Raw genomic sequence first — 112,544 nt, forward strand, 5'->3', positions numbered from 1 at the left:
GACCGTCGAGGGCATGGCCCGCCAGCCTGAGGTCGCCGGCCAGCTGCGCGCCACCATGTTCCTCGGTGTCGCGTTCGTCGAGCTGCTCGCGCTGCTCGGGCTCGTCGCCGGCTTCCTCTTCCAGTGATGACGGCGCTGGCTGACGCCGCGCTGACCCTCGCGGCGGAGACCGGCGAGGAGCCGGCAGGCATCGACCTGTTCCTCCCCGCCGACTACGACATCCTGTGGTCGGCCGTCGTCCTCGTCATCATCGCGGTCGTCTTCTACAAGGCGGTCCTGCCGAAGTTCCAGGCGGTCCTGGACGAGCGCACCGCGAAGATCGAGGGCGGTCTGGCCAAGGCGGAGTCCGCCCAGGCCGAGGCCGCGGCGGCGCTGGCGGAGTACCACCAGCAGCTCCAGGAGGCACGCACCGAGGCGGCGAAGATCCGTGAGGAGGCGCGCGCCGAGGGTTCGGCCATCGTCTCCGACCTGCGGGCCAAGGCGTCCGACGACGCCGCGCGCATCGTCGAGACGGCGCACCGCCAGATCGAGGCCGAGCGCCAGCAGGCCGCGGTCTCGCTGCGCAACGACGTCGGTCTGCTCGCGACGGAGCTCGCCTCCAAGATCGTGGGCGAGTCGCTCGCCGACTCGGCACGCCAGAGCCGCGTCGTCGACCGCTTCCTCGACGAGCTCGAGGCCGCGGGTCCCGCGGCGGCGAGCGCGGCGGGCACCGGTCCCGGCACCGAGGAGCGCTGATGCGCGGAACGAGCGGCGAGTCCCTGACGCAGGCGCGGGACCGGTTCGAGCCGGTCCTGCGCTCGGCGGGCGAGAGCGCGCTCGCGCTCGGCGAGCAGCTCTTCGCGGTCACGGCGGCGCTCGACGAGTCGGCGCCGCTGCGGCGCTCGCTCGCGGACCCGTCGCGCTCCGGTGCGGACAAGGCCGGGCTCGTCACGGCCGTCCTCGCGTCGGGCTTCGACGAGCGCGTCGTCGACCTCATGGCCGGGCTCGTCCGGTCGCGGTGGTCGCGCGAGAGCGACCTCGCGGACGCGACCGAGCGTCTCGGCCTGGAGGCGGTCCTCGCGTCCGCCCAGGCGCGCGGTGCGCTCGAGCAGGTCGAGGACGAGCTCTTCCGGACGTCGCGCGCGCTCGTCGGGCAGCGCGAGGCACGGCAGATCCTCTCCGACGACACGATCGCCCCCGAGCGTCGCGCCGCCTTCGTGCACGCGCTGCTCGGCGGGAAGGCCGACCGTGCGACCGAGGTCCTCGCGGTCCACGCGACGCGCGCGCTGCGCGGGCGCCGGTTCGTCCCGACGCTGGGCTGGATCGGTGAGGTCGCGGCCGAGCGTCGGCAGCGCCTCGTCGCCTCCGTGACGTCGGCGACGGTGCTCACGCAGGCACAGCTCCACCGGCTCTCGACGCTGCTCGAGCGGGCCTACGGGCGCGCCGTGCAGCTCAACGTCACGGTCGACCCCGCCGTGCTCGGCGGGATGCGCGTCCAGGTCGGTGCCGACGTCGTGGACTCCACGGTGCTGTCCCGGCTGGCCGACGCACGCCGACGTCTCGTGAGCTGACGAAGCCCACCCTTCCGACCGACGACCGTCCTGCCGGCCACCGGCCGCACAACCGACAAACGTTCGACCGCACCCGAACCACGAGGTGCGGCCACGACAGGAGAAGAGCAATGGCTGAGCTGACGATCCGGCCGGAGGAGATCCGGGCCGCTCTGGACAGCTTCGTGAAGTCCTACGAGCCCGAGGGCGCCGTGTCCGAGGAGGTGGGCCGGGTCACCCTGGCCGCCGACGGCATCGCCCAGGTCGAGGGTCTCCCGGGCGCGATGGCCAACGAGCTGCTGCGCTTCGAGGACGGGACCCTCGGTCTCGCCCTCAACCTCGACGTCCGCGAGATCGGTGTCGTCGTGCTCGGCGAGTTCACCGGCATCGAGGAGGGGCAGGAGGTCCGTCGCACGGGCGAGGTCCTCTCCGTCCCGGTCGGTGACGGCTACCTCGGTCGCGTCGTCGACCCGCTGGGCAACCCGATCGACGGCCTCGGCGAGGTCGCGACGGAGGGCCGCCGCGCCCTCGAGCTCCAGGCGCCCGGCGTCATGGCGCGCAAGTCGGTCCACGAGCCCCTCCAGACGGGCCTCAAGGCGATCGACTCGATGATCCCGATCGGCCGCGGTCAGCGTCAGCTGATCATCGGTGACCGCCAGACGGGCAAGACGGCGATCGCGATCGACACGATCATCAACCAGAAGGCGAACTGGGAGTCGGGCGACCCGACGAAGCAGGTCCGCTGCATCTACGTCGCCATCGGCCAGAAGGGCTCGACGATCGCGTCGGTCCGCGGCGCCCTCGAGGAGGCCGGCGCGCTCGAGTACACGACGATCGTCGCGGCCCCGGCGTCCGACCCGGCGGGCTTCAAGTACCTCGCCCCGTACACCGGCTCGGCCATCGGCCAGCACTGGATGTACGGCGGCAAGCACGTCCTCATCGTGTTCGACGACCTGTCGAAGCAGGCCGAGGCGTACCGCGCCGTGTCGCTGCTGCTGCGCCGCCCGCCGGGCCGCGAGGCGTACCCCGGTGACGTCTTCTACCTGCACTCCCGCCTCCTCGAGCGTTGCGCGAAACTCTCGGACGAGCTCGGCGCGGGCTCGATGACGGGTCTGCCGGTCATCGAGACGAAGGCGAACGACGTCTCGGCGTACATCCCGACGAACGTCATCTCCATCACGGACGGGCAGATCTTCCTCCAGTCCGACCTCTTCAACGCGGACCAGCGTCCGGCGGTCGACGTCGGCATCTCGGTGTCCCGCGTCGGTGGTGACGCCCAGGTCAAGGCGATGAAGAAGGTCTCGGGCACGCTGAAGCTCGAGCTCGCGCAGTACCGCTCGCTCGAGGCGTTCGCGATGTTCGCGTCCGACCTCGACGCGGCGTCGCGCGGCCAGCTCCAGCGTGGTGCGGTCCTCATGGAGCTGCTCAAGCAGGGCCAGTACTCGCCGTTCCCGGTCGAGGAGCAGGTCGCGTCGATCTGGGCCGGCACCAAGGGCAAGCTCGACGACGTCCCCGTGGAGGACGTGCGTCGCTTCGAGTCCGAGATGCTCGACCACCTGCGTCGTAACACGGACGTCTTCTCGACGATCGTCGAGACGGGCAAGCTCGAGGACGCGACCGAGGCGCAGCTCTCGGAGGCGGTCGACGCCTTCCGTGCCGGCTTCCTCAAGGGTGACGGCACGCCGCTCGTCGGCGGCGACACCGAGGACGAGACCGAGACGGAGATCGAGCAGGAGCAGATCGTCCGGCAGAAGAGGGCCTGAGCATGGCCGGATCCCAGCGCGTCTACAAGCAGCGGATCAAGTCGACGCAGTCGCTCAAGAAGATGTTCCGCGCGCAGGAGCTCATCGCCGCGTCGCGCATCGGCAAGGCCCGCGACCGCACCGCGGCCGCGGCGCCGTACGCCCGGGCGATCACCCGGGCGGTGTCGGCCGTCGCGACGCACACGACGACGCAGCACCCGCTGACGAGCGAGCGCACGGACACCAACCGTGTCGCGGTGCTCGTCGTCGCGTCCGACCGCGGCATGGCCGGCGCCTACTCGGCGTCGATCATCCGCGAGACGGAGCGCCTCGTGGAGCGGCTCACCACCGAGGGCAAGGAGGTCGCGCTCTACGCGGCCGGCCGTCGGGCGATCCAGTACTACACGTTCCGCGGGCGCGAGCTCGCGGGCACGTGGTCGTACGGCTCGGACGCCCCGAACGCGGAGGTCGCCGGCGAGATCGCCGAGACCCTGCTCGGAGCGTTCCTCGCCCCGGCCGCCGAGGGCGGCGTGAGCGAGCTGCACATCGTCTACACGCAGTTCGTCAACATGGTCACGCAGCGCCCCCGCGTCGTGCGGATGCTCCCGCTCGAGGTCGTCGAGGGCGTCGCCCCCGCCGGCAAGCACGACGTGCTCCCGCTGTACGACTTCGAGCCCTCGCCGGAGGCGGTGCTCGACGCGCTGCTCCCGCGCTACGTGCGCAGCCGGATCTTCAGCTGCCTCCTCGAGGCGGCGGCGTCCGAGCTCGCGGCGCGTCAGCGGGCGATGCACACCGCGACGGACAACGCGGAGGACCTCATCCGCAACTACACGCGGCTCGCGAACCAGGCGCGCCAGGCGGACATCACCCAGGAGATCAGCGAGATCGTCTCGGGTGCCGACGCCCTGGCGGCGTCATGACGGGCCGCGAGGCCCGCGCGGCCAGCACCATCACCGACATCCTGACCGAACCCGCCGGGGACCACTCCGGCACTGCGAAGCGAGGCCAGCAATGACCGCCACCACCGTGGAAGCACAGGTCGAGCACTCCAGCGGTCCCGGCGTGGGCCGAGTCGCTCGTGTGATCGGCCCCGTCGTGGACATCGAGTTCCCGGCGGACGCCATCCCCGACATCTACAACGCGCTGACCGTCGAGATCGACCTGTCGTCGCAGGGCGAGGGCGAGAAGTCCTTCACGCTCACGCTCGAGGTCGCCCAGCACCTGGGCGACTCGCTCATCCGCGCGATCGCCCTCAAGCCGACGGACGGCCTCGTCCGCGGCGCGCAGGTCACCGACACGGGCGCCCCGATCAGCGTCCCCGTCGGCGACGTCACCAAGGGCAAGGTCTTCAACGTCACGGGCGACGTCCTCAACGCCGAGCCCGGCGAGACGATCGAGATCACCGAGCGCTGGCCGATCCACCGCAAGCCCCCGGCGTTCGACCAGCTCGAGTCGAAGACCACGATGTTCGAGACGGGCATCAAGGTCATCGACCTCCTCACCCCGTACGTCCAGGGTGGGAAGATCGGTCTCTTCGGTGGTGCGGGCGTCGGCAAGACGGTCCTCATCCAGGAGATGATCCAGCGCGTCGCGCAGGACCACGGCGGTGTCTCGGTGTTCGCCGGCGTCGGCGAGCGCACGCGTGAGGGCAACGACCTCATCCACGAGATGGAGGACGCGGGCGTCTTCGACAAGACGGCCCTCGTCTTCGGCCAGATGGACGAGCCCCCGGGTACGCGTCTTCGCGTCGCGCTCTCCGCGCTGACCATGGCGGAGTACTTCCGTGACGTGAAGAAGCAGGACGTCCTCCTGTTCATCGACAACATCTTCCGCTTCACGCAGGCGGGTTCCGAGGTGTCGACGCTGCTCGGGCGCATGCCGTCCGCGGTCGGCTACCAGCCGAACCTCGCCGACGAGATGGGTCTGCTCCAGGAGCGCATCACCTCGACGCGTGGTCACTCGATCACGTCGCTCCAGGCGATCTACGTCCCGGCGGACGACTACACCGACCCGGCGCCGGCGACGACGTTCGCGCACCTCGACGCGACGACCGAGCTCTCCCGTGAGATCGCCTCGCGCGGTCTCTACCCCGCGGTGGACCCGCTCGCCTCGACGAGCCGCATCCTCGACCCGCGCTACGTGGGCCAGGAGCACTACGACGTCGCGACGCGCGTGAAGTCGATCCTGCAGCGCAACAAGGAGCTCCAGGACATCATCGCGATCCTCGGTGTGGACGAGCTCTCGGAGGAGGACAAGACGGTCGTCGCGCGTGCGCGCCGCATCCAGCAGTTCCTCTCCCAGAACACCTACATGGCCGAGAAGTTCACCGGCGTCGTGGGCTCGACCGTCCCGCTGAGCGAGACCATCGAGGCGTTCAAGAAGATCGCCGACGGCGAGTTCGACCACATCTCCGAGCAGGCCTTCTACAACATCGGTGGCCTCGAGGACCTCGAGCGCAACTGGGCCCGCATCCAGAAGGAGTACGGCGCCTGACCCGACGCTCGCACGGGGCCGGGCCGCACGGTCCGGCCCCGTGGGCGTCGCTCCCGACCCGGTCCGCCGCACGCGGACCGGGCGTCGTCCCGGACAGCACACCGGGCATGAACCGCCCATGAAGGAGTTCCCGTGGCACAGCTGAACGTCGACCTCGTGGCGGCGGACCGCAAGATCTGGTCGGGCCGCGCGCAGCGGGTCACGGCCCCCGCGGCGGACGGCGAGATCGGCATCCTCGCGGACCACTCGCCGCTGCTCTCCGTGCTGCAGGAGGGCTCGGTACGCATCGCGGGCGAGGGGGAGTCCCTCGAGGTCCGCGTCTCCGGCGGGTTCCTCTCCGTCGACTCGAACCAGGTCACGATCGTCGCGGACTCGGTCGAGTCCGTACCGGCCCGCTGACCTTCGCCCGACCATGACGCCCCTGGCCTGGATCGCGCTCGGACTGCTCGTCCTCGTCCTTGTCGCGATCGGGCTGGGGGCGTGGCGTCTGCGGGCCCTGTCGCACCGCGTCGGCTCGTTCGAGTGCGGCGCGCGACGCGCGGCCGCCCCCGGGGCCCCGTGGGTCGCGGGCATCGCGCACTACGGCGTCGGCCGCATCGACTGGTGGCGCCTGTGGTCGGTCTCGCTCCGGCCGGCCCGCACGTGGTCCCGCTACGACCTCGTCATCGCGGGTCGCGAACCGCTCGCGGGCGGGAGCGCCGACACCTACCTCGTCCGGTGCCGCTACCGCGGCGAGGACTTCGAGCTCACGATGTCGCGGGCCGCCTACGAGGGCCTCGCCTCCTGGCTGGAGGCCGCGCCCCCGGGCCGGCGCGACGTCGTCGTCTGAGGCGTCGCCCGGAGGGCAGACGCCGTGACCGGACCGCCCACCACCGACCCGGAGGACCCGCCTCATGCGTCTCGTCGTCGCCCGCTGCTCCGCCCGCTACACCGGCCGCCTGTCCGCGCACCTGCCGCTCGCGACGCGCGTGCTCATCGTCAAGGCCGACGGGAGCGTGCTGCTGCACTCGGACGGCGGGTCGTACAAGCCGCTGAACTGGATGAGCCCGCCCTGCACGCTCGCGGTGCGCGCGCCCTCCGACGAGGCGCGTGAGCGTGGCGTGACGGAGGTCTGGGCCGTGCAGCACGCGAAGAGCGACGACCGGCTGGAGATCGAGCTGCACGAGGTGCAGCACGACAGCTCGCACGAGCTCGGCATCGACCCGGGGCTCGTCAAGGACGGCGTCGAGGCCCACCTCCAGGAGATGCTGGCCGCGCAGATCGAGCTGCTCGGCTCGGGCCACACCCTCGTGCGCCGCGAGTACCCGACGGCGATCGGCCCCGTCGACATCCTCGCCAAGGACCCGCTCGGCGCGACGGTCGCGGTCGAGATCAAGCGCCGGGGCGACATCGACGGCGTCGAGCAGCTCACGCGCTACCTCGAGCTGCTCAACCGCGACCCGCTGCTCGCGCCCGTGCGCGGCGTGTTCGCCGCGCAGGAGATCAAGCCGCAGGCGCGCGTGCTCGCGACGGACCGCGGCATCGGCTGCCTCGTGCTCGACTACGACGCGATGCGCGGCGTCGACGACGTCGACTCGCGCCTCTTCTGACGCCCGACCCCGACCCGCCGAGCAAGGGGGGGGGGGGGGGGGGGGGGGGGGGGGGGGGGGGGGGGGCCCCCCGCGCCCCCCCCCCCCGGGGCCCCCCCCCCCGCCCCCCCCCCCCCCCCCCCCCCCCCCCCCCGCATGCTCGTCTCTCCGGGACCGGCTGCTCGGCGGCTGACGGCGGCCACGTACCACGGGATACGCCGGCGATCCGGACTCTGCGCCGTCCCTGCTCCGCACGTGCTGGTGTCGCGTCGTGGTATTTTTTGAACATGTTCAAAAAGAACCCGGCATGAGCGCCACGCCGAAGTCCGAGCGGACCCGCGCGCACCTGCGCGAGGTCGCGATCCGGATGCTGCGCGACGTCGGCTACGAGCGCACGACGATGCGTGCCGTCGCCGCGGAGGCGGGCGTGAGCACGGGGAACGCGTACTACCACTTCCCGTCGAAGGACGCGCTCGTCCAGGAGCTCTACCTCGACGTGCAGCGCGAGCACGCCGTGCTCGCCGCGCCGGTCCTCGCGGCGGGCGGGTCGCTCTCCGACCGGCTGCGCGGCGTGTGGGGCGCGGCGATCGACGCGTTCGCCCCGTTCCACGCGTTCGGCGCGGAGTTCGTCTCGGTCGCGATCCGTCCGGGCTCCGACGCGAGCCCGTTCTCGGCAGCGTCGACCGACGCGCGCGACCTCTCGCGGGACCTCTTCGAGGAGGTCGTGGCGGGGACGTCGTCGCGCGTGCCGGCGTACCTCCGCCCGCGCCTTCCCGAGCTGCTGTGGCTCGCGCAGCTCGGCATCACGCTCTTCTGGGTCTACGACTCGTCGCCCGGGTTCGCGCGCACGCGCCGCCTCGTCGACGGCGGCGCCGCGCTCGTCGGCAGCCTCGTCCGGCTCGCGCGCCTGCCGGTCGCCCGCGGCGTGGTCGACGACGCCCTGCGCCTCGTCCGGGACGTCTCGGCGCCGACCCCGGGCCGCGAGGTGTCGTCGTGAGCCCCGCGGGGGAGGCGGTGGTCGGGCTGCTCGTGGCGCTCGGCGCGGTGGTCGTGCTCCCGCTGGGGCTCCGGCTCCTCGGGCCGCAGGTCGTCCCGGCGCCGCGCAGCGCCGCCTGGCCGCTCGCCGGTGCCGCCGCCGTCGCGAGCCTTCTGCTGCCGCACAGCCGGCTGGCCGTCGTGCTGACGTTGCCCTTCGTGCTCGCGTCCGCCGTCCTGCTCGGGGCGGGCGTCCGTCTGGCGGTGCGGACGCTGCGCCCCGGGACGGGACGATCTCTCCGGCCGCGAGCACGCGCCGTCGCGCCCGGCGGCCGGGGTGAGATCCCGGGCGAGGTACCGCCGCGCGTCGACCTCGCCGCACGGGTGGCGACCGTGACCGCGCTCGTGCTGCCCGCGGTGGGGGCGAGCGCCCTCGTCGCCGAGCGGGCGGAGTGGGGGCTGCTCGGGTTCTCGGGCACCTACCTCGCGCTCACGGTGCCGCACATGCTCTACGCGGGCTTCGGGGCGGCGCTCGTCGCCGGGGCGGTCGCCCGGCTCGCCCCGGACGACCGGCTCGCGACGGCGGGCGCCTGGGGCGTCCCGGCCGGGACGGCGCTCGTGCTCGCCGGGTACTTCGTGGGCGACGTCGCCGAGCTCGTCGGGGCGGTCGTCCTCACCCTCGCGCTGTGGGCGACGGCGGCCGCCGTCGCGCGGTCGCTCGCACGACCGGGCGGACGACCGGCCGCGGCCCGGGTGCTGCTCGGGACGGCGGCCGTCGTCGTGAGCGCGTCGATGGTGCTCGCGCTGTGGTGGGCGGGTGGCGAGGCCCTCGGGTTCGCGCACCCGAGCCTCGACGTCATGGCCGCGACGCACGGGGTCGGGAACGCGCTCGGCTTCGTGCTGTGCGCGCTGCTCGGCGTCCGGCTGCTCGCGCGCGACGGCACGACCCCGGCCCCGGCAGGGGACTCGGACCCGACGAGCCCCCGCCCGGGGGCCGAGAGGAGCACGGCATGACGTTCACCTACCCCGAGGTCGGGGCGACGCGCACGGACCGCTGGCCCACCGGGTACCGGCACCTGCACGTGCGACGCCGCCTCACCGACCGCGCCCGGCCGCCCGAGGACCTCGCGCGGCTCGGCGAGCAGCTCCTCACGTGGCAGGTGCACGCCGCGGCACGCGTACGCCTCGAGACGGACGCCGCGGTCGCCGCCCCGGGCGTGCGGGTCACGACCCTGCTGGGTGTCGGGCGCCTGCGCCTGCACGAGCCGTGCGAGGTCGTGTGGGTCGAGCGCACCGAGGACCGCGTGGGCTTCGCCTACGGGACGCTCCCGGGGCACGCGTTCGTGGGGGAGGAGCGCTTCGCCGTCGAGCGCGACGACGCCGGCGACCTGTGGTGGCGCATCGACGTCTTCAGCCGGCCCGTGCTGTGGTGGGTGCGCCCGTTCTCGTTCGCCGTGCCGACGTTCCAGCGGCTGTTCGCGCTGCACCTCGGGCGCGGTGCGCGGCGGCTCCTCGAGGCGTCCGACGGCTGACCCGAGAGGTTTGCACGCCGGGTGTACGAAGTGCGCCAGAATGGCCTCATGACCGACGCCGACCGCAGCCCCCGTCCCGACCAGCAGCCCGGCACCGCGCGCGTCCTCGCGGGCCGCGTCGTCACTCCGGACGGGGTGCTCGACGACGGCGTCGTGGCCGTCCGCGACGGGCGGGTCGCGTGGGTCGGGCCGCGCGCGGGGGCGGCGGCCGCCGGGTTCCACGACGTCCCCGCGGGGGACGGGGCGACCCTGCTCCCGGGCCTCGTGGACGTGCACGACCACGGCGGCGGCGGATCGAGCTTCCCCGACGCCACGAGCGCGGCCGACGCGCTCGGCGGGGCCCGCGAGCACCTGCGGCACGGCACCACGAGCCTCGTCGCGTCGCTCGTGACCGCGCCGCGCGACGTCCTGCTCGCCCGCGCGGCGACGCTCGCCGACCTCGCGGAGGCGGGCGAGATCGTCGGCATCCACCTCGAGGGTCCGTTCCTCTCCGAGGTGCGGTGCGGCGCGCAGAACCCGCACGACATGCTCGACGGCGACCCGGGCCTCGTCCGGGAGATCGCCGCCGCGGCCCGCGGGTACCTGCGCACCATGACGGTCGCACCCGAGGTGCCGGGCGTCGTCGGGCCCGGGGGTGTGATCGAGACGCTCGTCGAGGTCGGCGCCGTGCCCTCGATCGGGCACACGGACGCGACCACCGAGCAGACCGAGGCGGCGATCGCGGCGGGCCTCGCGGCCTTCGCGGCCGCGGGCCGGCCGGGCGCGCGGCTCACCGCGACGCACCTGTTCAACGGGATGCGGCCGCTGCACCACCGCGAGCCCGGGCCCGTCGCCGCGTGCCTCGCGGCGGCCGCGCGCGGGGAGATGGTCGTCGAGCTCGTCGCCGACGGCACCCACCTCGCGCACGGCACGATCCGCAGCGTCGTCGAGCTCGTCGGCCCGCACGTCGGGGCGGACGGCGCGGTCGCCGGGCCCGACGCCGTCGCGCTCGTCACGGACGCGATGGCGGCGGCGGGCATGGCGGACGGCTCGTACGAGCTCGGCCCGATGCGCGTCACGGTCGCGCACGGTGTCGCGCGCCTCACCGAGGGCGGCGCGATCGCGGGCGGCACGTACCACCTGCTCGACGTCGTGCGCGAGACGGTCGCGGCGGGCGTGCCGCTCGTGGACGCGGTCCGCGCGGCGTCGTGGACCCCGGCCGGGGTGCTCGGCCTGGACGACCGCGGCGGCCTGGTCGCCGGGCTGCGGGCCGACGTCGTCGTGACGGACCCCGACCTGCGGGTGCGCGAGGTGCTGCGCGCCGGGGAGAGCGTCGACCTCTCGGTCTGACCCATCCGGCGCCCGAAGGGCGCGGGTCGAGCCGCCGGGCAGCAGTGCTGCCGCCCGGCGGCTCGTGCGCGTCCGGACGTCGCCGCAGGTCGGGGCGTCGCGTGGAACGAGAGAGCGTGCTCTCGCTCGACGGACTTGACTCCACCCATTTGTTCAACCAATACTCGTAACATCGAAGCGCTTCGACGACGCGTTTCGACGAAGCGCTTCGACGGCCGAGGCGCCGGACCGGACCACAGGGGAGTGGTGACGATGGCGACGATGCAGGACGTGGCGCGACGCGCGCAGGTCTCGCTGAGCACGGTCTCGTACGCCCTGTCCGGCACACGCCCGGTCTCCGACGCCACGCGCCGGCGCATCGAGGACGCCATGGCCGAGCTCGGCTACCAGCCCAACGCGATGGCCCGCGGGCTCGCGTCCCGCCGCAGCCACGTGCTGGCGCTCATCTACCCCGCGATGGAAAAGGGCCTCGGCGGCACGGTCGCCGAGTTCGTCTCGTCGGCGGCCCAGACGGCGCGCGAGAACGGCTACCACCTCGTCCTGTGGCCCTTCCGCACGACCCAGGCGGCGGAGGTCCGCGACCTCGTGCGCCAGGGGATGGCGGACGGCGTCCTGCTCATGGAGGTCGCGCTCGACGACGCGCGGGTCGACGTGCTGCACGAGGCCGGCGTCCCGTACACGATGATCGGCCGGACGCGCGACGTCTCCGACCGTCCGTCGGTCGACATCGACTTCGAGCGCACGACGGACGACGCGGTCCAGCACCTCGTCGACCTGGGCCACCGGCACGTGGCGCTCGTCAACCACTCGCAGGCGACGGCCGACGACGGCTACGCGCCGACGTTCCGCGCCGAGGAGGGCTTCGAGGCGGCGATGCGCCGTCGCGGGCTCGAACCGGTCGCGCTGCGCGTCGACGAGTCGCCGAGCGCGGGCCGCGACGCCGTCGCGACGCTGCTCGCACGCGAGCCCCGCCTCACGGCGTTCGTCACCATGAACGAGATCGCGACGTTCGGCGTCGTGGCCGAGCTCCAGCAGCGCGGCGTCGCGATCCCCGGCGACATGTCGATCCTGTCGATCGTCACGTCGCCCGGCGTCGGGGAGATGAGCAACCCGCCGCTCACCACGATGCACGCGCCCGGGGCCGAGCTCGGCCGCCTGGGCGTGCAGAAGCTGCTGTCCCTCGTGGACGGCTCCCGTCCGAGCACGCCGAACGTGCTCATCCCGTGCGTCCTCGAGCCCGGCAGCAGCGTCGCCCCCGCGGCGGGCCGGGCACCGGACGACGACCCCGAGCCCGCGGCTCGCTGAGAACCGACCGGCCGGGCGACGCCCGGCCGCCCTCCGGCCCCCCGCCGGACACTCGATGAGGAGGACACGCACATGCTGCGATCCCGGAAGATCTCGCTCGTCGCTGCCGTGGCAGCGCTCCCACTCGCCCTCGGGGCGTGCGGGAGCTCCGGCGGCAGCGGCGGGTCCGACGACCAGACCCTGACGATCTGGCACTACGAGAACGAGGACTCGGCCATGGGCCAGGCCTGGGCCAAGGCGATCGAGATCTTCGAGGAGGAGAACCCGGACGTCGACGTCGTCGTCGAGAAGCAGACGTTCGAGCAGATCCAGAAGAACGCCAAGATCGTCCTCACCGGCGACGACGTGCCGGACGTCATGGAGTACAACAAGGGCAACGCGACCGCCGGCCAGCTCGCCGCGCAGGGCCTGCTGACCCCGCTCACCGACGCGGCGACCGAGCGCGGCTGGGACGAGAAGCTCAGCGGCTCGCTCCAGACGACCGCGACCTACGACGACCAGGGCCTCATGGGCTCGGGCGAGTGGTACGGCGTCCCGAACTACGGCGAGTTCGTCCAGGTCTACTACAACAAGGACATGTTCGCCGAGCTCGGGCTCGAGGTACCGACGACGCTCGAGGAGCTCGAGACCGTCATGCAGGCCTTCAAGGCCCAGGGCGTCACGCCGCTCGCCGAGGCGGGCGCCGAGTACCCGATGGGCCAGCTCTGGTACGAGCTCGTGCTCGCGAACGCGGACCGGGACTTCGTCGACCAGTACCAGCTCTTCGACGGCGACCCGGACTTCCACGGCCCCGAGATGACGCAGGCGACCGAGAAGCTCGACTCCTGGATCAAGGACGGCTACGTCGCGTCCGACTCCGCGGCGCTCACCGCCGAGGACATGGGCGTCTCCTTCATCAACGGCACCTACCCGATGATGGTCTCCGGCTCGTGGTGGTTCGGCCGCATCGTCGAGGAGATGGACGCCGACTGGGGTCAGTTCAACTTCCCCGGCAACACGCTCCAGGTCGGCTCGTCCGGCAACCTGTGGGTCGTCCCCGCGAACGCGGACTCGCCCGACCTCGCCGAGGAGTTCATCGACGTCACGCTGCGCCCCGAGGTGCAGGACATCCTCGCGGAGAAGGGCGGCCTGCCCGTCGCGGGTGACGCGTCCGTCATCACGGACGAGCGCACGCAGCAGCTCACGGAGAACTTCCAGGCGATCCTCGACGACGACGGCCTCGCGTTCTACCCCGACTGGCCCGTGCCCGGTTACTACGACGTGATCGTCAGCGAGCTCCAGTCGCTCATCAACCAGTCGAAGTCGCCGACCGAGGTGCTCGACGGCCTCGAGTCCGCCTACGTGGACGGCAAGGCGGACCTGCTCGACAGCTGAGCGGAACCGCCCGCCCCGGGCGGCCGGCCGGCACCCTCGTCGGCCGGCCGCCCGGGCACCACCCGAGCACCGCCCGAGGACCTCCCGCGAAAGAGACCGTCATGACCACCCGCACCGACACCGTGCCCGACGCCGGGCCCGGACCCGCGCGCGAGGCGTCGCGCGCGACCGCGGCCCGCCGCCGCCGTCGCCGGCCCGCCTGGCTCCCGTACCTGCCCTACCTCCTGCCCGGCGCGGTGGCGTTCGTCGTCGTGATCGGCTACCCGTTCGCGATGAACGTCTACTACAGCCTGTTCAAGTGGCGTGGCGGCATGGCGCCGATGCGCTGGTACGGGCTGGGGAACTACGCCGACCTGATGCACGACTCGGCGTTCTGGACCTCGTTCCAGAACTCCATCGCGATGATCCTCGCGATGGTGGTCGTGCCGACCCTCGTCGGCCTCGTGCTCGCCGCCGTGCTGTTCGACTACCTCGGCCGCCGGTTCGGGCCGCGCGTCGCGGCGTTCCTGCGCGCGACGTACTACCTGCCCCAGATCCTCCCGGTCGCCGTGGCCGGCGTGCTGTGGAACTGGATCCTCAACGCCCAGACCGGCGCGCTCAACGTCATGCTGCGCGGGATCGGGGTCGAGAACCCGCCGAACTGGCTGGGCGACACCTCGACCGCGCTGCCGAGCGTCATGCTCGTGCTCATCTGGGTGCAGATCGGCTACCCGGTGGTCATCTTCATGTCCGCGCTCCAGCGCGTGGACCCCGAGCTCTACGAGGCCGCCGAGCTCGACGGCGCCGGCTGGTGGCGGCGCTTCGGGGCCATCACGATCCCGCAGATCCGTCCCGAGACGTTCGTCGTCACGCTCACCTGCACCGTCGCGGCGCTCAAAGTCTTCGGACCGATCTACGTGCTCACGCGCGGCGGCCCCGAGAGCTCCACGCTCGTCCCGAGCTACTACTCGTACCTGAACTTCTTCGACAAGTCGAAGGTCGGCTACGGCGCCGCGGTGGCGACCGTGCTCACCCTCGTCATCATCGTCGTCGCCGTCGTGATCCTCGCGCTGCAGAGCCGCGCCGAGCGTCGTGAGCAGGAGGGCCGCTGATGTCCACCGTCACCACCACCCCCGCGGACGCGGTGGCGCCGGGCGCCGACGCGTCCCGCCCCCGCCGCGCCCTGCGTGCGACGCGGCAGGACGAGCGCTACCGCCGCGGGATCGGTCGCTGGTTCGTGCTCGCCGCGGCGGTCCTGGTCGCGCTCCTCATGCTGTCGCCGTTCGTCATCATGGTGCTCAACGCGTTCAAGTCCCCGGCCGAGTACTCCCAGGACGGGCCGCTGAGCATCCCGAGCGAGCTCTACCTCGACGGCGTCCAGAACTTCTGGACGCGCACGAACTTCCCGCAGAAGCTCTGGAACTCCGTCTTCATCTCGGCACTCGTCGCCGTGTTCGGGACGCTCCTGTCGCTCCTCAGCGCGTACGCGATCGGCGTCGGCCGCATCAAGGGCCGGCTGTGGATCGTCACGCTGTTCCTCGTGGCGAACATGCTGCCGCAGGAGGCGCTCATCTACCCGCTGTTCGACATGGCGCAGAAGGTCGGCCTGTCGAACTCGCAGTGGTCGATCATCATCATCTTCACGGTCATCCAGGCGGCGTTCGGCACCTACCTGCTCTCGTCCGTGCTCGGGACGTTCCCGCCCGCGCTCCTCGAGGCGGCGCAGCTCGACGGCGCCGGCCGCTGGCGCATCCTGTGGCAGGTCGTGTACCCGATCGTCCGGCCGACGCTCGGCGTCCTCATGATCTTCTTCTTCATCTGGACCTGGAACGAGTTCTTCATCCCGCTGGTCATGCTCACGACCAACGACACCCAGACGATCCCCATCGCGCTCGCGTCGCTCCAGGGCGACCGGATGATGGACGCCCCGACGACCAACGCGGGCGCGCTCGTCTCGCTGATCCCCGCGCTGATCTTCTTCCTCATCTTCCAGCGCACCCTCACCCGCGGCGTGACGGCCGGCGCCGTCAAGTGAGGCCCCCGGCCTGACGCCCCGAGACACCGATACGCACCGACGAAGGAAGCACCACCCATGAAGTTCACCGACGGGTACTGGCAGGTCCGACCGGGCATGCACCCGCTCTACGCGGTCGAGGTCGACGACGTCCGCGCGGACGAGGCGGCCGGCACGCTCACCGTGTACGCGCCGACGGCGAAGATCCGCGGCCGGGGCGACACGCTCAACCGCCCGATGCTCACGACGACGTACTCCTCGCCCGCGCCCGGCGTGATCCGCGTGCGCGTCGAGCACCACCAGGGCGCGGTACGCCGCGGCCCGGCGTTCCAGGTGACCGGCGAGCCCGGGTTCCGGCCCGAGGTCGAGGTGCACGACGACGTCGCGGTCCTGCGGTCCAAGGACCTCGCGGTGCGCGTGCACCGGGGCGACCGCTGGCGCGTGGACTTCGAGGCGGACGGCGAGGTCCTCACGTCCTCGCTGCCGAAGTCGGTCGGGCACGTCACGTCGGACGACGGCGGCGCGTGGACGCACGAGCAGCTCGCGCTCGAGCCGGGCGAGCTCGTCTACGGCCTGGGGGAGCGGTTCGGCCCGTTCGTCAAGAACGGCCAGGTGGTGGACATCTGGAACGAGGACGGCGGGACGTCGAGCGAGCAGGCGTACAAGTCCGTGCCGCTCTACCTCACGACCAAGGGCTACGGGGTGTTCGTCGAGCACCCGGAGAAGGTCTCGTTCGAGGTCGCCTCCGAGGTGAACACGCGCGTCCAGTTCTCCGTCGAGGGGCAGTCGCTGGAGTACCTGGTCATCCAGGGCCCCACCCCCAAGGACGTGCTGCGCCGGTACACCGCGCTGACGGGCCGCCCCGCGCGCGTGCCGGCGTGGTCGTTCGGGCTGTGGCTCACGACGTCGTTCACGACGAGCTACGACGAGCAGACCGTGAACGGCTTCATCGACGGCATGGCCGAGCGCGACCTGCCGCTGTCGGTGTTCCACTTCGACTGCTTCTGGATGCGCGAGTACCAGTGGGTCGACTTCGAGTGGGACCCGCGCACGTTCCCCGACCCCGAAGGCATGCTCCGGCGTCTGCACGACCGCGGGCTCAAGGTGTGCGTGTGGATCAACCCGTACGTCGCGCAGCGCTCGCCGCTCTTCGCGGAGGCCGCGGAGCAGGGCTTCCTCGTGAAGCGCGAGGACGGGTCCGTGTGGCAGTGGGACCTGTGGCAGGCCGGCATGGGGCTGGTGGACTTCACCAACCCGGACGCGACGGCGTGGTACGTGGGGAAGCTCGAGGGCCTGCTCGACCAGGGCGTCGACTGCTTCAAGACCGACTTCGGCGAGCGGATCCCCGTCGACGGGATCGCGTGGCACGACGGCTCCGACCCGCGCAAGATGCACAACTACTACGCCCAGCTCTACAACGAGGCCGTCTTCCGGCTGCTCGAGCGCAAGCGCGGCGAGGGCGACGCGGTGCTGTTCGCGCGGTCCGCGACCGCGGGCGGGCAGCAGTTCCCGGTGCACTGGGGCGGCGACTGCGACTCGACGTACGCGTCGATGGCCGAGTCGCTGCGCGGCGGCCTGTCGATGTCGATGTCCGGGTTCGGCTACTGGAGCCACGACATGGGCGGCTTCGAGGGCACGCCCGACCCGGGCGTGTTCAAGCGCTGGACGGCGTTCGGCCTGCTGTCGTCGCACTCGCGCCTGCACGGCTCGGGCTCGGTCCGGGTCCCGTGGGCGTTCGACGACGAGGCCGTCGACGTGACGCGGAAGTTCACGCACCTCAAGCTCTCGCTCATGCCGTACCTCGGGCGGGTGGCCGAGGAGGCGCACACCGACGGCGTGCCGATGATGCGCCCGCTCGTGCTCGAGCTCCCGCACGACCGCGCCGGGTACTCCGCGGACACGCAGTACCTGCTGGGCGACGCGCTCCTCGTCGCGCCGGTGTTCCGCGCGGACGGCCGCGTCGAGTACTACGTGCCGGAGGGCACGTGGACGCGTCTCGTCCAGCCCGACGACGGCGCCGCCCTGAGCGAGACCGTGACCGGCCCGCGCTGGGTCACCGAGACGCACGGGTTCGACTCGCTCCCGGTGCTCGTGCGCCCGGGGACCGTCCTCCCGGTCGGCGCCCGCACCGACCGGCCGGACTACGACTGGGCCGACGGCGTCACGCTGCACGCGTTCGAGCTGCCCGACGGCTACGACGAGCTCGTGGTCGTCCCGCCGTCGGACGGCGCGGCCGGGGCCACGTTCCGCGTGCGCCGGTCGGGTACGACCCTCACCGTCTCGTCCGACGACGCCCCCGCGGCCTGGTCCGTGCGGGCCGGCGCGGCGTCGGCCGAGGCGCACGGCGCGACGAGCGTGACGATCGACCTCGGCTGAGGACGTATCCTGGGCGGACGCACCATGGAAGCGCTCCCATGGTGCGTCCGCCCGGCGTCGGCCCGCGCCGAACCACCGACCCGACCACCGTCTCGGACCGCGTCGTCCGACGACCGACCAGCGAGGACCCTCGTGACCACCGACACCACCGCCCCCGTCGACGTCGACGCCCAGGCCGCGCCTGCGTCGTCGGGCCGCCGCACGTTCCCCACCGACTTCCTCTGGGGCTCCGCCACCGCCGCCTACCAGATCGAGGGCGCCGCCGCCGAGGGCGGACGCACGCCGTCCATCTGGGACACGTACTCCCACACCCCGGGCCGCACGCTCAACGGCGACACCGGCGACGTCGCGGACGACCACTACCACCGGTGGCAGGAGGACGTGCAGCACATCGCCGACCTCGGTCTCGGCGCGTACCGGTTCTCCATCTCGTGGTCGCGCGTGCAGCCGGGCGGCACCGGGCCGCTCAACCCCGAGGGCGTCGCGTTCTACTCGCGCCTCGTCGACGCGCTCCTCGAGAAGGGCGTCAAGCCCGTCGTCACGCTCTACCACTGGGACCTCCCGCAGGAGCTCGAGGACGCCGGCGGCTGGGCCAACCGCGACACGGCGTACGCGTTCGCCGAGTACGCCCGCCACATGGCGCGCGAGCTCGGCGACCGGATCGACACCTGGACGACGCTCAACGAGCCGTGGTGCTCCGCCTACCTCGGCTACGGCTCCGGCGTGCACGCGCCCGGCCGCACCGAGCCGGCCGCGGCGCTCGCGGCCGTGCACCACCTCAACCTCGCGCACGGCCTCGCCGTCCAGGCGATCCACGACGAGCTCGGCGAGGACGCGAAGACGTCCGTCACGCTCAACCTCCACGTCATCCGGCCCGACGACCCGTCGTCGGCCGCGGACCTCGACGCGGTGCGCAAGATCGACGCGCTCGCCAACCGCGCGTTCCTCGCCCCCATGCTCGACGGCGAGTACCCCGCCGACCTGCTCGCCGACACCGCGCACGTGAGCGACTGGTCGTTCGTGCAGGAGGGCGACCTCGAGACGGTGCGCCAGCCGCTGTCGATCCTCGGCGTCAACTACTACTCGACGGTGCGCGTGCGCCACTTCTCCGGCGAGGGCGAGCGGTCCGAGAACGACGGCCACGGCGCGTCGAGCCACAGCCCGTGGATCGGCGTCGACGACGTGGAGTTCGTCCAGCAGCCCGGCCCGTACACCGCCATGGGCTGGAACATCGAGCCCGCCGGCATGACCGAGCTGCTCGTCTCCGTGGCGAAGACGTACCCGCACCAGCCGATGATGGTCACCGAGAACGGCGCCGCGTTCGCCGACGAGGTCACGGTCGACGCCGACGGGACCGCCCGCGTGCACGACGACCGCCGCGTCGCCTACCTGCACGACCACGTCGACGCCGTGGGCGCCGCGATCGACGCCGGCGCCGACGTGCGCGGGTATTTCGCGTGGTCCCTGCTCGACAACTTCGAGTGGGGCTACGGGTACGAGCGCCGCTTCGGCATCATCCGCGTGGACTACGACACGCTCGAGCGCACGTGGAAGGACTCCGCGCACTGGTACCGCCGGCTCGCGGCGTCGAACGCGCTCCCGACGGTCGACGAGACCGCCTGACGGCGCTGAACGGCGCTGAACGGCGCTGCCCTGCCCGTCGGTGAGGCGGGCGGCGGTTCTGCGAGGGCCCGCCCGGTCGCACCGGGCGGGCCCTCGCGCGTCCAGGAGCCGCCGAGGTAGAGGCCTGGTAGACCGAGGGAGAACCCTGGTGCGCCGAGGGGGCACCGTGGTTGCAGGGCAGCCAGACCGAGGTGACCTTTCTCGCACGCCGCGCGTCGTCGCGCGACACGCCGAGGGAACGCGACACGCCGACGAGTTCCGCGCGCGTAAGGTCCGGATTGCGATGTTTCGGACGACGCCCCGGGAGGGTCGCACGACCGCGGACGCGTGCTCTCGGGGCGGCCTCGCGGGGTCGCACAGGGTGTGGACCGACACCGTCCCCACCCTGTGGACGGCGCGTCGCGGAGCGCGGGAACGAGCCGTTCGGACGCCTTCGGACGGTGGACGACGGGCTGTGGACGAAGCCCTCACGAGGCGTGTCAGAGGGTCCTGGGACTATGGATCCATGGCGCTTAGCACACCCGCCAGGGTGAAGTTCCACCACGACATCTAGTGCGGTGGCACGGTCTCGACCACTAGGTATAGTGGTTGCACACCCAGGGGGCCGGAGGCCTTCTGGCGAATCACACAGACGTAGTTCCACCGGTGTCCTTCGAGGTCAGAGAAGTTTCTCCCTCCCCGAGGACCGTCCCGGACGAGAGCGCGAGACGAGGAGCCACCCCATGAGCGTCACGGTCTACAGCAAGCCGGCCTGCGTCCAGTGCGACGCGACGTACCGCGCTCTCGACAAGAAGGGCATCGAGTACTCCGTCGTGGACATCACCCAGGACGCCGAGGCGCTCGAGCTCGTGCGCGGTCTCGGCTACCTGCAGGCGCCCGTGGTCGTGGCCGGGGACGAGCACTGGTCCGGGTTCCGCCCCGACCAGATCACCGCCCTCGCGCAGAAGGTCGCGCCGGTCGTCGCCTGACCGGTCTCCCCGCGGCGCCGCGAGGCGCCCGGACCACGTACGGAAGCAGGCGGAGCAGGGCAGGACGGAGGTGCGTCCCCGTGGGGTCGCTCGTGTACTTCTCCAGCGTCAGCGAGAACACGCACCGGTTCGTCCAGCGGCTCGACCTGCCGGCCCTCGGCATGGACGTCCAGCGCATCCCGCTGCGTCCGACCGAGGGCTTCCTGCGCGTCGAGGAGCCGTACGTGCTCATGGTCCCGACCTACGGGGGCGGCAACGAGGGCGGTGCCGTCCCGCGCCAGGTCGTGAAGTTCCTCAACGACGTGCACAACCGGTCGTTGATCCGCGGCGTCATCGCCGCCGGCAACACCAACTTCGGCGAGGCCTACTGCATCGCCGGCGACATCATCTCCGCGAAGTGCCAGGTGCCCTACCTGTACGCCTTCGAACTCCTGGGAACAGCCGAGGACGCCGCGCGCGTCCGCGACGGATTGGGACGATTTTGGCAACGACAGTCACGGATTCCGGCGTGAGCGTGGCAGGCGGTGGCACGGTCACCGAGGTGCCGCTGGCGAGCACCCAGCTCGACTTCCACGCGCTCAACGCGATGCTCAACCTCTACGGCCCGAACGGCGAGATCCAGTTCGACAAGGACCGTGAGGCCGCGCGGCAGTACTTCCTGCAGCACGTCAACCAGAACACCGTCTTCTTCCACGACCTCGCGGAGAAGCTGGACTACCTCGTCGAGAACAAGTACTACGACCCAGCCGTCCTCGCGAAGTACGACCGCGAGTTCGTGAAGTCGCTGTTCGAGTTCGCCTACGCCAAGAAGTTCCGCTTCGAGACGTTCCTCGGCGCCTTCAAGTACTACACGTCGTACACGCTCAAGACGTTCGACGGGAAGCGCTACCTCGAGCGCTTCGAGGACCGCGTCTGCATGGTCGCGCTCGGCCTCGCCGACGGCAACGAGCAGGCCGCGCTGGACATCGTCGAGGAGGTCATCTCGGGCCGCTTCCAGCCCGCGACCCCCACGTTCCTCAACGTCGGCAAGGCGCAGCGCGGCGAGCCCGTGTCCTGCTTCCTGCTGCGCATCGAGGACAACATGGAGTCCATCGCGCGCGGCATCAACTCCGCGCTGCAGCTCTCCAAGCGCGGCGGCGGCGTCGCCCTGCTCCTGTCGAACATCCGCGAGCACGGCGCGCCCATCAAGCACATCGAGAACCAGTCGTCCGGCGTCATCCCCGTGATGAAGCTGCTCGAGGACTCGTTCTCCTACGCGAACCAGCTCGGCGCGCGCCAGGGCGCCGGCGCCGTGTACCTGCACGCGCACCACCCCGACATCATGCGGTTCCTCGACACCAAGCGCGAGAACGCGGACGAGAAGATCCGCATCAAGACGCTGTCGCTCGGCGTCGTGATCCCGGACATCACGTTCGAGCTCGCGAAGAAGAACGAGGACATGTACCTCTTCTCGCCGTACGACGTCGAGCGCGTCTACGGCAAGCCGTTCGCCGACATCTCCGTCACCGAGAAGTACGACGAGATGGTCGACGACTCGCGCATCCGCAAGACGAAGATCAAGGCGCGCGACTTCTTCCAGACGATCGCCGAGCTCCAGTTCGAGTCCGGCTACCCGTACATCATGTTCGAGGACACGGTGAACAAGGCGAACCCGATCAAGGGCCGCATCACCCACTCGAACCTGTGCTCGGAGATCCTCCAGGTCTCGACGCCGTCGACGTTCAACGAGGACCTCTCGTACGACCACGTCGGCCGCGACATCTCCTGCAACCTCGGCTCGCTGAACATCGCCAAGACGATGGACTCGCCCGACTTCGCGAAGACGATCGACACCGCGATCCGCACGCTCACCGCGGTCTCCGACCAGACGAGCATCGAGTCGGTGCCGTCGATCAAGCGTGCCAACGAGTCCGGGCACGCGATCGGCCTCGGCCAGATGAACCTCCACGGCTACCTCGCGCGCGAGCGGATCCACTACGGGTCCGAGGAGGGCATCGACTTCACGAACATCTACTTCTACACGGTCGCCTACCACGCGATCGCGGCGTCGAACCGCCTCGCGATCGAGCGTGGGCGTGCGTTCGGCGGCTTCGAGGACTCGAAGTACGCGACGGGCGAGTACTTCGACAAGTACACCGACCGCGTGTGGGAGCCCGCGACCGAGCGCGTGCGCCGGCTCTTCGCCGACGCCGGCGTGCACATCCCGACCCAGGGCGACTGGGCAGCCCTCAAGGCCTCGGTCATGGAGCACGGGATCTACAACCAGAACCTCCAGGCCGTCCCGCCGACGGGCTCGATCTCCTACATCAACAACTCGACGTCCTCGATCCACCCGGTGCCGTCGAAGATCGAGATCCGCAAGGAGGGCAAGATCGGGCGCGTCTACTACCCGGCGCCCTACCTGACGAACGACAACCTCGAGTACTACGAGGACGCGTACGAGATCGGCTACGAGAAGATCATCGACACGTACGCCGCCGCGACGCAGCACGTCGACCAGGGCCTGAGCCTCACGCTGTTCTTCAAGGACACGGTCACGACGCGCGACGTCAACCGCGCGCAGATCTACGCGTGGCGCAAGGGCATCAAGACGCTCTACTACATCCGTCTCCGCCAGATGGCCCTCGAAGGGACCGAAGTGGAGAACTGCGTCTCCTGCATGCTGTGAGCGACGAACCGTGATCGACGAGATCCTCGCGGTCAGAGTCCCCGTCGGACTCGTGTATGGCATCCGCTTGCGCGAGTCCGACGAGTACCGCTACGTCGGGCTCACGACGAAGGCTGCGTCGCGTCGGCTTCGCCAGCACTTGCGGAACGCGCGCGATGGTCAGCGGACGCCGTTCTGCGACTGGCTTCGCAAGCATGGCGAGCATGATGTCGTGGTCGACGTCCTGGAGACGGCTCTCGGAGACCTGGAGTCGCTCGGTGAGTCTGAGATCGAGTGGATCGAGTTCTTGCGCGCCAGCGGGCATCGGCTGCTGAACGTGTCAGACGGCGGACTCGGTCCGACCGGAGTCGTCTGGACCGCGGAGCAGCGCGAGGCGGCTCGGGTCAGGTCGACAGGACGCAAGGGGGTCAGCCGCCCGGGTGAGCTCAACCCGTTCTTCGGTCACAAGCACTCGGACGAGCAGCGTGCTCTCTGGTCGGAGCAGCGCAAGGGGACGTTTGTCGGGCCGGAGAACCCCAACTACGGGAAGTTCGGGCCGGAGCACCCGAGCTACGGGCACACGATGTCGCCCGAGGCTCGCGCGGCGCTCTCGGCCATGCGGCGCGGTGAGCTGAACCCGAACTACGGTAGGACGGCGAGTGAGGAGACTCGTGCCAAGCGATCGGCCGCCCAGAAGGGTGTGCCCAAGCCGTCGAGCGCGCGAAGTGCTCACACCCGTCATCACACGAACAAGGGCCGCACCAGCCCGACGTGCAAGTTCTGTATCGCTGACGCGGAGCAGCAGTCCCCGCGTCTACCCGAAGGAGAGAATCCGGCATGAGTCCCACCGGGAAGCTCAAGCTCATCGATCGCGTGAGCGCGATCAACTGGAACCGTCTCGAGGACGAGAAGGACCTCGAGGTGTGGGACCGCCTCGTCGGGAACTTCTGGCTGCCCGAGAAGGTGCCGGTGTCGAACGACATCCAGTCGTGGAACACGCTCACCGCGCAGGAGCAGGAGCTCACGATGCGCGTGTTCACCGGCCTGACGCTGCTGGACACGATCCAGGGCACGGTCGGCGCGGTGTCGCTCATCCCCGACGCGATCACGCCGCACGAGGAGGCGGTGTACACCAACATCGCGTTCATGGAGTCGGTGCACGCCAAGAGCTACTCGTCGATCTTCTCGACGCTGTGCTCCACGCGCGAGATCGACGACGCGTTCCGCTGGTCGGAGGAGAACCCGAACCTCCAGCGCAAGGCCGAGATCGTCATGGAGTACTACAAGGGCGACTCGCCGCTCAAGCGCAAGGTCGCGAGCACGCTGCTCGAGTCGTTCCTCTTCTACTCCGGCTTCTACCTGCCGATGTACTGGTCGTCGCGCGCGAAGCTGACGAACACGGCCGACCTCATCCGCCTCATCATCCGTGACGAGGCCGTGCACGGGTACTACATCGGCTACAAGTTCCAGAAGGGCCTCGAGAAGCTCTCCCCGGAGGAGCGCGACGAGCTCAAGGCGTACACGTTCGAGCTGCTCTTCGAGCTCTACGAGAACGAGGTGCAGTACACGGAGGACCTCTACGACGGCGTCGGGCTGACCGAGGACGTCAAGAAGTTCCTGCGGTACAACGCCAACAAGGCGCTCATGAACCTCGGCTACGAGGCGCTCTTCCCCAAGGACGAGACGGACGTCAACCCGGCGATCCTCTCGGCGCTGTCGCCGAACGCCGACGAGAACCACGACTTCTTCTCCGGGTCCGGCTCGTCGTACGTCATCGGCAAGGCGGTCAACACCGAGGACGACGACTGGGACTTCTGATCCCCGCGCGACCCTGATCCACGACGAAGCGGCCGTCCCCCCACGGGGGCGGCCGCTTCGTCGTCGTCGAGCCGGCTCGGTCGTCGAGCCGGCTCGGTCGTCGAGCCGGCTCAGTCGTCCGGGCGGGTCAGTCGTTCGGCCGGGACTGCGCGCCCTCCACGGGCGGGTCGGCCGACCACGGGAACGTGATCCAGAGGTCGGTGTCCTTCCACGAGTAGTCCGGCTGGATGATCGTGCGCGGCTTCGTGTAGAGCACCGCGGAGCGGGCCTCGGCACCGTGGGTGCTGAGCATGTCCATGACCAGGGCGAGCGTCCGGCCGGAGTCGGCGACGTCGTCGACCACGAGCACGTGCGCGCCCGGCAGGTCGGACGTGTCCATGAGGGGCGGGAGCACGCGCGGGTCGGTGAGGGTCTGGCCGATGTCGGTGTAGAACTCGACGTTGAGCGTCCCGACGCCCTTGGTCCCGAGCGCGTACGCGACCGCGCCGCCGGGCAGGAGACCGCCGCGGGCGACCGCGACGACGACCTCCGGGCGGAACCCGCTCGCGACGACCTGCTCGGCGAGCTCGCGCGCGGCGACGCCGAAGGTCTCCCACGTGAGCACCTCGCGCTCGGGCGGGGCGGTCGAGGGGGTGGCGGCGGCGTCGTCGGGCACGGGTGGGACCGAGATCGTGGAGGCGTCCGTCATGCGTCGAGCCTACGACCCGCCCGCGCCGCGTCCCGACACGCCCCCGGACGCGCGGAGGGCCGCACCCCGAGCGGGGTGCGGCCCTCCGTGACGCGGCGGCAGGTCAGTAGGCCGCGAGGATGTCCACGACGAAGACGAGCGTCTCGCCCGCGAGCTCGTTCGTGTTCGTGTCGCTCTTCTCGCCGTAGCCGAGGGCCGGCGGGATGACGAGGAGCACCTGGCTCCCGACGGTCTGGCCGGACAGGCCCTGGGTCCAGCCGGCGACGACGCCGCTCAGCGGGAAGGTGGAGGGCTCGCCGCGGTCCCACGACGAGTCGAACTGCTCGCCGTCGAGCTTCCAGCCCGTGTAGTGCGCGATGACCGTCTGGTCCTCGGTGACCTCCGGGCCGGTGCCCTTGATGAGCGGCTGCACGACGAGCTCGGTCGGCGCGGTGTAGCCCTCGGGGATCTCGATCGACGGCTTGCCCGTGTCGTCGAGCGTGACGACCGGCAGCCCGTCGGCCGGTGTCACGGCCTCGCCCTCGGCGCGGTCCGGCACGTCGGCGGGGTCCGGAGCGACCGGGGCGTCCCGGACCTCGGTGACCTCGGCGACGGTGAGGACAGCGCTGCCGTCCTGCCCCGGTGCGGCGAACAGGAAGCGCGTGCCGACCTTCTTGCCGACCAGCGCCTCGAGCAGCTGGGGGTACACCTGGTCGTCGAGGACGATCTGCTGCGCCGAGTCGTCCTCCCACGTGGAGCCGAGCTTCGACGCGTCCGTGCCGGAGTACGCGGCCTGGTGCAGCGTCACCTCCTGGCCCTTCGCGATCTCGTCGCCGTCGCCGTCCCCGAGCGAGAGCGCGACCGGGCCCGAGACCTCGAGCGGGGCCTCGAACTCGACGGTGGGCTCGCTGCCGGGGTCGCCCGTGACCGTCACGGCCTCGAGCGCCGCGACGTCCTCGGGCGACGACGTCGCGCCGTCGGAGGCGGACGGGCTCGCCGACGTCTCGTCGTCGGAACCGCCGCCCTCCGACGAGCAGCCGGAGAGGACGAGGGCGGCGCCCAGGGTGAGCGCGGCGACGCCGCGCAGGGTGCGGTGCTTCACGAGGAGGGTCCTTCGGGTCGGGGGGGACGGCGGGGGCCGTCGGGTCTGGGCCGCACCCGCACGACGGCGGTCGTCGGCGCCCGGGGACGGGCCACCTCGCGGTCGGACGCCGGGTGCAGCACCGGCCCGGACACTCTAGCGGTCGCGGCTGGACGCCCGCTGGGAGGTCCCGGGCGGGTCCGCGGGGGAGAATGGACCCATGCCGTCCCGCCGACCGTCCCGCAAGCGACCCTGGGGCGCGGAGCCCGCGCCCCTCGACCTGGACCGCGCCTTCGGCGGCGCGCGCCGCGAGTCGGGAGCCGACGGCGAGTGGCAGGTCCGCACCGTGCGGGGCGGCGCGAAGACGTACCTCTGCCCGGGCTGCCAGCAGGAGATCCCGCCGGGCACGGGGCACGTCGTGGCGTGGCAGGAGGACTCCTTCTTCGGGGCCCAGACGGCGCTCGACCACCGTCGCCACTGGCACACGTCGTGCTGGGAGGCGCGCGGCCGCCGTCGGCCCCGGTAGACGCACTAGGCTCGGGACGATGAGCACCGCACCCGAGACCGCGCCCGACCCCGCCCGAGCCTCGACGGAGCCGACCCCCATCCGGTCGCTCAGCGTCCTGCCCGCGCGGCGCGAGGACGTCGAGCTGCACACCGCGGACGGCCTCACGCTCGTCGGCGAGCTGGCGCTCCCCGCGGACCGCGACCCGGTCGCGACCCTCGTCACGCTGCACCCCCTGCCGACGCACGGCGGGTACATGGACTCGCACGTCTACCGCAAGGCGGCGTGGCGCCTGCCGGCGCTCGCGGACCTCGCCGTGCTGCGGTTCAACACGCGCGGCACGTCGTCCCCGCGCGGGACGAGCGAGGGCGCGTTCGACGGCGGCGAGGCCGAGCGCTTCGATGTCGCGGCGGCGATCGAGTTCGCCGAGTTCCACGACCTCCCGAACCGGTGGCTCGTGGGGTGGTCGTTCGGCACGGAGCTCGCGCTCAAGCACGGCACGGACCCGGCGGTGGAGGGCGCGATCCTCCTCTCGCCCCCGCTGCACCGCGCGACGGACGCGGACCTCGACCGCTGGGACGCGTTCGGCAAGCCCCTCGTGGTCCTCGTGCCCGAGCTCGACGACTACCTGCGGCCCGACGAGGCGCGCCGGCGCTTCGCACGCGTGCGGAACGCCGAGGTGATCGGCGTCGAGGGCGCCAAGCACCTGTGGGTGGGGGAGTCGTCCGTGCGGCGTGTGCTCGACGAGATCGTGGGGCACGTGCGCCCCGGGTTCCCGCTGCCGCTGCCGACCACGTGGGACGGCGAGGCCGGCGCGACCGCGGACCGCGACACGGCCGACTCGGACCAGGCGAGCTACGACGCGAGCCGGTCCGACGGCGTCGTCGACTGACACCGCGTGGCGGCGCGAGGCGTCGCGCGCACCCGACCGACCCCAGGAGGACCACGTGACGACGGCACCGCTCGAGACCTTCACGCTGCGCGAGGGGTACGGGACCCCGCTCGTGCTGCTGCACGGCTTCCCGCTCGACCACCGGATGTGGGCGGACGTCGCGGAGGCCCTGCCGGGCGAGCCCACCGTCGTCGCCGTCGACCTCCCGGGCCTGGGCGCGAGCCCGCTCGGGGACGAGCCGCCGTCGATCGAGGCGGCGGCCGACGCGACCGCCGACGCGCTCGCCGCGGCGGGGATCACGCGCGCGGTCGTCGCGGGCCTGTCGATGGGCGGCTACGTGGCCCTCGCGTTCGCGGAGCGCCGGCCGGAGCTGGTCGCCGGGCTCGGGCTCGTCGACACCAAGTCCACGGCCGACTCCGACGACGCCCGCGCCAACCGGCTGCGCATCGCCGACGAGGCGGCGAGCTCGCAGACCGTCGACGCCGTCCTCGGCATGCCGGGGGTCCTCCTCGGCGAGACGAGCAAGGCCGCACGGCCGCACCTGACGGCCCGGCTCGAGGAGTGGATCCGTGCGCAGCGGCCCGACGGCGTGGCGTGGTCGCAGCGGGCGATGGCGGCCCGCCCCGACCGCACGTCCGTCCTCGCGGGGTTCGCGGGGCCGGTCGCCGTGGTCGTGGGCGAGGAGGACCAGGTCACGCCGGTGGCGGAGGCGGAGCACATGGTCGCCGCGGCGCCGACCGCGCAGCTCGTGCAGGTGACGGGCGCGGGACACATGAGCGCGGTCGAGGACCCCGCCGCGGTGGCCGATGCGCTCGCGGACCTCCTGGCGCGAGCGGCCGTCTGAGCCGCTGACCGCGCGTCAGCGCCCGTCGAGCACGAGCGCGAGCGCGTCGGCGAGGTCGATCGACTCGCCGTCCCGCCCGCCCTTGCCGAGCACGAGCGGCGGGTCGGACGGCTCGACCGCGACGCCCCGCAGGCGCGCGAGCACGCCGCCGGGCACCGAGAGCACGTAGAACTCACCGTCCTCGCCGACGGCGACGCTGCGGTTGCGGCGCAGGTACCACCCGCGCAGCGGGGTGCGGTACGTCGCGATGCCGTCGAACGCGCGGGCGCGGAGCGGCTCGGGAGCGAGACCCCGTGCGCGCGCCCGCCCGACGAAGTCGGCGAGCAGGGCCCGGGCCGCATCGCTCTCGCGGGCGCGCTGCCGGTCGAGCTCGCGCTGCTGGTGCGCGGCGGCCTCGGTCCGCTGCCGACGCCAGTCGTCGGCAGCGGACCCCGAGGGGCCCGACGGGCCCGCGCCGGTCGGCACGGCGTCAGGCCGAGGCGGGGGCGTCGGACTCCGCGCCCGGCTTCGTCTCGGCGGACTTCGCGTCCGTGGGCTTCGCGTCGGCCGCCTTCGCGTCCGCCGACTTCGCCGGGCCGCGCTTCGTCGGCGCCTCGACCGTCCCGACCCGCTGCGCGGACTCCTCGGGGACGACCGGGAACTCGGCCGTCATCAGCGTCGCGGCGCGCGCCTGCTGCGCGGGCGTCCCGGCGGGGACCGCCTTCTTCGCGGGGGCCTTCGTGGCCTCGCCCTCGCTGCCGAGCAGACCGCGGAGCTCGTCGAGGTAGGTGTTGATCGAGTCGTGCTGACGCGTGAGGTCCTCGAGCTGGCGCTGGGCGACGTTGCGCTGCTGCTCGGCCTCGGCCTTGGCGTCGCTCACCGTCTGGTCGGCGAACGCGCGGGCCTCGGCGACGACCTGGTCGGCGTTGCGGCGCGCCGTCGACAGGAGGTCCTTCACGTACGCGTCGGACTCGCTGCGGACCTTCTCCGCCTGCCGGAGCGCGTGGGCGACACGCTTCTCCGCCTCCGCGGCGTGCTCCTCGGCCGTCGAGACGAGCTTCTCCGTCTCCGCCTTGGCGGCGGCGTGGCGCTCGGCGTTCTCGCGCTCCGCCTCCTCGCGGCGGCGCACGACCTCGAGCTCGGCGTCCGCGAGGGCGGTGCGGGCCTGGTCGCGCAGCGCCTCCATCTCGGACGTGACGGCGTTCGCCGCCTCGGTCGCCTTGCGCTGCGCCTCGTCCACCTGGCGCTGCGCCTCGCGACGAGCGTTCTCCAGCAGCTCGGCCGACTCGCGCTCGGCGGCCTCGCGCTGTGCCGCCGTCTCCGCCGCCACGCGTGCGCGGAGCTCCGCGGCCTCGCGCTCGGTCGTGACGCGCAGCTCCGTCGTCTCGCGCTCCGCCGTCGCACGCAGCGTGCCGAGCTCGCGCTCGAGCGACGCGCGCCGCTCGCTCTCCTCCGTGGCGAGCGCGCTCTGGATGCGCGCAGCCTCGCGCTCCGCGGAGCCCACGAGCTCCTCCGCGCGGCGCTGGGCGCTGAGCAGCGTGCCCTCGGCCTCGGACGCGCTCGTGGAGCGGATCTCCTCCGACTCCAGGCGCGCGCTGTTGAGCAGCTCGGCGACCTCGTTCTCGGCGCGGGACCGGACCTGGCCGGCGGAGAGCTTCGCGCGCGCCATGATGTCGGCCGCCTGGGCGTTGGCCTGCGACAGGATGTCCGCCGACTGCTCCTCCGCCGAGCGCAGGAGCTGCTCGATGCGGGACCCGAGCCCCGCGTACGACGGCCGGTCCGCCTCGCGGAGCTGGCGCTGGGCGTCGTTGAGCTCGCTCGTGAGCTGCATGGCGCGGGCGTCCGCCGCCTCGACGCGCGCCCGCGCGTCCTCCACGGCCTTCTCCAGCTTGGCGAGCTGGGCCTCGACCTGGACGCGGTCGTACCCGCGCATCGTGATGGGGAAGAGCGTGCGCTCGTCGGACACGTCGATGACCTCCGGTGCTGAGTCGTCGCGGCTTCCGCCGCCGGGCGGCGTCCCCTCCCGGGGAGGGAGGGCGCGGCGGTCGTGCCACGGCCCCGCCGTGCTCCGACCAGGATACGGGGATCACGCTGTCCTGAATACCCGGATTGGTGGGGGTGAGACGATGGTCGCAGTGCTGCGCGCGCCGCCGTCCCCCGCGCGGACGGCGGCCCTTCCCGCCGTCGGGCACGGTGTTCCCTGGGAGCGGTGAGACCGTGGCGGGAGGGGCACGTGAACGGTTCGTGAGGATCCACAGGCGACGCGTCTCGGTCGATCCACGAGGGGTTTCGCACCTATCCTGGAACGTCGATCGACGAAGGGAACCTCGGTGCTGCAACGAATCATCGCCGCCCTCCTGCTCGTAGGAGGACTGGTCGCCGTCGGCCTCGGTGTCGCGTCCGCCACCGTCTGGCGGGACAGCGACACGGTCGTGGCGACCACGGCGTACACCGGCGACGGCACGGTGCTCGTCACCGCGCCCGGGGTCCTGGACCTCGTCGCCGAGGACGTGACGATCCGCGCGACAGCACCCGGGGAGCAGCAGGTCACCCTCGCGATCGGCCGCGAGGCCGACGTGACCGGGTGGGTCGGCGAGGACCCGCACGGCCTGGTCACCGGCCTGTCCGACTGGGACGCGCTCGCGACGCGCGCCGTCGAGGCACCGGCCGCGGAGGACGAGCCCGCGGAGGGCGAGGCGCCCGCGGAGGGCGAGGCGCCCGCGGACGGCGAGAGCCCGGCCGACGCCGAGACGCCGGCCGACGCCGAGAGCCCGGCCGAGGGTGAGACGCCCGCCGAGGGCGAGACGCCGGCCGAGGGCGACGCGGCCGCGGAGGCCCCCGTCGTCGGCGTCGACCCCGCCGGCTCCGACATGTGGCTGGAAGAGGCGACGGGCGCCGGCTCGGCGAGCCTGCGCTGGTCCGACCAGCCCGGCCGCTGGCAGCTCCTCGCCGCCGGCGTGGGCGAGGGCGCCGTCGCTCCGACCGTCGAGCTGTCGTGGCCGCGCCAGGTCGAGACGCCGTTCCTGTGGCCCGGTGTCATCGGCGGCGCCGTCCTCATCCTCCTCGGTCTCGGCATCGGGGCGGCGAGCCTGCGGCCACGCCGCCGTGGTCCCTCCGGCGGCACCACGACCTCCGCGACCCCCGCGGTCGCGGCGGCCGGCGCGACGGAGGGCACGTCGTCGGACGAGGACGGCACGCCCGACGGCGAGGTGCCGACCGACACGGCCCAGGTGCGCATGCTCACGCGACGTGAGCTGCGCGAGCGCGAGGAGGCCGACCGCCTCGCGCAGCAGCAGGCCCGCGGGCAGAAGCCGCGGCGCGCGTGGCTCACCGGCCAGATCCCGATCGTCGCGCGCGGCGAGCGCCGCCCGCGGACCGCGGCCCAGCCGGCCGTCGACGCGAGCGCGCACCCGACCACGGAGGACAGCGCGACCACGCGCGCCGACGCCTGGCGCCGGGCGTGGGGCTTCACGCCCGGCAGCGGCGAGAGCGCCCCGGCGCCCGCACCCGAGAGCGACCCGGACGAGACGAAGGACAGCACCCGATGACCAGCACCGCCCGCGACACGGCCCGCGCCCGCCGCGCCCGTCGTCACCTCGGCGGGGTGGCCGGGGGACTGGTCGGCGCGCTCCTGCTCGCCGCCTGCTCCGCACCCCTCCCGACGCCCGAGCCCGACCCCACGCAGGACCCGCCGCCGCCCGTCCTCACCGAGGCGCAGGAGACCGCCGTCCTCGACGCGGTCGCCGCGGCGCTCGCTGCCGCGAGCGAGACCAACGACGCGGCGCAGCTCGAGGGCCGTGTCACGGGCCCCGCCCTCGCGATCCGTTCGAGCCAGCTCGCCGTCGCCGCCGCGCGGGGCAACGCCGACCTCGTGACCGAGCTCCCGACGGAGGCGCAGCAGGTCGTCATCCCGACGACGCAGACCTGGCCGCGCACGTCGTTCGCCGTGAGCGTGCAGCCCGAGAACCTGCAGACGCCCCGCCTGTCCGTCCTGGAGCAGGACACGGCGCGCGGCGACTACCAGCTCTGGGCGTGGGTCCGCCTCCTGCCCGGCGTCACCATGCCGAGCTTCGCGGACCCGAGCATCGGGAGCGAGGACGTCGCGCCCGACGACTCGAGCCTGCTCGTCACGCCCACGGACGCCGTCGCGCAGTACGCCGACGTGCTGAACCTGGGCGGGGGATCCGGGTTCGCGGGGTCCTTCGAGGAGGACTCGTTCCGCACGCTGCTCGCCAAGCGCGCGCAGGACTGGACGACGGCGCTCGAGCCCGCCGCCGGCGCCTACGCGCTGACGTTCACGCCCAACCCCGACGAGCCCGTGCGCGCGGTCCGGACCGCGGACGGCGGCGCCCTCGTGGTCGGGGCCATGACCTCGCAGGAGTCGATGACGGCCGAGGAGGGCGCGCAGGTGCCCCCGGACACCGAGTCGATCAAGGCGCTGTACGGGGACAAGGCCCCGACGAACGTGCTGAAGGTCGGGTACGTCGACGTCGTCGCGCTCTACGTGCCGCCGGCGGGATCCGAGGAGAAGATCCGCGTGGTGGGCAACGAGCACGTCGCGACGTCGGTCGCGAACTCCTGACGCTCCGTAGGATTGCGTCCATGAGCGAACCCACCCAGCCCACGTTCGACGTGCGCGGCGCGGTCGACCTGTCCGCGCTGACCAGGCCGCAGTCACCCCCGCCCGGCGAGGAGGGCGGCGCGCCCGCCGCGGGCGGGTACGTCGTCGACGTCACGGACGAGACGTTCGGTCAGCTCGTCCAGGACTCGGCGCAGTACCCGGTCGTCGTGCTCCTGTGGATCCCGACGGACCAGGCGAACGCGCAGCTCGGCACCGACCTCGGCGCGCTGGCCGACGAGTACGCCGGCCGCTTCCTCCTGGCCCGGGTCGATGCCCAGGCGTACCCGCAGATCACGGCCGCGTTCCAGGTCCAGGGCGTGCCGACCGTCGTCGCGATCCTCCAGGGCCAGCCGGTGCCGCTGTTCCAGGGCGCGGCGCCCGTCGAGCAGGTGCGCGCCGTGCTCGACCAGGTGCTCCAGGCGGCCGAGGCGAACGGCGTGACGGGCCGCGCGCCTGCACAGGGCGCCGACGGCGAGCCCGAGCGCCCCGCGGAGCCCGTCGCGGAGCCCGAGCCCGAGCTCCCGCCGCTGCACCAGGAGGCGTACGACGCGATCGAGCGCGACGACCTCGACGCCGCGGTCGCGGCCTACGAGAAGGCGATCAAGCAGGACCCGCGCGACGCGCTCGCCGTCGCGGGGCTCGCGCAGGTCCGCCTCCTCCAGCGCACGCGCGACGCGGACCTCGCGACGGTCCGTGCCGCAGCCGCCGCCGCACCGCAGGACGTCGACGCCCAGCTCGCCATCGCCGACCTCGACATCCTCGGCGGCCACGTCGACGACGCGCTCGGCCGCCTGCTCGACCTCCTGCCCGGCGCCGACGACGACGGCAAGGAGAAGCTCCGCGTGCGGCTCCTCGACTACTTCGAGGTCGTGGGCCCCACCGACCCCCGCGTCGGCAAGGCCCGCCAGCGCCTCGCGATCAGCCTCTACTGACGCACCCGAGCCACGCACGACGGCGGCCGGGGACCCCCCCGGGGCCCGGCCCCCGCGGGGGGGCCGGGCCCCCCCCGGGTCGCGGGGGGCTGGGGGGGGGGGGGGCGCGCCCACCGGGGGGCGGCCACCTCACGGTGACCGGCCGCCGTCGTGCGGCCGGTCACCGCGAGGTGACCGGCTGGCATGGTGCCGAGGAGGCAGCGCCAAGGGTGAGACGAAGCCGGGTGGGTGGGGCGGTGGCGCCGGGTCGTGGCGGGCCTGGCGGGGGGAGCCGCGAGGAACGAGCGGCGGATGGTAGACCCGGCGCCACCGCCCCACCCACCACCCAGGGCGACCAGACCTCGACCTCGGCGACCAGACCTCGACCTCGGCGAACCAGGCCTCTACCTCGACGACGGGACGAGGTACAGCGCGCCCAGCGGAGGGACGCGCAGGGCCGCGGAGAACGCGCGTCCCTTCCACGGCACGGGCTCCGCCTCGACCTCGCCGAGGTTGCCGACGCCGGAGCCGCCGTAGACCTCCGCGTCGGTGTTGAGGACCTCCCGCCACGCGCCACCCGACGGCAGCGCGACGCGGTAGCCCTCGTGCGGCGTCCCGGCGAAGTTCACGACGACCGCGACCTCGCTGCCGTCGCGCCCGCGGCGCACGTAGGCGAGGACGTTGTGGTCGGCGTCGTCGGCGTCGAGCCACTCGAACCCCGCGGGGTCGTGGTCGAGCTCCCACAGGGCCGGGGTCGCGCGGTAGAGCGCGTTGAGGTCGCGCACGGCGCGCTGCACGCCCTGCCGGCCCGGGTCGGCCGCGAGGCCGTCCCAGTCGAGCGACCGGCCCTCGTTCCACTCGGAGTGCTGGCCGATCTCGCTGCCCATGAAGAGGAGCTGCTTGCCGGGGTGCGACCACTGGTAGGCGAGGAACGCGCGGACGCCGGCGCGCTTCTGCCAGTCGTCGCCGGGCATCTTCCCGTACAGCGAGCCCTTGCCGTGCACGACCTCGTCGTGGCTGATGGGGAGCACGAACTGCTCGGAGTACGCGTAGACCATGGAGAACGTGATCTCGTGGTGGTGGTACCGGCGGTTGATCGGCTCCTCGGCGACGTAGCGCAGGGAGTCGTTCATCCAGCCCATGTTCCACTTGAGCCCGAACCCCAGGCCGCCCGCGGAGGTGGGCCGGGTGACGCCCGGCCACGCCGTCGACTCCTCGGCGATCATCATGACCCCGGGCGTGCGCCGGTACGCGGTGGCGTTGGCCTCCTGGAGGAACGCGATGGCCTCGAGGTTCTCGCGCCCGCCGTGCACGTTGGGGTGCCACTGGCCGGGACCGCGCGAGTAGTCGAGGTAGAGCATGGACGCGACGGCGTCGACGCGCAGCGCGTCGACGTGGAACTCCTCGAGCCAGTAGGTCGCGTTGGCGACGAGGAAGTTGCGGACCTCGTTGCGGCCGAAGTCGAAGACGTACGTGCCCCAGTCGGGCTGCTCGCCGCGCAGCGGGTCGGCGTGCTCGTAGCAGGGGGTGCCGTCGAAGCGGGCGAGGGCCCACTCGTCGCGCGGGAAGTGCGCGGGCACCCAGTCGACGACGACGCCGATCCCGGCGGCGTGCAGGCGGTCGACGAGGTAGCGGAAGTCGTCGGGGTGGCCGAAGCGTGACGTCGGGGCGTAGTAGCCCGTGACCTGGTAGCCCCACGACCCGCCGAACGGGTGCTCGGCGACGGGCAGGAGCTCGACGTGGGTGAACCCCTGCTCGACGACGTACGCCGTGAGCTGCTCCGCGAGGTCGCGGTAGGACAGCCCCTGGCGCCACGAGCCGAGGTGCACCTCGTAGATGCTGAGCGGCCGCGTGTGGGGGTCGTGCGCGGCGCGCTCGGCGAGCCACGCGTCGTCCGACCACTCGTACCGGGACTCGACCACGATGCTCGCCGTCGCCGGGGGCACCTCGGCCGCCTTGGCGAGCGGGTCGGCCTTCTGGCGCCACGAGCCGTCGGGCCCGAGGATCTCGTACTTGTAGCGCGCGCCCGCGACGACGCCGGGCACGAAGAGCTCCCACACCCCGGTCGAGCCGAGGGAGCGCATGGGGTGCGTGGGGCCCCAGCCGTTGAAGTCCCCGATGACGCGGACCGCGCGCGCGTTCGGCGCCCAGACGGCGAACGCCGTGCCGGTCGTGTCGCCGAGGTCGCTCGGGTAGGTGCGGACGTTCGCCCCGAGCGCGCGCCACAGCTCCTCGTGCCGACCCTCGCGGATCAGGTGCAGGTCGACGTCGCCGAGCGTGGGCAGGAACCGGTAGGGGTCGTCGACGGTCGTGGCCTCGTGCCCGTATCGCGTGCGGACGCGGTAGTCGGGAGCGTGCCGCGTGCCGTCGGCGTCCTGGTGCACCGGCACGACGGCGGCCCACACCCCGTCCTGCTCGTGCGCTGCCGGGTGCTCGCCGTCGGCGGTGACGACGACGACCTCGTCCGCGAGCGGGCGCAGGACGCGGACGACGGCCCGCGCGTCCCTGGCGTCGTCCGCGAGGTGCGGGCCGAGCACGGCGTGCGGGTCGAACGTGCGCCCGCCCGCGGCCGCGGCGAGGGCGTCCGGCGGCACGACGACGGGGGGCGGGGTGGCGGAAGCGGCGGGCCCGGTCATGGGGCAACCTTTCCACGTCCCGCGCGCCCCCACAGGACGGGCTCGCCGGACGGTCCGGTGCGTGCGCCCGGGCGACCGCGCACGTCAGGCGTTGCCCGCGAGGAGCCGGTCCACGGCGGCGAGAGGGATGGGCTCCCAGTCGGGGCGGTTGCGCGACTCGTAGACGACCTCGTAGAGCGCCTTGTCGAGCGTGAGCGCCCGGACGAGCGCCTCCGACGTCGCGTGGTCGACGCCCGCGGTGTCCGCGCGCTCGTACGCGTCGAGGAACGCGGCGCGCGCCTGCACGGCCCACGCGGCGTCGGGCGCGCGCCCGACGGCGGCCGCGTAGTCGAACGAGCGCACGATCCCGGCGACGTCGCGCAGCGCGAGGTCGGGCCGGGTGCGCTCCGCGACCGGCCGCAGCGGCTCGCCCTCGAAGTCGAGCACCTTCCAGCCGAACCGGCGGGCGTGCAGCACCTGCCCGAGGTGGAGGTCGCCGTGGACGGTCTGGAGCCGCGGGAGGGCGTCGGGGACGCGCGTGACGGACGCGAGCCGTGCCGCCGTGCGGTCCCAGAACGCGGCGATCTCGGTCGCGCGCCGGCCGAGCGCGCCCGACGACGCGACGGCCTCGTCCGAGCGGCGCCGCAGGTCGGCGACGAGCCACCGCGCGTCCACGGGGGAGCCCACGTCGAACGCGCGCCGGAGCGCGGCGTGCAGGTCGGCGAGGACCCGTCCGAGGTCGGCGGCGAGGTCGGCGAACGACGACCCCTGCCCGGCGTACGCGCACGCGAGGTCGAAGCCGTCGCGCGCGCCGTCGACGAACTCGCTGAGGATCGCGAGGTGCGCCGAGCGCGGCGCCGTCGGGTCCGGTACGTGGCCCGGGCGGGCCGGGTCGTCCTGCGCGTCCCAGCCCACCTCGAGCCATGCGAGCGGTCGCGGGACGCCCGCCCACCCCTGCGCGGCGAGCGCGCGCGGGATGGTCAGGTCAGGGTTGGGCCCGATCGCGATGGCCCGCAGGACCTTGAGCATCGTCCCGCCGGCGACCCCGGGGAGCAGCACCGAGCTGTTCGACTGCTCGACGCTCAGAGCGCGCCCGCCCGCGAGGTCGACGGGGTCGGCGCTCGCTGCTCCGGTGGCCGGGGTCGTGCCCCACTCGGCCACGGCCAGGAGCGCCGCCCAGCACGCCGGGTGCGCGGCGCCGTCGTGCACGAGCCAGGACGTCCCGGCGGTCGCGCCGCTCCCGGCGTCGTGCACCGTCCCGAGCGGGGCGGCGGGGGCGCGCCCCGGCCCGGCGGGCGTGGCGGGGGTGCCCGCCGGGTCCGCGGCGCCCGTGGTACCCGCCGCCGCGTCGACCGGCTCGAGGACGAGCGGCACCTGCACGACGAGGTCGACGCCGTCCCCGAGCAGCCGCAGCAGGTGGAGGACGACGCGCGGGGCCCGCGCCGGGTCCGGCGCCGCCGGGACGTCGAGCGCGAACGACAGCCACGGCACGTGCTGCACCTCGACGCCCTTGACGGGGTACCACCGGCGCTCCGGCAGCCACGCGTCGAGGAGCGTCATGAGCTCCGAGGAGGGAAGGTCCGTCCGTCGGAGCGTCATGCAGGCCTCCTGGGGCTGGTCGTCGGCAGGTCGTGTCGGGCAGGCACCATCCGACCACGAGGCGCCCGATCTCGCCGTCCGTCAGGCGGTCGTGCCCTCGGGACCCCCGACGACGAGCCAGTAGAAGTCGCGCGAGCCCCACGTCATGACGACGCGCCCGTCGTCCCCGACCGCCGGGAAGCGCGCGCCGCCGAACACGTCGGTGAGCGTCGCGCCCGCGTGCCCCGGCAGGTGCACCGCCGCGGACCGGGCGGTCGCGGAGAGGTTCGCCACGCACAGGACGGTCTCCGTGGGCGTGCGCCGCAGGAACGCGAGGATCGACTCGTTGTCGCACTCGAGCGCCACGAAGTCTCCCGTGCCGAACGCCTTGTGGCGGCGCCGGACCTTGAGCATGCCGTGCACCCAGTGCAGCAGGGACGTCGACTGCTCGAGCTGCGCCTCCACGTTCACGTAGCCGTAGTGGTGGACGAGCGACTGCACGAGCGGCAGGTACACCTTGCCCGGGTCCGCGGTGGAGAACCCGGCGTTGCGGTCCGGCGTCCACTGCATGGGCGTGCGCACGGCGTCGCGGTCGGGCAGCCAGATGTTGTCGCCCATCCCGATCTCGTCGCCGTAGTACAGGCACGGGCTGCCCGGGAGCGAGAGCAGCAGCGCGTGCGCGAGCTCGACCTCCTTGCGCGAGTTGTCGAGCAGGGGCGCCAGCCGACGGCGGATGCCGACGTTGGCGCGCATGCGCGGGTCGGGCGCGTACCACCCGTACATCGACGCGCGCTCCTCCGTCGAGACCATCTCGAGCGTCAGCTCGTCGTGGTTGCGCAGGAACGTGCTCCACTGCGCGCCCGCGGGGATGTCGGGCGTGTCGGCGAGGATCTCGAGGACCTGGTTCGCCCGCTGGTCGCGGATCGCGTAGAAGATGCGCGGCATGACGGGGAAGTGGAAGCACATGTGGCACTCCGGCTCCTCCTCGGTGCCGAAGTAGTCCACGACGTCGCGCGGCCACTGGTTCGCCTCGGCGAGGAGGATGCGACCCGGGAACTCGGTGTCCACCATGCGCCGCACGCGGCGCAGGAACTCGTGCGTCTGCGGCAGGTTCTCGCAGTTGGTGCCCTCGGCCTCGTAGAGGTACGGCACCGCGTCGAGGCGGAAGCCGTCGACCCCCACCTGCAGCCAGAACCGCGCGACGTCGAGCATCGCGTCGGCGACGCGCGGGTTCTCGAAGTTGAGGTCGGGCTGGTGGGAGAAGAACCGGTGCCAGAAGAACTGGCGCCGCACCGGGTCGAACGTCCAGTTGGACGTCTCCGTGTCGACGAAGATGATGCGCGCGTCCTGGTAGCGCGTGTCGTCGTCGCTCCACACGTAGAAGTCGCCGTACGGGCCCTCCGGGTCGGCGCGCGACGCCTGGAACCACGGGTGCTGGTCGCTCGTGTGGTTCATGACGAGGTCGATGACGACGCGCATCCCGCGCGCGTGCGCCTCGCTCACGAGCTCCGCGAAGTCCGACGTCGAGCCGTACTGCGGCGCGATCGCCGTGTAGTCGGACACGTCGTAGCCGCCGTCGCGCAGCGGCGACGGGTAGAACGGCGGCAGCCACAGCGCGTCGATGCCCAGCCACTGGAGGTAGTCGAGGCGGTCGATGAGCCCGCGCAGGTCGCCCGTCCCGCTGCCGTCGGAGTCGGAGAACGCGCGGACGATCACCTCGTAGAACACGGCTGTGCGGTACCAGTCCGGGTCGTCCGACAGCCCCGGGCGCGTCTCGACGGGCGGCGCAGGCTGGCGGCGCGGCGGGAGGGCGGCGACGGGCACGGGTGCGGTGGTCGGGGACACGGGCGCGGGACCGGCGGCGGGTCCCCGGACGGGGACCGGGGCCGCGTCCCGGGGGAGCGTCACGACGCCCTCACGTGGATGACGTGCGCGACCTGGCGCAGCGGTTCGAGGCGCACGTACACGTCCTGGCCCCAGCCGTAGCTCTCGCCGGTCAGCTCGTCGTGCGCGACGAACGACGGCGCCCAGGGGTCCTGGCCGTCCGCGAGCGGAGGGAGGCCGAGGGCCGCGAGGTCCAGGTGCACGTTCGACTCCTGCGGGGAGCGGGGGTCGAGGTTCACCACGACGACGACCGTGTCCGCCTCGCCGGTCGGCGAGTGCTCGGCCGGCAGGTGGCGCGAGAACGCGAGCACCTGGTCGTTCGTCGTCGGGTGCACCGTGAGGTTGCGGAGCTGGCGCAGCGCGGGGTGGTCGCGGCGGATCTCGTTGAGCCGCGTGAGCAGCGTCGAGATCCCGATCTCGTCGGCGAGCGCCCAGTCGCGCGGCTTGTACTCGTACTTCTCGTTGTCGATCTGCTCCTCGACGCCCGGGCGCGGCACGTTCTCGACGAGCTCGTAGCCGGAGTAGATCCCCCACGTGGGCGAGCCGAGGGCGGCGAGCACCGCGCGCACCGCGAAGCCTGCCACGCCGCCGTGCTGGAGGTACGGCGGGAGGATGTCGTGGGTCGTGGGCCAGAAGCTCGGGCGCATGTAGGCGCCGGCCTCGCCCGAGACCTCGGTGAGGTACTCCGCGAGCTCGTCGCGCGTGTTGCGCCAGGTGAAGTACGTGTACGACTGGTGGAACCCGATGCGCGCGAGCGTGTGCATCATCGCGGGCTTGGTGAACGCCTCGGAGAGGAACACGACCTCGGGGTTCGTCGCGCGCACCTCGGCGAGCAGCCACTCCCAGAAGTCGAGCGGCTTGGTGTGCGGGTTGTCGACGCGGAACGCGGTGACGCCGCGGTCGATCCACACGCGCACGACGCGCAGCACCTCGGTGTAGATGCCCTCGGGGTCGTTGTCGAAGTTGAGCGGGTAGATGTCCTGGTACTTCTTCGGCGGGTTCTCGGCGTACGCGATGGAGCCGTCGGCGCGCGTCGTGAACCACTCGGGGTGCTCGGTGACCCAGGGGTGGTCGGGCGAGCACTGGAGCGCGAGGTCGATCGCGACCTCCAGCCCGTGCCGCCGGGCCTCCTTGACGAACGCGCGGAACGTGCGCTCGCTGCCGAGCTCGGGGTGGATCGCGTCGTGGCCGCCGTCCTTCGACCCGATGGCGTACGGGCTGCCCGGGTCGCCGGGGAGCGCGGTGAGGGAGTTGTTGCGGCCCTTGCGGTGCGTCGTCCCGATGGGGTGGACGGGCGTCAGGTAGACGACGTCGAAGCCCATCTCCGCGATCGCGGGCAGACGGCGGGCGGCGGCGGTGAACGTGCCCGAGCGCCAGCGCCCGTCCTTGAGCCGTCGGGCGCCCTCGGAGCGCGGGAACATCTCGTACCACGCGCCCGCGAGCGCGAGCGGGCGCTCGACGCGCAGCGGATAGGTGGCCGACGCCGTGACGTGGTCGCGCAGGGGGGCGCGCTCCAGGACGTCGCGCACCTCGGGCGACGTCGCCGCGACGAGCCGCGCCTCGGCGGGGCGGCTCGCGTCGGCGAGCGCGGCGAGCGCGTCGGCGAGCGTGCGGTCGTCTGCGGGGGCCCGGCGGCCGGGAATGCCGTCGCGCCCGGGGAGGGGGACGGCGTCGGCGAGGACGCGCTCGAAGAGCCGCACGCCCTCGGCGAGCATGAGCTCGACGTCGACGCCCGCCGCGACCTTGACCGTCGCGTCGTGCGCCCACGTGCCGTAGGGGTCGCTCCACGCCTCGACGCGCAGCGACCAGTCGCCGACCGCGTCCGGGTGGAGCGTGGCGCGGAACCGGTCGAGCCCGGGGGCGACGTCGACCATGGGCGCCGTGCGCTCGGTGCCGTCGGGCGCGACGAGGACGGCGGTCGCGGCGACGGCGTCGTGGCCCTCCCGGAAGACGGTCGCCTCGATCGGCACCATCTCGCCGACGACGGCCTTGGCGGGCCACCGGCCGCCCTCGACGACGGGCGACACCTCGAGCACGGGGATGCGTCCGACGGGCGCGGCGGGGGCGGGGGCGGGGGCGCCGCCTCGGGGACGAGGGGCACCGGTGGCGCGGGGGCGGTGCGGCGCGAGGGCCGGAGGGGTCGACGTCACACGCACAACGTATCGAGGGGCACGGGGGCCAGGCACGTGGGGGAGGGGTCGGCGCGTCGCGGACGGGTCTCGCACGTACCCGGGTGAAATTTCATGCAAGCGTTACACACAGGTTGCGGCGCGGGGGTGTGCACCGGCGCCAGGCTGCGTAGTCTCGTCCCCGTGAGAGCCATCCGACGGTTCACCGTCCGCACCCTGCTGCCCGCCGAGCTGCGCGACCTGGACGAGCTCGCGCACAACCTGCGCTGGTCCTGGCACGCGCCCACGCGCGACCTGTTCGCCGGTATCGACCCCGAGACGTGGGCGGCGGTCCACGGCGACCCCGTCGCGCTGCTCGGTGCGCTCGGGCCCGAGCGCCTCGCCGAGCTCGCCGCCGACGGCGCGTTCGTCGAGCGCGTGCGTGCCGCGGCGGCCGACCTGCGCCACTACCTCGACGACGCGCTGTGGTACCAGGAGCGTGCCGCGGAGGCGTCGGCGGAGGAGGGTGGCGCTCTCCCGGCCGCGATCGCGTACTTCTCGCCCGAGTTCGGCATCACGTCCGTGCTGCCCCAGTACTCCGGCGGCCTCGGCATCCTCGCCGGCGACCACCTCAAGAGCGCGAGCGACCTCGGCGTGCCGATCGTCGGCGTCGGGCTCCTCTACGGCGCCGGCTACTTCAAGCAGTCGCTCACGCGCGACGGCTGGCAGGTCGAGACGTACCCGCTCCTCGACCCGGACGGCCTGCCGCTCACCCTCCTGCGCGACGACGACGGCACGCCCGCGCGCGTCTCGCTCGCCCTGCCCGGGGGGCGGACGCTCCACGCGCACGTGTGGGTCGCGGCCGTCGGCCGCGTGCCGCTGCTCCTGCTCGACTCGAACGTGCCCGGCAACGACGAGGCCGCGCGCAAGGTGACCGACCGCCTCTACGGCGGCGGCGGCGAGCACCGCCTCCAGCAGGAGCTCCTGCTCGGCGTGGGCGGCGTGCGCGCGCTGCGCCTGTGGTCGCGCCTCACCGGCGCGCCGGAGCCCGAGGTGTACCACACCAACGAGGGCCACGCGGGGTTCCTCGGCGTCGAGCGCATCCGCGAGCTCGTCGAGCAGGGCCTGTCGTTCGACGCGGCGCTCGAGGCCGTTCGCGCCGCGACGGTCTTCACGACGCACACGCCCGTTCCCGCCGGCATCGACCGGTTCGGCCGCGACCTCGTCGCGCAGTACTTCGGCGGCGACATGGCGGTCGACGGCCTGCCCGTCGAGCGCGTCCTCGCCCTCGGGGCCGAGGACTACGACGGCGGCGACCCGACCGTGTTCAACATGGCCGTCATGGGCCTGCGCCTCGGCGGGCGGGCGAACGGCGTCTCGCTCCTGCACGGCGAGGTGTCGCGCGGGATGTTCGAGGGATTGTGGCCGGGCTTCGACGCCCGCGAGGTCCCCATCACCTCGGTGACGAACGGCGTCCACTCGCCCACGTGGGTCGACCCGGCGCTCGCGGCCCTCGAGGCCGAGCGGCTCGGGCTCGACGAGCTCACGGCCGAGCACGCGTCGTCGCGCTGGCTGCGCGGCGACGGGGACGGCGCCGTCGGCGACGGCGAGCTCTGGGCGATCCGGCGCGAGATGCGCGGCCGGCTCGTCGACGAGGCGCGTCGCCGCGTGCGCAAGTCCTGGCGCGAGCGCGGCGCGACCCCGGCGGAGCTGGGCTGGGTCGACGACGTGCTCTCGCCCGACGTCCTCACCATCGGGTTCGCGCGCCGCGTGCCCACGTACAAGCGGCTCACGCTCATGCTGCGCGACCCGGATCGCCTCAAGGCGCTGCTGCTGCACCCCGAGCGCCCGGTCCAGCTCGTCGTGGCGGGTAAGTCGCACCCTGCGGACGACCAGGGCAAGCGGCTCATCCAGCAGCTCGTGCGCTTCACGGACGACCCCGAGGTGCGGCACCGCATCGTCTTCCTGCCGAACTACGACATCGCCATGGCGCAGTCGCTCTACCCGGGCTGCGACGTCTGGCTCAACAACCCGCTGCGCCCGCTGGAGGCGTCCGGGACGTCGGGCATGAAGTCGGCGCTCAACGGCGGCCTCAACCTGTCGATCCTCGACGGGTGGTGGGACGAGTGGTACGACGGCGAGAACGGCTGGGCCATCCCGACCGCCGACGGCGTGGAGGACGCGGACCGTCGCGACGACCTCGAGGCCGCCGCGCTCTACGACCTCGTCGAGCAGCAGGTCGCGCCCCGCTTCTACGACCGCGACGCCGACGGCGTGCCCGGCCGGTGGCTCGAGATGGTGCGGCACACGCTCGCGACGCTCGGCCCCAAGGTCCAGGCGACGCGCATGGTCGGCGAGTACGTCACGCGCCTGTACGCCCCGGCCGCCGCGGCCGGGCGCGCGCTGGCCGCCGACGGGCTCGCACCCGCCCGGGAGCTCGCGCAGTGGAAGCACGCCGTGCGCGACGGCTGGTCGCGCGTGCGCGTGGACCACGTCGACTCGGCCGGCATCGGCGAGGTGCCTCAGGTCGGGGACCGCCTCACGGTCCGCGCGTACGTGTCGCTCGGCGACCTCCGCCCCGAGGACGTCCAGGTGCAGGTCGTGCACGGTCGCGTCAGCGAGGCCGACGTCATCGAGGAGTTCACGGCCGAGCCGCTCGCGCTCGCCGAGACGTACGAGGCCGGCCGCTACGCGTTCGCGGGCGACGTCGTGCTCGACGCGTCCGGACCGTTCGGCTACACCGTCCGCGTCGTCCCGACGCACGACGGCCTCCCGAGCGTCGCCGAGCTGGGCCTCGTCACCAACGCCTGACCCACTCCGCCGAGGTAGAGCCTTGGCCCCACGAGGTAGAAGTGCGGTCGCGCGAGGTAGAGGTGCGGTCACGCGAGGTAGAGGCGTGGTCACGTGATGCGGATGCGTCATACGGTGCGTGAGAGGGCCCGGCCGTCGTCGGCCGGGCCCTCTCGGCGCGTCCGAGCGTGGGTGGTGGTCGACGGGGCGGACCGTCGTACAGGGGCGCCGACCTCGTCGTCCACAGATCTGCCGCGCGCGCCCCGTGAGGGCGCGCTGACCGGCACGCTGGGCCGATGGACGAGACGACGGGCAGCATCCCGACCAGCCACGACCCGAGAGCACAGCGCAGCCTCGGGGCCGATCGAGTCCCGACCCGCCCCGCCGGTCGCTACACGGCGGACACCAACGGGCCTCGGAAGGTTCCGTCTGCTGTGCCCTACGTGCGTCGACGCCGCGCGGAGCTGGCGGCGCGAGCACGCGCTGGTGAGCTCGTGCGGGTGCGGCGCGGTGTCTACCTCCCCTCGGCGCACTCCGCGCCGTCGGAGCGCGAGGAGTGGCTGCTCGGCGAGGTGCGTGGGCTGGTCAGCCGGCTCAGGACACCGTTCTGGGTGAGCCACGACACCGCAGCTCTGCTCTGGGGGTGCTGGACGTGGCGGCTCCCGCCGTTCGCGCACCTGACCCAGCTCGGCCATCCGAACGTGACGCGAGAGCGCGACGTGGCTGTGCGCCGGCACTGGACCGATCTACCGGTCCGTGACCGCGCGGTCCTCGACGGCGTCCCTGTCACCAGCCTCGAGCGCACCCTCGTCGACTGTGCACGGTCGCTGCCGCTCGAGCGCAGCCTCGTCGTGGTCGACTCCGCGTTGCGCCTGGGTGCGGATCGGGACGTGGTGGAGTCGATCGTCGAGGAGTCGCGCGGCAAGCGCGGCATCGTGCGGGCACGCCGTGCTCTCGAGCTCGCGGACTCGAGGTCGGAGTCGCCGGGCGAGACGCTCGTGCGGCTCGCGGCCGTGCTCGGCGGTCTGCCCGCACCCCGGCCACAGGTACCGGTCGCGACGTCGCGCGGGACGTACGTCGTCGACCTGGCCTGGCTCGACGCCCGTCTGGTGATCGAGTTCGACGGGGCGGTGAAGTACTCCGGCGGGGCGTTCGGGGACCCGGCAGAGGTCCGGCGCGCGCAGGACGCCCGCGAGGCGGCGCTCGTGGCAGCGGGCTGGACGGTCGTGCGCTTCACCTGGGACGACCTGGGTGACCCGGTGGCGGTCGGCTGTCGTCTCGCGGAGTCACGCCGCCTCGCGCTCCGTCGCCGCGCCGACAGCTCGCGGCCCTCCGCGCCGAGGCAGAGCCCTGGTCGGTCGAGGTAGAGCCCCGGTCGGTCGAGGTAGAGGCGCGGTCATGAACCTGGCCTCTACTTCGGCCTACCTGGCCTCTACCTCGGCCGACCTCGGTTCTACGTCGCGGAGGCCGCCTCTATCTCGCGGGCGGGGGCGTGGCGAGGAGGTCGAGGTAGCGCGAGCGGGCGCGCACGACGTCGGCGAGCTGGGTCTCGATGCCGTCGACGAACTCCTCGCGGTACACGGCGTCGACCTGCACGGAGATCGCGTAGTAGAGCCCGGTGAACGTCGCGATCGCGACGGAGACGCGCAGCAGCGTCTGGGTCACGACGAGGTCCGCGCCGCCGACGCCGCCCCCGCCGACGAGCGAGAGCGTCCGCTGCCAGGTGCCGCCGTCGACGTCCCACAGCGCCATGACCTCGGGGGTCACCGTGAGCGTGCCGAGCGCCATGAAGAACACGCCCATGCCGAGGCTCACGACGAGGACCTGGAGGAGCTGGCTCGTCGCGATCATCGTCGCGAGGTTCGCCGTCTGGCCACGGCTGAAGCGTGCTGCGTCCTCGTGCCCGGGGTGCCGCGCGGCGGTCTCCGCGAGCGCCTCCCGGGCCTCGGCCGGCGACCGCAGACCGACGAACAGCACGACGAGCAGCGCGAAGAACGCGCCGAGCACGAGGTCGGCGACGCCGTGCGTCCGGTCGAACACCTGCCACACCTCGGCGTTGTAGAAGAGCACGAGGGAGAACACGAGCAGCAGCGGCAGCAGACGCACGAGGCGCAGCAGGGCGGCACCGAGCTCGTCGGTGACGCGCGCGAGCCCCCACCACAACGACGACAGCACGCCGTACCCGACGACGACGCGCACGACCCCGAGCAGCACGAGGTTGCCGACGACGGTGAGCAGGGCGTCGCCCCACTGCCCACCGAACACGACCGGCAGGAGGGCCGGCACGAGCACGAAGAACGCGAGCTCGGGGACGCCGACGGACTGCGGGAGCGTGGACCACGGCCGACCGCGCACCACGTTGAGCCCCGCGTACGCGGCCGCGACGATCGCCGCGGCACCGAGGAGCGCGAGCGCGTTCGCCCACGCGGGCCAGCCCGACCGCACCGCGCCGGAGAGCTCGGCGAGCAGCACGACGAGCAGGAACGGGGCGGACCGCCCGAACACGTCGCGGTCGAGCGAGTGCCCCTCGACGAGCAGCGGGAGACCGTTGCGGCGGAACAGGCGTTCGCAGGCGGGGACGTCGAGCTGGTCGACCGCCGCGGGGGCGCCCGGCGCGGGGGCCGGGGACGCGTCGTCGGGCACGGTCATGGTCGCCGACCCTACCCGGGTCAGCCGAGGTCGACGGCGACCGCGCGGCCGGCGACACGGCCGGAGTAGAGGCACCCGCCGAGGAACGTCCCCTCGAGCGCGCGGTGGCCGTGCACGCCGCCCCCGCCGAACCCTGCCGCCTCGCCGGCGGCCCAGAGCCCGGGCAGCACGGACCCGTCCGCGCGCAGGACCCGCGCGGAGCCATCCGTCCACAGCCCCCCGAGCGTCTTGCGCGTCAGCACGGAGAGGCGGACGGCGAGCAGCGGCCCGTCCTTCGGGGTCGTCAGCGGCCGCGGCGGCGACACGCGGATGAGCCGGTCGACGCGGTAGCGGCGGGCCATCGCCGTCGCGACGACCTGCGGGTCCTTGCCCAGCCCGGTGCGGACCTGCTCGTCGCGCAGCCGGACGACGCGGGCCAGCGCCGCGGGGTCGACGTGCCCGCGCGAGCCCGGCGTCGCCTCGACGAGCGCGTTCATCCGCACGGCGAGCTCCTCGGGCGTGTCCGCCCACACGAACTCCGGCGACTGCTCGGCGAAGCGCGCGACCGGCCCGACGGCGCCGGGCAGCACGCGCTGGGCGAGGAGCCGCACGTCCTTGCCGGTGAGGTCGGGGTTCTGCTCCGAGCCGGACAGCGCGAACTCCGACTCCATGATCGCCTTGTTGAGCACGAACCAGGAGTGGTCGTCGCCACGCTCGGTGACGTGCTGGAGCGCGCCGAGGGCGTCGAAGCCGGGGAACAGCGGCGCGGGCAGCCGGTTGCCGTCGGCGTCGAGCCAGAGCGAGCTCGGCCCGGGCAGGATCCGGATGCCGTGATCCGTCCACACCGGCGAGTGGTTCGCGATCCCCTCCGGGTAGTGCCACATGCGGTCCTCGTGCACGAGTGCCGCACCCGCGTCGGCGGCGACACCGATCATGAGCCCGTCGGTCGAGTCGGGGACGCCGGACAGCATGCGGGCGGGGAGCCGGCCCGCCGTCTGCGGCCAGCGCGAGCGCACGAGCTCGTGGTTCGCGCCGATGCCGCCGGAGGTCACGACGACGGCGCTCGCCGCGATCTCCACCTCCCCGACGACGGCGCGCGACGACGGCGCCCCGCGTTCGGCGTCCGACGGCGCGAGCACCTCCGCGCGCACGCCCGTCACCGCGCCGTCGGTCACGACCAGCGACGTGACCCGGTGCCGGAACCGCACGTCGAGCAGGCCCGCGGCGCGCGCGTCCAGGGCGGCGCGGACGAACGGCTCGAGGACGCCCGGGCCGGTGCCCCACGTGACGTGGAAGCGGGGCACGGAGTTCCCGTGCGCGCCCCCGGCGGACCCGTCGGCGCCCGAGCGCACCGGGTACCCGCCACGCTCCGCCCACTGCACGAGCGGGAACCACCGCACGCCCTTGTCGTGCAGCCAGCCGCGCATCTCGCCGGCGGCGAAGTCCACGAACCCCTGCGCCCACGCGTAGCCGTGCCGGTCGGGGCCCTCGCCGCGGTCCGCGCCGGGCGCGAACTGCGCGGACCCGAGCCAGTCGTCGAACGCGAGCTCGGCGGAGTCCGTGACGCCCATGCGCCGCTGCTCGGGCGAGCCGACGAGGAAGAGCCCGCCGAACGACCACCATGCCTGCCCGCCCAGGCTCGCCGCGGGCTCCTGGTCGAGCAGGACCACCCGGCGGCCCGCCGCCGTGAGCTCGGTCGCCGCGACGAGACCGGAGAGCCCGGCCCCTACGACGACGACCTCGGGGTCCTCGATCGTGGGAGAGCTGGGGGAGGAGTCGACCGCGCTGTCACTCATGCGGGAAGAGTAGAGCACGTGTCCAGACCCGGCGGGCGCGAGCGCCCACGGCTCTGCCTCGCGTGACCGCGCCTCCACCTCGCGTGACCAGGGCTCTACCTCGCGTGACCTGGGCTCTTCCTCGGGGACCTGGGCTCTACCTCGCGGGGCCGGGCGTCTGCCTCGGCGGGGTGGGGGAGACATACACGCGCAGGCTCAGCGCCTCGAGCCCGACGACGTCGCCCGGGCGGGCGGCGCTCTCGCCCGCGGCGCGGTCCGGGTCGTCCGGGTGCTCCCAGTCCGAGTCCCACGCGAGCTCCCAGCGCTCGGGCTCGCCGCCCGACTCGGCCCGCAGACCCGGGAGGGTCACGTCGACCGGGTCGAGCGCGCCGGTGAGCACGACGAGCACGTCGGCGTCGCCGGGCTCCGGAGCGGTCCGCAGCATCTGGAGCGTCCGGACGCCCGGGTCGTGCCACGCCCCGTGGTCCAGCGGTCCGCCGGCGGCATCGAACCACGCCAGGTCGGGCACCGCCGTCGGGCCGGGGCCGTGGCCGCCGTCGGCCGCCCCACCCGCCGCCGCGCCCCCTGCCCAGCCCGCCGCCCCGCCCGCTGCCGTGCCGGCGGCCGCACCGCCGGGGCCGTCCGGCGCCGCGGGGCGCGGGCGGCCGGTGAAGAACGCGTCGGGGCGCAGCGCGGCGTGCTCGCGCCGCAGGGCGAGGAGGTGGCGGGCGGTCGCCAGCAGGTCCTTGCGCCACGGGGACAGGTCCCACGAGACCCACGACGTCTCGTCGTCCTGCACGTAGGCGTTGTTGTTGCCGCGCTGGGTGCGGCCCATCTCGTCGCCCGCGGTGATCATCGGGGTGCCCGCGGCGAGCACGAGCGTCGCGAGCAGGTTGCGGATCGAGCGGCGGCGGAGCGGGGCGATCTCGACGCCGGGGCCGGCGAGCCCTCGGCCCGTGGTGGCGTCGGGCGCGACCGGGCCCTCGAGCCCGTGGTTCCAGGACCGGTTGTCGTCGGTCCCGTCGCGGTTGTCCTCGCCGTTCGCGAGGTTGTGCTTGTGGTCGTACGCGACGAGGTCGGCGAGCGTGAAGCCGTCGTGCGCGGTCACGTAGCTCACGGACGCGACGGGGCCGCGCACGAGCGGCGGGTCCGAGCGGCCGAACAGGTCGGCCGAGCCCGCGAGGCGCGTCGCGAGGTCCCGCACGCCGTGGCCCGGCCGCCCGTGCGACGCCTCGCGCGCGTCCGCGAGCCAGAACTGGCGGACGGCGTCGCGGAAGCGGTCGTTCCACTCGGCGAGCGGCGGCGGGAACTGCCCGGTGCGCCACCCGCCGGGGCCCACGTCCCAGGGCTCGGCGACGAGCTTGAGCCCGCACAGCACCGGGTCCGTCTGGAGCGCGACGAGGAACGGGTGGTCCGGGTCGAACCCGGTGGGGCCCCGGCCGAGCGTGACGGCGAGGTCGAACCGGAACCCGTCGACCCCGACGACCTCGGCCCAGTACCGCAGCGAGTCGAGCGCCGCCCGCACGACCGCCGGCCGCCGGAAGTCGAGCGAGTTGCCCGTCCCGGTGACGTCCGCGAGACGTGCGGGGGAGCCGCCGTCGTGCAGGTAGTACCCGGCGTTGTCGAGGCCGCGCCACGACAGGTGGTACCCGTCGGCCCCGCCCTCGCACGTGTGGTTGTGCACGACGTCGAGCAGCACCTCGATCCCCGCCTCGTGCAGCAGGTGCACCATGCCGCGCACCTCGTCGAGGACGGCGCCCGGCCCGGCCTCCTGCGCGGCGCGCGTGGCGTACGCGGCGTGGGGCGCGAAGAACCCGAGGGTCGAGTAGCCCCAGTAGTTGGTGCGGCCGCTCGCCAGGAGGTGTGGTTCCGGCACGTTGGCGTGCACCGGGAGCAGCTCGACGCTCGTGACCCCCAGGCTTTGCAGGTGCTCGATCGTCACCGGGTGCGCGACGCCCGCGTACGTGCCGCGCAGGTGCTCGGGCAGCGCCTCCAGACGCTGCGTGAGCCCGCGCACGTGCGCCTCGTAGACCACGGTGTCGCGCCACGGGACGCGCGGGCGGGGAGCGAGCGTCCCGGTCGGCTCGGCGACCACGACGGCGTGAGGCACGAACGGCAGCGAGTCGCGCGGGTCGGGCGGGCCGTACGGGTCGTCGCCGACCTGGCCGCGGATCGCCGGGTCGTCCACGAGTTCGCCGGCGAGGCCCCGGGCGTACGGGTCGACGAGCAGCTTCGCGGGGTTGTGCCGCAGGCCGGCGGCCGGGTCCCACGTCCCGTGGACGCGGAAGCCGTAGCGCTGGCCGGCGCCGACGCCCGGGACGTGGCCGTGCCACACGCCGTAGGCGGGGCCGGCGAGCGGGACCCGGCGCTCGCGGTAGCGCGCCGGGTCGTGCGCGGGGAGCGCCGCGTCCACCACGTCCACGAGGCACAGCTCGACGGCGGTCGCGTGCGACGCGAGCACGGCGACGTCGACGCCGTCGCCGGCGAGGCGGACCCCGAGCGGTGGGACGAGGGCGTGCCGGTCGACGCTCCCGGGGGCGATCGGCGGGACGGGTCTCGGGTCGGGCGACGGCTCGTGCACCCGTCCATTGTGGCGGGTGTCACCGGCTCCTCCGGTCGCCCGCCGGTAGGCTTCGGCGGATCGGGCCGGGTACCTCTCCGGCCGACCGCCCAGCGCACAGGGAGAGCAGCCGATGCGGATCGTCGTCGCCGTGAAGTACGTCCCGGACATCCACGCCGACCGGGGCTTCGAGGACGGCCGCGTGGTGCGCCGGGCCGACGAGGGCACGCTCAACGAGCTCGACGAGAACGCGGTCGAGGCCGCGCTGCGCCTCAAGGAGGCGCTGCCGGAGGAGGAGCGCGAGACCAGCGAGGTGGTCGTGCTCACCGTCGCCGGGCCGGACGCCGACGGCGCCGTGCGCCGCTCCTACCAGCTCGGCGCCGACCGCGGGGTTCGGGTGAGCGACGACGCGATCGCGGGCTCGGACTACTTCGGCACCGCACGCGTCCTCGCCGCCGCGGTGCGCCGCCTCGCCGACGAGGCCCCGGTGGACGTCGTCGTGACGGGCATGGCCGCGCTCGACGGGCTGGGATCCGTCGTCCCGGCGCTCCTGTCGGCCGAGCTCGGGCTGCCGCAGCTCACGCTCGCCGGGAGGCTCGAGGTCGAGGGCGAGCCGGGCGCACGCACCGCCCGCGTCACGCGCGAGCTCGACGGCGTCGAGGAGGTCCTCGAGGCGCCGCTCCCCGCCGTCGTGTCGGTGACCGACCACGCGAACGACCCGCGCATGCCGAACTTCAAGCTCATCATGGCGGCGCGCACGCGCCCCGTGGAGGCGTGGAGCCTCGCCGACCTCGGCGTCGACGCGGCGCTCGTCGGCGACGCGGGCGCCCGCACGCGCGTGCTCGACGCGTCGCCGCGGCCGCCGCGCCCCGACGCGGAGATCGTCGTCGACAAGGGCGAGGGCGGCCGCGCCCTCGCCGAGTTCCTCATCCGCAACGACCTGGTCTGAGAGGCGTCCGCACATGAGCACCCCCGGGGCCCGTACCGTCCTCGTCCTCCTCGACTCCGCAGCCACCGAGCTGCGGTCGCCCGTGCTGGAGCTGATCACCCTCGGCCGCGCGCTGGGGCGCGTGGAGGCCGTCGCGCTCGAGGCGCCGAGCGTCGGCGTCCTCGCCCAGCTCGGCGCGCACGGCGTCGCGCTCGTGCGCCAGGCCGAGCCGTCGTCCGGCGGCGAGGTCGTCACCGGCGACGCGCTGCACCTGACGCCCGTCGTCGCGGAGGTCCTCGCGGCGGCCGCGCGCGCGTCGCACGCCGACGCCGTCCTGCTGACGTCGTCGTTCCCGAACAAGGAGGCCGCGGCGCGCCTCGCGTTCCTCACGGGGGCCGGCCTCGTCGTCGACGCGTCCGCGCTGCACGACGACGGCACCCACCTCGTGGCCGACAAGCGCGTCTTCGCGGGCTCGTGGGACGTGCGCAGCGAGATCCTCACCGACCCGGCGGTGCTGACGCTCCGCGCGAACTCGGTGGTGCCCCAGCCGGCGGACGCCGCCGTCGCGACCGAGGTCGAGGCGCTGCGCGTCGAGCTGACCCCCGCGGCGACCGCGGCGCGCGTCGTGTCCCGCACGGTCGACGCGTCCGCGGGCGCGGGCCGTCCCGCGCTCGGGGAGGCCGCGATCGTCGTGGCCGGGGGCCGTGGCACGAACGGCGACTTCGCCCCCGTGGTCGAGCTCGCCGACGCGCTGGGCGCCGCCGTGGGCGCGACGCGCGACGCGGTCTACGAGGGCTGGCACGACCAGTTCGTCGGGCAGACGGGCGTCACCGTGGCACCGCGCGTGTACATCGGCGCGGGCATCTCCGGCGCCCCGCACCACCGTGGCGGCATGCAGGCGTCGCAGGTGATCGTCGCGGTGAACAACGACCCGGAGTGCCCGCTGTTCGAGATCTCGGACTTCGCGGTCGTGGGCGACCTCGCGGACGTGCTGCCGCAGGCGGCCGAGGTGCTGCGGGAGCACCGCGCGTCGCAGGGCTGACCGCCCGGTCGGCGCCGAGAGTTCACCCGGTGTCCTCCGGGCGGTGACCGGCCGGTCACCGATCGTTCCTAGCGTCGGGCCGACTCCCCGGTGACGGGGAGGCCCCCCGACCCGTGGAGACGACCGATGACGATCACGCCTGCCCCCGAGCATCGCCCCCTGCTCTCCGTCGCGCCGCACGCGCGCGGCAAGCGCAGCCCCGTCACCTGCCGGCTGAAGTGCGCGGACGCGTGCTCGCACCCGGTCCCCAACGAGAGCGCGAACGAGACGTTCCGCGACGTCGTCGCCGGCGCGCTGTCACGCCGCGCGCTGCTCGGCGGGCTCGCGGTGGGAGCCGCGGCCGTCGTGCTCGGCGCGCAGACGGTCACCGCGCCGTCCGCCGCCGCCCAGGGCGTCGCGGCGCACGGCGGGCACGGCGGTGGCCGCCCGCAGAAGGGGCTCGCGTTCGGCGCGATCTCGCCCCAACCTGCGGCGCGCGACGCGCTCGTCGTCCCCGACGGGTACCGGTGGCGCCCGGTGATCCGCTGGGGCGACCCGATCCTGCGCGGCGGGGCGCCGTTCGACGTCTCGCGCCAGACCCCGGAGCAGCAGGCGCGGCAGTTCGGCTACAACAACGACTACCTCGACATCCTGCCGTTCGAGCGCCAGCACGCCCTCGCCGGCGGCCGCGGCGCGGGCAAGGGGCCGGGTCGCGGGACGCGCGGGCTGCTCGTCGCGAACCACGAGTACACGAACCCCGCCATCATGTTCGACGCCTCGTACGACGCCCCGACCCGCCGGGCGATCGAGCGCGCGGCGCACGGGATGTCCGTCGTCGAGGTGCGTCGTCGTCGGACCGGGACGCCGTGGGACTACGTGGCGGACAGCCGGTACAACCGCCGGGTGCACATGACGACCGAGCTCCGCCTCACCGGGCCGGTCGCGGGGTCCGACCTCGTCAGGACCGTCGCCGACCCGTCGGGGACGCGCGTGCTCGGCACGCTCAACAACTGCGCGGGCGGCACCACGCCGTGGGGCACGGTGCTCTCGGGCGAGGAGAACTACAACGGGTACTTCCGCACGTCGGGCACGGGCCACGACGCCCGCTACGGCCTGCGCGACGCCGCGACGGGGTACGGCTGGGAGCTCGACGACCCGCGCTTCGACGCCCGCAACCCCGGGTACGAGAACGAGCCGAACCGGTTCGGCTGGATCGTCGAGATCGACCCGTACGCGCCCGCCGAGCCGCCGGTGAAGCACACCGCGCTCGGCCGGTTCAAGCACGAGGGCGCCAATGTCATCCTGTCGCGCCGCGGGAACGCGGTCGCGTACATGGGCGACGACGAGCGCTTCGACTACGTGTACAAGTTCGTCTCCTCGCGCACGATGCGCCCGGGGAACAGCGAGGGCGCCCGCCGCCACAACAAGACGCTGCTCACCGAGGGCTCGCTGTACGTCGCGCGGTTCCGCGGCGACTCGCCGGCGTCCGAGATCGACGGCTCGGGCGCGGTGCCGTCCGACGGCGCGTTCGACGGCCGCGGCGAGTGGCTGCCGCTCGTGGTCGACGGGCGCAGCGCCGTCCCGGGCATGAGCGTCGAGGAGGTGCTCGTCTACACCCGCGTCGCGGCCGACAAGGTCGGGGCGACGAAGATGGACCGCCCCGAGGACGTCGAGCCCAACCCCGTCACGGGCCGCGTGTACGTCGCGTGCACGAACAACACCTCGCGCGGCCCGGGCGCAGCCGAGGGCGCGACCGAGCCGAACCCCCGCAGCACGAACCGCGACGGGCACGTGGTGGAGATCGTCGAGGACCGCGACGACGCCGCGTCGCTGACGTTCCGCTGGAACCTCCTCCTCGTCGCGGGCGACCCCGCGACGAACTCCTCCACCTACTTCTCGGGCTACCCGAGGGAGAAGGTCTCCCCGATCTCGTGCCCGGACAACCTCGCGTTCGACGCCGAGGGCAACCTGTGGATCTCGACCGACGGCCAGCCGAGCACGATCCAGAAGTGCGACGGCCTGTTCAAGGTCACGCTCGACGGCCGCGAGCGCGGGCGGGTCGAGCAGTTCCTCTCGGTGCCGCGCGGCGCCGAGACGTGCGGGCCGCTCGTCGACTCGGCGGACCGCATGGTCTACGTCGCGGTGCAGCACCCCGGGGAGGACGGGACGTTCGACGCGCAGGTGTCGTCCTTCCCGGACTACCTGACCCCGGGGGCTCCGGTGCCCGCGGGAGCCTTCGCCGGGCCGCGGCCCGCGGTGGTGCAGGTCTGGCAGGACTGACGCCCGGGCCCCGGCGCCACGACGGCGCCGGGGCCTGCGCGCTCAGAGCCCCAGGTGCTCCAGCCACGCGAGGGCCGCGACGCCCTGGGCGCGCTGGAACGGTCGCAGACGGGGGATGGTCGGGATCGCGGGCTGCCGCGCGGAGTGCAGGAAGTACCCGGCGATCCCCGCGACGACGGCACGCAGGTCCGTGGGGTGCACGTCCTGGCCGAGCGGGTGCGCGGCGAACGTCGCGGCCGCCCAGGCGCCCCCCCGCGCGCGTCGTGCCGGGTCGGCGCTCACCGTGACGGGCTCGCACACGTCCCGGACGCCCTGCATGACGACGCTCGGCAGGAGCATCGCCAGGTCGAGCCACGCCGCGCCGCGCGACGCGTACGGCCAGTCCACGAGGTAGACCTTCTCCGGGGTCAGCAGCACGTTGTCGGCGCGCAGGTCGCCGTGCACGAACGACTCGCCCTCGCACGCGACGAGCGCGCCGCGCTCGGCCTCCGCGAGCGCGTCGAGGCGCGCCGCCGCCCAGGGCACGAGCGCTGCCAGGCCGGGGTCCGGGTCGGCCCGCAGGGCGCGCCAGCCGGTGGCCATGCCGGCGAAGTCCGGGCCGGTGGGCGGCAGGCGCATGGCTCGGGCCCCCGGCGCGGACGCGACCCGGACGAGCGCGGCGAGCACGCGGTCGAGCTCGTGCGGGTCCCACGGCGTGCCGGGCGAGCGCCCGTCGACCGCCTCGTACGCGAGCGCGACCCAGTCGCCGTCGCCGTGCCCCCAGGCGAAGCGTGGCGCGGGGACGGCGCGCGGCAGCCGCGTCGCGACCTTCGCCTCGGCGCGGTGCAGGTCGGCGGCCACGGGCTCGTCGGCGGTCCGGGCCGCCTTGACGAAGAGGCGGCTGCCGTCGTCGAGCGTGAGGACGGACGCGAGGCCCGGGCTGAACCCGGCCGGTACCGAGCGCTCGTGCACGACCCTGCCCCCGGCGACGGCCTCCAGCTCGTCGCGCAGCGCGAGCGGCAGGTCGGCCCAGAGCAGGCGTCGACCGCCGGAGGCGACCGGGACGTCCCCGGTGGTCTCGACGGCGGGCGGCGCGACGTCGTCGGGCATCGAGAGGCCACTTCCCCTGTCGGTGGCTGGCGGTCCCGCCCGCGGCACGTTCCCGTCCCGCGGCGACGTGTGGCGCGCGACGGCGGTCCTGCGACCGGGCGAGCGCCCGGCGACGGCCGGGCGTAGATGTCCCACAACCTAGCGCTTTCCACCGGGATGTCCAGCGCTGCCCACCCCTCGGACCGCGAGCGTCGCCCCGCGGTTCGTAGACTGGGTGACCGTGACCCCTGCTCCCGGCCCCGTGACCGGCGTCGGCCCCGGTGCGCCCGGCGGGCCGACCCCCGTCCTCGTGACGGCCTACCTCGACCACGCCGCCACGACGCCGCTGTCCCCGGCGGCGCGCGACGCGTTCGTCGACGAGCTGACCCGCACGGGCAACCCGTCGTCGCTGCACGCCGCGGGCCGCGCCGCGCGGCGCACCGTCGAGGAGGCGCGCGAGTCGGTCGCGGCCGCGCTCGGCGCCCGCCCGAGCGAGGTCGTCTTCACGGCAGGCGGCACCGAGGCCGACAACCTCGCGGTCAAGGGGCTGTTCTGGGGCCGCCGGACCACGGACCCGCGCCGCCGGCGCATCGTGGTGTCCGCCGTCGAGCACCACGCGGTGCTCGACCCCGCGTTCTGGATGGCGGAGCACGCGGGCGCCGAGATCGTCCTGCTGCCCGTGGACGCCCAGGGGCGTGTGGACCTCGACGCCCTGCGCGCCGAGATCGCGGAGCACGCCGACGAGATCGCCCTGATCTCCGTCATGTGGGCGAACAACGAGGTGGGGACGCTGCAGCCCGTGCCGGAGGTCGTGCAGCTCGCGCGTCCGCACGGCATCCCGGTGCACTCCGACGCCGTGCAGGCCGTCGGGCAGGTGCCCGTCGACTTCGCCGCGAGCGGGCTCGACGCGATGACGGTGTCGGGCCACAAGGTCGGCGGGCCCGTCGGGGTCGGCGCGCTCCTCGCGCGGCGCGACGCCCCGCTGACGCCCGTGCTGCACGGCGGGGGCCAGGAGCGCGGCGTGCGCTCCGGGACGCTCGACGCCCCCGCGATCCGCGCGTTCGGCGTCGCGGTCACCGAGGCGGTCGCGCACCGGGCCGAGCGGGCCGCGCACCTCGCCGCGCTGCGCGACGAGCTCGTCGCGGGCGTGCGCGAGCGCGTCCCGGACGCCGTGCTCAGCGGACCCGAGCCCGGCGCGCACGACGGCGTCGTCCGGCTGCCCGGCAACGCGCACTTCACCTTCCCCGGTGCCGAGGGCGACTCCCTGCTCTACCTGCTCGACTCCGCGGGCGTGCAGGCCTCGACCGGGTCGGCGTGCCAGGCCGGCGTGCCGCAGCCGTCGCACGTCCTGCTCGCGATGGGCGTGCCCGAGGCCGACGCGCGGGGCGCGCTCCGCTTCTCGCTCGGCGTCACGTCCACGCGCGACGACGTCGCGCGCCTCCTCGACGCCCTGCCCCGGGCGGTCGAGCGCGCCCGGGCCGCGGGCCTCGCGTCGAGCCCGGCGCGCCCGCGCGTCGCGAGCCGCACGGGCGGTGCCGCGTGAGGGTCCTCGCCGCCATGTCGGGCGGCGTCGACTCGGCCGTCGCCGCGGCGCTCGCGGTCGAGGCCGGGCACGAGGTGGTCGGCGTGCACATGGCGCTCTCGCGCGACCGCGACCAGTTCCGCACCGGCTCGCGCGGGTGCTGCTCGATCGAGGACGCGGGGGACGCGCGGCGTGCCGCCGACGTCCTGGGCATCCCGTACTACGTGTGGGACCTCTCCGAGCGGTTCGAGGACACGGTCGTGGCCGACTTCCTCGCCGAGTACGAGGCCGGGCGCACGCCCAACCCGTGCGTGCGCTGCAACGAGCACATCAAGTTCGAGGCGCTGCTCGACAAGGCGACCGCGCTGGGGTTCGACGCCGTCGCGACGGGCCACTACGCGCGCGTCGAGACGCGGGAGGTCCCCGACGCGTCCGCCCCGGGCGGGACGCGCACGGTCCACGAGCTGCACCGCTCTCCGAACACGGCGAAGGACCAGTCCTACGTCCTCGCGGTCATGGGTCCCGAGCGGCTCGCGCGGGCGGTCTTCCCGCTCGGCGGCTTCGCCTCGAAGGACGAGGTCCGCGCCGAGGCGGCGCGGCGCGGCCTGTCGGTCTCCGCGAAGCCGGACTCCTACGACATCTGCTTCGTCGCCGACGGCGACACCCAGGGCTTCCTGCGCGCGCGCCTGGGCGCGCGGCCGGGGGAGATCGTCGACGCGGACGGTGCGGTGCTCGGCGAGCACGACGGCGCCTACGCCTACACGGTCGGCCAGCGCAAGGGCCTCGGCATCGACCGACCCGCGCCCGACGGCCGCCCGCGGTACGTGCTCGACGTCCAGCCCGCGAGCAACCGGGTGGTCGTCGGACCGGCCGAGCTGCTCAGCGTCGACCGGATCGAGGCGGGGTCCGCCGTCTGGTTCGACGACGCGTGCCCGCCCGCGGGCGAGCCGGCCGACGTCGAGGTGCAGGTCCGGGCGCACGGCGCGCCGGTCCCCGCGCGCGTGCGGAGCGTCCCCGGCGGGTCGATCGAGGTCGAGCTCACGGGCACGCCGTTGCGGGGCGTCGCGGCCGGGCAGTCGCTCGTCGTCTACGCCGGGACGCGCGTGCTCGGGCAGGGCACGGTCGACGGGGCGTACCGGGCCGGCCGCACCACCCCCGGCCCCGGTACCCCGGGCGCACGGGGCGCTCAGCCGACGCCGACGGCCGCCGGGTGAGCGAGCGCCCGCACGAGCGCCGACTCGTCGCGCACGCACCAGTGCTCGGCCGCGCGCCCCTCGGCGAACCGCAGCACGTGCATCTCGCGCACGCGGAACCGGCGGCCCGTCGGCGCGACGCTGCGGAAGTAGCCCGTGTGCCGGGCGCTGAGCTCGACGTGCAGCGCCACGAGGTCGCCCTCCGCGACCGCGTGCAGCACCTCGACGCGCTGGTCCTCGAACGCGTCCGCGTACCAGTGCATGGTCGCGACGAGGCCCTCGTCGCCCCCGTCGCCGCCCGGTGCGGCGTCGTGGTTGCGGAAGCCCGGCGCGAGCAGCGCCGCGACGGCGTCGGCGTGGTTGCCCGGGATCGCGTGCGTGTGCACGGCGACGGCGACGGCCTTGTTCTCGTGCGTGCCCATGGCGGGGTCCTTCCGCAGGACGGCCGTGCGGCCCCCGGACCCCGGCGGGGTCGCGGCACGGCTCGGTGTTCCGGTGTGCTCCTGGAGAGAGGTGGACGGCACGTGGTTCGTGACGAGGTGCGCGGTCTCCCGCGCGAGGCGGCGCGCGGGGGTGCGGCATGACCGCGGTGAGCGGGCTCGGGCCGTGGCCCGGCGGCGAGGGCACGGACGTCCTCGAGGCCCAGCTCACGGTGCTCGGCGACCTCGCCGACGTGCCGACGGGCGTGCAGGGCGTGCCGTTCCTCGTCCAGCTCCCGGGCCGCGGGCCCGGCGCCGACGCGACGGGCCGCACGACGACGCTCCTGCCGGGGCTGCCCGTCGAGCTCGGCCCGCACGGCTGGAAGCTCGCCGACCACGGCGGCGCCGACCTGCGGCGGGCGGAGGCGTACCTGCGCGAGGACGTGGAGGCGCTCGCCATCGCGGGCGCCGGGTACGCGGGGCCGCTCGCCGTGACGGTCACCGGTCCGTGGACGCTCGCCGCGGAGGTCTACCTGGCGCGCGGCGACCGCGTCCTGTCCGACCGCGGTGCGGTGCACGAGGTCGTCGAGGCGCTCGCCGCGGGCGTGGCCGAGCACGTCGCGCAGGTGCGCCGGCAGGTCCCGGGCGCGGACGTCGTCGTGCAGGTGGACGAGCCGCTGCTCGCGCAGGTGGGGGCGGGCGTGCTGCCCACGTTCTCGGGGTACTCGCGCCTGCGTGCGGTCCCGGGCCCGGACCTCGTGGACGGGCTGCGCCCGGTGCTCGACGCCGCGCGCGCCGCGTCCGCGTCGACGGTCGTCCACGTGGGCCCCGCCTGGGTGGGCGTCGCGCCGGTCGTCCTCGCGGGCGCCGACGCGGTCGGCCTGACGCTCGGCGCGTGGGACGAGCGGTCGTGGGAGACGGTCGCGCGCGCGGTCGAGCGCGGCGTGCGCCTCTGGGCCGCGCTGCCGCCCGCGAAGGTCTCGCAGTGCGCCGGGCCGGCGCTCGGCGAGCTCGCCGACCTCGTCAGCGTGCCGTGGCGCCGCATCGGGCTCGAGCCGTCCGCGCTCGACGACGTGACGCTCCTCGGCGCGCCGCGGTCCGGCGGCGGCCCCGGTCGCGGGGTCGGCGGCACGCCCGACGAGCACCGCGCGCTGCTCGCGAACCTCGGCCGCGTCGCCGACGTCCTGGCCGAGCGCGCCCACGCCTGAGCGTCGCCCGGACACGCCCTGGGCGCTTTCCGCGCACGCCTCCGGGTGCGTACGCTTGACCTCGCGCGACGGTCACGACGGCGACGTGCGGACGGCCGTCCCGCGGCCTCCGGACGGCGCGGGAACGACCGGGCGCAGACCCTCGTCCCCCCACCGCGAAGGATCTCCATGCCCGTCCTGCGAGCCGTGCTGTTCGACCTCGACGGCGTGCTCACGCCGACCGCCGAGCTCCACATGCGCGCCTGGGAACGGCTGTTCGCGCCCTACTGCGCCGCGCACGGCCTGGCCCCGTACACCGCCGCGGACTACTTCGCGTCGATCGACGGGAAGCCCCGCTACGACGGCGTCGCGACGTTCCTCGCGTCGCGGGGCGTCACGCTGCCACGCGGCGAGGTCACGGACGCGCCGGGGGAGTCCACGGTGTGCGCGCTCGGCAACCGCAAGGACGAGATCGTCAACCGCATGTTCGCCGAGGAGGGCATCGCGCCCTACCCGGGCTCGGTCCGGTTCCTCGACGCCGTGACGGCGGCGGGTGCCGCGGTCGCCGTCGTGTCGTCGTCGCGCAACACGCCCGCCGTCCTCGCGGCGGCCGGGCTCACGCACCGGTTCGCCGTCGTCGTGGACGGGAACGTCGCGGCGCGCGAGCACGTCGCCGGCAAGCCCGCACCGGACACGTACCTGTACGCGGCCCAGCTGCTCGACGTGCCCGCCGGGGAGGCCGTCGTGGTGGAGGACGCGATCTCGGGCGTGCAGGCCGGCGCGGCCGGCGGGTTCGGGCTCGTGCTCGGCGTCGACCGCGGCGTGGGCGCGGACGCGCTGCGCGCGCACGGGGCCGACGTCGTCGTGGCCGACCTCGGCGACCTCGACGCGACGGTCCTCGACCACCCGCGCGCCGCGACCGCCGACGCCGCCCTCCCCGCCGAGACCACCCGTGCCGACGAGGAGGCAGGCGCGTGATCCGCCGCACCGCCGACGAGCGCAGCACCGTCGACCGCCTGCGCTTCCCGGCCGAGCCGTGGCGGCTCGTCGAGTCGCAGTTCTCCGCGGAGGACCTCGGCGTGACCGAGACGCTGTTCGCCGTCGCGAACGGCTACCTCGGCATGCGCGGCAACGTCGAGGAGGGCCGCGAGTCCCACTCGCACGGCACGTTCATCAACGGCTTCCACGAGACGTGGCCCATCCGGCACGCGGAGGAGGCGTACGGCTTCGCGCGCGTCGGGCAGACGATCGTCAACGTCCCGGACGCGAAGGTCATCCGCCTCTACGTGGACGACGAGCCGCTCCTGCTGCCCGTCGCGGACCTCATCGACTACGAGCGCTCGCTCGATCTGCGCGACGGCGTCCTGCGGCGCGAGCTGCTGTGGCGCACGCCGTCGGGCAAGCGCGTGCAGATCCGCTCGCAGCGCATGGTGTCGTTCGTCGAGCGCCACCTCGCCGTCATGACGTTCGAGGTCACGCTCCTCGACGCCGCCGCGCCCGTCGCGATCTCGTCCCAGATCCTCAACCGCCAGGACGGTCAGGACGAGTACCACGTGCGGTCCGCGTCGCTCGGGGAGGGCTTCGACCCGCGCAAGACGAACCAGTTCACGGGGCGCGTCCTGCAGCCGCAGACGCAGTTCGGCGACGACGACCGCCTCGTGCTCTCCTACCGCTGCACCAACTCCGGCATGACGCTCGCGGTCGCGGCCGAGCACGTGCTCGAGACCGAGAACGAGTGGGACGTGCGCACGCTCGCCGACGAGGACCTCGCGAAGCACGTGTTCCGCGTGCAGGCCGAGCCGGGACGGCCGATCCGGCTGACCAAGCTCGTCGCTTACCACACGTCGCGCGGCGTCCCGCCGCGCGAGCTCGTCGACCGCTGCCGGCGCACGCTCGACCGTGCGCGCGAGTCCGGCGTCGAGGCCCAGCTCGCGCTCCAGCGCGAGTGGCTCGACGACTTCTGGGCCCGCTCCGACGTCGAGATCCCCGGCCAGCCGGGCATCCAGCAGGCCGTCCGCTGGAACCTGTTCCAGCTCGCGCAGGCGACCGCACGGGCCGAGGGCAACGGCGTCCCCGCGAAGGGGCTCACCGGCTCCGGGTACAGCGGGCACTACTTCTGGGACACCGAGATCTACGTCCTGCCGTTCCTCACCTACACGAGCCCGCGGTACGCGCGCAACGCGCTGCGCTTCCGCTACCAGATGCTCGACGCCGCCCGCCGCCGCGCCGCGGAGCTGTCGCAGAAGGGCGCGCTCTTCCCCTGGCGCACGATCAACGGCGAGGAGGCGTCCGCCTACTACGCGGCCGGGACCGCGCAGTACCACATCGACGCCGACGTCAGCTACGCGCTCGTGCAGTACGTGCGCGCGACCGGCGACGAGGACTTCCTGCGCCGCGAGGCCGCGGACATCCTCGTCGAGACCGCGCGCATGTGGGAGGACCTCGGCTTCTGGCGCGCCAACGGCGACGACAACTTCCACATCCACGGCGTCACCGGGCCGGACGAGTACACGACGGTCGTCAACGACAACCTCTTCACGAACGTCATGGCCCGCTTCAACCTGCGGGCCGCGGCGTACGTCGTCGAGCGCATGAAGGCCGACCACCCCGAGGACTACGCGCGCCTCGTGGACCGGCTCTCGCTGGGTGCGTACGAGGCCGCGGAGTGGGTCCGCGCCGCCGACCACATGTCGATCCCGTACGCCGAGAGCATCGGGATCCACCCGCAGGACTCGCACTTCCTCGAGCGCGAGATCTGGGACCTCGCGCACACGCCCGAGGACAAGCGGCCCCTCCTGCTGCACTACCACCCGCTCGTCATCTACCGCTACCAGGTGCTCAAGCAGGCGGACGTCGTGCTCGCGCTGTTCCTCCAGGGGCAGCACTTCAGCCCTGAGGAGAAGCTCGCCGACTTCGAGTACTACGACCCGTTGACCACGGGCGACTCGACGCTGTCCGGCGTCGTGCAGTCGATCGTCGCGGCGGAGGTCGGGTACCACGAGCTCGCGCTCGAGTACTTCGTGTCGTCGATCTACGTCGACCTCGCGAACCTCCACGCCAACGCCGCCGACGGCGTGCACGTCGCGTCCGCGGGCGGCACGTGGTCCGCGCTCGCGTACGGGTTCGGCGGCATGCGCGACTCCGAGGGCGACCTCACGTTCGACCCGCGCCTGCCCCAGGAGTGGGAGTCGCTCACCTTCCGCGTGCAGTGGCGCGGCTCGCGGCTGCGCGTCACCGTGCTGCCCGACGCGATCGAGCTCGACGCCGAGACCGGCGACGGCGCGCAGGTCGTCGTGCGCGGCGAGCAGGTGAAGGTCGTCCCGGGCGAGGTCGCGCGCGTCGCGCTCGACGGCCAGGGACCGGTGAAGCCGGGCCGTCCGAGCCTGCGCGCGCTCTCCGGCAACCGCCGCGAGGACGGCACCCTCATCACCGCGACGGTGCCGCACTCCTGAGGGCCGCCCGCACGTCGCCGACCAGGTGGTCCTGGCGCGTCCGGCCTCGCCGACGCGCCAGGACCACCTGCTCGGCCCCGCAGGAGCGCCGGGTCAGCCGAGGCGCTCGGCGAGGAAGCGGTAGTGCACCGCGGCCATGTGCGCGGCCTGGGCGTTGTTCGCGGCGCCGCCGTGGCCGCCCTCGATGTTCTCGTAGTACGTGACGTCCTTGCCCTCGCCGAGCATCTTCGCGGCGAGCTTGCGCGCGTGGCCCGGGTGGACGCGGTCGTCCTTCGTCGACGTCGTGAACAGCACGGGCGGGTAGTCGCGCTCGGCGTCGAACAGGTGGTACGGCGAGAACGTGCGGATGAACTCCCACTGCTCGGGGTCGTCCGGGTCGCCGTACTCCGCGGCCCACGACGACCCGGCGAGGAGCTTCGTGTAGCGGCGCATGTCGAGCAGCGGCACGCCGACGATCACGGCGCCGAACAGCTCGGGGTACTGCGTGAGCATGTTGCCGGCGAGCAGGCCGCCGTTGGAGCGGCCCTCCATGCCGAGGTGCTCGGGCGTGGTGATCCCGCGGGCGACGAGGTCGCGCGCGACGGCGGCGAAGTCCTCGTAGGCGCGGTGGCGGTTCGCCTTGAGCGCGGCCTGGTGCCATGCGGGACCGTACTCGCCGCCGCCGCGGATGTTCGCGACGACGTAGACACCGCCCTGCGCGAGCCACGCACGGCCGAGCGCACCGGAGTACGCGGGCGTGAGCGAGATCTCGAACCCGCCGTACCCGTACAGCAGCGTGGGCGCGGTGCCGGTTCCCGTGTCGCCGTCGCCCGCGACGAGGTCCGCCCGGCCCACGACGAAGTACGGCACGCGCGTGCCGTCGTCGGACGTGGCGAAGTGCTGCGCGACGGTCATGCCGTCGGCGTCGAAGAACGCGGGGTTGGACTTGACGACCTCGGGTGCGCCCGCGTCGCCGGGGTGCTCGCCGAGCGCCAGGAGCGAGAGCGTCGTCGGCGTGAGGTAGTCGGTCGTGACGAGCCAGAGGTCGTCGGTGTCGACGGGGTCGACCGCACCGACGGCGACCGTGCCCAGCGCGGGCAGGCCCGGGATCTCCGAGCGCACCCACGGCGCGTCCGCGGTCTCCTGCCCGACGACGGCCCCGGCGTCCCCGGGAGCGGCGGCGTCGGGCGGCGTCAGCACGTGCAGCCGGTTCTTCACGTCGTCGAGCACGTTGACGACGAGGTGGTGGCGCGTCCACGTGGCGCCGGCGAGCGACGTCGTCGCGGTGGGCTCGAAGAGCACGGTGAAGCCACGGTCGCCCGCGAGGAAGTCGTCGAACCGGGCCGCGAGGAGCGACCCGGCGCGGTACGTGGTGCCCCCGACCGTCCAGTCGTCGCGCAGCTCGACGAGCAGCCACTCGCGCCGCACGCCGACCTCGGCGGAGTCGGGCACGTCGATCTTCGTCAGGCGCTGCTCGGGCGTGCCGGTGCGCTCGGCGAGGTAGAGCTCGTCGGAGTAGAACGCCTTGGAGCGGTGCACGAAGTCGCGCTCGAACCCGGGCGTGTGCGAGCGCCAGGCGGAGATGTACATGTCCTCGTCGGTGCCCTCGTAGACGGTCACCGCGGTCTCGAGCGGGGTGCCGCGCGTCCAGCGCTTGACCACGCGCGGGTACCCGGACGGCGTGAGCGTGCCCTCGCCGAAGTCGGTGAAGACGTAGACGGTGTCGGCGTCGATCCAGCCGAGCGAGCCCTTGGCCTCGGCGCGGTGGAAGCCGCCGTCCTCCGGCGCGACGAACCGCTTCTCGACGAGGTCGAACTCGCGCGTGACGTCGGCGTCGGAGCCGCCGGGGGAGAGCTCGACGAGCGCGTGCCGCCAGGGCTCGCCCGCGGCGAGCTGCTCCGGCGTCGGGCGCAGGACGCTCGCGCCGTGCCAGACCCACGACTCGCCCTCGGTCGCGGCGAGCGCGTCGAGGTCGAGCACGGTCTCCCACTCCGGGTCGTCGGTGCGGTAGGACTCGAGCGTCGTGCGCCGCCAGACGCCGCGCTCGTGCTGCGCGTCCCGCCAGAAGTTGTAGTACCGGTCGCCGATCTTCGAGACCTCGGGGATCTTGGCGTCGGAGTCGAGCACCTCGCGGACCGCGCGCTCGGTCGCGGCGAACTCGTCGGCGGTCTCGAGCGTGTCGGCGACCTCGGCGTTGCGGGCGCGGACCCAGGCCAGCGCCTCGTCGCCCTCGACCTCCTCGAGCCAGAGGTACGGGTCGTGGGGGGTGCCGTCCGGTCGGTCGGTCGCTGCGCGGCTCCGGGTCGCGGGCGAGGGGCTCGTCGTCTGCTCGGCGGTCATGGTCACCCACCCTACGGCGCGCGGGCGGTGGTGCGGAGGTCACGAGGAGGCGGGGACCTTCGGCCCGCATCGGGGCCGGACCCTTGTGGGGACGGGTCCCTTGTGAAAACCTTCACAAGTAGAGAGACCGCCGAAGGAGCCGGGGCATCCCGGCCCCGGCACACCCGCGGCCGACGCCCGGCGAGGCCGGGCACCGGAGGGGACGCATGAGCGCGAAGAGCGCGAGCACGAAGGCCGAGAACCGCACCGAGGACACCCGCACGACGCACGAGATCGACGTCCTCGTCGAGCGGGCCCGCAAGGCTCTCGACCAGTACATGAGCCTCACGCAGGAGGACGTCGACCGGATCGTCCTCAAGGCGTCGGTCGCCGGCCTGCACCAGCACGGCCACCTCGCGCAGATGGCCGTCGCCGAGACCGGGCGCGGCGTGTTCGAGGACAAGGCGACGAAGAACATCTTCGCGTGCGAGCACGTGCCCAACTCGATGGCCAACCTCAAGACGGTCGGCGTCATCGGTCGCGACGAGCTCACGGGCGTCGTCGAGATCGCCGAGCCCGTGGGCGTGGTCTGCGCCGTGACGCCGGTGACGAACCCGACGTCGACGACCATCTTCAAGTCGCTCATCGCGCTCAAGACGCGCAACCCCGTGGTGTTCGCGTTCCACCCGAGCGCGCAGCGCTCGTCGGTCGAGGCGGCCCGCATCGTGCGCGACGCCGCGGTCGCGGCCGGCGCGCCCGACGACTGCATCCAGTGGGTCGAGCACCCGTCGATCGAGGCGACCAACACGCTCATGCACCACCCGGGCGTCGCGCTCATCCTCGCGACGGGCGGCAACGGCATGGTCCGCGCGGCCTACTCGGCCGGCAAGCCGGCGCTCGGTGTCGGCGCGGGCAACGTCCCGGCCTACGTCGAGAAGAGCGCCGACCTCGGTCGCGCGATCAACGACGTCGTCATGTCGAAGGCGTTCGACAACGGCATGGTCTGCGCGTCGGAGCAGGCGCTCATCCTCGACGACGTGATCTACGACGACGCGATGCGCGAGCTGGCCCGCCTGCACGCCTACCGCGTGACGCCCGCCCAGAAGGCGATGCTCGAGCGCCTCATCTTCGGTGTCGAGGCGAACGGCACGAACTGTGCCGGCGCGAAGCTCAACCCGAAGGTCGTGGGCAAGTCGCCCGTCTGGATCGCGCGCGAGGCCGGGTTCGAGGTCCCCGACGACACGTCGATCATCCTCGCCGAGATCGACGACGTCGGGCCTGACGAGCCGCTGAGCCGCGAGAAGCTCACGCCCGTCCTGGCCGTCCTGCGGGCCCGCGACACCGAGCACGGCGTCCGCCTCGCGGAGCGCATGGTCGAGCTCGACGGCCTGGGCCACTCGGCCGCGATCCACACGTCCGACGAGGAGCTCGTCGAGCGGTACGGGTCGCGCGTCAAGGCCGTGCGCGTGCTGTGGAACAGCCCGACGTCGCTCGGCGGGATCGGTGACATCTACAACGCGCTGCTCCCGTCGCTCACCCTCGGCTGCGGCAGCTACGGCGCGAACTCGGTGTCGAACAACGTGTCGGCGGTCAACCTCATCAACGTCAAGCGGATCGGGCGGCGCAACAACAACATGCAGTGGTTCAAGGTGCCCGCCAAGACGTACTTCGAGCCGAACTCGATCCAGTACCTCGCGCAGATGCGCGACGTGCACCGCGTCACGATCGTCACCGACAAGGTCATGAGCCGCATCGGCGTCGTGGACCGGCTGCTCGACGTCCTCGCCCGCCGCGAGGAGAAGGTCGCGATCCAGATCATCGACGCGGTCGAGCCGGAGCCGAGCGTCGGCACCGTGAACCGCGGCGCGGAGTCGATGCGCGACTTCGAGCCGGACACGATCATCGCGATCGGCGGCGGCTCGCCGATGGACGCCGCCAAGGTCATGTGGCTGCGCTACGAGCACCCGGAGATCGAGTTCTCCGACATGCGCGAGAAGTTCTTCGACGTGCGCAAGCGCGCGTACAAGTTCCCGGAGCTCGGCGGCCGGGCGAAGCTCGTGTGCATCCCGACGTCGTCGGGCACCGGCGCGGAGGTGACGCCGTTCGCGGTCATCACCGACCCGGAGACGGGCTTCAAGTACCCGCTCGCGGACTACGCGCTCACCCCGACCGTGGCGATCGTCGACCCCGTGCTCACGGACACCATGCCGGCGAAGCTCGCGGCCGACTCGGGCTTCGACGCCCTCACGCACGCCACCGAGGCGTTCGTCTCCGTCTACGCGAACGACTTCACCGACGGGCTGTGCCTGCAGGCGATCAAGATGGTCTTCGAGCACATCGAGGACTCGGTCACGCAGGGCGCGGCGGCCCCGAAGGCGCGCGAGAAGATGCACAACGCGGCGACCATCGCGGGCATGGCGTTCGGCTCGGCGATGCTCGGCATCGTGCACGCCATGGCGCACACCGTGGGCTCGACGTTCCACCTCGTGCACGGGCGCACCAACGCGGTGCTCCTGCCGCACGTGATCCGCTACAACGGCCAGGTGCCCACGAAGCTCACGAGCTGGCCCAAGTACGAGCGCTACGTGGCGCCCGAGCGGTTCCAGGAGATCGCGAAGCACCTCGGCCTGCCGGCCTCCACCCCGGAGGAGGGCGTCGAGTCGTACGCGAAGGCGGTCGAGGAGCTGCGCGCCAAGGTGGGCATCGAGGCGACGTTCGCGGCGCAGGGGGTCGACGAGCGGGCCTTCATGAGCCGCCTGGACGACCTCGCGCTCCGGTCGTTCGAGGACCAGTGCGCCCCGGCGAACCCGCGGATGCCGGTCCTGGAGGACATGCGCGACATCCTCGTCGCGGCCTACCGCGGCAGCAGCCGCGAGGTCGTGCGGGGAGAGCGGCTCGCGGCCCACGAGGGCGCGAGCGCGGAGGACGGGCAGGCGGCGACCCCGCCTGCCGAGAGCGTGGCGGCCGGCTGACCCTTCCCGGCCCCACGAAACCCGGAGCCCGACGGCGCGAGTCCCCTTCCGCCGTCGGGCTCCGTCGTGCGACGGGACGGCCTGGCGAGTGACGGGAGAGCCTGACATGTGCTATCTATGAGTAGCACGCGTCACGCGGGCGTCCCTCGCGGAGCGGGGGAGGGGGTCGTTCGAGAACGGGGTGATACTGATAAGTCTGTAGACCGAGGAGTAGCGCTGGGTGACGGTTGCACGCGTGCAAGGAGATCTGCAGCGCGCGCTGGGTGAGAACCTGCGGACCCTCCGGGTCCGCCGCGGGATGAGCCAGGAGGACTTCGCCGAGTTCCTCGGCGTCCACCGGACCTACATGGGCGGGGTCGAGCGCGGCGAGCGCAACCTGACCCTCCGCTCGGTCGAGAAGCTCGCCGAGCGGCTCGACGTCGACCCCGTCTCGCTCCTCCGTCCACCGCCTTCGTAACGGCGCGGTCCGGCGTGTCGGACGCCCCCGGCATCATGGTCCCGTCGCCGGGGAGGTGATCGGCATGACCGACGTGCTCGACAGCACGACAGGGGGATCAGCAGTGTGGGCTTCGCCGCTCGGGAGGCCGTCCTGGCAGGTGGACGACTGCCCGCCGTGGTGCGTGGCCGTCCACGAGGAGGACGACCACCCGCACGACCGCAAGCACCTCGGCCCGGAGCTCACGGTGCCCGCCACGACGCTCGCGGCGCACGCGTCGCCGGACGGCGTGCACCGGGACGAGCGGTCGGCGTCGGAGCTCGTGCTGTCGCTCCACCGCAGGGACGGCTCCCACGACACGTGGGTCTACGTGGGCGACGGCTTCGAGCAGCGCGTCGAGGTGCTGCTCGGCGACATGTGGCGCATCGTCGAGGCGTTCGGGCACGCGGTCGAGGGCCTGCCCCCGGACGCGTGAGCCGGGCTCAGGCCGCGCCGCCCGGCCGCACGAACCCGGCTTCGTACGCGAGGATGACGAGCTGCACGCGGTTCGTCAGCCCGACCTTGGTGAGCAGCGACCGCACGTGGCTCTTCACGGTGGCCTCGGTGAGGTGCAGCTCCGCGCCGATCTCCCGGTTCGACAGGCCGCGCGCGACGGCGAGCAGCACCTCGCGCTCGCGCGGGGTCGCCGCGTCGAGCCCGGTGACCGTGGCGGCGGTGGCCGCGGTGTCGGCCGTGGCAAGCGGTGCCTGCCGCGCGAGCTCGACGTAGGTCGAGATGATGCGGCCCGTCACCGCCGGGTCGAGCAAGGAGTCGCCGGCGTGGACGCGGTGCACGGCGTCGACGAGCGACTGCGGGTCGGCGTCCTTGAGGAGGAACCCCGCGGCGCCCGCGCGCAGCGCGCCGTACACGTACTCGTCGTCGTCGAACGTCGTGAGGACGAGCGTGCGCACCGCCGCGAGCTCGGGGTCGGCCACGATGCGCGCGGTCGCCTCGATGCCGTCCAGCCGGGGCATGCGCACGTCCATGAGCAGGACGTCGGGGCGCAGGGCGCGCGCCATGGCGACCGCCGTCTCCCCGTCCCCGGCCTCGCCGACGACCGTGACGTCCGGCTCGTTGTCGAGGATCATGCGCAGGCCCAGCCGGATGGTCGCCTGGTCGTCGACGACGACGACGCGGACCGGGGCGACCGCCGTCGTGCCCGTGCCGGGGGCGTTCACGCGGCCTCCCGCGGGACCCGCGCCTCGACCGTCCAGCCGCCGCGGCCGTCCGGCCCGGCGGCCAGCGCGCCCCCCGCCGCGAGCGCCCGCTCGCGCATGGAGGTCAGGCCGTGACCCTGCCGCCCGTCGGTGCTCGGCAGCGGCGGCCCGGGGTCGTGGACGCGCAGGCGCAGGTCGCCCGCGCGGTCGGTCAGCGTCAGGGTCACGTCGTGGGCGAGGGAGTGCAGCAGCACGTTGGTCAGGGCCTCCTGGGCGATGCGGACGACGGCGAGGCCGGACTCGGTGCTCGTCGTGGGCCACGGGTCGGGGAGCGTGAGGTCGACGGCGCGCCCGGCGTCGCGCAGGCGGCGGGCTGCCGCGCGCAGCTCGTCCGCGGCCCGGTCGCCGTCCGGCGTCGGGGCGAGGGCCGCGGTGCCGCCGTCGGCCTCGGTGCCCCGGCGCAGCACCTGCACCACGGACCGCATCGCGGTGAGCGCCTGCTTGCCCTCGTCGGCGATCCACCCCACGGCCTCGGCCGGTGCGTCCGGGCGGTTCGCGGCGACGCGGTCGGCCGCCTGGGCGCGCACGACGATCGCCGACATGTGGTGCGCGACGACGTCGTGCAGCTCGCGCGCGATCCGCGTGCGCTCGGCGAGCACGGCGCGCTCCGCCAGCTCGGCCTGGAGCGCCTGGAGCTCCGCGTTGCGCTCGCGCAGGCTCTCGGACGTGAGGGCGAGGCGGCGGAAGAAGTACCCGGCGGCGACCGCGACGAGCACGAGGGCGAGCGCGAGGACGACGTCGGAGGGGGAGTTCGCGACCCAGAGCTCCTCGACGAAGAAGGGCTGGGGCGGCAGCACGAGGCCGGGGCGCCCGGCGAGCTGCAGGGCGAACGCGGCGAGGCCCGCGCCGATCGTCGCGAGGATCGGCGGCACCGCCCCGGAGCGCGTGGCCGCGAAGCTCGCGATCATGAGCGGCACGAGCTCGAACGGGGTCTGCATGATCCAGGGGATCGCGAGCGGGTAGAGCGTGACGGTGCCCCAGAACAGCGGGCCGGGCGCGACGCGCCGCAGCGCGAGCGCCAGCACGATCCCCAGCCCGGCGATCCGGTACGAGTCGGGGAAGCGCGGGTACCAGTAGTCGCCGCGCTCCATGACCATGACCACGGTGAACCACGCGGCGCCCGCGACGAGCGCGGTCGCGAGGTCCTGCGCCCACACGGGCAGGCGGGTCGGCTGGGGCACGCGTCCACGGTAGCCGGGGCGCGTCGTGCGCGGCACCGCCCCGGGAGGGAACCCCGCCCGCGCGACCTCCGCCCCAGGGCGGAAGGACGTCGGGCCGGGGGCTGACGCCACGGGCCCGGGTGCACCGCACGGCGGGGGGCGAGGAGCCGCCGTCGGGTCGATGTGGCGAGGGGCGCTGCGGGCGAGCCTCGTGGCATGACCACGACACCCCTGCGTCCCACCCCGCCCGCCCGCCACGTCCCGGGCCCCCGCGGCCCGCGGCGCGTCGCCCGCGCCGTGCTCGGCGTCCTCGCCGTCGGCGCGCTCGGCGCCGCCGGCGCGCTCACGTACCTCACCGTGACGACGCACGACGGCGACGCCGTCGCCGACCCGTCGCCCACCCTGCGCCCCCAGACCGCGACCGGGCTGGACCCCGAGCTCGAACGCCGCTTCGACGAGGCGCGGGCCGCCGCCGACGCCGAGGGGGTCGAGCTGACGCTCACCTCGGGGTGGCGGACCGCGGCGGAGCAGGAGCAGCTCGTCGAGGCGGCGCTCGAGCGCTACGGGTCGCCCGAGGAGGCCCACCGGTGGGTGCTCCCGCCCGAGACCTCGGAGCACGTCGCGGGCCTCGCGATCGACGTCGGGCCGACGGACGGTGCGCTGTGGCTCGGCGAGCACGGCCCCCGGTTCGGCCTGTGCCGCACGTACGCGAACGAGATGTGGCACTTCGAGGCCGCGACGGAGCCGGGCGGGACGTGCCCGCCGATGCACGAGGACGCCTCGCACGGCTGGGGGTGAGGGCCCGCCGGGCTGCGGTCCGGGGGCGGCGGATGTGGGCGGTCCGCGCGATGATGTGCGGGTGAGCGAGAGCACCCCCGCGACGTCCGCGCCGACCCCCCCGACCCCGACGGACGAGGACGTGCCCACGGCGTCGTCCGCCGCCGAGCTCGACGAGGCCGGGGCGCAGCGGCGCTGGGCCGAGCTCGTCGCGCAGATCGAGGCCGACCAGCGGGCCTACTACGAGAAGGACCAGCCGGTCTCGTCGGACGCGGAGTACGACGCGCGCATGCACGAGCTCCAGGCGCTGGAGGCCGCGCACCCCGCCCTCCAGACTCCCGAGTCGCCCACGCAGCGCGTGGGCGGCCGGGCCGCGACCGGCTTCGCGACCGTCCAGCACCTCGAGCCCATGCTCTCGCTCGACAACGCGTTCAGCGCCGAGGACCTCGCCGCGTGGGCGGCGCGCGTGCACCGCGACCTCGGCGTGGCCGCGGACGCCGAGGTGGACTACCTGTGCGAGGTCAAGATCGACGGCCTCGCCATCGCGCTGCTCTACGAGAAGGGCCGCCTCGTCCGGGCGGCCACGCGCGGCGACGGGCGCACGGGCGAGGACGTGTCCGCCAACGTGCGGACGATCACCGGGATCCCGCAGCGCCTCGGCGGCGACCCCGCGACGCACCCCGACGTCATCGAGATCCGCGGCGAGGTGTTCATGGGCGTCGCGGACTTCGCCGCGCTCAACGAGAAGCTCGTCGCCGCGGGCCAGGCGCCGTACGCGAACCCGCGCAACACCGCGGCCGGGTCGCTGCGCCAGAAGGACCCGGCCGTCACCGCGAGCCGCAACCTGCGCATGTACGCGCACGGCGTCGGCGCGCTGCAGTGGGAGGCCGGCGAGCACGCCGAGCTCGCGCGGCAGTCGGACGCCTACGCCCTGTTCGAGCAGTGGGGCGTCCCCGTGTCGCCGCACAACCGGGTCGTCCACGGGCTCGACGAGGTCATGGACCGCATCGCCTACTTCGGCGAGCACCGCCACGACATCGAGCACGAGCTCGACGGCATCGTCGTCAAGGTCGACGAGCTCGCGCTCCAGCGGCGGCTCGGCGCCACGAGCCGCGCGCCCCGGTGGGCCATCGCCTACAAGTACCCGCCCGAGGAGGTGAACACGCGGCTCCTCGCGATCCAGGTCGGGGTCGGCCGCACGGGCCGCGCGACCCCGTACGCGGTCATGGATCCGGTCAAGGTCGCGGGCAGCACGGTGCGCCAGGCGACCCTGCACAACCAGGACGTCGTCCGTGCGAAGGGCGTGCGCATCGGCGACATGGTCGTGCTGCGCAAGGCGGGCGACGTGATCCCCGAGATCCTGGGCCCGGTCGCGGCGCTCGCGGACGACGGCTACCCGCGCGAGGACTTCGTCATGCCCGCGGACTGCCCGGAGTGCGGCACACCGCTGCGCCCCATGAAGGAGGGCGACGTCGACCTGCGCTGCCCCAACGCCGAGTCGTGCCCCGCCCAGGTACGTGGCCGGGTCGAGCACATCGGGTCGCGCGGGGGCCTCGACGTCGAGGTGCTCGGCGAGGTGACGGCGGCGGCGCTCACGCAGCCGCTCGAGCCCGCCGAGCCGCCGCTGCGCACGGAGGCCGGGCTGTTCGAGCTGAGCGTCGAGCAGCTCGTCCCGATCCGGGTCGTCGTGCGCGACTCCGAGACCGGGCTGCCGCGCGAGTACGACGGCACCGGCGAGCCGGCCGAGATCACGATGCCGGACGGCTCGACCGCGACCGTGAAGTCCGTGTGGCCGTTCCGGAAGAAGCGCAAGCTGTCGAAGGCCGCGGAGCGCGAGGCGATCGAGGCGGGAGAGCCGCTCTTCGAGGCGTCGACCAACGCGACGAAGCTCGTGGAGGAGCTCGAGCTCGCGAAGACGAAGGACCTCTGGCGCATCCTCGTGAGCCTGAACATCCGGCACGTGGGCCCGGTCGCGGCCCGCGCCCTCGCGGACTGGTTCGGCTCGCTCGACGCGATCCGGGCGGCGTCGCGCGACGAGCTCGCCGCGGTCGAGGGCGTGGGACCCGTGATCGCCGACCAGGTCGTCGAGTGGTTCACCGTCGGCTGGCACGTCGAGATCGTCGATCGCTGGCGGGCGGCCGGGGTGCGCCTCGAGATCCCGGATCACCCCGGCCCCGGCGCGCGCCAGGAGCCGACCGGTCCGCTCGCCGGGCTGACGGTCGTCGTCACGGGGTCGCTCGAGGGATTCAGCCGCGACGGCGCCAAGGAGGCCGTCATCGCGGCGGGCGGCAAGGCGTCGGGGTCGGTCTCCAAGAAGACGGACTACGTCGTCGTCGGGGCGAGCGCCGGCTCCAAGGAGACGAAGGCGCGAGAGCTCGGCCTGCCGATCCTCGACGAGGAGGGCTTCGTCGCGCTCCTCGCCGGGGGGCCCGACGCCGTGGCGGACCGCGTCGGTGCGGGCGCGACGTCGGACGGCACCGACGCCGCCCCGGCCACGGAGGGCGGGGGAGAGCCCGACGCGGACGGCTGAGTCGCGCGTCGTGCCGGGCGCCTACGATGCTCCGGTGCTCGACGCCACCACCGCCCCGTCCCGTACCCTCCCGACCCTGCGCGGCGCCCACCTCGTGGGCTCCGTGAACCTGTCGACCGCGCGCGAGACCTTCCGGGCGGTGGGGGAGCAGCTCGGCGGCCACGTGCGCCGCGTCCCCGACGGGGAGGTCGGCGAGCGGTTCCACTGGATCCTCTTCCAGGGCGAGCGGTTCTCCGCCGTCGACGGCCTCGCCCGCGTCCCGGTGGACCCGGTCGTCGTCGCGGGGTTCGACGTGCGCCCGCACGTCCTCGACGGTTCCGTCGACGCGGCGGACCTGCGGTTCGGCCCGCTCGGCTACGCGGACGCCGCCCTCGCCTCGTACGCCGACTTCGTCGCTCTCCGCGAGGAGGGCGCGCTTCCCGCCGGGACCCGCTTCCAGGTGTGCCTGCCCTCGCCGCTCGCGCCGGTGACGGCGTTCGTCGCGCCCCAGGACCGCGCGGCGGTGCACCCCGTCTACGAGGCCGCGCTCGTCCGCGAGCTCGCGACGATCGTCGCCGCGGTCCCGGCGGAGGACCTCGCGGTCCAGGTCGACCTCGCGACCGAGTTCGCGTTCGTCGAGGGCGCGAACCTCGGTGGCGGGGCGGCGCGCGCGTGGTTCGACGCCGAGGCCGGGGGAGACGAGGACGTCGTCGCGGGGTGCGCGCGCCGGGCCGCGGCGTTCGCGCGGCACGTCCCCGCCGCGGCGGAGCTGGGGTTCCACCTCTGCTACGGCGACGTCGCCGAGAAGCACTTCGTCGAGCCGACGGACACCGCGAACCTCGTGCGCGTCGCGAACGCCCTGCTGGAGCACCTCGACCGGCCGGTCGACTGGGTCCACCTGCCGGTCCCGATCGCGCGCGACGACGCCGCGTACGTCGCGCCGCTGGCGGACCTGCGCCTCGACCCGGCGACCGAGCTCTACCTCGGCCTCCTGCACCACGAGGACGGCGTCGAGGGGGCGCGTCGTCGGCTCGCCGCGGCGGCGGCGGTGCTCGGCGACCGCCCGGTCGGCGTCGCGACGGAGTGCGGCTTCGGCCGCGGCCCGAGCGAGCGCACCACCGGCCTGCTCGACCTGCACGCCGCGGTGCTCGCGGCGGTCTGACGGCTCAGCCCCCGGGCCGCCGGGCGACGACCTCGCGCAGCCGCGCGACGCCGTCGGGCGGGACAGGGAGCGACGGTCCGCGTGGGGGAGCGGTCGGCACGCCGAGCAGGGCGGCGAGGGCGTGGAACCCGCTCACCGGGCGCAGGTCGGCGAGCACGTCGGTGAGGTCGTGCAGCCAGCCGGCGACCCGCGCGTCCGGCACGGTGCCCGCGGTGCGGGCGCGGCGGAGCGCGACGTACTCCGCGGGGACGAGCGTGGCGAGCCCGGTGTGCCAGGCGTCGGCCGGCTCGGCGCCGCGCACGAGCGGGACGTCGCCGCTCAGACCGACGCTCATCCTGAGCCCGTCGGTCGCGGCCCGCAGCTCCGCGACCCGGCCCTGAGGCCGCGCGGGCGTGGACGCCGCGTCCTTGACCGCGACGACGGTCGTCGTGCGGGCGAGGCGCGCGAGGGCGCCGGGCGAGAGGTCGTACGCGGTCTGCACGCTGCGGTTGTAGAAGCACACCGGCAGGTCGACGACCGCCGCGACCGCCTCGAACAGCGCGACGACCTCCGCCTCGCCGAGCGGGAGGTAGGAGAACGGCGCGAGGACGAGCCCGTCGGCGCCCGCGTCGCGCGCCGCGCGGGCCCGCGCGAGGACCTCGCGCGTCGACGCGCCGCTCACCGCGACGTGGACGGGCACCGGCGTGGCGCCCGTCGACCCCGCGGACACGGCCGCGCGCACGACGGCGTCGCGCTCGTCCGGGTCGAACGTGACCCCGGCGCCCGACGACGCGAGCACGACGACGCCGTCGACCCCCGCCGCGGCGGCGTCCCGGACCAGGCGGCCGAGGGCGTCGAGGTCGGGAGCGTCGTCGTCGGTGAGGGGCGTGATCGGGTAGGCGAGGAGGCCGCGGAAGGCGGTCACGCGCGCCGGCTCAGCGGCTCGCCCAGAGGATGCCGCGCTCGACGATCGTGCGGATCGGCGGCACCTCGAGGTCGGCGAGCTGGTGGCCTGCCGCGCACACGAAGATGCGTCCGGCGCCCCAGCGGCGCGTCCACACGGCGGGGGAGACGACGGGCTCGTGCCACGGGTCGCCGTCGCGCGGGAGGATCGTCGTGGTCGCGAGGACGTCGTTGTAGGAGTCGGCGAGCACCCAGTACTGCTCCGAGTGCAAGGAGATCGAGTCGATCCCCGCGACGACGGGGTGGTCCGCGCGCTCGGGCACGATCTCGATCGTGTGGTCCACGAGGTCGTGCGGGTGGGCGGCGAACTGCCCGCCCACCATCTGCAGGTAGTCGGTCGCGAGGCGGAACGAGTCGACGATGCCGCCGTGCCAGCCCGCGAACCCGGTGCCGTTCGCGATGGCGGTGCGCAGCCCGCGCATCTCGTCCGGGAGGATCTCGCCCATCGTCCAGCACTGCACGACGAGGTCCAGGCTCGCCATGAACTCCTCGTCGGCGTACGCCTCGAGCGACCCCTCGAGCGTCACGTCGTAGCCGGACGCCTCGAGGAACGGGATGAACAGCTCGGCGGCCTCCTCGGGTGCGTGCCCGGGCCACCCGCCCCGGACCACGAGCGCTCGACGGTTCCGCTCGGTCATGACTCCTCCTCGTGCTTCGTCACACTCGTCGCGCCCGCGCGCGCGGGCAGCGGCCCCCGTCGACCGCGCTCAGGCGATGAGCGCGTCGATCGCTGCGGGCGAGAGTACGTGATCGACGGCCATGGCGCTCGCACCGAGCACGCCGGCCTGACCTCGTGCCTGCGAGGTGACGATGCGCAGGTGCTGCGTCGCGAGCGGCAGCGACCGCTGGTACACGATCTCGCGGATGCCCGCGATGAGGTGCTCGCCGGCCTCGGCGACGATGCCGCCGATGACGATGAGCGAGGGGTTGAGCAGGCTGACGCACGCCGCGAGGACGGAGCCGATGTCGCGCCCGGCCTGGCGCACGGCCTGGCTCGCGGTGAGGTCGCCGCCGCGCACGAGCGCGACGACGTCGGAGCTGGTGGTGGCGTCGAGGCCCGCGGCGGCGAGGGCGGCGGCGACGGCCTGGCCGCTGGCGACGGCCTCGAGGCAGCCCACGTTCCCGCAGCGGCACGGGACGTCGGCGGCGCTCGGGACGGCGACGTGCCCGATGTCGCCCGCGGCGCCCTGCGCGCCGCGCCGGAGCTCGCCGTCGGCGATGATGCCCGAGCCGATGCCCGTCGCGACCTTGACGAAGAGCATGTCGGTGACGGCGGGCCAGGCCGTGCGGTGCTCGCCGAGCGCCATGATGTTCACGTCGTTGTCGACGAGCACGGAGGCGTCGAACCGCTTCTGCAGGATGCCGGGGACGTCGACGTCGTCCCACGCGGGCATGATCGGCGGGTTGATGGGCCGCCCGGAGGAGTGCTCGACGGGTCCGGGGAGGCCGACGCCGACGCTGACCAGGTCGTCGATGCTGCGCCCGGTGGTCGCGACGAGCTTCTCGCCGGTGTCCGCGACCCACGACAGGACGACGTCGGGGCCGTCCGCGATCGCGAGCGCCGCGTCCGTCTCGGCGAGCACGTTGGACGCGAGGTCCGTGACCGCCAGGCGGGCGTGGGTAGCGCCGAGGTCGACGGCCAGGACGATGCGCGCCTCAGGGCTGAAGGCGAAGGTCACGGGCGGGCGCCCGCCGGTCGAGCTGGCCTCGCCCGCGGGGGCGATGAGGCCGGCCGACATGAGGAGGTCGATCCGGGCGGCGATGGTCGATCGCGCCTGTCCCGTGATCGCTGCGAGGTCCGCACGGGTGCGCGGCTGACCGTCCCGGAGCAGCTGGAACATGTCGCCGGCACCGGTCGGGCGCGGCGCGAACTTCAGCAGTTCCTCCATGGGCACAGTGAATCACGGAGCCTCTCGTCGGTCGTCCGTACCATGCGGACGAGTCATCGGCTTTTGCTTGACGATCGCCAAAAGGTACCCTACTGTCCCCTCCCAAGGCGACATGGACGTCGTCGAAAGGTGTGGAGGTCCGACGACGGCCCTCCGGTCCGGGCGACGACCGCCCCTCGAGCTCCCCCTGGCCCCCGATCGCACGTCGAGCTTCCCGGCATCCCTGCTCGTGCAGGGCCTGCCGGACCCTACCGCCTCTGCCGCAACCCATGACGTGCACCGAGCGGCGGGAGCGTTCCCATCGGGCGCCAAGGGCGCGCACACTTTTGTCGGTCACGGAGTGGTAACAGTGGCAAAAGACGACAACCTTATGATTGACGCTCGTCAAAAGGTTCGCTAGGTTCACCGCATGGTCACCGCAGACCCTCCCCAGCCGCTCCTGCAGATGCAGGGCATCGTCAAGGTCTTCCCCGGGGCTCGTGCGCTCGACGGCGTCGATCTCGAGATCCTCCCGGGCGAGGTCCACTGTCTCCTCGGCCAGAACGGGGCCGGCAAGTCCACGCTCATCAAGGTGCTCGCCGGTGCTCACCAGCCCACCGAGGGCCGGATCCTGCTCGACGGCGAGCCCATCACCATCTCCGACCCCGTGGCGGCGCTGAAGCACGGCGTGGCGACGATGTACCAGGAGCTCGACGTCGTCGACGGCCTGACCGTCGCGGAGAACGTCTACCTCGGGCACGAGCTGTCGACGCTCGGGTTCTCGCAGCGCCGGGAGGCGGTGCGCAAGACGCGCGACCTGCTCCGGCGCCTCGGGCACTCGGAGATCTCGCCGACCAAGGAGGTCGAGCACCTCTCGGCCGCGGGCAAGCAGATCGTCTCCATGGCGCGGGCCCTCTCGCACGACGCGCGGGTCATCATCATGGACGAGCCCTCGGCGGTGCTCGACTCCGAGGAGGTCGCCAACCTCTTCCGCGTGGTCAAGGAGCTCACGCGAGCCGGGGTCGCGGTGGTCTACATCTCCCACCGGCTCGAGGAGATCCGCGAGATCGGCGACCGCATCACGGTCCTCAAGGACGGCCGGACCGTCGCGCAGAACCTCGCGGTGTCCGAGACGCCGACGGCGCAGCTCATCACCCTCATGACGGGGCGCTCCGTCGAGTACGTGTTCCCCGTCACGGACGGCCCGTCGGACGACGCCCCGGTCGTGCTCGACGTGGCGGGCCTCGGCCTGCGCGGCGTGTTCGAGGACGTGTCGCTCCAGGTACGCGCCGGAGAGATCGTCGGTCTCGCCGGGCTCGTGGGCGCGGGCCGCTCGGAGATCATCGAGACGATCTACGGCGCGCGTCGAGCGACCGCGGGCACGGTCACGGTGGACTCCAAGAAGCTCCGCGCCGGTTCCGTGGCCGCCGCGGTGGACGCCGGGATCGGCCTCGCGCCCGAGGAGCGCAAGAGCCAGGGACTGCTGCTCGACGAGCCGGTCTACCGCAACGTCACCCTGTCGACGTTCGCCCGCTTCGCGCGCGGCGGCTTCCTCGACGAGAGGGCCGAGCGGCGCGCCGCCAAGGAGCAGGCGGACTCGCTCGAGCTCCGTCCCGCGGGCGTCGACCGCGCGATCCGCACCCTGTCGGGCGGCAACCAGCAGAAGGCGATGCTCGCCCGCTGGCTCGTCCACGGCTGCCGCGTCCTGCTCCTCGACGAGCCGACGCGCGGCGTCGACGTCGGGGCTCGGGCCGAGATCTACGCGCTCATCCGCCGCCTGGCCGACGAGGGCGCCGCCGTCGTCGTCGTCTCCAGCGAGATCCCCGAGGTCCTGGGTCTCGCCGACCGCGTGCTCGTCGTCTCCGAGGGCCGCGTCGTGCACCAGGGACCCGCAGATTCGATCGACGAGCACGGAGTGCTCGACCTCGTCATGGAAGGAAGTGTCGCGTGAGCGAGCACAAGGTGGGCGACGACAAGGTCGCCGTCGCGCCGAGCGACGAGACCGCTCGGGTGGAGAAGGCGAGCGCGGCCGCCGCACCTCGCAGGAGCGGGCTGCTCAGCGGTCCGGCGGGACGCAACCTCGGCCTCGTGGTCGCGCTGCTGCTCCTGTGCGTCGTGGGCTTCGCGACGGGCGGCGAGCGGTTCGCGAGCGTCAGCAACCTCATGACCATCCTCAGCCTGGGCGCGGTCCTCGGGGTGGTGAGCATCGGCATGACGTTCGTCATCACGACGGGCGGCATCGACCTGTCGGTGGGTTCCGTGCTCGGGCTGGCCTCGGTCTGGGCGACGACGCTGGCGACGCAGTCCTACGGCTGGGCCGTCATGGTGATCTGCGCGCTCGCCGTCGGCGTGGGTGCCGGTCTCATCAACGGCCTCATCATCGCCTACGGCAAGGTCGTGGCGTTCATCGCGACGCTCGCGATGCTGGTCGCCGCGCGAGGGCTCGCCGAGCTCATCGCCCAGAAGCGCACCCAGGTCGTCAAGGACTCCGCGTTCCTCGACCTGTTCAAGGGCAACCTCCTCGGCGTCCCGAAGATCGTCTGGATCTTCGCGATCGTCGCGGTGCTCGGCTGGTTCCTCCTCAACCGCACGACGTTCGGGCGCCGCACGGTGGCCGTCGGCGGCAATCCCGAGGCGGCCCGGCTCGCCGGCATCAAGGTGCAGCGGCACCTCGTGTACGTGTACGCGCTGTCCGGCCTCACCGCCGGCATCGCGGCCATCATGATCCTCGCCCGCACCAGCGCGGGCTCCTCGACCAACGGCACGCTCCTCGAGCTCGACGCGATCGCCGCGGTCGTCGTCGGCGGCACGCTCCTCGCCGGCGGTCGCGGCACGATCGTCGGCACCGTCCTGGGCGTCCTCATCTTCACGACGCTCACCAACGTCTTCATCATCAACAACGTCGACAGCTCGGTCCAGGCCATCGCCAAGGGCGTGATCATCGTCGGCGCGGTGCTGCTCCAGCAGCGCCTGGCGCGGCGGACCACGTAGTCGCGCGACCCCGGCCCTCCGGTCCGACCGCAGCTCCGCACCATCCGGAGCAGCACCCCTCGTCCCCCCCGCAGTTCCTCCCGCAGGACAGCATCGAAGGAGATCCCATGTCCGCACGCACCACCCTCCGTCGTCGGTTCGCGATCGCGACCGTCTCCGCCGCGTCGATCGCCCTGATCGCCACGGCCTGCACGTCGAACACCCCGACCACCGAGAACACCGCGGAAGGCGACGGCGGCGGCAGCAGCAACCAGGCCGTCTCCGACAACGACGCGCCGGGCGACCCGATCGTCATCGGCTTCTCGGCCCCCGCCGCCGACCACGGCTGGATGGGCGCCATCACGAGCGCGGCGGAGGCCGAGGCCGAGAAGTACGAGGACGTCGAGCTCCGTGTCGCCGACGGCACGAACGACGTGAACGTCCAGATCAGCCAGATCGAGGGCTTCATCAACGACGGCGTCGACGCGATCGTGCTCCTGCCGTTCGACGGCGCCGCGCTCACCGACGTCGCGACCCAGGCCATGGAGGCCGGGATCCCGGTCATCAACGTCGACCGCGAGTTCTCCAGCCCCTTCGCCGCCCGCACGACGGTGCTCGGCGACAACTACGGCATGGGCGTGAGCGCCGGCCAGTACATCTGCGAGCAGCTGGGCGACAACCCGGACGCCGTGGTGGCCGAGATCGCCGGCATCGACTCGCTCCCGCTCACGCAGGACCGCAGCCAGGGCTTCGAGGACGCGCTGTCCGACTGCGGCCTCGACGTCGACAACCGCGTCGCCGCGGACTTCACGGTCCAGGGCGGCGAGGCCGCGACGGCCAACCTCCTCCAGGCCGCGCCGCAGATCGACGCCATCTGGAACCACGACGACGACCAGGGCGTCGGCGTGCTCTCCGCGATCGAGAACGCGGGCCGCGACGAGTTCTTCATGGTCGGCGGCGCCGGCTCGGCGAACGTGATGGAGCACATCAAGGCCGGCGACTCGGTCCTCCAGGCGACGGTCGTCTACCCGTCGACCCAGGCCGCGGACGGCATCAAGCTCGCCCGCCTCGTCGCGCACGAGAAGAACCTCAGCGACCTCGCGTCGTCCGGCGTCCCGCGCACGGTCCAGCTCTTCGCGCCCGTCGTGACGAAGGACAACGTCGACCAGTACCTGCCGAGCGCGTTCCAGTCCTGACGGACCCGCTGACACCCGTCAGCACGCAGCAGGAAGCACGCGGACCACGCCCACGGTCCGCCCGGGTACCGCCCGGCCGGACCGTGGGCGTGCGCCGTGAGGAGCACGGAAGGAACGTCATGGCAGGAAACGACGGCGCGCAGCTCGGCGTCGGCATGGTCGGGTACTCGTTCATGGGGGCAGCGCACTCGCAGGCCTGGCGGACCGCCCCCCGGTTCTTCGACCTCCCTCTCGACCCGCGGATGCGGGTCCTCGGCGGCCGCAACCCGGAGGCGGTCGCCGCCGCCGCGCAGCGGCTCGGCTGGGAGTCCACGGAGACGAGCTGGCAGGCGCTCGTCGGCCGGGACGACGTCGACCTCGTCGACGTGTGCACGCCCGGCGACACCCACGCCGAGATCGCGATCGCCGCGCTCGAGGCAGGCAAGCACGTGCTCTGCGAGAAGCCGCTCGCGAACACCGTGGCCGAGGCCGAGAAGATGGTCGCGGCCGCCGAGGCCGCCGCGCAGCGCGGACAGGTCGCGATGGTGGGCTTCACCTACCGTCGCGTGCCGGCGATCCAGCTCGCGCGCCAGCTCGTGGCCGACGGCCGCATCGGTACCGTGCGGCACGTACGCGCGCAGTACCTCCAGGACTGGATCGCGGACGAGGACGCGCCCCTGTCGTGGCGGCTGGACAAGACCAAGGCGGGCAGCGGCGCGCTCGGCGACATCGGCGCGCACGTCATCGACCTCGCCCAGTTCATCACCGGCGAGCGGATCACGAGCGTCTCGGGGCTGCTCGAGACGTTCGTCAAGGAGCGTCCGGTCGCGACGGAGTTCGCCGGGCTCTCGGGACAGGGCGGCACCGAGCGCGGCCCCGTCACCGTGGACGACGCCGCGATCTTCCTCGCGCGGATGTCCGGCGGCGCGATCGGCACGTTCGAGGCGACCCGGTTCGCCTACGGCCGCAAGAACGCGATCCGCCTGGAGATCAACGGGTCGAAGGGCTCGGTCGCGTTCGACTTCGAGGACATGAACGTCCTGCACTACTTCGACGCCGCCGACGACCCGGCCGTCGCGGGCTTCCGCCGCATCGTCGTGACGGAGCCGCAGCACGCGTACGTCGGGCACTGGTGGCCCGCGGGCCACGGCCTCGGCTACGAGCACGCCTTCACGCACCAGGTCGTCGACCTGGTCGAGGGCATCGCCGCCGGGACGCACCCGGCGCCGACCTTCGCGGACGGCCTGGTGGTCCAGCGCGTGCTCGACGCGGTCGAGCGCAGCGCGGCGTCCGGAGGCTGGGTCCAGCCGTAGTATCGAGTCCGGGTCGGCCCGTGGGGCGGAGGCCGACCCGGACACCGGACCGACGGTGTCGGCCGTTGCAGCGCAGCGCGGCCGACCGGAACCGGATCGGAGGAAAGGAGGACGGGCGCGCAACGATGGCGCGCATTTAGTACGACGGGCAATCAAAATTGTCGGTCGAAATCCCGGGACGGCGGCCGGCCGATGGCGGCACCCGGCGGAGCGCAGCACTGATTCCCCATCTCGACGAGGAGACCTTGTGAGAAACGTGCTAGGAGGATCGCTCGCCATGAGGCGGACGGTCGCGGCGGCAGCCGCGGCGGCGATCGCTCTCCCCCTGACCATCGCGACGGCGGTGTCGGCCACGGCGGCCCCCGCCGCCGGGAGCGTCGCTCCGGCGGCTCCGGTCGCCGCCGCCGCCGACACCGCACCGTTCGACGTGCTCGTCTTCAGCAAGACCGCCGGGTTCCGGCACGGGTCGATCCCCGCGGGCATCGCGGCGATCCAGCAGCTCGGCGAGGAGAACGACTTCGAGGTGACCTCGACCGAGGACGCAGGAGCGTTCACGGACGAGAACCTCGCGCAGTACGACGCCGTCGTGTGGCTGTCCACGACGGGCGACGTCCTCAACGACGACCAGCAGGCCGCGTTCGAGCGCTACATCCAGAACGGCGGCGGGTACGCGGGCATCCACGCGGCGTCCGACACCGAGTACGACTGGCCGTGGTACGGCGAGCTGGTCGGCGCGTACTTCAACAGCCACCCGCAGAACCAGGACGCGACCGTCAAGGTCGAGGACCACGCGCACGAGTCGACGGCGCACCTGCCGTCGCGCTGGGACCGGTACGACGAGTGGTACAACTACCGCACCAACCCGCGTGACACCGTGCACGTGCTCGCGAGCCTGGACGAGAAGTCCTACACCGCGGGGTCGGGCGCGATGGGCGCCGACCACCCGATCGCCTGGTGCCAGGCGTACGACGGCGGCCGCTCGTGGTACACCGGCGGCGGCCACACGAACGAGTCCTACGCGGAGCCGGAGTTCCTCCAGCACCTGCTCGGCGGCATCCAGACCGCCGCGGGCGTCGTGCCGTCGGACTGCGCCGCGTCGCAGTCGGACAGCTACGAGGTCGTCTCGCTCGACGAGGAGACGTCCAACCCGATGATGCTCGACGTCGCCCCGGACGGGACGGTCTTCTACGTCGAGCGCGACGGGCGCGTCCGCCTCATCGACCCGGAGAGCAACCAGACCACGACGGCGATGACCCTCGCGGTCACGCAGGCCAACGAGGACGGGCTCACGGGCGTCGTCCTGGACCCGGACTTCGGGGAGAACGGCTGGGTGTACCTCTTCTGGTCGCCGCAGGACGTCGGGACGGACGGGCCGCACAACCGCGTCTCGCGCTTCACGTACGACGAGGCGACCCGGACGATCTCGGCCGCGAGCGAGGAGAAGGTCCTCGTCATCCCGACGCAGCGCGAGACGTGCTGCCACGCGGGTGGTGACATGGTCTTCGACGGCGACGACAACCTCGTGATCGTCACGGGCGACAACACCAACCCGTTCGAGTCGGCCGGCTACGCGCCGCTCGACGAGCGCGCGGGCCGCACGTCGTACGACGCGCAGCGCACGTCGGCGAACACCAACGACCTCCGCGGCAAGGTGCTGCGCATCCACCCGGAGGACGACGGCACGTACACGATCCCCGAGGGGAACATGTTCGCCCCGGGGACGGACAAGACGAAGCCCGAGATCTTCGCGATGGGCTTCCGCAACCCGTTCCGCATCGGCGTGGACCAGAAGACGGGCAACGTGCTCGTCGGCGACTACGGTCCCGACGCGCAGAACGCCAACCCGAGCCGCGGCCCGGGGAACACCGTCGAGTGGAACATCGTCGCGGAGCCGGGCTTCTACGGGTGGCCGTACTGCACCGGTGACAACGCGGCGTACATCGACTACAACTTCGCGACCGGCCAGTCCGGCCAGGCGTTCGACTGCGCCAACGGGCCCGTGAACGACTCGCCGAACAACACCGGCCTCACCCAGCTCCCGCCGGCCGTCGCGGCCGACGTCTGGTACAACTACGCCGGCAACCCGCTCTTCCCCGAGATCGGCGGCGGCGGTGCGCCCATGGGCGGCCCCGTCTACGACTACGACCCGGAGCTCGAGTCGGACGTCAAGTGGCCCGAGTACTGGGACGGCAAGGCGATCTTCGGTGAGTGGAACCAGGGCAAGATGTACTCGTTCCAGCTCGACGGGGAGAACCGCGACGAGCTCGTCGACATCAACCGGATCCTGCCGAAGCACTTCGACCCCGCGGCGGGCTTCTACCGCGCGATGGACTTCGACTTCGGTCCGGACGGCTCGCTCTACGTCATCGACTGGGGCCAGGGCTTCGGCGGCAACAACACGACGTCGGGCATCTACAAGGTCAACTACGTGCAGGGTGACCCGACGCCGATCGCCCGCGCCAGCGCGGACGTGACCAGCGGCGCCGCGCCTCTCACGGTGCAGTTCTCCTCGGAGGGCACCCGCCACCCGGCGGGCGACCCGATCTCGCTGCAGTGGACGTTCGGCGACGGGTCCGACCCGTCGACCGAGGCGAACCCGGTGCACACCTACACGGAGAACGGCAGCTACACCGCGCAGCTCGTGGCGACCGACGCGAACGGTCAGACGGGCTTCGCGAACGTCAGCATCGTCGTCGGGAACCAGGCGCCGAGCGTGACGATCACGTTCCCGGACAACGGTGGCGTGTTCGAGTGGGGCGACCAGGTGCGCTACGTCGTCGAGGTCGAGGACCCCGACGGCGAGGTGGACTGCTCCAACCTCATGATGATGACCGCGCTCGGGCACGACGCCCACGCGCACCCGATGGAGGAGCTGACCGGCTGCGAGGGCGTCATGCAGACGGCCCGCGACGAGGGCCACGGGCTCGAGGCCAACATCTTCTGGGTGCTCGAGGCGTTCTACACCGACGACGGCGGCGAGGTGGGCGTCCCGCTCACGACGAACTCGCTCCAGATCCTGCAGCCGAAGCTGCTCCAGGCCGAGTACTACACCTCGACGGGCCGCCTCGCCGGCTCGACGAGCGGTGGCGACCCGGGCGTCCAGACGGAGCAGACCGGCGACAGCGCGGGCGGCGGCCAGAACATCGGCTTCATCGAGGTCGGCGACTGGTGGGCCTACGAGCCCATGTCGCTCTACAACGTCGAGGGTCTCGGCATGCGCGTCGCGTCGCCCGCGGGCGGCACGGTGTCCGTGCGCTGGGACGCGCCCGACGGTCCGGAGATCGGCCGGGTGACCGTGCCGAACACCGGTGACTGGCAGGCGTACACGATGGCGACGACGGAGATCACCGACGTGCCCGAGGGCACGGGGACGCTCTACTTCGTCAACGTGGCCGGCCAGATGAACGTCAACTGGCTCGAGTTCGACGGCCGCGGCGTCACGGACAACGTGCGCCCGACCATCGACACGTTCGAGGTCACCCCGACGGAGGGCACCGCCCCGCTCGAGGTCACGGCGTCGGTCACGGCGACGGACCCCGAGGACGAGGCCGTCACCTTCGCGTGGGACGCGGGCCTCGGCGACGGGTTCGTCGACGGCACCGACTCGTTCGCGGTCACGTACGACCAGCCGGGCACCTACCGGCTCCAGGTGCGGGCCACCGACGAGCGCGGGGCGTACTCGGTCGAGTACACGACGGTGACCGTCAAGGCGCCCGAGACCGGTCCGGGGCTCTGCCTCTCCGGCCGCTCGGACGACTTCCTCGGCACCGACCTGGACGAGGACCGCTGGACCGTGACGAACCGCGACCAGAACCTCGTCGTGCGCGACGGGCGCCTGGTGGTCCCCACGGCGACGCGGGACTTCTACGGGACGGACAACACCGCCGTGCCGAACCTGGTGCTCCAGGACCTCCCGGACGGACCGTTCACGGCCACCGCCAAGGTGACCCTGCCGGCCCGCCAGCAGTACCAGCAGGCCGGTCTGCTGATCTGGGAGGACCAGGACAACTACGCGAAGATGGTCCTCCAGGGCCGGTCGGCCGCGGCGGACCCGGCGACGCGGATCTTCCAGTTCATCCGTGAGGAGAACGCCCAGCCGAACGAGGTCAACGAGTCCAACTCGGCCGCGCTCGGTGCCGACTACCCCGACACGGTCTACGTGCGGTTCGTCAGCGACGGCGCGAGCCTCCAGGCGGCCTACTCGGCCGACGGCATCGACTTCACGACGATGCCGCAGACCAAGTCGATCGCCGACCTGGAGAACGCGAAGATCGGGCTCGTGGCCCTCAAGGGCAACAACACGACCACCCCGGTCGTCGACGCCGAGTTCGACTGGTTCCACATCACGCCCGACGACACGGCGGCGGCCCCCGGGCCGGACGACGAGTTCGACGGCGACGCCCTCGACACGTGCCGCTGGTCGATCGTCCGCGAGGACCCGACCGGCTACCGCGTGACGGACGGCTCCCTGCAGATCGACACGACGCCCACGGACATCTACGGGACGGACAACCGCCCGGTGCCGAACATCGTGCTGCAGGACCAGCCGGGTGACGAGTGGACGGTCGAGACCGTCGTCGACGGCTCCGCGTTCGACCGTCAGTACCAGCAGGGCGGTCTGATCGTCTACGGCGGCGACGACGACTACGTGAAGCTCGACTACGTGGTCGACAACCAGGCCGGCCAGGCGCGCAACGCCCGGATCGAGCTGCGCAGCGAGGTCGGCGGCGTGGTGCAGAACCCGCAGCCGCAGACGGGGAGCCTCGCCGAGTCGGTGTGGCACCTGCGCCTCACGCGCTCCGGTGACACGTTCACCGGCGCGTACAGCGCGGACGGCGAGACGTGGACCACGTTCGACGAGAGCGTGACCAACGCGCCCGCCGCGGACGCCAAGATCGGTCTCTTCGCCCTCGGGGCGTCGGCCGACACGGGTGCTCCGGCGTCCTTCGGCCACTTCCGGGTGGTCGAGGACGAGACCGAGCCGATCGCCGTGACCATCACCGCGGAGACGCGCTGCATGGCCGGCAAGGTGTTCGTCGCGGTCCGCGCGACGAACGACGACACGGTCCCGCTCGCGATCACGCTCGAGACCCCGTACGGGTCGAAGCAGGTCGCGGACGTCGCGCCCGGTGCGAACGCGTACCAGTCGTTCGCGTCGCGCGCCGTCGCGGTCGACGCGGGCACCGTGACCGTGACCGCCACGGACGCCGAGGGGAGGACGTTCTCCGGGACGGCGGACTACGCGGCCCGGTCCTGCTCCTGACGAGCTCCGGCGGGTCGGTGCGCTGAGCACCGGCCCGCCGGGCACCGCGCTCGGCGCGCGGGCGCTCGGGCGTCCGGGCGGCCCATCGGCCGGGCCGACCGTACGCTGCCCGCACGACGAGCACGACGGGGACCTCCGGGTCTCCGGCCCCGGCGCCCGGGAACGGGCGCTCCGGCCCGGCGCCGGGGCACCCCGGGGGACCGGCGACGACCGCCGCCCCCACCGCACACGGACCCACGACGAGGTGATGACCCGATGTCCCCTACGCACCGCCAGCGCACCAGCCCCCGGCCTCCGGGCGGCACGCGGCTCCTGCTGCGCCGCCGGACGACCGCCCCCGCGCGGCTCCGTGCCCGCGCGCTCCTCACCGCGGCGCTGGGCGTCCTGCTCGGCGGCGCGCTCGCGCTCGTCGGCGCGGCACCGGCCGGCGCCCACGGCGGCGACGTCGTCATCTCGCTCGGCACGGACGGCCAGGGCGGAGTCTCCGCGAACCTCACGTGGAAGGTCGACGGCCACCCCGTCGAGGAGGCGGCCGACGTCTCCGTGACGGGGGAGTCCGCGGCCGGCGAGACCGTCGGCCCCCTCACGCTGCGGTCGGCGTCCGAGGGCGTCGGCTGGTACACGTCCGACCCGGGCGTCCTCGCCGACGGCAACTGGACGCTCACCGCGACGATCACGCACCCCGCCGAGGCCACCGCGACGGCGCAGGTCGACGTCGTGCCGCTGCCGGAGCCCGCCCCGCGCGAGGGCGACGACGCGGCGGCGCAGGAGGACGGCGACGCCGCCGGCGCGGAGGGTGACGCGGCGGGTGCCGACGCGGCCGGCGACGACGCCGCCGCGGGTGACGACGCCGCGGGCGACGGCGCCGCGGAAGAGGGCACCGCCACGGACGAGGGCTCGACGAGCGCGCTCGTGTGGGTCGCCGTCGCCGTGGTCGCCGCGCTGCTGCTCGCCGGGGGCTACGTCGTCGTGCGGCGCCGCGCGCGCGCGTCCGGCGCCGACGAGGCCGCGGGCGACGAGCCCCGCTCCCTGACCAAGACGTCCGCCCGGTGACCCCGGGCACGAACCGAGAACGACCGAAGGAGACACGACCATGGCACGACCGATCACCCTCTTCACCGGGCAGTGGGCCGACCTGCCGTTCGAGGAGGTGGCACGCCTCGCGTCCGGCTGGGGCTACGACGGCCTGGAGATCGCGTGCTGGGGCGACCACCTCGACCCCTGGCGCTGGGACGACGACGAGTACGTCCAGGGCAAGCTCGACCTGCTGGCCAAGTACGACCTCAAGGTCTACGCGATCTCGAACCACCTCAAGGGCCAGGCGGTGTGCGACGACCCGATCGACCAGCGCCACCGCGACATCCTGCCGGACGTCGTGTGGGGCGACGGCGACCCCGAGGGCGTGCGCCAGCGTGCCGCGGAGGAGATGAAGCACACCGCGCGCCTCGCGGCGAAGCTGGGCGTGAAGACCGTCGTGGGCTTCACCGGCTCGGCGATCTGGAAGTACGTCGCGATGTTCCCGCCCGTGTCCCAGGAGGCGATCGACGCCGGGTACCAGGACTTCGCGGACCGCTGGAACCCGATCCTCGACGTGTTCGACGAGGTCGGCGTCCGGTTCGCGCACGAGGTGCACCCGAGCGAGATCGCGTACGACTACTGGACGACGGTCCGCACGCTCGAGGCGATCGGGCACCGGGAGGCGTTCGGCCTCAACTGGGACCCGAGCCACATGGTCTGGCAGGACCTCGACCCGGTGAGCTTCCTGTGGGACTTCAAGGACCGCATCTACCACGTGGACTGCAAGGACACGAAGAAGCGGATGCACAACGGCCGCAACGGCCGGATGGGCTCGCACCTGGCCTGGGCCGACCCGCGCCGCGGCTGGGACTTCATCTCCACGGGCCACGGCGACGTGCCGTGGGAGGACGCGTTCCGCATGCTCAACACGATCGGCTACGAGGGTCCGATCTCGGTCGAGTGGGAGGACGCGGGCATGGACCGTCTCGTCGGCGCGCCCGAGGCGCTGGAGTTCGTCAAGAAGTACGCGTTCGACGCGCCCGAGGCGGCCTTCGACGCCGCGTTCTCGACCAAGTAGCACCGCAGTCTCCCCGCCGGTCGGCCGTGCCGCCCGGCGGGTGGGGGGCAGTCCGACACGCCACCGCCCCCGGTCGTCCGACGGCCGGGGGCGGTGGCGTGCCCGCGTCCGGACCGGCCGTGTGAGCCTTCACATTTGTTTCGCGGCTTGGGTTATCTAACCGTGACGATCAATGTCCGGCTTTTGCTTGACCCTCGACATAAGTGCCCCTACGTTGTCATCCATGCGAGCCGACGACGTCGCGCAGGACGTGCGTACCCCGGTGCTGGAGCCGGAGACGCCCCTCCCGGGAGCGACCACGCCAGGGGCCTCGACCGCCCGAAGCACCTTCCCCGCCAGCAGCCCCGACGAGCTCGGACTGCCCGCCGCCGGGTACCGCGCCGGGATCCTCGGCACCGGGTTCATGGGCGGGGTCCATGCCCGGGCCGTGCGCACGGGCGGAGGACGCGTCGTGAGCGTCGCCGCCGCCGACCTCGACATCGCGCGAGCGGCCGCGCCGGGCCTCGGTGCCGAGCGCGCCGTCGCGACGGTCGAGGAGCTGCTCACCGACCCCGAGGTCGACGTGGTGCACGTGTGCACGCCCAACCACCTGCACGTCCCCCTGGCGCGCGCGGCGCTCGCCGCCGGCAAGCACGTGGTGTGCGAGAAGCCGCTCGCGACCGACGTCGCGGGGGCTGTCGAGCTCGCCGGCCTCGCGGCCGCGGCGCGCGACCTGGACGGCCGCGTCGCCGTCGTGCCCTTCACCTACCGCTTCCACCCCATGGTCCGCGAGGCGCGCGAGCGCGTGCGCCGCGGCGAGGTGGGCACCGTCTCGCTCGTGCACGGCTCGTACCTGCAGGACTGGCTCCTGCGCGACTCCGACGACAACTGGCGCGTCGACCCCGCGCTGGGCGGCGCGAGCCGCGCGTTCGGCGACATCGGCTCCCACTTCTGCGACCTGCTGGAGTTCACGACGGGCCAGCGCATCGTGCGTCTCGTCGCGCAGTCGGCCACGGTGAACCCGCAGCGCCGGGGCGCCGACGGCGTCGTGCACGAGGTCGCGACGGAGGACGCCGTGACGCTCCAGTACGCCACGGACGGTGGCGCGCTCGGCTCGGCCGTGATCTCCCAGGTGTCGGCCGGCCGCAAGAACCGGCTCTACCTCGAGATCTCCGGCTCGGAGTCGACCCTGGCGTTCGACCAGGAGCAGCCCGAGACGCTCTGGGAGGGCCGGCGCACCACGTCGCGCCTCCTCGTGCGCGACCCCGAGGCGCTCTCCCCGGCGGCGGCCCGGTACTCGCGCCTCCCCGCGGGCCACGCCCAGGGCTACCAGGACTGCTTCGACGCGCTCGTCGCCGACACCGCCGCGGCCATCGGCGGCAGCGTCCCGGACGGCCTGCCCACGTTCGACGACGGCCTGCGGGCCGCGCGGCTCGCCGACGCCGTGGCCGCGTCGGTGCGGACGGGCGGCTGGGTCGAGGTCGCGTCGTGACCGCGACGACGACGCGCGAGCCGCGGCCTGCCGCGGGGGAGGGCGACGACCGCCCGCTCCTGCGCCTGCGCGGCATCGGCAAGGAGTTCTTCGGCAACTCCGTGCTGCGCGACATCGACCTCGACGTGCGTCCGGGCGAGGTCCACGCGCTCGTCGGCGAGAACGGCGCAGGCAAGTCGACCCTCATGAAGATCATCGCGGGCGTGCACCGCCCGGACGCGGGCACGCTCGAGCTCGACGGTGAGACGACGACGTTCGCCTCGCCCCTCGCCGCGCAGCACGCGGGCGTGTCGACGGTGTTCCAGGAGTTCAACCTCCTGCCCGAGCGGTCCGTCGCCGAGAACGTCTACCTCGGCCGTGAGCCGCGCCGCGCGGGCCTCGTCGACCGGCGGCGCATGCACGCGGACACGACCGCCCTGCTCACCGAGCTCGGGCTGACCGGGCTCGCGTCGTGGACGCGCGTCGGCTCGCTGTCCGTGGCGCAGCAGCAGATCGTCGAGATCGTCAAGGCCGTCTCCTACGACGCGCGCATCATCTCGATGGACGAGCCGACGGCGGCGCTCGCCGACCAGGAGGTCGAGCTCCTCTACGAGCTCGTGCACCGGCTCAAGGAGCGTGGCGTCGCGATCCTCTACGTCTCGCACCGCCTCAAGGAGATCTTCGACCTCTGCGACACCATCACGGTGCTCAAGGACGGCAACCACGTGCTGACGACCCCCACCGCGGACATCGACCCGGACCGGCTCGTGCGCACGATGGTCGGCCGCGACTTCGCGGGGTACTTCCCCGACAAGGACCCGTCGATCGTCCCGGGCGAGGTGCGGCTCGCGCTCGAGGGCGTCGGCAACACCCAGGTCGACGACGTGTCGCTGGAGGTCCGTGCGGGCGAGATCGTCGCGCTCGCCGGGCTGCAGGGCTCGGGGCGCACGGAGATCGCGCACGGCGTCTTCGGCATCGCGGGCTTCACGCGCGGCCGCGTCCTCGTCGGCGGGAAGCCGGTCGACGTGCGCTCGCCGCGCCAGGCGGTCCGCGCCGGTCTCGCGCTCGTGACCGAGGACCGCAAGGCCGAGGGGCTCGCCCTGGGCCAGTCGATCCTCGCCAACGCGCGCCTCGTGCTCGACGCCGTCGTCCCCGGCCAGGCCGACCGACGCGCGAGGCGCATCCCGGGCATCCTCTCCTCGCTCGAGCTCGTCGCGAGCTCGCAGGAGGCCGAGGTCCAGTACCTGTCGGGCGGCAACCAGCAGAAGGTCGTCCTCGCGAAGTGGCTCGTCACGGACCCGCAGGTCATCGTGCTCGACGAGCCCACGCGCGGCATCGACGTGGGCGCCAAGCGCGCGGTCTACGACCTCATGCGCGAGCTCACGGCGAACGGCGTCGCCGTCCTGTTCATCTCGTCCGAGCTCCCCGAGGTGGTCGCCATGGCCGACCGCGTGCTCGTCATGCGCGACGGCCGCCTCGCGGGCGAGCTCCCCGCGGGCAGCGACGAGGAGACCGTCATGGCGCTCGCCACGGGCGCGGGCGAGGACACCTCCGGCGAGCACGTCCAGGTCGACCTCGGCGCCCTCGCCGACGCCGACGACCTCCCGGGCGCGGAGCCCGGGACCGCGCCCCGCAGCGCCCCGCACGCCCCCGACGGCCCGAAGGAGCACCGATGAGCACCGCGGTCGCGACCGCCGCCCCCACCGCGCGCCGCGCGCCCGCGCGCCGCCGCCGGCTGGGGTCGACGGAGATCGTCTACCTCGCCCTCGTCGGGATCCTCGTGATCGCCGGCGTCCTCGTGGCCGTGGGCGGCGGCAACCTGTTCAGCACGGCGAACACGGCGTACATGCTCACGCAGACGAGCCTGCTCGGCTTCGTCGCGATCGGGCAGACGTTCGCCATCCTGTGCCGCTCGCTCGACCTGTCCGTCGGCTACGTGGTCGCGCTCAGCTCGATCGTCGGCGCGACGACGATGGCGGGCGACCCGTCGCGCGTCTGGCTCGGCGTCCTCGCGGCGGTGGGCGTCGCGGCGGTCGTCGGCCTCGTCAACGGGCTCGTCATCGCGAAGCTGCGCGTCAACGCGTTCATCGCGACGCTCGGCGTCGGGCTCATCATCAAGGGCTACCTCGACACGCAGTTCAAGGGCCCGGCGGGGGAGGTGCCCGCCTCGTTCCAGATGTTCGGGTACACGCGCGTCGGGCCGGTCCCGGTCTCGACGATCGTCATGCTGCTCGTCGCGGTCGTGGGTGTCGTGCTCCTGACGCGCACCCGCCCCGGCTACCACATGTTCGCCGTCGGGGGGAACACCGACGTGGCGCGGCTCTCGGGCATCCGCACGGACCGGACCCTGGTCCTCGCGCACGTGCTGTGCTCGGTCTGCGCGGGTATCGCGGGCCTGCTCATCGCCGCGCGCTTCGGCACCGGCAACGCGCTCGTCTACTCCTACGGCCTCGACCTCGACTCGATCGCCGCCGTCGTCCTCGGCGGGACGCTCCTCATGGGCGGCCGCGGCTCGGTCGTCGGGACGGTGGGCGGCGTGCTGATCCTCGCCGTGCTCGACACGGTGTTCAACGTGCTCGACGTCGACCCGTTCTTCAAGGACGTGCTGCGCGGCGTCATCATCATCGCCGCCGTCGCCCTGTACGCCCGGCGCCAGATCGACCCGGCGAGCAGCCGGGCCCGCTTCCGCCCGACCCGCACCGGAGGTGCGTCCGCATGACCACCGACACCACGCGCCGGAGCATCCCGGCGCGCGCGCCGCGGGCCGGCTGGCTCGAGCGCCTCACCGCGGGCGGCAGCTGGACCGTGTTCGCGCTCCTCGTGCTCGTCTTCGTGGCGATCCTCGTGATGAACCCGTCGTTCGGGGAGCCGATGTCGCTCATGGCCTTCGTCAAGAAGGCCGCGCCGCTGATCATCCTCGCGATCGGCCAGTACTTCGTCATCGTCTCCGGCGAGTTCGACCTGTCGGTCGGCTCGCTCGTCGGAGCCCAGGTCGTCATCGCGGCGAAGCTCATGGACGGCGAGGACTCGATGACCTGGCCCGTCATGGCGCTCATGGTCGTCTTCGGCCTCGCGGTCGGGCTGGTCAACGGTCTCGTCACGACGCTGCTCAAGGTGCCGTCGTTCATCACGACGCTCGGCATGATGCTCGTGCTCTACGGCGCGATCCGGCTCTGGACCGGCGGCGCACCCACGGGCGCCCTCACCGACGGCTTCCGACAGTGGGGACGCGGGGGCATCCCCGACAACCCGGGGCAGTTCCAGGTGCCGTACGCGCTGCTCGTCGTCGTCGTGCTCGGCGTGGCCGCGGCCCTGCTCATGCGCCGCCCGTTCGGCCGCACGCTCGTCGCCACGGGGGACAACGACGTCGCGGCGGGCTACGCGGGCGGCTCCGTGTGGTGGGTGCGCACGCGCGCCTTCCTCCTCTCGGGCTTCATGGCGACCGTCGCGGCCGTCCTCATCGGCGGCTACGCGGGCGTCACCGCCCAGGTCGGGCAGGGGCTGGAGTTCATGGCGATCACCGCCGTCGTGCTCGGGGGCGTCGTCCTCGGCGGCGGGCGGGGGACCGTGATCGCCGCGATGGCGGGCGCGCTCACGCTCGAGGCGCTGTTCACCCTCTTCAACCAGCTCAGCCTCCCGTCGACGATCCGCCCCGCCGTGCAGGGCGTGATCATCATCGCGGCCGTCGCCTACGCCGCGCTGCCGCGCCGGTCGCGGCGCCGCTCGTCCACCCCCGACGCCCCGCCGGCGGCGGGCCCGACCCCTGCACCGAAGGAGCCCGCCCCCGCGAACGCCTGAGCCCCGCGCGCCCGGCGACGCCGCCCGCGCGACCACCCCGCGCACGACCCCTGCCGGACCCCCGCGCACGACCGTGCGCCGGCACCCGAGCTGTACCCCTTCCCCGCACGTTGCGGGACGACGACGTCTCACCAAGGAGAAGAAGGACATGCGACGTACACGAGCACTCCTGGCCGGCACGGCGGTGGCCACGCTGTTCCTCGCGGCCGCCTGCACGACCGACACCCCCACCGACACGGGCGGGGAGACCTCGGCCGAGGAGAGCCCCGCGAGCGAGGAGTCCGGCGGCGCCGACTCCGAGTGGTTCGTCCAGGCGGACTACGACCGCCAGCTCGCGCAGCGCGAGGTCGTGCCCGAGGGCCCGGCCGACCAGCCGTGGCTCCAGGCCATCGAGCCCGAGTACGTGGACACGGCCGAGTTCGCGAGCGAGGGCGGCGGCAAGACGCTGTGCTTCTCGAACGCGTCGGTCTCGAACCCGTGGCGCGTGACCGGGTTCATCACGATGCAGCAGCAGGTCGACGTCCTCACCGAGGAGGGCGTGATCGGCGAGTTCCGCGTCTCCGACGCGGCCGACGACGACAACAAGCAGATCTCCGACATCCAGGCGTTCGTCGAGGCCGGCGACTGCGACGCGATCGTCATCTCGCCGTCCACGACGGCGACCCTCACGCCCGCCGTCGAGGCGGCGTGCGAGTCGGGCAAGCCCGTCATCGTGTTCGACCGCGGCGTCAACACCGACTGCATGGTGACGTTCATCCACCCGATCGGCGGCTACGCGTACGGCGCCGACGGCGCGGAGTTCCTCGTCGAGAACCTCGAGCCCGGCTCGAAGGTCCTCGCGCTGCGCATCCTGCCCGGCGTCGACGTGCTCGAGAACCGCTGGGCCGCGGCCGACAAGATCTTCTCCGAGTCGGAGCTCGAGGTCGTGGGTGCCGAGTTCACCGGCGGCGACGGCGCGAAGATCAAGGACATCGTCACGCAGTACCTCCAGCGCGGGGACGTGGACGGCATCTGGATGGATGCCGGCGACGGCGCCGTCGCGGCCGTCGAGGCGTTCGAGGACGCGGGCAAGCCGTACCCCGTCTTCATGGGCGAGGACGAGATGAGCTTCCTGCGCAAGTGGAAGGACACGGACATGACCGCCATCGGCGCCGTCTACTCCAACTTCCAGTGGCGCACGCCGGTCCTCGCGGCGCAGATGATCTGGGCCGGCGAGCAGGTGCCGTCCGAGTGGGTCCTCCCGCAGTCCCCGGTCGTCGCCGAGGACCTCGACGCCTACCTCGAGGCGAACAAGGACATGCCGTCCCTGCACTACGCCAAGTTCGGCGGCGAGGACCTGCCCGGGTTCCCGGAGGCCTGGACCGACCGCTGACGCCAGCACCACCCCGGTCCGGCCGCGCGCCGGACCACCTGGGGCCGCCCGGTCGCCGTCCGACCGGCCGGGCGCCCCGCCCGCCCGCCCGACGGCGCGGCGCACCTCCCGCACGGGGGCGCGCCGCGGCGTCGGGCACGCGGGCGGGACGGCCGAGTGCTCGGACCCGACGAGAGAGAGCGACGTGGCTCTTCCCGGCCCGACCCCCGCGCGCCGCGCGGCCGACCTGCTCCCGCCCGACGGCGCGCCCGCCCCGGTGCGCCGGCGCGCGCTCGGCGTCAACACGTGGGTGTGGACGTCGCCCCTGACCGACGTCGCGCTGCGCGACATCGCCCCGCGCGTCGCGAGGTGGGGCTTCGACGTGCTCGAGCTGCCCGTCGAGAACCCGGGGGACTGGGACCCGGCGACGGCGGCCGCCGTCCTCGCCGACCACGGTCTCGGCGCGAGCGTCTCGCTCGTCATGGGCGAGGGCCGCGAGCTCGTCGCCACGGACGCCGCGACGGTGCGCGCGACGCAGGACTACCTGCGCCACGTCGTCGACGTCGCGCGCACCGTCGGCGCGCCGGTGATCGGCGGCCCGGCGTACGCGTCGGTCGGGCGCACGTGGCGCCTCGGCCCGGCCGAGCGCGAGGCCGCCTACGAGGAGCTCGCCGAGCACCTCGCCCCGGTCGTGGAGCACGCCATGGCGGCGGGCGTCGTCGTCGGGCTCGAGCCGCTCAACCGCTACGAGACGAGCCTCGTCAACACCGTCGACCAGGGGCTGGAGGTCGTGCGGCGCCTGCCTGCGGCCGGCATCGGCCTCATGCTCGACGTGTACCACATGAACATCGAGGAGACGGACCTGCCCGCCGCGGTGGCACGCGCGGGCGAGCGCATCGCGCACGTCCAGGTGTGCGGCAACGACCGCGGCGCACCCGGCACCGACCACCTCGACTGGCGCGGCCTGCTCGCCGCGCTCGACGCGACCGGCTACGACGGACCGCTCGTCATCGAGTCCTTCACCGCCGAGAACGCGACGATCGCCACGGCCGCCTCGATCTGGCGCCCGCTGGCGCCGACCCAGGACGCCATCGCCGTCGATGGCCTCGCCTACCTGAAGGGACTGATGCCCGAGCCGGAGAGCACGTAGCCGTAGTCGCAGACGACCGCCGGCGCCGGCACGCCGCGGGATGACGACCACCCTGCCCGGACGACGACGTCCGGGCCCGCACGTCATGCCCCTGGAGGCACCACGATGACTGCACGACGCCCACGCAGGGCGAGATCGGTCGCCGCCGCACTGACCGTCGGGGCGCTCGCGTTCACGCTTGCGCCCGTCACGACGGCTGCTGCCGCGGACGACCCCGTCCCCGCGGAGGAAGAGCACAAGGTGCTCATCTTCACCAAGACGACCCAGTTCCGGCACACCGAGGCGATCACGCAGGGCACGCCCGTGCTCGAGGCCGCGTTCGCCGAGGTCGGCATCGAGTCCGACCACACCGAGGACTCCTCGGTGTTCACCGACGACAACCTCGCGCAGTACGACGCCCTGGTCATGTTCCAGACGTCGGGCGACCCGTGGAACGCGGACGAGAAGGCCGCGCTCGAGCGCTACCAGCAGGCGGGCGGCGGCATCGTCGCCATCCACAACGCGACCGACATGCGCGGCAGCTACCAGTGGTGGGACGACATGATCGGAGCGCTCATGCCCGGTCACGCCGCCACGGGCAACAGCCCCGGCCTGCCCGGCACGGTCCGCGTCGAGGACCGCACGCACCCGTCGACCGAGCACCTGTCCCAGCGCTGGACGCGCGCGGACGAGTGGTACAACTTCTCGGCCAACGTCCGCGGCAGCGCGCACGTCCTCGCCACGATGGACGAGACGACGTACGACGCGGGCGGCAACAAGATGGGCTACGACCACCCCATCTCGTGGTGCAAGCCGTACGACGGCGGTCGTGCCTGGATGACGGGCATGGGCCACTTCGGGGCGCACTACACGCAGGAGCCCGACTTCGTGCAGCACGTCGTCGGCGGCGTGCAGTGGGCGGCGGGCCTCGCCGAGGGCGACTGCGGCGGCACCGACTGGGGCTCGTTCGAGAAGGTCGCGCTCGACTCCAACACGAGCGCCCCCTTCGGCATGGACGTCGCACCCGACGGCCGCGTGTTCTACACCGAGCTCGTGCGCGGGCAGGTCCGGGTCTACGACCCGCGGACGCAGAACACGACGACGGCGCTCACCCTCCCGGTGTACTCGGGCGGTGAGGACGGCCTGCTCGGCATCGCGCTCGACAAGGACTTCGCGGAGAACGGGTACCTGTACCAGTACTACTCGCCCGCGAGCTCGAACGACTCCGACCCGGCGAACTTCTTCAACCGCGTCTCGCGGTTCACGGTGTCGTCGGACGGCCCGGGCGCGACCGTGATCGACCCGGCGTCGGAGAAGGTCCTGATGGAGATCCCGGCCGGGCGCCTGCCCGACGAGCCGGGCCACACGGGCGGCGGCCTGCTCGTCGACCACGAGACCGGTGACCTGTACATCGGCGTGGGCGACGACGTGAACCCGCACTCCGAGCCGTCCGGCGGCTACGCGCCGATCTCCGAGCGCGACGGCACGTTCCACGACGCGCGCGCGACGTCCGCGAACACGAACGACCTGCGCGGCAAGGTGCTGCGGGTCCACCCCGAGGACGACGGCACGTACACGATCCCCGAGGGCAACCTCTTCGCCCCGGGCACCGAGAAGACGCTGCCCGAGATCTACGCGATGGGCTTCCGCAACCCGTTCCGGTTCACCATCGACCCGAAGACGGGCTACCTCGGCGTCGCCGACTACTCGCCGGACAACGGCTCGGACAACCCGGCGAACCGCGGCCCCGCGGGCATCGCCGAGTGGAACCTCATCAAGGAGCCGGGCTTCTTCGGCTGGCCCCTGTGCATGGGGAACAACGAGCCGTTCCGCGACGTCGACTACCGCACGAGCCCGGTCACGGTCGGCGGCTTCTTCGACTGCGACGCACCGGTCAACGACTCGGTGAAGAACACCGGCCTCACCGAGCTCCCCGCCGCGCAGCCGGCCGACCTCTGGTACGGCTACCAGCGCTCGTCGGTGCCCGGCGTCATCAACGCCGGCGGCGGCCTCGCGCCCATGGGCGGCCCGTTCTACGAGTACGACCCGGAGCTCGACTCCGACACGAAGTTCCCGTCGTCCTACGACGGCAAGGCCTTCTTCTACGAGTGGGCCCGGAACAAGATGTACACGATCGACCTCAAGGACCCCGAGGCCGCGGCCGGCGTGACCGACGTCGAGAAGGTCAACCCCTTCCTCCCGCAGGAGCAGTTCCTCGCGCCGATCGACTCGAAGTTCGGCCCCGACGGCGCGATGTACGTGCTCGACTGGGGCGGCGGCTTCGGCCGTGACAACCCGAACTCGGGCCTGCACCGCATCGACTACCTGTCGGGCTCGCGCTCGCCGGTGTCGAAGCCGGTCGCGACGCCGGACTCCGGCATCGCACCGCTCGAGGTGTCGTTCGACGGGACCGGGAGCACCGACCCCGAGGGCGAGGCGCTCACGTACGCGTGGGACTTCGACGGTGACGGCACGACGGACTCGACGTCCGCCGCCCCGAGCCACACCTACACGGAGAACGGCGTCTACGACGCCCGCCTCACGGTGACCGACCCGGCCGGGAAGGTGGGCACGGCGACCGTGCCGATCACGGTCGGCAACACGCGGCCCGAGGTCGACTTCGGCCTGCCGCCCACCGGCTCGTTCTTCACCTTCGGCGACGACATCACGTGGGACGTGGCCGTGACGGACGCCGAGGACTCGCCGGACGGCGAGACCATCGACGACGAGCAGGTCATCATCCAGCCCGCGCTCGGCCACGACGCGCACGCGCACCCCTCCGAGCCGCTGCACGGCCGGACGGGGACCGTCGCGACGAGCCTCGGCGGCGGCCACGGCGAGGACATGAACGTCTTCTACGTGATCGACGCGCGCTACACCGACCGCGGTGGCGTGGACGACGTCCCGGCCCTCACCGGCTCGGACACCACGCTCATCTTCCCGAAGAAGCGGGAGGCGGAGTTCCACGCCGACTCCGACGGCACCACGACGATCCCGAGCCGGGACGTCGAGGGCGGCGGCTCGGTCATCACGGGGTCGAACGGGGCCTGGGCGTCGTACGACCCGGTGAGCCTGTACGGCGTGCAGGCGCTCACGCTGCGCGTCGCCGCGGCGGCCGAGGGCACGATCGAGCTGCGGCGCGACGCCGCGGACGGCGAGCTCCTCGGCACGGCGCAGATCCCGCAGACGGGCCTCGGCACGTTCACCGACGTGACCGTGGACGTCACCGACCCGATGGAGCCGTTCACGCTCTACGTCGTCTTCCCCGGCGCGGGCGAGCGTCGCCTCAACTTCGTCGAGGCCGACGGCAAGGGAGTCTCCGGCACCACGCGCCCGAAGGTGCGGATCACCGCGCCCGAGGCGGGCGTGCGCCTGGAGCAGGGCGAGATCACGGTCACGGCCGAGGCCGACGACACGGAGAACACGGTCACCGAGGTCGAGTTCTTCGTCGACGGCGAGTCGATCGGGACGGACACCGAGGCGCCGTACGAGGCCACCTGGGAGGTGACGGCGGACAACAACTACGAGCTGACCGCGGTCGCGACCAACGACAAGGGCCTCTACACGCGGTCCCGCGTCGTCGTGGCGCAGGTCGGCGACCTCTTCGGGGGCATGAAGACCTTCACCAACGCGAACGGGACGTTCGAGCAGCTCGCCGAGGGCAAGTACCTCATCACGTCGGGCGGCGCGAACATGTGGCAGGGCACCAACGAGTACTCGACCATCTACCGCGAGCAGGGCGCCGACGAGAACTGGTCGGCGACCGTGAGGATCAACAGCCAGGGCAACTCGAACGGGTCCGCCAAGGCCGGGATCATCGTCCGCAACGACGTGACGCAGGTCGGGAGCTCGCCGGGCTACGCGGCCCTGGGCATGCGCCCGAGCGGCGGGTTCGAGTGGCTCCGCGGCAACGCGGCCGGCCAGCTCGCCACGTCGTCCGCCGCGAGCTCGACGAGCTACCCCGCGTGGGTGCGGATCGTGCGCGACGGCGACCTGTACACGGCCTCCTGGAGCAAGGACGGCGAGAACTTCACGCAGATCGGGGAGCCCCAGGCCCTCCCGGGTGCGGCGTCCGTGCAGGACGTGGGGCTCTTCGTCACCGCGCACAGCACGTCGGCCACGAGCGCCGTCGAGTTCCAGGACTTCGTGTTCGACGACGACCCGCAGACCGGGGGACCCGGCGAGGAGACCCCGCCGCAGTGCCTCGCGCAGGCGTCGGACGAGTTCGACGGCGACACCCTCGACCCGCGGTGGACCGTCGTCCGCCAGGCCGACGGCAAGCCGATCACCGTCGCCGACGGCCACGCCGTCCTGCCGGTCGTGCAGGGCGACATCAACGAGGCCGTGACCGGGCCGATCAGCTACCTCGGTCAGGCCGCACCCGCCGGGGCCTGGACGCTCGAGACGAAGCTCGACGTCCCGCTCGCCCGGCACTGGCAGCACGCCGGCCTCCTGGTCCACGTGACCGACGACGAGTACACCAAGCTCGCGTTCACGAAGAACCAGAACGGCAACCGGTTCCTCGAGTTCCAGACCGAGACCGGTGGCGCCCGCACGTGGCACGGCCAGACGAACGTCGCCGGGGACTTCCCGTCGACGATCCACCTGCGCCTCGTCTCGGACGGCTCCGCCATCACGGCCGCGTACTCGGCCGACGGCCAGACGTGGACGGCGCTCGCAGGCTCCGCCCCCGTGAAGCCGGGTGCGACGTTCGGCGTCATGGCCGGCGGCGACACGGCGGCCCCGGACTCGGTCGCCCGGGTCGACTACGTGCGCGTCACGGGCGACGGGTCGGACGACGGCGAGCGCGAGCCGAGCGACGAGTTCGAGGGCGACGCCCTCGACGGCTGCCGCTGGGACGCGGTCGTGCGCTACGACGGGTCGAAGGTCGCCGTCGCCGACGGCGAGCTGCGCATCACGACCCAGCCGGGCGACATCAACGCCGGCGACAACGGCGACCCGCGCAACTTCGTCCTCCAGACGGCACCGGAGGGCGACTGGGTCGTCGAGACGCGCTTCAAGGCGCCGCTCGTGCACCGGTGGCAGCTCGCGGGCCTCATCGCGTACGGCGACGACGACAACTACGTCAAGGCCGACGTGCTCGCGAAGAACGCCCCGGGCGCGGCGCTGAACCTCGGCGCCGAGCTCGTCTCGGAGAAGGGCGGACAGTTCGGCAACGGCGGCAACCGCCAGCTCGAGCTCGCCGACTCGACCGAGTCGGGCTACTGGTACCTGCGGCTCGAGAAGGTGGGCAGCACGTACCAGGGCTGGGTCAGCGACGGCGGGGTGAGCTGGACGCCGCTGGGCGACCCGGTCACGAACGACGCCGCGCTGACCAAGGTCGGCCTCATGGCGATCGGCCCGGAGCAGGAGACGCCGGTCACCGTGGCGTTCGACTGGTTCCGTCTCACGACGGAGTCCGAGCCCGAGCCCACGGTCGACGTCGAGGTCACCGCCTCGGCCCGCTGCCTCGCGGGCAAGGCGTACCTCGCCCTCCGCGCGACGAACGCCGACGAGGCGCCCGTCGCGGTCACCCTGACCTCGCCGTTCGGCTCCAAGGAGTTCGGCGCGGTCGAGGTGGGTGCCAACGCCTACCAGTCGTTCGCGTCGCGCGCGACGTCGTTCGAGGCGGGCACGGCGACGGTCACGGCGACGCTCGGCGACGTCACGACCGAGATCGAGGTGCCGTACGACGCCGTGAGCTGCGGCTGACGGCGGGCCGGTGACGGGCGACCCGCTCCCGTCACCGGCCACCACCTGCGCCGGCCCGGCCCGCGGGCTGGGCCGGCGCACCCGGCGGGACGACCACAGGACAGGAGCGACAGGTGGCACAGCGCACCTCGGCACGGACGCCGACGACCCGGACCCCGGCGGGAGGAGCCCGGAAGGGCTCCGGCCGCACCGACGGCCCGACGACGACGCCGGCGCGCTCCCGCCCTGCCGACCGGGGCGGTGCCGGCCGCCCCGAACCCCGGCCACCGGCGCGCGTCCGCGCGCGCCGGTGGTTCGTGGGCCTCGACCCCTGGCGCCGCGTCCTGCTCGTCGTCGGCGCGCTCGCACTCGTGGCCGTCGTGGTCGCGGCGGTCGTCGCGCTCACGCGCGGCGGCGCGGCACCGGACGAGGAGGGCTTCGCCGTCGACCCGGCGCGCGTCGCGGAGCTCGAGGCGGCCGAGGAGGCGCGCGACGCCGAGAACCTCGTCGCCTCGATCGACCACGCCCGGTACCTCCAGACCGAGCTCGTCCCCGTCCTGCGCGGCCTCCACGCGGTGCTCCCCGTCGACGGGTCGAGCGCCGTCCCCGCGGACCCGGCGGACGTCACCGCGTGGCGCGCGACGGTGGACGGCCTCGTCGCGGAGACGGAGTCGCTCGCGAGCGGCTCCTCCGAGCACAACATCGTCCGCAACGGCATGCTCACGTCGCTCGAGCTCGTCGGGGACGCGCTCGACGCCGTCGGGCTCGCCGCGAGCGCCGACCCCGCCGCGGCCCCGGACCTGTACGCCCTCGCGGGCGACCTGCGCACGCGCGCGGTCGAGACGTGGGGGCTCGCCGCCGTCCAGCTCGACCTGCGCTCGACCGCCGGCGGCCAGGGCCACGTCCACGTCTTCCTGCCCGTCCACCCCGACGACTCGCTCGACGGCGGCCTCGGCCTCGGCCACGCGGGCGGCGACGAGGGCGGCCACGAGGGCGCCGACGGCGAGGACGCGCACGACCACTGAGGCACCGCCGACCGGTCGACGACCGGTCGCCAGCGACCGACCACCGACCGACCGACCGACCGACCACCGAGCAGCCGCGGCCCGCACGGGCCGCCCACCGACCTCCCGGTCGGGCGCCCTCCGGGGTGCAGGCCGAGCCCGACCGGGACCTCCCGTCCGTCAGCGGCGGGGCAGGGCCATGACGACGTCCGCATGGGTCTCCCCGCCGACGACGTACGTCCGGCCCCCCACCACGGCGAACCCGTGCTTGCGGTAGAAGGCCTGGGCGCGCGCGTTGTGGCCGTTCGTGCCGAGCCAGAGGGGGAGCCCGGGCCCGAGCAGCGCCGCGGCCCCCGTCGTCGCGGTCATGAGCACGCTCGCGACGCCCGTGCCCTGCGCGGCGGGGTGCACGTAGATCTTCGACAGCTCCACCGCCTCGCCCGGTCCGACGGCGGCCGCGACGTCCGGGTCGTCGGGGACGCCTCGTGCCAGGAGCGCGTACCCGAGCGGACCGGTCGCGGCCACGGACGACCCGACGCCCGTCGCGGTGCCCGCCGATGCGCCTGCCGATGCGCCTGCCGACGTGCCTGCCGAGTCGCCGGGCGACGCAACCGTCTCGACGAGCAGCAGAGCGTGCGCGGCGCTCGCGGCCCACGCGCGGAACCGGTCGGGCGAGAGCTGTGTCGCGACGTGCTCGGCGATCGCGTCGGGCGACGTGCCCGGCGGGCACGCGAGCGGGAACGTGATCGCGGCCAGGTCCGCGAGGGCGACGGCGTCGGCGGTCGTCGCGCGGCGCACGGCCGTCGTGGCGGAGGTGGTGTCGTCCGGCATGCCAGGAAATCTACGCCCGTGGTCTGCGCGCGGGGCGCGACCGGCCCCGCGGCAGCCCTCCGGCGGGACGTCGCGGTAGGACCTTGCGGTGGCACCGCGGTGGCACCGCGGTGCCACCGCGGTGGCCCGCGCGACCGCCCTCGCCGTCGGGCCCGCCGGGCGCGCGTCCCGGGCATGATGGACGCGTGACGCGCATCGACCTCAACGCCGACCTCGGCGAGGGCTTCGGCCGCTGGACCCTCGGCGACGACCAGGCCCTGCTCGGCCTCGTGACCAGCGCCAACGTCGCGTGCGGCTTCCACGCGGGCGACGCGACGACCATGCGGACCGTGACGCGGGACGCCGCCACGCGCGGGGTGCGGGTGGGCGCGCACGTGAGCTACCGGGACCGGGCGGGCTTCGGACGACGGTTCATGGACGTGGACCCCGGCGAGCTCGCGGACGAGGTGCTCTACCAGCTCGCCGCCCTCGACGGGTTCGCCCGGCTCGCGGGGGACCGCGTGCGCTACGTCAAGCCGCACGGCGCGCTCTACAACGCGATCGTCCACCACGAGGCGCAGGCCCGGGCCGTCGTCGACGCGGTGCGCGCCTACGACCCCACGCTGCCCGTCGTCGGGCTCCCCGGCTCGGCGGTGCTGCGGCTCGCGGACGCCGCGGGCCAGCCCACCGTCCGCGAGGCCTTCGCCGACCGCGGCTACCTCCCCACGGGCGAGCTCGTCCCGCGCGGCCGGCCGGGCGCCGTCGTGCACGACGGCGACGAGGTCGCCCGTCGCGTCGTCCGGCTCGTGACGACCGGCACGGTCGAGGCTGCGGACGGCACGTCGCTGCGCGTCGAGGCGGACTCGGTGTGCGTGCACTCGGACACGCCCGGGGCCGTCGGGCTCCTCGGGGCGCTGCGGACCGCGCTCCAGGAGGCCGGGGTCGTGGTCCGGCCCTTCGTCGACACCGCGCACGGCCGGTCGGCGGGCGCGGGCGCCGTGCCGTGACCGCCGGAGGGTCGCCCGCTCCCCGGCCGCCGGTCCGCGAGACCGCCGCCGTCGGCCCCGCCGCCATCGACGGCATCGACGGCATCGACGGCGGGGTGACGGTGCACGCGTACGGCGAGGCCGCGCTGCTCGCCGACCTGCACGACCTCGCCGCCGTGCGCGCCCTGCACCAGGCCCTGGGCGACGCGCCGCCCGGCGTGGTCGACGTCGTCCCGGCCGCCCGTACGGTGCTCGTGCGCTGCGCGACGCCCGCGGACGTCCCCGCCGCCCGGGCCTGGCTGCGCGCGGCCACGCGACGGGCGTCGACGACCGGCACGACCGCCCGCGCCGGGGAGGTCGTCGAGATCCCCGTGCGCTACGACGGACCCGACCTGGACGACGTCGCCCGCTGGGCGGGCCTGAGCGTCGAGGAGGTCGTCGCGCGGCACCACGGCCGCGAGTACGAGGCCGCGTTCGGCGGGTTCGCGCCCGGCTTCACCTACCTCTCCGGAGTCGATCCCGCGATCGCCGCCCCGCGCCTGGCCACCCCGCGCACCCGCGTGCCCGCGGGCTCGGTGGCGCTCGCGGGCGGTCTCACCGCCGTCTACCCGGGGGAGTCCCCGGGTGGCTGGCGGCTCCTCGGCCGCACCGACGCGCGGATGTTCGACGTCGACCGCGACCCGCCCGCGCTCGTCGCGCCCGGCGCGCTGGTGCGGTTCGTTCCGGTCCGCGCGGCCGTGGTCGTGGGCAGCGGTGCGGCCGTCGCCCGGGACGGCGGGGCGTCGCACCCGCTCGACGTGAGCGCGGCGGGCGCGGACGGGCCGCACCCCGACGGGCGGGACGCGGAGGAACCCGGCGCAGCCGGGCGCGACGCGGAGGACGCGCAGGACGGGGCCACCACCCCCTCGCCACCGGCCCCGCGCGCCCTGGAGGTGCTCGCGACGGGTCCTCTCGCGCTCGTCGAGGACTCCGGGCGCCCGGGGCTCGCCGCGGTCGGCGTCGGGCCGTCGGGAGCGGCCGACCGCGCCTCGTACGCGCTCGCGAACCGGCTCGTGGGCAACCCGGACGGGGCGGCGGCGATCGAGGTCACCCTCGGTGGCCTCGCCGTGCGGTTCGCCGGCGGGGCGGTCGTCGCGCTCGCGGGGGCAGCGGTCGCGGCGAGCGTGGACGGCAGCCCGGTCGGCATGCACGCCGCCGTCCGGGTGCCCGACGGCGCGGTCCTCCGCCTCGGCCTGGCGACGCACGGGCTCCGGACGTACGTCGCGGTGCGGGGCGGCCTCCTGCCGCCTGCCGTCCTCGGGTCGCGCTCGCGGGACGTGCTGGCTCGGCTCGGACCGGAACCCCTGCGGCCGGGCGACGTCGTCGGGGTGGGGGACGCGCCGTCGGGCACGTGGCCGTGGGGAGACGTGGCCCCCGTGCGGTTCCCGCCTGGCGCGCCCCGCCCCGGCGAGGGGGCGGGCGCGATCCTCGAGGTGCTGCCCGGGCCGCGGGCCGACTGGTTCCTCCCCGGCGCGGGGCACGCGCTGCGGGCGCTGCGGACCGTGACGCCGGACAGCGACCGCGTGGCGCTGCGACTCGACGGGCAGGCGGTTCCCCGCCGCCCCGGGGAGCTCGCGTCCGAGGGGCTCGTGCGCGGCGCGGTCCAGATCCCGCCCGACGGCCGTCCCGTCGTCTTCCTCGCGGACCGTCCCGTCACCGGCGGGTACCCCGTCATCGGGGTGCTCCGGGAGCGGGACGTCGACCGCGCGGCGCAGCTCCGACCGGGAGACCGGGTGCTCCTGCGCCTCGCCACGAGCGGCTGAGCCTGAGGCACGGGAGGCACGGGAGGCACGGGAGGCACGGGAGGCACGGGAGGCACGGGGAGCGAGACGGCGACGGCCCGGCGACCCTGCACAGCGAACGACGCGCGGGGGATCGATGCCTGATGGCGCCGGGTACGGAGCCGAGCCACGAGCGATGACTCCGTGTGGGCCGGGTCACCGGAGAGCGGCTTGACCTCGTCGCGCGGCGCCGCGTAATGTTCTGGATGTCGGCCCGACAGGGAGGAACAGACACCGCCTCGAACGATCGAGGGTGGCTGGTCCCGGGGTCGAAACCCTTCCACCGCATGGCGTAGAGTGTTCTCTGCCCGCGACGAGGAAGACCACGGCGACTGGACCACGGCGAACAGCCGGGGTTGAGGAGCCGGGGAAGACCTGGTAAGGTTGAAGGGTTGCCCCAAGCGAGGTTCTGCCCGGTCGGGTGGTGCTGAGTTGGTGTGTGTCGGTTGTTTGAGAACTCAACAGTGTGCTTGTTAGTCAATGCCAAATTTTTTGTCCCTGTGGCATGGCTGGCCTGGTTGCCCGTCGG

Annotated in this window: 83 protein-coding genes (1 of these 83 cut by a window edge); 63 read left to right on the top strand and 20 right to left on the bottom strand. The window is 73.5% G+C overall.

Annotated elements, in window-relative coordinates; genetic code table 11:
- The 24 genes from ABIE39_RS10400 to nrdF form a co-directional block, all read left to right on the top strand.
- Positions 1 to 127, top strand: partial view of an ATP synthase F0 subunit C gene (locus ABIE39_RS10400; protein WP_021482769.1) — the 3' portion only. The gene continues 104 nt to the left of window position 1, outside the view; the window shows 127 of its 231 coding nt (coding positions 105–231); the start codon falls outside the window, past its left edge; the stop codon is at positions 125 to 127.
- Positions 127 to 735 (top strand): F0F1 ATP synthase subunit B, encoded by a 609-nt coding sequence (locus ABIE39_RS10405; RefSeq protein ID WP_175009172.1) that lies wholly within the window; start codon positions 127 to 129, stop codon positions 733 to 735. The genes ABIE39_RS10400 and ABIE39_RS10405 overlap by 1 nt, the downstream gene beginning before the upstream one ends.
- Complete coding sequence (locus ABIE39_RS10410) at positions 735 to 1,550, top strand: F0F1 ATP synthase subunit delta (RefSeq protein ID WP_354051639.1); 816 nt, start codon at positions 735 to 737, stop codon at positions 1,548 to 1,550. The genes ABIE39_RS10405 and ABIE39_RS10410 overlap by 1 nt, the downstream gene beginning before the upstream one ends.
- Before the next feature lie 110 nt (positions 1,551 to 1,660).
- On the top strand, positions 1,661 to 3,292 hold the full coding sequence (gene atpA / locus ABIE39_RS10415) for a F0F1 ATP synthase subunit alpha (RefSeq protein WP_034653508.1): 1,632 nt from the start codon (positions 1,661 to 1,663) through the stop codon (positions 3,290 to 3,292).
- Between the two features lie 2 nt (positions 3,293 to 3,294).
- A complete protein-coding gene (locus ABIE39_RS10420; protein WP_074807528.1) occupies positions 3,295 to 4,191 on the top strand; it encodes a F0F1 ATP synthase subunit gamma in 897 nt (298 codons plus the stop codon).
- A gap of 91 nt (positions 4,192 to 4,282) precedes the next feature.
- The gene (atpD, locus tag ABIE39_RS10425) at positions 4,283 to 5,764 is read left to right on the top strand and encodes a F0F1 ATP synthase subunit beta (protein WP_175009173.1); all 1,482 of its coding nucleotides are present in this window, start codon (positions 4,283 to 4,285) and stop codon (positions 5,762 to 5,764) included.
- A gap of 132 nt (positions 5,765 to 5,896) precedes the next feature.
- On the top strand, positions 5,897 to 6,163 hold the full coding sequence (locus ABIE39_RS10430; RefSeq protein ID WP_021480887.1) for a F0F1 ATP synthase subunit epsilon: 267 nt from the start codon (positions 5,897 to 5,899) through the stop codon (positions 6,161 to 6,163).
- 13 nt (positions 6,164 to 6,176) lie between these two features.
- Positions 6,177 to 6,593, top strand: coding sequence for a DUF2550 domain-containing protein (locus ABIE39_RS10435; protein WP_175009174.1), 417 nt, complete (start codon positions 6,177 to 6,179; stop codon positions 6,591 to 6,593).
- 64 nt (positions 6,594 to 6,657) lie between these two features.
- A complete protein-coding gene (gene nucS / locus ABIE39_RS10440) occupies positions 6,658 to 7,353 on the top strand; it encodes an endonuclease NucS (RefSeq protein WP_175009175.1) in 696 nt (231 codons plus the stop codon).
- Between the two features lie 286 nt (positions 7,354 to 7,639).
- Positions 7,640 to 8,329: a TetR/AcrR family transcriptional regulator gene (locus tag ABIE39_RS10445; protein WP_354051642.1), complete on the top strand. Its 690-nt coding sequence runs from the start codon at positions 7,640 to 7,642 to the stop codon at positions 8,327 to 8,329.
- Positions 8,326 to 9,321 carry a YndJ family transporter gene (locus ABIE39_RS10450; RefSeq protein ID WP_354051644.1) on the top strand — a complete coding sequence of 332 codons (996 nt, stop codon included), beginning with the start codon at positions 8,326 to 8,328 and terminating at the stop codon, positions 9,319 to 9,321. Before ABIE39_RS10445 ends, ABIE39_RS10450 begins: the two co-directional genes overlap by 4 nt.
- Positions 9,318 to 9,839, top strand: coding sequence for a DUF1990 family protein (locus tag ABIE39_RS10455; protein ID WP_175009177.1), 522 nt, complete (start codon positions 9,318 to 9,320; stop codon positions 9,837 to 9,839). Before ABIE39_RS10450 ends, ABIE39_RS10455 begins: the two co-directional genes overlap by 4 nt.
- A 48-nt stretch (positions 9,840 to 9,887) precedes the next feature.
- Positions 9,888 to 11,168, top strand: coding sequence for an N-acetylglucosamine-6-phosphate deacetylase (locus ABIE39_RS10460; protein ID WP_354051645.1), 1,281 nt, complete (start codon positions 9,888 to 9,890; stop codon positions 11,166 to 11,168).
- A 252-nt stretch (positions 11,169 to 11,420) separates the two neighbouring features.
- Complete coding sequence (locus ABIE39_RS10465) at positions 11,421 to 12,473, top strand: LacI family DNA-binding transcriptional regulator (RefSeq protein ID WP_354051647.1); 1,053 nt, start codon at positions 11,421 to 11,423, stop codon at positions 12,471 to 12,473.
- A 72-nt stretch (positions 12,474 to 12,545) separates the two neighbouring features.
- Positions 12,546 to 13,847, top strand: coding sequence for an ABC transporter substrate-binding protein (locus ABIE39_RS10470; RefSeq protein WP_354051649.1), 1,302 nt, complete (start codon positions 12,546 to 12,548; stop codon positions 13,845 to 13,847).
- Between the two features lie 101 nt (positions 13,848 to 13,948).
- On the top strand, positions 13,949 to 14,938 hold the full coding sequence (locus ABIE39_RS10475) for a carbohydrate ABC transporter permease (RefSeq protein ID WP_354051651.1): 990 nt from the start codon (positions 13,949 to 13,951) through the stop codon (positions 14,936 to 14,938).
- A complete protein-coding gene (locus ABIE39_RS10480) occupies positions 14,938 to 15,861 on the top strand; it encodes an ABC transporter permease subunit (RefSeq protein WP_175009180.1) in 924 nt (307 codons plus the stop codon). Before ABIE39_RS10475 ends, ABIE39_RS10480 begins: the two co-directional genes overlap by 1 nt.
- A 57-nt stretch (positions 15,862 to 15,918) precedes the next feature.
- Positions 15,919 to 18,216 (top strand): alpha-xylosidase, encoded by a 2,298-nt coding sequence (yicI, locus tag ABIE39_RS10485; protein ID WP_175009181.1) that lies wholly within the window; start codon positions 15,919 to 15,921, stop codon positions 18,214 to 18,216.
- 132 nt (positions 18,217 to 18,348) lie between these two features.
- On the top strand, positions 18,349 to 19,839 hold the full coding sequence (locus tag ABIE39_RS10490; protein ID WP_354051653.1) for a GH1 family beta-glucosidase: 1,491 nt from the start codon (positions 18,349 to 18,351) through the stop codon (positions 19,837 to 19,839).
- Between the two features lie 722 nt (positions 19,840 to 20,561).
- The gene (gene nrdH / locus ABIE39_RS10495) at positions 20,562 to 20,807 is read left to right on the top strand and encodes a glutaredoxin-like protein NrdH (protein ID WP_074807501.1); all 246 of its coding nucleotides are present in this window, start codon (positions 20,562 to 20,564) and stop codon (positions 20,805 to 20,807) included.
- Between the two features lie 80 nt (positions 20,808 to 20,887).
- Positions 20,888 to 21,319: a class Ib ribonucleoside-diphosphate reductase assembly flavoprotein NrdI gene (nrdI, locus tag ABIE39_RS10500; RefSeq protein WP_021480850.1), complete on the top strand. Its 432-nt coding sequence runs from the start codon at positions 20,888 to 20,890 to the stop codon at positions 21,317 to 21,319.
- Positions 21,316 to 23,475: a class 1b ribonucleoside-diphosphate reductase subunit alpha gene (nrdE, locus tag ABIE39_RS10505; RefSeq protein ID WP_502914851.1), complete on the top strand. Its 2,160-nt coding sequence runs from the start codon at positions 21,316 to 21,318 to the stop codon at positions 23,473 to 23,475. The genes nrdI and nrdE overlap by 4 nt, the downstream gene beginning before the upstream one ends.
- 10 nt (positions 23,476 to 23,485) lie before the next feature.
- A complete protein-coding gene (locus ABIE39_RS10510; protein ID WP_209829590.1) occupies positions 23,486 to 24,295 on the top strand; it encodes an NUMOD3 domain-containing DNA-binding protein in 810 nt (269 codons plus the stop codon).
- Positions 24,292 to 25,272, top strand: coding sequence for a class 1b ribonucleoside-diphosphate reductase subunit beta (gene nrdF, locus ABIE39_RS10515; RefSeq protein WP_021480852.1), 981 nt, complete (start codon positions 24,292 to 24,294; stop codon positions 25,270 to 25,272). The genes ABIE39_RS10510 and nrdF overlap by 4 nt, the downstream gene beginning before the upstream one ends.
- 127 nt (positions 25,273 to 25,399) lie before the next feature.
- Here the strand turns inward: nrdF and ABIE39_RS10520 are convergent, their stop codons facing one another.
- Positions 25,400 to 25,960, bottom strand: a complete 561-nt coding sequence (locus ABIE39_RS10520; protein ID WP_175009185.1) for a phosphoribosyltransferase family protein — start codon at positions 25,958 to 25,960, stop codon at positions 25,400 to 25,402.
- Positions 25,961 to 26,063: 103 nt separating this feature from the next.
- A complete protein-coding gene (locus tag ABIE39_RS10525) occupies positions 26,064 to 27,041 on the bottom strand; it encodes an FKBP-type peptidyl-prolyl cis-trans isomerase (RefSeq protein WP_175009186.1) in 978 nt (325 codons plus the stop codon).
- Positions 27,042 to 27,240: 199 nt separating this feature from the next.
- Here ABIE39_RS10525 and ABIE39_RS10530 point away from each other — a divergent pair, with 199 nt between their 5' ends.
- From ABIE39_RS10530 to ABIE39_RS10540, 3 genes are read left to right on the top strand one after another with little or no spacing between them, the layout of a single operon-like run.
- On the top strand, positions 27,241 to 27,546 hold the full coding sequence (locus tag ABIE39_RS10530) for an Rv1322 family protein (protein ID WP_209829591.1): 306 nt from the start codon (positions 27,241 to 27,243) through the stop codon (positions 27,544 to 27,546).
- A 19-nt stretch (positions 27,547 to 27,565) separates the two neighbouring features.
- Positions 27,566 to 28,417: an alpha/beta hydrolase gene (locus ABIE39_RS10535; RefSeq protein ID WP_354051657.1), complete on the top strand. Its 852-nt coding sequence runs from the start codon at positions 27,566 to 27,568 to the stop codon at positions 28,415 to 28,417.
- Between the two features lie 55 nt (positions 28,418 to 28,472).
- Positions 28,473 to 29,261, top strand: coding sequence for an alpha/beta fold hydrolase (locus tag ABIE39_RS10540; RefSeq protein ID WP_175009187.1), 789 nt, complete (start codon positions 28,473 to 28,475; stop codon positions 29,259 to 29,261).
- Positions 29,262 to 29,276: 15 nt separating this feature from the next.
- Here the strand turns inward: ABIE39_RS10540 and ABIE39_RS10545 are convergent, their stop codons facing one another.
- Positions 29,277 to 29,726, bottom strand: a complete 450-nt coding sequence (locus ABIE39_RS10545) for a hypothetical protein (protein ID WP_175009188.1) — start codon at positions 29,724 to 29,726, stop codon at positions 29,277 to 29,279.
- Between the two features lie 4 nt (positions 29,727 to 29,730).
- The gene (locus ABIE39_RS10550) at positions 29,731 to 31,206 is read right to left on the bottom strand and encodes a coiled-coil domain-containing protein (RefSeq protein ID WP_175009189.1); all 1,476 of its coding nucleotides are present in this window, start codon (positions 31,204 to 31,206) and stop codon (positions 29,731 to 29,733) included.
- A 364-nt stretch (positions 31,207 to 31,570) separates the two neighbouring features.
- On the opposite strand from ABIE39_RS10550, the gene ABIE39_RS10555 reads away from it, so the two are divergent.
- The 3 genes from ABIE39_RS10555 to ABIE39_RS10565 are packed head-to-tail and all read left to right on the top strand — an operon-like array spanning position 31,571 to position 34,793.
- Positions 31,571 to 32,788: a hypothetical protein gene (locus ABIE39_RS10555; RefSeq protein WP_354051660.1), complete on the top strand. Its 1,218-nt coding sequence runs from the start codon at positions 31,571 to 31,573 to the stop codon at positions 32,786 to 32,788.
- Complete coding sequence (locus ABIE39_RS10560; RefSeq protein WP_175009191.1) at positions 32,785 to 33,822, top strand: DUF8094 domain-containing protein; 1,038 nt, start codon at positions 32,785 to 32,787, stop codon at positions 33,820 to 33,822. The genes ABIE39_RS10555 and ABIE39_RS10560 overlap by 4 nt, the downstream gene beginning before the upstream one ends.
- Positions 33,823 to 33,842: 20 nt before the next feature.
- Entirely contained in the window at positions 33,843 to 34,793 is a 951-nt protein-coding gene (locus tag ABIE39_RS10565; RefSeq protein WP_175009192.1) for a tetratricopeptide repeat protein, read from the top strand.
- Between the two features lie 383 nt (positions 34,794 to 35,176).
- On the opposite strand, the gene glgB is transcribed toward ABIE39_RS10565, so the two are convergent.
- The 4 genes from glgB to ABIE39_RS10585 form a co-directional block, all read right to left on the bottom strand.
- On the bottom strand, positions 35,177 to 37,408 hold the full coding sequence (gene glgB / locus ABIE39_RS10570; RefSeq protein WP_175009975.1) for a 1,4-alpha-glucan branching protein GlgB: 2,232 nt from the start codon (positions 37,406 to 37,408) through the stop codon (positions 35,177 to 35,179).
- Positions 37,409 to 37,492: 84 nt separating this feature from the next.
- Complete coding sequence (locus ABIE39_RS10575; RefSeq protein WP_354051663.1) at positions 37,493 to 38,986, bottom strand: maltokinase N-terminal cap-like domain-containing protein; 1,494 nt, start codon at positions 38,984 to 38,986, stop codon at positions 37,493 to 37,495.
- A gap of 81 nt (positions 38,987 to 39,067) precedes the next feature.
- Positions 39,068 to 40,789, bottom strand: a complete 1,722-nt coding sequence (treS, locus tag ABIE39_RS10580; RefSeq protein WP_354051665.1) for a maltose alpha-D-glucosyltransferase — start codon at positions 40,787 to 40,789, stop codon at positions 39,068 to 39,070.
- Positions 40,790 to 40,869: 80 nt separating this feature from the next.
- A complete protein-coding gene (locus ABIE39_RS10585) occupies positions 40,870 to 42,999 on the bottom strand; it encodes an alpha-1,4-glucan--maltose-1-phosphate maltosyltransferase (protein WP_502914852.1) in 2,130 nt (709 codons plus the stop codon).
- Between the two features lie 162 nt (positions 43,000 to 43,161).
- Between ABIE39_RS10585 and glgP the strand changes: the two genes are divergently transcribed.
- Both glgP and ABIE39_RS10595 read left to right on the top strand, forming a co-directional pair.
- On the top strand, positions 43,162 to 45,768 hold the full coding sequence (gene glgP, locus ABIE39_RS10590; RefSeq protein ID WP_209829595.1) for an alpha-glucan family phosphorylase: 2,607 nt from the start codon (positions 43,162 to 43,164) through the stop codon (positions 45,766 to 45,768).
- A 413-nt stretch (positions 45,769 to 46,181) separates the two neighbouring features.
- Entirely contained in the window at positions 46,182 to 47,114 is a 933-nt protein-coding gene (locus tag ABIE39_RS10595; protein WP_354051667.1) for a type IV toxin-antitoxin system AbiEi family antitoxin, read from the top strand.
- Between the two features lie 106 nt (positions 47,115 to 47,220).
- Here ABIE39_RS10595 and ABIE39_RS10600 read toward each other — a convergent pair whose 3' ends face one another.
- From ABIE39_RS10600 to glgX, 3 genes are all read right to left on the bottom strand, one after another.
- On the bottom strand, positions 47,221 to 48,396 hold the full coding sequence (locus ABIE39_RS10600) for a hypothetical protein (RefSeq protein WP_108051087.1): 1,176 nt from the start codon (positions 48,394 to 48,396) through the stop codon (positions 47,221 to 47,223).
- Positions 48,397 to 48,416: 20 nt separating this feature from the next.
- Positions 48,417 to 50,171: an FAD-binding dehydrogenase gene (locus ABIE39_RS10605; protein ID WP_354051669.1), complete on the bottom strand. Its 1,755-nt coding sequence runs from the start codon at positions 50,169 to 50,171 to the stop codon at positions 48,417 to 48,419.
- 136 nt (positions 50,172 to 50,307) lie between these two features.
- Entirely contained in the window at positions 50,308 to 52,692 is a 2,385-nt protein-coding gene (gene glgX, locus ABIE39_RS10610; RefSeq protein WP_354051701.1) for a glycogen debranching protein GlgX, read from the bottom strand.
- Positions 52,693 to 52,843: 151 nt separating this feature from the next.
- Here glgX and ABIE39_RS10615 point away from each other — a divergent pair, with 151 nt between their 5' ends.
- From ABIE39_RS10615 to ABIE39_RS10625, 3 genes are all read left to right on the top strand, one after another.
- Entirely contained in the window at positions 52,844 to 53,659 is an 816-nt protein-coding gene (locus tag ABIE39_RS10615) for an electron transfer flavoprotein subunit beta/FixA family protein (RefSeq protein ID WP_175009967.1), read from the top strand.
- A 13-nt stretch (positions 53,660 to 53,672) separates the two neighbouring features.
- On the top strand, positions 53,673 to 54,680 hold the full coding sequence (locus tag ABIE39_RS10620; protein ID WP_175009966.1) for an FAD-binding protein: 1,008 nt from the start codon (positions 53,673 to 53,675) through the stop codon (positions 54,678 to 54,680).
- 126 nt (positions 54,681 to 54,806) lie between these two features.
- Positions 54,807 to 56,939 carry a PhoX family protein gene (locus ABIE39_RS10625; protein WP_354051671.1) on the top strand — a complete coding sequence of 711 codons (2,133 nt, stop codon included), beginning with the start codon at positions 54,807 to 54,809 and terminating at the stop codon, positions 56,937 to 56,939.
- A gap of 42 nt (positions 56,940 to 56,981) precedes the next feature.
- On the opposite strand, the gene ABIE39_RS10630 is transcribed toward ABIE39_RS10625, so the two are convergent.
- On the bottom strand, positions 56,982 to 58,028 hold the full coding sequence (locus ABIE39_RS10630) for a phosphotransferase (protein ID WP_175009964.1): 1,047 nt from the start codon (positions 58,026 to 58,028) through the stop codon (positions 56,982 to 56,984).
- 289 nt (positions 58,029 to 58,317) lie between these two features.
- Between ABIE39_RS10630 and ABIE39_RS10635 the strand changes: the two genes are divergently transcribed.
- Both ABIE39_RS10635 and mnmA read left to right on the top strand, forming a co-directional pair.
- On the top strand, positions 58,318 to 59,550 hold the full coding sequence (locus ABIE39_RS10635) for a cysteine desulfurase family protein (RefSeq protein ID WP_354051703.1): 1,233 nt from the start codon (positions 58,318 to 58,320) through the stop codon (positions 59,548 to 59,550).
- Positions 59,547 to 60,743, top strand: coding sequence for a tRNA 2-thiouridine(34) synthase MnmA (gene mnmA / locus ABIE39_RS10640; RefSeq protein WP_354051673.1), 1,197 nt, complete (start codon positions 59,547 to 59,549; stop codon positions 60,741 to 60,743). The genes ABIE39_RS10635 and mnmA overlap by 4 nt, the downstream gene beginning before the upstream one ends.
- Here the strand turns inward: mnmA and ABIE39_RS10645 are convergent.
- A complete protein-coding gene (locus ABIE39_RS10645) occupies positions 60,716 to 61,144 on the bottom strand; it encodes an ester cyclase (RefSeq protein ID WP_354051675.1) in 429 nt (142 codons plus the stop codon). The genes mnmA and ABIE39_RS10645 overlap by 28 nt on opposite strands.
- 158 nt (positions 61,145 to 61,302) lie before the next feature.
- Between ABIE39_RS10645 and ABIE39_RS10650 the strand changes: the two genes are divergently transcribed.
- The 3 genes from ABIE39_RS10650 (at position 61,303) to ABIE39_RS10660 (ending at position 65,780) form a co-directional block, all read left to right on the top strand.
- Entirely contained in the window at positions 61,303 to 62,349 is a 1,047-nt protein-coding gene (locus ABIE39_RS10650; RefSeq protein WP_354051677.1) for a uroporphyrinogen decarboxylase/cobalamine-independent methonine synthase family protein, read from the top strand.
- A gap of 168 nt (positions 62,350 to 62,517) precedes the next feature.
- Positions 62,518 to 63,306: a beta-phosphoglucomutase family hydrolase gene (locus tag ABIE39_RS10655; RefSeq protein ID WP_114553121.1), complete on the top strand. Its 789-nt coding sequence runs from the start codon at positions 62,518 to 62,520 to the stop codon at positions 63,304 to 63,306.
- Entirely contained in the window at positions 63,303 to 65,780 is a 2,478-nt protein-coding gene (locus ABIE39_RS10660; protein WP_114553122.1) for a glycosyl hydrolase family 65 domain-containing protein, read from the top strand. Before ABIE39_RS10655 ends, ABIE39_RS10660 begins: the two co-directional genes overlap by 4 nt.
- Positions 65,781 to 65,873: 93 nt before the next feature.
- On the opposite strand, the gene ABIE39_RS10665 is transcribed toward ABIE39_RS10660, so the two are convergent.
- Positions 65,874 to 68,099 (bottom strand): prolyl oligopeptidase family serine peptidase, encoded by a 2,226-nt coding sequence (locus ABIE39_RS10665; protein ID WP_114553124.1) that lies wholly within the window; start codon positions 68,097 to 68,099, stop codon positions 65,874 to 65,876.
- 206 nt (positions 68,100 to 68,305) lie between these two features.
- Here ABIE39_RS10665 and adhE point away from each other — a divergent pair, with 206 nt between their 5' ends.
- The 3 genes from adhE (at position 68,306) to ABIE39_RS10680 (ending at position 71,961) form a co-directional block, all read left to right on the top strand.
- Entirely contained in the window at positions 68,306 to 71,050 is a 2,745-nt protein-coding gene (adhE, locus tag ABIE39_RS10670; protein WP_175009959.1) for a bifunctional acetaldehyde-CoA/alcohol dehydrogenase, read from the top strand.
- Positions 71,051 to 71,285: 235 nt separating this feature from the next.
- On the top strand, positions 71,286 to 71,507 hold the full coding sequence (locus ABIE39_RS10675; RefSeq protein WP_024839235.1) for a helix-turn-helix domain-containing protein: 222 nt from the start codon (positions 71,286 to 71,288) through the stop codon (positions 71,505 to 71,507).
- Between the two features lie 64 nt (positions 71,508 to 71,571).
- A complete protein-coding gene (locus ABIE39_RS10680; protein ID WP_143031151.1) occupies positions 71,572 to 71,961 on the top strand; it encodes a DUF6907 domain-containing protein in 390 nt (129 codons plus the stop codon).
- A 7-nt stretch (positions 71,962 to 71,968) separates the two neighbouring features.
- Here the strand turns inward: ABIE39_RS10680 and ABIE39_RS10685 are convergent, their stop codons facing one another.
- Both ABIE39_RS10685 and ABIE39_RS10690 read right to left on the bottom strand, forming a co-directional pair.
- Positions 71,969 to 72,703, bottom strand: a complete 735-nt coding sequence (locus ABIE39_RS10685) for a response regulator transcription factor (protein ID WP_255437380.1) — start codon at positions 72,701 to 72,703, stop codon at positions 71,969 to 71,971.
- Positions 72,700 to 73,923, bottom strand: a complete 1,224-nt coding sequence (locus ABIE39_RS10690) for a sensor histidine kinase (protein WP_354051681.1) — start codon at positions 73,921 to 73,923, stop codon at positions 72,700 to 72,702. The genes ABIE39_RS10685 and ABIE39_RS10690 overlap by 4 nt, the downstream gene beginning before the upstream one ends.
- 195 nt (positions 73,924 to 74,118) lie before the next feature.
- On the opposite strand from ABIE39_RS10690, the gene ABIE39_RS10695 reads away from it, so the two are divergent.
- The 3 genes from ABIE39_RS10695 to ABIE39_RS10705 all read left to right on the top strand — a co-directional run bounded on the left by ABIE39_RS10695 (position 74,119) and on the right by ABIE39_RS10705 (position 78,350).
- On the top strand, positions 74,119 to 74,700 hold the full coding sequence (locus ABIE39_RS10695; RefSeq protein ID WP_209829606.1) for a M15 family metallopeptidase: 582 nt from the start codon (positions 74,119 to 74,121) through the stop codon (positions 74,698 to 74,700).
- 61 nt (positions 74,701 to 74,761) lie between these two features.
- A complete protein-coding gene (gene ligA, locus ABIE39_RS10700) occupies positions 74,762 to 77,209 on the top strand; it encodes an NAD-dependent DNA ligase LigA (RefSeq protein ID WP_502914853.1) in 2,448 nt (815 codons plus the stop codon).
- 34 nt (positions 77,210 to 77,243) lie between these two features.
- Positions 77,244 to 78,350 (top strand): hypothetical protein, encoded by a 1,107-nt coding sequence (locus ABIE39_RS10705; protein WP_175009956.1) that lies wholly within the window; start codon positions 77,244 to 77,246, stop codon positions 78,348 to 78,350.
- 4 nt (positions 78,351 to 78,354) lie between these two features.
- Here the strand turns inward: ABIE39_RS10705 and ABIE39_RS10710 are convergent, their stop codons facing one another.
- From ABIE39_RS10710 to ABIE39_RS10720, 3 genes are all read right to left on the bottom strand, one after another.
- Positions 78,355 to 79,254, bottom strand: a complete 900-nt coding sequence (locus ABIE39_RS10710) for a dihydrodipicolinate synthase family protein (RefSeq protein WP_209829608.1) — start codon at positions 79,252 to 79,254, stop codon at positions 78,355 to 78,357.
- 10 nt (positions 79,255 to 79,264) lie between these two features.
- The gene (locus ABIE39_RS10715) at positions 79,265 to 79,930 is read right to left on the bottom strand and encodes a ThuA domain-containing protein (protein WP_175009954.1); all 666 of its coding nucleotides are present in this window, start codon (positions 79,928 to 79,930) and stop codon (positions 79,265 to 79,267) included.
- Between the two features lie 69 nt (positions 79,931 to 79,999).
- Positions 80,000 to 81,181, bottom strand: coding sequence for an ROK family transcriptional regulator (locus tag ABIE39_RS10720; protein WP_074807423.1), 1,182 nt, complete (start codon positions 81,179 to 81,181; stop codon positions 80,000 to 80,002).
- A 409-nt stretch (positions 81,182 to 81,590) separates the two neighbouring features.
- Between ABIE39_RS10720 and ABIE39_RS10725 the strand changes: the two genes are divergently transcribed.
- From ABIE39_RS10725 to ABIE39_RS10795, 15 genes are all read left to right on the top strand, one after another.
- Complete coding sequence (locus ABIE39_RS10725; protein WP_186810503.1) at positions 81,591 to 83,111, top strand: ATP-binding cassette domain-containing protein; 1,521 nt, start codon at positions 81,591 to 81,593, stop codon at positions 83,109 to 83,111.
- Positions 83,108 to 84,151 (top strand): ABC transporter permease, encoded by a 1,044-nt coding sequence (locus tag ABIE39_RS10730; RefSeq protein WP_502914855.1) that lies wholly within the window; start codon positions 83,108 to 83,110, stop codon positions 84,149 to 84,151. The genes ABIE39_RS10725 and ABIE39_RS10730 overlap by 4 nt, the downstream gene beginning before the upstream one ends.
- Positions 84,152 to 84,258: 107 nt before the next feature.
- Positions 84,259 to 85,326 carry a substrate-binding domain-containing protein gene (locus ABIE39_RS10735; RefSeq protein WP_354051685.1) on the top strand — a complete coding sequence of 356 codons (1,068 nt, stop codon included), beginning with the start codon at positions 84,259 to 84,261 and terminating at the stop codon, positions 85,324 to 85,326.
- Between the two features lie 119 nt (positions 85,327 to 85,445).
- Complete coding sequence (locus ABIE39_RS10740; RefSeq protein WP_175009951.1) at positions 85,446 to 86,618, top strand: Gfo/Idh/MocA family protein; 1,173 nt, start codon at positions 85,446 to 85,448, stop codon at positions 86,616 to 86,618.
- Positions 86,619 to 86,895: 277 nt separating this feature from the next.
- Positions 86,896 to 91,881 (top strand): ThuA domain-containing protein, encoded by a 4,986-nt coding sequence (locus ABIE39_RS10745; RefSeq protein WP_175009950.1) that lies wholly within the window; start codon positions 86,896 to 86,898, stop codon positions 91,879 to 91,881.
- A 255-nt stretch (positions 91,882 to 92,136) separates the two neighbouring features.
- Positions 92,137 to 92,934: a hypothetical protein gene (locus ABIE39_RS10750; RefSeq protein ID WP_175009949.1), complete on the top strand. Its 798-nt coding sequence runs from the start codon at positions 92,137 to 92,139 to the stop codon at positions 92,932 to 92,934.
- Between the two features lie 40 nt (positions 92,935 to 92,974).
- Positions 92,975 to 93,976 carry a TIM barrel protein gene (locus ABIE39_RS10755; RefSeq protein ID WP_175009948.1) on the top strand — a complete coding sequence of 334 codons (1,002 nt, stop codon included), beginning with the start codon at positions 92,975 to 92,977 and terminating at the stop codon, positions 93,974 to 93,976.
- A 223-nt stretch (positions 93,977 to 94,199) separates the two neighbouring features.
- The gene (locus ABIE39_RS10760) at positions 94,200 to 95,447 is read left to right on the top strand and encodes a Gfo/Idh/MocA family oxidoreductase (protein ID WP_175009947.1); all 1,248 of its coding nucleotides are present in this window, start codon (positions 94,200 to 94,202) and stop codon (positions 95,445 to 95,447) included.
- Positions 95,444 to 97,102, top strand: coding sequence for a sugar ABC transporter ATP-binding protein (locus ABIE39_RS10765; RefSeq protein ID WP_083385120.1), 1,659 nt, complete (start codon positions 95,444 to 95,446; stop codon positions 97,100 to 97,102). Before ABIE39_RS10760 ends, ABIE39_RS10765 begins: the two co-directional genes overlap by 4 nt.
- Entirely contained in the window at positions 97,099 to 98,145 is a 1,047-nt protein-coding gene (locus tag ABIE39_RS10770) for an ABC transporter permease subunit (protein WP_175009946.1), read from the top strand. The genes ABIE39_RS10765 and ABIE39_RS10770 overlap by 4 nt, the downstream gene beginning before the upstream one ends.
- Positions 98,142 to 99,224: an ABC transporter permease subunit gene (locus ABIE39_RS10775; RefSeq protein WP_175009945.1), complete on the top strand. Its 1,083-nt coding sequence runs from the start codon at positions 98,142 to 98,144 to the stop codon at positions 99,222 to 99,224. The genes ABIE39_RS10770 and ABIE39_RS10775 overlap by 4 nt, the downstream gene beginning before the upstream one ends.
- A gap of 148 nt (positions 99,225 to 99,372) precedes the next feature.
- Positions 99,373 to 100,596, top strand: coding sequence for a substrate-binding domain-containing protein (locus ABIE39_RS10780; RefSeq protein ID WP_209829612.1), 1,224 nt, complete (start codon positions 99,373 to 99,375; stop codon positions 100,594 to 100,596).
- A 184-nt stretch (positions 100,597 to 100,780) separates the two neighbouring features.
- Positions 100,781 to 101,725 (top strand): sugar phosphate isomerase/epimerase family protein, encoded by a 945-nt coding sequence (locus ABIE39_RS10785; RefSeq protein WP_354051689.1) that lies wholly within the window; start codon positions 100,781 to 100,783, stop codon positions 101,723 to 101,725.
- A gap of 105 nt (positions 101,726 to 101,830) precedes the next feature.
- On the top strand, positions 101,831 to 107,416 hold the full coding sequence (locus tag ABIE39_RS10790) for a ThuA domain-containing protein (RefSeq protein WP_354051691.1): 5,586 nt from the start codon (positions 101,831 to 101,833) through the stop codon (positions 107,414 to 107,416).
- Between the two features lie 296 nt (positions 107,417 to 107,712).
- Positions 107,713 to 108,420 carry a hypothetical protein gene (locus ABIE39_RS10795; RefSeq protein ID WP_354051693.1) on the top strand — a complete coding sequence of 236 codons (708 nt, stop codon included), beginning with the start codon at positions 107,713 to 107,715 and terminating at the stop codon, positions 108,418 to 108,420.
- A 159-nt stretch (positions 108,421 to 108,579) separates the two neighbouring features.
- On the opposite strand, the gene ABIE39_RS10800 is transcribed toward ABIE39_RS10795, so the two are convergent.
- The gene (locus ABIE39_RS10800; protein ID WP_354051694.1) at positions 108,580 to 109,230 is read right to left on the bottom strand and encodes a GNAT family N-acetyltransferase; all 651 of its coding nucleotides are present in this window, start codon (positions 109,228 to 109,230) and stop codon (positions 108,580 to 108,582) included.
- Between the two features lie 185 nt (positions 109,231 to 109,415).
- On the opposite strand from ABIE39_RS10800, the gene ABIE39_RS10805 reads away from it, so the two are divergent.
- Together ABIE39_RS10805 and ABIE39_RS10810 are read left to right on the top strand one after the other, a co-directional pair.
- Positions 109,416 to 110,216, top strand: a complete 801-nt coding sequence (locus ABIE39_RS10805; RefSeq protein WP_175009941.1) for a 5-oxoprolinase subunit PxpA — start codon at positions 109,416 to 109,418, stop codon at positions 110,214 to 110,216.
- A complete protein-coding gene (locus ABIE39_RS10810; RefSeq protein ID WP_354051696.1) occupies positions 110,213 to 111,997 on the top strand; it encodes a 5-oxoprolinase subunit B/C family protein in 1,785 nt (594 codons plus the stop codon). Before ABIE39_RS10805 ends, ABIE39_RS10810 begins: the two co-directional genes overlap by 4 nt.
- Positions 111,998 to 112,544 lie beyond the last annotated feature (547 nt).

This window comes from Cellulosimicrobium sp. 4261 (assembly GCF_040546915.1).
Lineage (GTDB): Bacteria > Actinomycetota > Actinomycetes > Actinomycetales > Cellulomonadaceae > Cellulosimicrobium > Cellulosimicrobium cinnabarinum.

Excerpts from the sequence above, each read along its gene's own strand:
- nucS (WP_175009175.1), top strand. The coding sequence starts at position 6,658 with ATGCGTCTCGTCGTCGCCCGCTGCTCCGCCCGCTACACCGGCCGCCTG.
- ABIE39_RS10680 (WP_143031151.1), top strand. The coding sequence starts at position 71,572 with ATGACCGACGTGCTCGACAGCACGACAGGGGGATCAGCAGTGTGGGCT.
- atpA (WP_034653508.1), top strand. The coding sequence starts at position 1,661 with ATGGCTGAGCTGACGATCCGGCCGGAGGAGATCCGGGCCGCTCTGGAC.
- nrdH (WP_074807501.1), top strand. The coding sequence starts at position 20,562 with ATGAGCGTCACGGTCTACAGCAAGCCGGCCTGCGTCCAGTGCGACGCG.
- ABIE39_RS10790 (WP_354051691.1), top strand. The coding sequence starts at position 101,831 with ATGACTGCACGACGCCCACGCAGGGCGAGATCGGTCGCCGCCGCACTG.
- ABIE39_RS10645 (WP_354051675.1), bottom strand. The coding sequence starts at position 61,144 with ATGGGCACGCACGAGAACAAGGCCGTCGCCGTCGCCGTGCACACGCAC.
- ABIE39_RS10740 (WP_175009951.1), top strand. The coding sequence starts at position 85,446 with ATGGCAGGAAACGACGGCGCGCAGCTCGGCGTCGGCATGGTCGGGTAC.
- ABIE39_RS10405 (WP_175009172.1), top strand. The coding sequence starts at position 127 with ATGACGGCGCTGGCTGACGCCGCGCTGACCCTCGCGGCGGAGACCGGC.
- ABIE39_RS10630 (WP_175009964.1), bottom strand. The coding sequence starts at position 58,028 with ATGCCCGACGACGTCGCGCCGCCCGCCGTCGAGACCACCGGGGACGTC.
- ABIE39_RS10720 (WP_074807423.1), bottom strand. The coding sequence starts at position 81,181 with ATGGAGGAACTGCTGAAGTTCGCGCCGCGCCCGACCGGTGCCGGCGAC.
- ABIE39_RS10770 (WP_175009946.1), top strand. The coding sequence starts at position 97,099 with ATGAGCACCGCGGTCGCGACCGCCGCCCCCACCGCGCGCCGCGCGCCC.
- ABIE39_RS10530 (WP_209829591.1), top strand. The coding sequence starts at position 27,241 with ATGCCGTCCCGCCGACCGTCCCGCAAGCGACCCTGGGGCGCGGAGCCC.
- ABIE39_RS10460 (WP_354051645.1), top strand. The coding sequence starts at position 9,888 with ATGACCGACGCCGACCGCAGCCCCCGTCCCGACCAGCAGCCCGGCACC.
- ABIE39_RS10745 (WP_175009950.1), top strand. The coding sequence starts at position 86,896 with ATGAGGCGGACGGTCGCGGCGGCAGCCGCGGCGGCGATCGCTCTCCCC.
- atpD (WP_175009173.1), top strand. The coding sequence starts at position 4,283 with ATGACCGCCACCACCGTGGAAGCACAGGTCGAGCACTCCAGCGGTCCC.
- ABIE39_RS10575 (WP_354051663.1), bottom strand. The coding sequence starts at position 38,986 with ATGACGCTCCGACGGACGGACCTTCCCTCCTCGGAGCTCATGACGCTC.
- nrdF (WP_021480852.1), top strand. The coding sequence starts at position 24,292 with ATGAGTCCCACCGGGAAGCTCAAGCTCATCGATCGCGTGAGCGCGATC.
- ABIE39_RS10465 (WP_354051647.1), top strand. The coding sequence starts at position 11,421 with ATGGCGACGATGCAGGACGTGGCGCGACGCGCGCAGGTCTCGCTGAGC.
- ABIE39_RS10750 (WP_175009949.1), top strand. The coding sequence starts at position 92,137 with ATGTCCCCTACGCACCGCCAGCGCACCAGCCCCCGGCCTCCGGGCGGC.
- ABIE39_RS10725 (WP_186810503.1), top strand. The coding sequence starts at position 81,591 with ATGGTCACCGCAGACCCTCCCCAGCCGCTCCTGCAGATGCAGGGCATC.
- ABIE39_RS10760 (WP_175009947.1), top strand. The coding sequence starts at position 94,200 with ATGCGAGCCGACGACGTCGCGCAGGACGTGCGTACCCCGGTGCTGGAG.
- ABIE39_RS10665 (WP_114553124.1), bottom strand. The coding sequence starts at position 68,099 with ATGACCGCCGAGCAGACGACGAGCCCCTCGCCCGCGACCCGGAGCCGC.
- ABIE39_RS10560 (WP_175009191.1), top strand. The coding sequence starts at position 32,785 with ATGACCAGCACCGCCCGCGACACGGCCCGCGCCCGCCGCGCCCGTCGT.
- ABIE39_RS10475 (WP_354051651.1), top strand. The coding sequence starts at position 13,949 with ATGACCACCCGCACCGACACCGTGCCCGACGCCGGGCCCGGACCCGCG.
- ABIE39_RS10420 (WP_074807528.1), top strand. The coding sequence starts at position 3,295 with ATGGCCGGATCCCAGCGCGTCTACAAGCAGCGGATCAAGTCGACGCAG.
- ABIE39_RS10600 (WP_108051087.1), bottom strand. The coding sequence starts at position 48,396 with ATGACCGTGCCCGACGACGCGTCCCCGGCCCCCGCGCCGGGCGCCCCC.
- ABIE39_RS10435 (WP_175009174.1), top strand. The coding sequence starts at position 6,177 with ATGACGCCCCTGGCCTGGATCGCGCTCGGACTGCTCGTCCTCGTCCTT.
- glgB (WP_175009975.1), bottom strand. The coding sequence starts at position 37,408 with ATGACCGGGCCCGCCGCTTCCGCCACCCCGCCCCCCGTCGTCGTGCCG.
- adhE (WP_175009959.1), top strand. The coding sequence starts at position 68,306 with ATGAGCGCGAAGAGCGCGAGCACGAAGGCCGAGAACCGCACCGAGGAC.
- ABIE39_RS10615 (WP_175009967.1), top strand. The coding sequence starts at position 52,844 with ATGCGGATCGTCGTCGCCGTGAAGTACGTCCCGGACATCCACGCCGAC.
- ABIE39_RS10775 (WP_175009945.1), top strand. The coding sequence starts at position 98,142 with ATGACCACCGACACCACGCGCCGGAGCATCCCGGCGCGCGCGCCGCGG.
- ABIE39_RS10655 (WP_114553121.1), top strand. The coding sequence starts at position 62,518 with ATGCCCGTCCTGCGAGCCGTGCTGTTCGACCTCGACGGCGTGCTCACG.
- ABIE39_RS10455 (WP_175009177.1), top strand. The coding sequence starts at position 9,318 with ATGACGTTCACCTACCCCGAGGTCGGGGCGACGCGCACGGACCGCTGG.
- ABIE39_RS10735 (WP_354051685.1), top strand. The coding sequence starts at position 84,259 with ATGTCCGCACGCACCACCCTCCGTCGTCGGTTCGCGATCGCGACCGTC.
- ABIE39_RS10780 (WP_209829612.1), top strand. The coding sequence starts at position 99,373 with ATGCGACGTACACGAGCACTCCTGGCCGGCACGGCGGTGGCCACGCTG.
- ABIE39_RS10445 (WP_354051642.1), top strand. The coding sequence starts at position 7,640 with ATGAGCGCCACGCCGAAGTCCGAGCGGACCCGCGCGCACCTGCGCGAG.
- ABIE39_RS10715 (WP_175009954.1), bottom strand. The coding sequence starts at position 79,930 with ATGACCGAGCGGAACCGTCGAGCGCTCGTGGTCCGGGGCGGGTGGCCC.
- ABIE39_RS10565 (WP_175009192.1), top strand. The coding sequence starts at position 33,843 with ATGAGCGAACCCACCCAGCCCACGTTCGACGTGCGCGGCGCGGTCGAC.
- ABIE39_RS10470 (WP_354051649.1), top strand. The coding sequence starts at position 12,546 with ATGCTGCGATCCCGGAAGATCTCGCTCGTCGCTGCCGTGGCAGCGCTC.
- ABIE39_RS10480 (WP_175009180.1), top strand. The coding sequence starts at position 14,938 with ATGTCCACCGTCACCACCACCCCCGCGGACGCGGTGGCGCCGGGCGCC.
- ABIE39_RS10410 (WP_354051639.1), top strand. The coding sequence starts at position 735 with ATGCGCGGAACGAGCGGCGAGTCCCTGACGCAGGCGCGGGACCGGTTC.
- ABIE39_RS10620 (WP_175009966.1), top strand. The coding sequence starts at position 53,673 with ATGAGCACCCCCGGGGCCCGTACCGTCCTCGTCCTCCTCGACTCCGCA.
- yicI (WP_175009181.1), top strand. The coding sequence starts at position 15,919 with ATGAAGTTCACCGACGGGTACTGGCAGGTCCGACCGGGCATGCACCCG.
- ABIE39_RS10535 (WP_354051657.1), top strand. The coding sequence starts at position 27,566 with ATGAGCACCGCACCCGAGACCGCGCCCGACCCCGCCCGAGCCTCGACG.
- ABIE39_RS10625 (WP_354051671.1), top strand. The coding sequence starts at position 54,807 with ATGACGATCACGCCTGCCCCCGAGCATCGCCCCCTGCTCTCCGTCGCG.
- ABIE39_RS10800 (WP_354051694.1), bottom strand. The coding sequence starts at position 109,230 with ATGCCGGACGACACCACCTCCGCCACGACGGCCGTGCGCCGCGCGACG.
- ABIE39_RS10605 (WP_354051669.1), bottom strand. The coding sequence starts at position 50,171 with ATGAGTGACAGCGCGGTCGACTCCTCCCCCAGCTCTCCCACGATCGAG.
- ABIE39_RS10695 (WP_209829606.1), top strand. The coding sequence starts at position 74,119 with ATGACCACGACACCCCTGCGTCCCACCCCGCCCGCCCGCCACGTCCCG.
- ABIE39_RS10520 (WP_175009185.1), bottom strand. The coding sequence starts at position 25,960 with ATGACGGACGCCTCCACGATCTCGGTCCCACCCGTGCCCGACGACGCC.
- ABIE39_RS10755 (WP_175009948.1), top strand. The coding sequence starts at position 92,975 with ATGGCACGACCGATCACCCTCTTCACCGGGCAGTGGGCCGACCTGCCG.
- ABIE39_RS10650 (WP_354051677.1), top strand. The coding sequence starts at position 61,303 with ATGACCGCGGTGAGCGGGCTCGGGCCGTGGCCCGGCGGCGAGGGCACG.